Here is a 115,343-nt window from a genome sequence, read left to right on the forward strand (position 1 = left end):
GCCATTAAAATACTGCTGTTAGGCATAAAGTATGGCGATGAAATATACACATTCCCCCTTGCCGAAGTAATGGCCGAAAAATACGCCTGCATGATACTTGCCCAATCGGAATCGGCTCCGGACGCGGTAATTTGCAACAAACACTTTTGCTTCACTTTCTTATAAGGAAGATATTTTTCGTCAAGTAAAACTTCCTGTCGAACAAAATACCAATCGATTAAGAATACAATTTGTAAACTGGTAGCGGCTTCGCCTGTAATTTTTAAATGAGTATCCCGCCAGGAACCAATTTCGGGAATTCCATAAAGATATCGATCTGCAAAATTCAACCCGCCAACAAAAGCTGTTTCACCATCAATCACAATAATTTTTCGGTGATTTCGGTAATTTACCCGACTGGTTAAAATGGGAAATCGAACGGGTAAAAAAGCATATATTTTCACACCGGATTCCTTCAGGTCTGCCACATATTTCTTGCTCAATTTCCAGCTTCCAACATCATCGTAAATCACACGAACCTCAACACCATCTCTTGCTTTTTGCATCAATATTTCGAGTAATTCCGCCGCCAACTCTCCATCTTCAATAATGTAATATTCCAAATGAATGTGATCCTTCGCTTTCCGAAGAGCCTTAAAAATAGAAGGAAATGTTTCCTCACCATCGTTCAGAATTTTTACCCGGTTGTAACCGGTAAGCAATGCCTTTGAATTGTTCAAAAGCAAGGTCATCAGGTTCTTTTTTTCATGAATCCGCTCATCCCTCAGCCATCGGCTTTTATCCAAATGAAGTTTTTGATCCTGACTCATTACCTGCAGCCACTTCATATCACCCAACTCCTTCATGCTAAACATCTTTCGCTTCCGAAAACTTTGACCGAAAACCAAATAGGAAATTAATCCAATAACAGGCAAAGAAACTAAAACGAGAATCCAGGAAATGGTTTTTAGAGGACTTCTGTTTTCAAGAATCACAATAATTACCGTAGAGATAATGGTGATGACATATAAAACAGCCAACACTTCGAAAAAATGCATCCAGAATTCAGACCAACTAATTGTTAACACCATATCGTAATTACTACTTCAGAAGATTTGTATATTTGTTATTTCAATAGATATGAGATAATAGATGTGAAGTAATGAGACAATGATTTACTGTTAAAAAAATCATTTACTAATTTTTCAAATCCTCTGCATTTATCACATTCATATTTCAACCAACATTCTTAAAAAAAATGATTCAGACAAACACAATACAATCTACAATAAATTACATAAAAAAAGAACTCGAAAAGATATATCCTGTAAGAGAAACAGAAAGTATGGCTTACATTCTGCTCGAGTACGTTTTGAAGTATACAAGAACTCAAATTCAGTTGAATAGATCGGAAAATATTAGCAATGATCATTTCAAACAGATTGACACCTATACACAAGAACTTAAAACCAGTAAGCCAATTCAGTATATTTTAGGTGAAACTGAATTCTACGATCTTACTTTTAAAGTAAATGAGTATACCCTAATTCCCAGACCTGAAACTGAGGAGCTGGTTCATGCTGTCATCAATGAAAACAAGGAGGAAGGTTTACAAATTTTAGATATTGGAACCGGCAGTGGCTGCATTCCCATTTCTCTGGCAAAAAATTTAAAAGGTGCTTGCGTTTCATCTGCTGATATTTCAGCAGAGGCAATTGAGAAGGCTAAAGAAAATGCCGAACTCAACCAGGTTGATGTTCATTTTTTTCATCGCGATATTCTAAACTGGAAGAATTTTGATTGGGACAATTTTGATATTATTGTGAGTAACCCTCCCTACGTAACCGAAGCTGAAAAAAGCAAAATGGAGAAAAACGTTTTGGATCATGAACCACACACAGCATTATTTGTATCAGATCACGATCCTTTAATTTTTTACCGAACCATCGCAGAAATGGCTCTTCTGCATCTAAAAAAAGGCGGGAAGCTTTATTTTGAAATCAACGAAAGTTTAGGAAACGAAATGGCAGCGCTTTTGGAACAAAAAGGATTCAACAGCATACGTCTAAGATCAGACATCAACGGAAAAAACAGAATGGTTTCAGCTATAAAACCACAATGATGGATTACAAAAAAAAGAAAAGAGAAGTCAGCGCCGAATCTGCTTTATCAAAAGTCATGTTTATTTGCAGCAGACAAGAAAAATGCAGCTTTGATATTCGTAAAAAGCTTTGCGAATGGGAAATTTCATCTGCCGATCAGGATCAGATTATTCAAACCTTAATTGACGAAAAATTCCTTAATGATGAACGATACACCAATTTTTACGTTCGTGATAAATTCCGTTTCAACCGATGGGGGCGAATAAAGATCGCTCATCATCTGAAACAAAAACAAATTCCGGAATACATTATATCTGATGCCATATACCAATTGGATGAAAGCGAATACGCTCAAAATCTTCACGACATACTACACGGTAAGATAAAAACAATTCGAGAGGAAGATCCTTATCAATTAAGAGCCAAATTATTCCGATTTGCGCAAGGAAGAGGTTTTGAATCTCAGCTTTCTCTTCAGATAATTGATAAATTAATTTCGAAAAAAGACTAAATTTTAATTTAGCTTTGGCATCCTTATTGTTTACAATTATTATCTTTAAACTACAAAAATACAAAACCATAAAAATGATTAAATCTTTACGCACCTTATTGCACTTTTCCTTTATCCTTGCATTTATAGTGAGCTGTTCGCCAAATACGACAGCAGCCAAACGCAAACCTCCGGAATGGGTAAAAGAACGTCCAATTTCATCAGAATATTATATTGGCATAGCTGTGGTTAAAAAAGATGCCAATGAAACAAGCTATATGCAATTGGCCAAAAATCAAGCTTTACAGGATTTATGTTCTGAAATTTCAATTTCCATTTCATCCAATTCTGTTCTGCATCAATTCGAAAACAACACGAGTTTTAAAGAAGAGTTTGAAGCAGATATCAGAACATCTCTTGTTCAGGATTTGGAAGGATACGAAATGGTCGCTTCCTGGGACAATAAAAAAGAAGGAGAATATTGGGTTTACTATCAATTGTCAAAAAATCAGTATGCTCTGCTAAAAAGAGTTAAACTAAACAAAGCAAAAAAGCTGTCGCAAAGCTATTTTGAAGAAGGGAAACAATACGAGAACCAACTCGACCTTTTTCAGGCATTAAATTATTACGCAAAATCTCTGGATGCAATAAAAAATCATCTGGATGAAGATCTTAGCGTAATGACATTGGATGGAACTATCAATTTGGGAACAGATATTTACAATTCCATCCAAAATATTTTTAACAGAACACAACTTACTCCGGCAAAAAATGCAATTCAACTCGAAATATCAACTTCACAAAAGGAACCAATTCGGATAAAAGCTGTTTGGTTGGCTGATGATGAAGAAAAAATGATTTCTCAATTGCCCTTGAAACTTGAATTTACAAAAGGGGAAGGTATTTTGAATGGAAACGTTTCTACAGACCAATTTGGTTGTGCAACTTCTCAGTTATCTAAAGTAACCTCGCGCCAAAAGCTACAGGAAATAACTGTTTCTCTTGATCTTTCGTCGATTCTAAATGAAAGCAACGAAAATTACGAATTAAACAAACTCTTCTTCACTGAAGAATCTGCACCTAAAAGTAAAATCATTTTAAATGTAGAACGTTTAAAGGCTTTCATGAATTTTAGCGAAAAGATTTTTGGAGAAGACTCTAAACGAGGAATTTTGGAAAACAATTTAAAGAAAGAATTGTCTGAAAATTTCTTCTCATTTACAAACAATAAAGATCAGGCCAAAGTTATTCTTGATATCAATACCAATGTAACAAAAGGTGAAATTAAGGAAGGCCGCAACTACAAAGTTTACATCGTGTATCTGGATTGTTTTTTCTCGCTTACCGATGTTAAAACAGGCATGGAAATTTTCAATGATGCCATTTATGAAGTGAAAGGCATGAAACCCATTAGCTACGATTACGCAGTAAAAGAAGCTTACGATCAAGCTGTTGATGAAATAAACAACACAATCGTTCCTAAATTGAATCAACTTGATTTATAAAATCATCATATTCCAAAACAAAAAATAACGATAAATTATACACACATGAAAACAAGAAAATTACACAAAAGCTTATTCCTTGGATTAGGAATATTACTGATTGCCGAAATGAGTTCTTGCGGATCGGCTGAAAAAGCTGTCAGTACTAAAGCACAAGGCGAAGAATTGATTGAAGTTTATTGCACCGGACCAGATTACCAAAGCGATAAAAACAATTTTAGAGCTTCTGCTATTGGCGAAAGTTTAGATCAAATGGTGTCTAAAAAGAAAGCCGGCACCAATGCACGTGCCGAACTTGCAACTCTAATACAGTCTACAATTAAAGGAACTATCGACAACTACGTGAACTCAACTGAATTAAATAATGTTGAGCAAGTTGAAGAACGTTTTGAAGGTTTAACCCGTGAGGTGATCAACCAACAATTGAACAACATCAAAGTAATTTGCGAAAAGCAAACCAAAACCGGTGAAAACAAATACAAAACATACATTGCTATTGAAATGAGTTCAAAAGATTTGGAGGAAGCAATCAACCAAAAATTATCGCAGGACGAAAAACTTAAAGTGGATTACGATTACGAGAAATTCAAAGAAACTTTTAATGCCGAAATGCAAAAATTAGAGGCTCAGCAAAGAGGATTCTAAGGACAAAACAATAGAGTATTTACAGCGCCGGAAAAATTTCCGGCGCTGTTTTTTATTACCTTTACTCTTCAATTAATAACTTACAGAAATGATCACATGAGACCAGCTGAAAATTTAGCGGAACGAACGAAAGCGCCAAACAAGTGATTTAAACTGTCTTTGACGTTGATGCCAAAATAATTCTGATTTTCTCTAATAAATCCGAGTCTTAAAATCTTCATCGGAGCGTTGCTTCTTTTTCTGAAAACAACATTACACCTTCTTTTCAAATTGTTCCTTCCCCTTTGTTTATTATCTTTACACTTCAATTAATAACTTACAAAAATGATCACATCAGACCAGCTAAAAAGTATAGCGGAGCGCACGGAAGCGTTAAGGAGGTATCTTTGACGTTGATGCTAAAATAATTCAGATACAGGAAGAAGAATTGAGAACTCAGGCGCCCGGATTTTGGGATAACCCCAAAGAGGCTGAAATTCAAATGCGAAAAGTAAGAGGGCTTAAATCCTGGGTAGATTCTTACAATGAAGCAAAAGAAGCAATTGACGACCTTCAGATATTATTCGATTTCGCCAAGGAAGACGAAGCATCACCGGAGGAGGTAGACGAGCAATTTAGAACAACGCAAGGCTTAATTGAAGCTCTTGAGCTAAGAAATATGCTCCGAAAAGAGGAAGATAAACTGGGAGCCATTCTAAAAATAAATTCGGGTGCCGGTGGAACTGAAAGTTGTGATTGGTGCGAAATGCTCTACCGAATGTATTTACGGTACGGAGAAGCTCATGGCTATAAGGTAAGCTCTTTGGAATATCAGGAAGGTGACGAAGCCGGCATTAAATCGGCAACACTGGAATTTGAAGGTGATTTTGCTTACGGATTTTTAAAATCGGAAAACGGAGTGCACCGTTTGGTTCGCCTTTCTCCATTTAACGCAGCCAACAAACGAATGACCACTTTTGCATCGGTCTATGTTTATCCTGCCATTGACGATACCATCGAAATAGAAATAAATCCTGCTGATATCAGTTGGGATACTTTCCGTTCGGGCGGTGCCGGCGGACAAAATGTAAATAAAGTGGAAACGGGTGTACGGTTACGACATGCTCCAACCGGAATCATTATTGAAAATACCGAAACCCGCTCCCAATTTGGAAACCGTGAAAATGCACTCCGATTGCTAAAATCGCAGTTATACGAATTGGAACTAAGAAAACGCCAGGAAGAAACTGACAAGATTGAAGGATCAAAAAAGAAAATTGAATGGGGTTCACAAATTCGTTCCTATGTAATGCAACCTTACAAACTGGTTAAGGATGTAAGAACAGGCCACGAAACTTCCAATGTGCAAGCCGTTTTAGATGGCGATTTGGATGGATTCATCAAAGCATTTCTAATGGAATTTAGCGAAGAAGATAAAAAATAAAAGATATCCTGTAGGGATCTTGCATGCAAGATCCCTATTCTTTTGGTTGTTTTGGTTTAAACATCCCTCCTATCAGCACACCAAAAAGTAAACCGTAAGGCACCATTGTATACCAATTGGCCTGAATGGGGCAAGTCCCTGAAATACAACCAACATATTTCCAGTAAAGGAATCCACCCAGCAGACCAAGCAGCCCTCCTATAATTTCAAATTTTCTATTTTTAATTAGCTTTTTCACCATATCAAACATATGTATCTATTTATATAATTTAAACTTAGTAAAGAATATCCCATAATGAAAACATACATCACTTTTTTATTGGTATTTTTTTTATGCTCACAAGCAAATCTCTTTGCACAGGAAAACAGACTGAACCAAGAGGGAGAAAAGGAAGGCAGATGGAAAGAATATTTTAAGGATGGAAAACTAGCTGGAACTGGAGTATATGAAAACGGAAAAAAAGAAGGAAAGTGGACGGAATATTCCGATTGGCATCATATCACTATTAAAGTAAGGTATAAAAACGGAAAAAAAGAGGGAAAAGAAATTTGGTGTAGAAACCAAAAATTCTTTAAAACCCGTTTAAAACTTAAAAAAGTTAGTAAAATAGCAGGCAAAATAAGATTTAAAAATGGAAAAAGAAATGGGCGATCCATAAGTTATCATAAGAACGGAAAGCTGTCTTCCACAGGCGTATATAAAAATGGAACGCTAGAGGGAGAACACAAAATCTACTGGGAAAATGGAAACATAAATAGAAAGGAAATTTATAAAAATGGTAAACAAGAAGGAGAATGGCACTGGTACTCCAAAAACGGAAAGCTAGAGGAAAAAGGGACTTACAAAAATGGTGTGAGAGAAGGAGAATGGACTACCTATAATGAAGATGGAAGTGTGAATCAAAAAGCCATGTTTAAAAATGGCCGTACAAAAGATGAATATCCTATAGAGGTCATTAATACAGATAACACAAACCCCTAAAATGTAAAATGGATCATCAAACCAAATCGTGATACAATTTTCAGAATGGAACACGGATGATACATACATCAATGAAAATTGAAACATTCCCTTAATTCCCCTTTTGAGAGGAGACAAAGGAGAGTGTCAAAAAAACCACCTCATTACAAGGTGGTTCTTATTCTCCCAAAATCAACAAATAACAAAACTAATTACTTTCCGCTTTCGCGGCTTCCTTTTTACGTTTTAAGGCTGCCAGCCTATTGTTAACCTCTTTATTGGCATCTTCAATTATTTGAAAGAATTTGTTTGAAAAAGCAGCATATTTCTCCGGATTTGCCTGGGTCATAGCTGAAAGATAACCACAAAGATCATTGTTGATCATATTTCTCAATTCTTTGGCTAATGTTGAAGCCGGTTTGGTTTTTTCTCTTCCCATTTTATCGTCCCTCAATTGATCATCCGATTGATCAAATGAAGCCTGAGAACCTTCCAGGTTGCTAATTAATCCATCCAATTCGGGAATGGCTTTTCTGTCTTCAGCCAATTCCGGTGCTTTAATATCCGATAACATGGCTCTAATTTCGGCACTCTCACTGGTATAAGTGCTGTCGGTTATTTTCATTCCATACCGATCCAAAATTGCTTTCACGCGTACCGCTTTTTGCTGCTCTCTACTCGTCCGACGCATACATTTGGCAGTCACTTCGTAAAAAATTGCACGAATATCCAGGTCGCGCACCTCATCTTTTTCCTTTAAATCACTTTCCAGCCACCCTGCATTAATCATGTGGATCAACCCTTGAGTTTTTGCCGATAATTTTTCAAAGCTTACCGCACAATAAGTATCCTCAGCTATCGGATAATTAGTATTCAGATCTGAAATTTTTCTTCCTGCTTCTGCTGTTTCCTTAATTGTGCAGTTTGCATTAATTTTCCCCATAGTTTTAAGTCTATAATTTTTATTGATCAGGACACAATTTATCAGTATTTTTTGTAACAAACAATCAATTTGTTGATTATTATGAATACCCGAAAACCTATCCTCACCAAATGAAAAATACATAAACATGATCCAAACCTTTTAAATAAGGGAAAACCTTATGCAATTTCATAAGCAGCAAACCAGAAAAATAGTTTGATGTTTTTTTAGTAGAATGGCCTTCCCTTGCAGCAGAAAAGTGCATCCGGTTGGTCAAACGGATATTTCCAGTACAAGAAAAGCCCGTACTGTTGATCGAAGGGGGTTTTCTACAATTGGAAAATAACATTTGAATGGTCGTACGCTGTTTTTTAACAAATGAAAAGCTCACCGGATGAGTCGAACGGCATTTTACTGCACCCGAAAATCCATCTTTTTAGTCGAACGGCATTTCCCGGATTCTGGAAGTACGAACCGATCAGAAGAATGTAAATTTCCAGACTAATGGAAAGGGATTTGCGTGCTCTTACAAATAATCCGGCAACAGGAAGTAAGCCGGTTTTCAAATTTTCAGTCATCTAAAGTCAGGGATTGCAATAAATAGGTGAATATCTTCAAATCTGTCTTTCCATTATCTGTAAAGCCGTATATTTGTATCACTTTAAACAGTAAAACAGAAATAAAAATGTTGAAAATCTATCACAATCCGCGTTGCTCCAAAAGTAGAGCAGGTTTAAAATATTTACAAGACAAAGGCCTGGAACCTGAAATTCGTTTGTACCTAAAAGATGAGTTTACCGAAGCCGAACTTGCTGATGTATTGATGAGAATGGCGAAACAACCCTGGGAAATTATCCGCACTCACGAAAAATTATACAAAACCGATTTTAAAGGAAAAAATTTTAATACCGATGAGTGGATCAAAATCTTAATTGAATATCCAAACCTTATTCAACGCCCCATTGTTATTAAAGACCACAAAGGAATATTTGCTGTGCCTGCTGAAAATGTAGAAGAGATTTTGTAGTTGCTTTCTTATGATTTCTGATTCATTAGTCAAAATTTAGATCATGAAATACCGGATAGAGTCCGACACAATGGGAGAAGTTAAAGTTCCTGCCGACAAATACTGGGGAGCGCAAACGCAGCGTTCTCTTGAGAATTTTCAGATAGGCCCCATAGCTTCTATGCCTATTGAGCTGATCAGAGCTTATGCTTATCTGAAAAAAGCGGCAGCCTTTACAAATCACCAATTGGGAGTGTTAAATGCTGATAAAAAGAAAATCATTTCAAGAGTATGTGATGAAATTTGCAGGGGCGAACTCGATGAACATTTTCCTTTGGTTATTTGGCAAACCGGATCCGGCACACAAACCAACATGAATGTGAACGAAGTAATTTCCAATAGGGCTCAGGTACTTATGGGCTTACAAATAGGAACAGAAAGTGCATTCGTTCACCCCAATGATGATGTGAACAAATCACAATCATCTAATGATACATTTCCAACAGCAATGAATATTGCCGGTCTTAAAAAATTACAGGAGCACACCATTCCTTCCATTGAAAATCTTAGAAATGCTTTGGCCCGCCATTCCCATGCAATGAAAGATGTTGTGAAAATAGGAAGAACTCACTTAATGGATGCAACGCCATTAAGTCTTGGACAAGAGTTTTCCGGATATGTTTCGCAATTAGATCATGCAGCAAAGGCAATCCGAAACAGTCTGGAGCATTTAAGCGAAATTGCTCTTGGAGGTTCTGCGGTGGGCACAGGCATCAACACGCCGCACATGTATGCTGAAGTAGTGGCTGATTATATTTCTGAATTTACTAATTTACCTTTTACATCAGCAAAAAATAAATTTGAGGCCATAGCCTCTCACGATGCAATTGTAGAATCGCATGGTGCATTAAAACAAGCGGCTGTTTCGCTGCTGAAAATTGCCAACGATATTCGCTTGATGGCATCAGGGCCACGTTCGGGGATTGGCGAACTCATTCTCCCGGCCAACGAACCCGGATCTTCAATCATGCCGGGAAAAGTAAATCCCACACAGGTGGAAGCACTAAGCATGGTTTGCGCACAGGTAATGGGTAACGATACAACAATTACCATTGCTGGATCAAGCGGCCATTTCGAGCTAAATGTTTTTAAACCGGTAATCATTTACAACTTTTTGCAATCGGCTCAATTGCTGGGCGATGCCTGTAATTCCTTAGCCAAAAACTGCGTGGCAGGAATTCTCCCCAACAAGGAACGAATCAGACAACATTTAGACAATTCGCTAATGTTGGTAACTGCTCTAAGCACTCATATAGGATATAAAAAATCAGCCGAAATTGCTAAAAAAGCCTTTTCTGAAAACAAAAGTCTACGCCAGACTGCTCTTGAACTTGGCTACGTAAGCAATAAGGAATTTGACAAGTGGGTGGATCCAAACAAAATGATTCACCCTGATAAAGAATAATTAACAAAAGAAATTTTTCACCCCATGCTAATTTCAACAATCACTAATAAGATGAAATTTTTAGGAAAAATATATTTGATCGTAGTATCCCTGATATCCAGTGCCTGCGATCCTTTTCAAACCAAAATAGGAACAGAAGTATCCTTGTACGAAAGCTTGGAAAAACAAGAATTCGCCTTTCCGGATACCCTAAAAGTAATGACCTGGAACATTAAATTTGGTGGTGGAAGAATCGATTTCTTTTTCGATTGTCATGGCGACCGGGTCATCATGGAAAAATCAGAAGTGCTGGATAATATGAGCGTTCTTTCTGAAAAAATCCGTGAAGTAAACCCCGATATCCTGTTTATTCAGGAAGCCGATGTGAATGCAAAACGAAGTGCTTTTGTTGATCAGGTTCAGTATCTGCTTGACAATACCGATTTTAATTATGCGGCTTATGCCTCACAATGGAAAGCCAAACACATCCCCAGCGACGGCATCGGAAAAATGGATTCGGGCAATGCCATTTTATCCAAATGGAAATTTACCGATGCGAAACGAACTCCTCTGCCTCTTATTCAATCGCAAAATTTCATTGTTCGCTATTTTTATCTCAAACGGAATATTCTGGAAATAAATCTGGAACACAAGGGAGAAGCAATTAAACTTTTAACAACTCATCTATCGGCCTATGCCAAAGATGATACCAAGAAAATACAGTTGGGAATTTTGAAGACTTACGTCGATTCCTTAAATCAAAAAGGACAAAAATTCATTTTAGGCGGCGATTTTAACTCTCTTCCTCCATTTAGTAAGCAAACCAGTAATTTTGATGATTCAGCATGCACCGACGGCGATTTTGAAGCGGATAATTACAGCTCCGAAACAGAATGGATGATGCCTTTTTACGAAAGTTATAAAGCAGCAATTCCTTTGGAAGAATTTAAACAAAACAATTCGAAACATTTTTCGCACACAACAGATAAAAACGGGTACTGGAACCGAAAGGTGGATTACCTGTTTACCAATGGTCACTTTGTTCAAAATAGTGGAAACACACTTCAACAATGGATGCAGGCATCTGATCATGCCCCTATTGTTGTGAATTATAAATTATGAGTCAGCAATTATTAATGGGTAAGTCATAAGATCTTAACTCATCATTTAATTCCAGCTTTTTCCATTTTTAATTTACCGGAAATCCTATTTTATTCATAAATCTTAATTAATAATTCCTAATTCGAACGTGTTTTAAAAGTATGATTAAGAACATTTTTAAAACCTTCCTTAAATGATAAAAAGGCCTTATTTTTAGGCTCTAATTTTTAAACAGTTACAGTTATGGCAGATAATAAACTTTTTAGTGACTTTGCTCCTCAATCTACACAAGAGTGGATTGACAAAATCACTAAAGATCTTAAAGGTGCTGACTTTGATAGAAAGTTGGTTTGGAGAACTAATGAAGGATTCAATGTGCAGCCTTTCTACAGACTGGAGAACATGGAAGACAAAGCCTTCATGAATACCTATCCTGGAGATTTTCCTTATGTTCGTGGTAATAAAAAAGACAATAACGATTGGTTGGTTCGTCAGGATATTATTGTGGATGATGTGAAAGCAGCCAACGAAAAAGCTCTTGATGTTCTAAACAAAGGTATCGACTCAATTGGATTCGTATTGAATTGGAAAGACCTAAGTAAAGATGAATTAGCAACTTTGTTGGATGGTATTTTCCTGGATTGTGTAGAAATCAACTTCGAAAAATCTCACGGTTCTGTTGAATTAATTAAAAACCTACAGGCAATTGCAACTGAAAAAGGTATCGCTCTTGATAAATTAAATGGCGGGGTTTCTATCGATATTCTTTCAGGATTCAGTACTGTTGGTAACTTCTGTCAGTCAGAAGAAAGTTCTTTTAATTATTTAAAAGAAGCTGTCGAAGCAGCAAAAGCTCTTCCAAACTATAAAGTTATAGCAGTAGGTGGAAGCCTTTTCAACAACTCAGGATCTTCAATTGTTGAAGAATTAGGTTTCTCTTTAGCCGCTGGTGCTGAATATCTAAGCAAAATGATTGATGCAGGTCTTTCAGTTGATGAGGTAGCTCCAAAAATCCGTTTCAACTTTGCAACCAGCTCTAAATATTTTATGGAGATTGCCAAGTTAAGAGCCGGACGTATGGTATGGGCAAACATCGTGAAAGCATTTGGTGCTTCAAACGAAGAAGTTTGCAAAATGAATGTTCATGGTGAAACTTCAGAGTGGAACAAAACTGTTTACGATCCTTATGTGAACATGCTGCGTACTCAAACTGAATCGATGTCGGCTGTTTTAGGTGGTCTTGATTCATTTACAGTAAAACCTTTCGATTCTGCATTTGCTAAATCATCTGTTTTCTCTGAAAGAATTGCCCGTAACCAACAATTATTATTAAAAGAAGAATCGCACCTGGCTAAGATTGCTGATCCGGCTGCAGGTTCATACTATATTGAATCATTAACTGAATCAATTGCTGACGAAGCCTGGAAACTATTCCTGACTGTTGAAGACAAAGGTGGATACCTTGAAGCTTTCAAAGCAGGATTCGTACAGTCTACGATCAAAGCAACAGCTCAGAAACGTGATTTCCAAATCGCTACACGCCAGGAAAATTTCTTAGGAACCAACCAATTTCCAAATTTTGGAGAAGTATTGGAAGCTCTTCCTGAAACTGTTCTTGCTCCTGCAGATAAAACCGCAGCGAATGCTGTTTGCGAAACTCTTAAACCATATCGTGGTGCTCAGGCTTTCGAGACTCTTCGTAATAAAACTGATATTTACAGCAAAACAAATGGTCGTCCTAAAGTGATGATGTTCCCTATCGGAAACTTAAACATGCGTAAAGCACGTGCTCAGTTTGCTTGTAACTTCTTCGCTTGTGCCGGATTTGATGTTGAAGATCATAACGGTTTTAAATCAGTAGAAGAAGGTGTAAAATTCGTAACTGAAAAAGGAGCCAAGATTGTTGTAGTTTGTAGTTCTGATGATGAATATGCAACTATCGTTCCTGAGGTTTACGAAGCTCTTAAAGGAAAAGCTATTACAGTTGTTGCAGGTGCTCCGGCATGTGCTGACGAATTAAAAGCGAAGGGTGTTGAGAACTTTATTAACGTGAAGTCGAACGTTCTTGAAACTTTGAAAGCATATCAAGCAGAATTAGGAATTTAACCCAACGCAAAGACTCAAAGACGCGAAAGATGATTTCAAAAACTGAATTCGAAGAAATAGGTCGCAAAATAGTTCAGGCTTCTTACGAAGTGCATAAAGAACTGGGACCTGGTTTACTTGAATCTGTTTACGAAATTTGTCTTGTTGAAGAATTAAAAAATCTCAATTTAAAGGTTGAAAGGCAGGTAGAATTGCCAGTCAATTTTAAAGGTAAGGTTTTAGATAAAAAATTTGTAATTGATCTTTTGGTTGAAAATTGCATCATAATTGAACTTAAAGCTGTAGAAGTACTATTGCCTGTACACGAAGTTCAATTAGTAACTTATATGAAATTAGCGGATATTAAACTTGGATACTTAGTAAATTTTAATGTCCCTCTAATTAAACAAGGTATCAAACGAAAAGTAAATAACTATTTTTTATAAATCTAAGCGTCTTCGCGACTTAGCGTTAAAAATTAAGAAAATGAAACCAAATTTTAAAGATATAAATATCAAGTCATCTTCAAGATCTACTGCTACTTCTCAAGAATGGGAAAAAGAAAACGGCATTGAAAAATCGTGGATGACACCAGAACAAATTCCTGTTAAAACAGCTTTTAACAAGGAAGATTTAGAAGGCATGGAGCACTTGAACTACGTTTCAGGTTTGCCACCATTCCTACGCGGACCTTATTCAGCGATGTACCCTTTGCGTCCATGGACAGTTCGTCAGTACGCAGGTTTCTCTACTGCTGAAGAATCGAATGCATTCTACCGTCGTAACCTTGCTGCTGGTCAGAAAGGTCTTTCTGTAGCATTTGACTTGGCTACTCACCGTGGATATGACTCAGATCATCCCCGTGTGATTGGTGATGTTGGTAAAGCAGGAGTTGCTATCGACTCTATTTTGGATATGGAGATCCTTTTCGATCAAATTCCATTGGATCAGATGTCTGTATCTATGACAATGAACGGAGCAGTACTTCCAGTATTGGCTTTCTACATTGTTGCAGGTTTAGAGCAAGGTGCTAAACTGGAAGAACTTTCAGGTACTATCCAAAACGATATCCTAAAAGAATTCATGGTGCGTAATACTTACATTTACCCACCAGATTTCTCAATGAAAATTATTGCTGATATTTTCGAATTTACTTCGAATTTCATGCCTAAATTCAACTCCATTTCTATCTCTGGATACCACATGCAGGAAGCAGGTGCTACAGCAGATATCGAGTTGGCTTATACTCTTGCTGATGGTTTGGAGTACTTGAAAAAAGGTGTTGCTGCAGGTATGGATGTTGATACATTCGCTCCTCGCTTGTCTTTCTTCTGGGCAATCGGAATGAATCACTTCATGGAGATTGCTAAAATGAGAGCTGGTCGTTTACTATGGTCTAAGATTGTAAAACAATTCAATCCTAAGAATCCTAAGTCGATGGCATTGCGTACTCACTCGCAGACTTCAGGTTGGTCGTTAACCGAACAAGATCCATTCAACAATGTTGGACGTACTTGTATCGAAGCAATGGCAGCTGCATTAGGTCACACTCAATCTCTTCACACCAATGCGTTGGATGAGGCGATTGCATTGCCTACTGATTTCTCTGCACGTATTGCCCGTAATACTCAGATCTTTATTCAGGATGAAACTACCATCTGTAAAGCTGTTGATCCTTGGGCAGGTTCTTACTACGTTGAGTCATTAACTCAGGAGTTAGTAAACAAAGCCTGGTCTCACATCGAAGAAGTTGAGAAATTAGGTGGTATGGCAAAAGCGATCGAATCCGGTATTCCAAAACTTCGTATCGAAGAAGCTGCGGCACGTACTCAAGCTAAAATTGATGCCAACACTCAAACTATTGTAGGTACTAACAAATATCGTTTGGAGAAAGAAGATCCATTGGATATTTTGGAAGTAGATAACACTGCTGTACGTACTGCTCAGCTTGAACGTTTGGCTAAGCTTCGTGCTAACCGTGACGAGAAAGCTGTTCAGGCTGCTCTTGAAGCCATCACTGCCTGTGCAAACGGAGGTGAAGGCAACTTATTGGATCTTGCTGTTAAAGCTGCACAATTACGTGCTTCTCTTGGTGAGATTTCAGATGCATGTGAAAAAGTTTGTGGTAGATATAAAGCTGTAATTAGAACCGTGTCAGGAGTATATTCATCAGAATCAGGACAAGATGCTGATTTCGCTATAGCGAAAGAAAAAGCAAATCAATTTGCTGAAATGACAGGACGTCGTCCTCGTATCATGATAGCAAAAATGGGACAAGATGGTCATGACCGTGGTGGTAAAGTTGTTGCTACCGGTTTTGCTGATATAGGATTTGATGTGGATATGGGACCTTTGTTCCAAACTCCTGAAGAATCTGCTAAACAAGCTGTAGAAAATGATGTACACATCGTTGGTGTTTCTTCATTAGCCGCTGGTCACAAAACTTTAGTTCCTGCAGTTATCGCAGAATTGAAAAAATTGGGCCGCGAAGATATCATGGTTACTGCAGGTGGTGTTATTCCAGCTCAGGATTACGATTTCTTATACGAAGCTGGTGTTGTTGGTGTATTTGGTCCTGGTACCAAAGTATCAAGATGTGCTATTCAAATGTTGGATATTCTAATTGAGCAATACAAAGACTAGTTCTTTTATTATCATTATATTTAAAGACAGGAACAATGTTCCTGTCTTTTTTTGTGCTAAATTTCAGCTTAAATTAAAACTCCAAACTTTATGAAAAGACTAGCCATACTTCTTTTTCTCTCATCGTTTATTTTGAATATTTCTGCTCAAAACCAAACCAAACAAGATTCCAGAATCAAAATGAAGATTCTTTTCGGACAACTGACTTTAGATGCATTTAATATGGATGTTTGCTCCCCTTGGTACGTACCCGAACATGATTCTTATCTGCCAGACACAACTATTATAAAGGAGCTTCGGGAACAAAATCTAACGGATATTTCAATTCACCTGATTATTGGTTCATGGTGTCACGACAGTCATAGAGAAGTGCCTCGTTTCATCAAAATACTGGAAGAAATAAATTTTCCGTTTGATCAATTAAATATGAATGCTTTAGACTCCGGCAAATCTTCACCGGATTTTGATGCAAAAGCCAATAAGGTTACCAATGTTCCAACAGCCATCATCTACCGAAATGGCGAGGAAATAGGTCGAATTATCGAGAGCCCGAAAAAATCTTTGGAAAAAGATCTTTTACTAATAATCTCAAAAAATTAGTACCTTTATCCTTTAGACTAATCTACTCAATCATGGAACAAGAGCGCACAAATGCCGGACAAACGTTAGGAATAATTGGATTAACACTTGGTATCATAACTTTCATGATAGGATTTATTCCCTGTGTAGGAATTATTGCGATTATTCCGGGAATTATTGCGATCATCTTAAGTGCAGTCGGACTAAGTCAGGCAAATCGAGACAATGGCGCACGCGGCATTAATATCACGGCTTTAATCGTTTCTATTATCGGGGTTTTAGTTGCATCGCTTTGGCTGATATTTGTTGTAGGTATTGCTAACCTAAGCGAAGATCAAATAGAAGGTTTTGTAGAAGATGCAATCGAAGAAGTGATTGATGAATCTACTCAAAATGCTGATTTACAAGATGCCCTGCAAGAATTGGAAGAACAACTTGATGAAGTTTGTGTGGATTCAATTCATATTAAAACAGACAGCATTAATATCGAAATAAAAATTGATAATGAGTAATTCTCAATATCTGGCTAAACAGAATTACAAAATAATTAACCTCTCTTTAGCCGGAATTATTCTTTGCATTTTTATTTATTCTGCTCTGTTTTCGCCTAAAGAATGTAATCATCCTATACCTTCTTTTTACACCCAAATTACAAACCAAATAAGTCCGTCTACTGGTCTGTCCCGAAGCTTCTCTGCAATTGTGCGCGGCGATATTCCACTGGCTAAGACATTCAACCCTTACGGTTTGCATATTTTTCTTTTTTTTGCCTTTCAGTTTGTTTTTAGAGTCTTATCATTTACATTGATAAAAGATCAATTTTCGTTGTTAAAACCCTATATATTTACTGATATTCTTCTGTCGGCAATTGGCTTTTATCTTGCCTTTAAACCATTAATCCTTTTCACATTAAAACTTTTTCAAAAATCCATCGTAAACTACGCGTGAGTTAATCTTTATTAAACAAACCCTTACGCTATGTCAGCACTACTTGTGATTGTTTTCCTCGCACTTCTGACCAGTCTTATGGTTTTACATATCCACAATGAACTCAATCTTTCCAAAAGGATTATTCGAGCCGGATATTTTGTGCAGGAATTAATGGATCAACATGGAATTAAGCATCTTGATCTGGAAAAGAAATTTGAAACTTCAACTCTTACAACTCAACTTCGTGTACTGGAGTATTATTTACACTCCCTTAATTCATCCTACAAAGACTTTGGAACCAAAAAAACGATCATTCAAAGGATAATAACCATCGAACTGGCTCTGGCAACATACGGCTACCAGAGCGAATTAAGTGTTATTTAATATCAGTAAGAGAAAAACATTTGTCAACTTTTACACCTTTTGGAGTTTGCACCAAACTGCAACACTCATTTATTATATCGTGCTGAAAAAATAAGATGTAATTATTCTCAACAGCTTCTTTTAAAAAAACCTCTTTCTCGTGCAAAGATGCCATTGGATTTAAATCGTAGCTGGCCAACCATTTAACCGGAACATTAGCTGTTGTAGGAATAAAATCTCCGGCAAACACAATGGTGTAGTTTTCAGTTTTTATAATCGAAACCATCAAACCCGGGGTATGACCATTAACAAACCGTACTTCAAAATTAGGAAACAACTCTCCCTCTTTCTCTACAAACTTCAATTTTCCAGCCTCCTTTATTGGTACAATATTTTCATAAAAATAGGCATCCGCTTCACGAATATTTGGATTGCTGAAATTGTCCCATTGTAATTTACTCACCCAATGCGTGGCATTCGGAAAAACCAGATCGAAACCATCACCCTTTTCATTATGCTTTACGGCACCACCACAATGGTCGAAATGCAAATGAGTAAAAACCACATCTGTAATATCTGTTGGCTGAAAACCAATAATAGACAGTGAAGACAATAAATCAGCTTCGCCATTTAAATGCTGGTGTTTAAAAAATTCAGCATCCTGCTTGTCTCCGGTACCATTATCGATCAGTATTGTTCGCTCCCCGTCAACAACAAGCATGCTTCTCATTGCACAATTGCATAAATTATCTTCATCGCTTGGGTATTTTCGACTCCAAAGAAGTTTTGGAACCACACTGAACATAGCACCTCCATCGCATTTGAAATTGCCTGTTTCTATATTATATATTTCCATTATTTTTAAGTAAATATGTTATCTTTAATCTTGAATCGCTCTGTAAATACAGCTTTACAGACCTATTCATTCAATACAGATCAAAAATACAATTTTTAAAAACGAATATCAATGAGAGTACATTTTATAGCAATTGGCGGCAGCGCCATGCACAATCTTGCAATAGCATTGCATTTAAAAGGTTTTACTGTTTCGGGTTCCGATGATGAGATTTTTAACCCCTCAAAATCCCGTTTAAAAAAACACAATATACTGCCAAAAGAATGGGGCTGGTTTCCTGAAAAAATAAATACTGATCTCGACGCTATTATTCTTGGAATGCATGCACGTATCGATAATCCAGAACTTTTAAAAGCTCAGGAATTAGGCTTAAAAATCTTCTCTTATCCTGAATACATTTATGAACAAACAAAAGACAAAACCAGAATTGTAATTGGTGGCAGCCATGGCAAAACAACTACAACATCAATGGTTATGCATGTCCTTAAAGAAAATGATATTGATTTTGATTATATGGTAGGCGCCCAAATTGAAGGCTTCGAAACTATGGTAAAGTTGACCGAAGAAGCTAAAATCGCAATTTTCGAAGGTGATGAATATTTATCTTCTCCAATTGACAGAAGACCAAAATTCCATCTGTATCATCCGCATATCGCATTAATTACAGGTGTAGCCTGGGATCACATCAATGTTTTTCCAACCTTTGAAAGCTATGTTGAGCAGTTCGATATATTCGCAAATCTTATTCAGCCCAATGGGAATTTAATCTATTTTGAGGAGGACGAACACATTCAAAAGATTCTTACAAAAAAAAGAGCTGATGTAAACTACATTCCATACAATACGCATCCATTCAGGCTGGAAAACAACCAAACCATTTTAACAACAGATGATAATGAATTTGCTCTTGAAATATTTGGAGAGCATAATTTACAAAACCTTATGGGTGCTTATCATATCTGCAAAAGCATTGGGATAAAAGACCTGGATTTTTACCAATCAATTCAAAATTTTTCCGGAGCGGCTCGTCGCCTGCAAAAGCTGGCAGAAAGCGATAACTGTTGTGTGTTTCAGGATTTTGCTCATTCTCCTTCTAAATTAAAGGCAACAACCGAAGCTGTAAAAAAGCAATATCAGAATAGAAAATTGATTGCCTGTATGGAACTTCATACTTTCAGTAGCCTGAAGAAAGAATTTCTGCCTCATTATAAAAATACAATGAGTATGGCCGATCAGGCTTTTGTTTATTTTGATCCGAAAACAATTGAACACAAAAAACTGGAACCAATAACCAGTAAGCAGGTTGAAGAAGCATTTGGAGGAACTAATCTTAAAGTGTATATTAATTCAGATCAACTAATTTCAGACTTACTTTCAATGAATTTTAAAAATACAAATGTTTTATTGATGAGTTCGGGAAACTTTACAGGCGTAAACCTCTCTCAGCTTGCCGAAAACATTATAGTAAATACCAGATAGGCTAAACTGCACTATTTCAAATCTCTTTATGTTGCCGAAAGATAAATTAATACTATTTTTACGGCATGGTAAACCCCAAAGTCAGGACTATTATGCTTTGTAAGCTTAAATATATTTTTTTAATTCTTCTTATTTTCCCAATAACTGCTGTGTTGGGCGAAACTCAGGATCAAATTCAGAAGGCCGAAGAGTTATTAAAAAGTACTGAAGGTGTTGAAAGAATTGCTTTACTTAAAGAACTCTCGCGTTTATATATTGATTTAGATCCCGACAAAAGTATCGACTATGCAAAAGAAGTTGTCATTCTCAACTCTGCGGATGCTACTGAAAAATCGGCTTCGTTATACAATCTGGGGAATTTATATCGTAGGGTAAACAATTTTAGACTGGCGCTCGACTGCCACAAACAGGCTCTGGAAATCCGGAAAACGATTAATGACCTGAAAGGAACTGCAAGTTCGTTGAATAACATTGGAGAAATATATAAAATACTTAATAAATACGACGAAGCTCTAATTCATCTTAACCGGTCGCTTGAATTAAGGAAAGAAAATGGAACTCAAAAAGAAATTGCCTACACCTTAAATAATATCGGAAGTGTTTTTTGGTTAAAAAAGGATTACGCCAACGCCTTAGAATTTTACCTTAAATCACTGGAAATAAGATCTGACCTAGGTGACAAATCGGACATATCATCCTCTCTCAACAATCTTGGGAATGTATATAAGAATCTTAATAAGCCGAACAAAGCGCTCGATTATTACACCAAAGCTCTTGAAATTAGAGAAGAAATAGGGGATAAAACTTTTATTGCTTTTTCGTTAAATGATATTGGAGGAATATACTGGAGGCTGAACAATTTCAATGAATCTCTGGCCTACTACAACAGATCACTTGCAATAAGAAAAGAAATAGGAAATAAACTATTTATTGCCGCTACTCTCAAAAATATAGGAACGGTATATAAGGATTTAAATGAGTTGGATTTTTCTTTAAAGAACTATAATGATGCCTTAAAAATTTACGATGAGATTAATGATCAGAAGGAACAGGCAAATGTCTTTTCGTTAATAGGAAATCTATACGAGAGCTACAATAATTTCGACAAGAGTCTGGAATATCATAAGATATCACTTAGTCTTCACCGCAGAATAGGAAATAACAAGGGAATAGCATATTCCTCGAACAGCATTGGAGAAATATTAATGAAATATTACCAAAGCGAGGAAGCCAAAGACTATTTGCTTTCAGCATTTGATCATGCTAACCTGTGCAAAGACAGAAGCCTGCAAAAAATTGCATCAGAGAATTTGTTCGAGTACTTCTCTAACCAAGGAGATTACAAGAAAGCATTGGAATACTTCCGTGAATACTCGAGCACCCAATACGATAGTATTATAGATCAGATTGATAAAGATAAAATATCTGAATTTGAGGCTAATTATCAGATTTCGAAAAACAACGATGAAATCAAGAACTTGAAAGCATACAATCGTCAGCAAACCATTGTAATCTATCTTTTTATAGCCTTAATAATACTTGCAGGGGTAATAGGCTATATTGCAAACAGGAACATCAAAATAAGAAAGGAAGCTACGCAAGCTTTAACAGAAAAGAATGATGAACTGGAAGAAATGAACTCCAGGCTAAAAGAGACTGAAGTAACACTTAAAGATTTGAATCTTACAAAGGACAAAATATTCAACATTATTTCGAACGATTTACGAACCCCTTTTATTGATATGAAGCTTATGAGTTCAAAACTTCTTGATAGTTTTGACCAAGCTAAAATTGAAGAACAAAAGCACTTATCAAAAAACATCAGAGACTTGTCTTTCCAAACTTATGATCTTGTTGAAAATATTTTACTGTGGTCTGCCTCTCAGTCCGGCAAAACAAAATTTTCGCCTCGACTTTTTAATGTGAAAGAGCTTTTAGATTATAGTTTAACAAAGCTCTCAGAACAACTTATTGAGAAAAATGTTAAGATTATTTTTAATTTAGACAGCTCCTCTAAGGCATATGCAGACACAGCAGCTATCTGCGAAGTATTTAAAAATCTACTCTCCAATGCAATAAAATTCTCCTATCGCGAAGGGAAAATTACGATTTCAGCCCGGCAAAAGAAATATTGGGTAGAATTGGATATTTCTGATGAAGGAGTGGGAATGAGTAAAACCAATCTTCACAAAATATTCCGTTTGGATAATAATTACCTTGCATTAGGAACTGCCCAAGAAAAAGGTGCAGGAATTGGTTTATTGCTTTGTAAAGAATACGTTGAGAAAAATGGCGGAAAAATATGGGCCGATAGTGAAGAGGGAAAAGGAAGTAGTTTCTACATTACCATTCCTAAGTCAGATAAATTAATGAGCTCAGTTCCTAAAATAGAAGATCAATAAGCGAAGCCCAACTAGACCGATGCAAACCTGCATTCCCTAACTTACAGAGACCTAACAATTAGCATTTGGTTTCCAACCAAATAATCTATATAAGTAATAATGCTTTAGCTGCAAAAAACTAAACGAATATTAAAAACAACTTTAAAAAAGCAATTTACCAACAGAACTCCGATTAATAAATTTTTGGAACAACCCAAATACAAAACGAGACCTCGCATGAGGCCTCGTTTATTTTGATCAGAATATCTGAATTATATTAGTATTTTTTAGCAACAAAATGGTAATGACTACCGAATCTTTCGAAAGCTGCCTGATCTAATTCTTCTCTGAAATTAGGGTGTGCAACAGAAATAATAGCTTTAGCTCTTTGTTGTAATGTTTTTCCAAACAAATTAACTGCTCCATGCTCAGTTACAAACCATCTCATGTTGTTACGGGTAGTTACAACACCTGATCCCTGCAATAAAGTTGGAGTAATTTTTGAAACACCTTTTCCAGTAACAGAAGGCATCGCAATAATTGGCACACCACCTTCTGAAGCAGAAGCACCACGTGTAAAGTCAATCTGTCCGCCAACACCTGAGTAGTGTCTTGTTCCAATTGAATCTGCGCAAACCTGACCTGTAATATCAATAGATAATGCAGAGTTAATTGCACATACCTTAGGATTTTGTTTGATGATACCAACACCATTGGTGTAAGCAACATCCATCATTAAAACTCCCGGGTTATCATCAACGAAATCATAAAGTTCTTTTGTTCCCATTAAGAAACCAGCAACAATCTTACCCTTATCTAATTTCTTATTCATTCCGTTAACAACACCGCTGTAAACCAAAGGAAGAAGACCATCAGCAAACATTTCTGTATGAACTCCCAGATTTTTATGGTTTCCCAATTGAGCCAATACAGCATTTGGAATACCCCCAATACCCATTTGAAGACAAGCTCCATCTGGAATTAAACCAGCAACATTTTTACCAATCTGAATATCCATCTCGGTCAATGGTGCATTATGGTGCTCTATTAGTGGAGTATCATCCTCACAGAACACATCAAAATAACTCAAAGGCATCAAGGCATCACCAAATGCACGAGGCACATTAGGATTGATTACCGCAACAACAGTATCTGCTGTTTCAACAGCTGCTTTTGTAGCATCAACAGAGGTACCCAATGATACATATCCATGCTTATCCGGCACGCTTACCTGAACAACGGCTACGTTCACTTTCAAAATTCCTTCACGAATCAACTGTTGCGTTTCGCTCAAAAATACAGGAATATAATCTGCATAACCTGCCTGTGTTTGCTTCCGTACGTTGGCACCAACAAACAATGACTCCAAATTAAAGATACCTTCAAATTCAGCGTCTGCATAAGGAGCTGGACCTTCTGTATGAAGGTGCTGTATTGCCACATCGTAAATTTCGCCATTACGACCTCTTTCACACATTGCATTTATAAACTTCTGCGGAGCCAAAGCCACGGAATGTAAATGTACTCTATCCCCAGATTTAATCACCTTCGCTGCTTCCTCAAAAGAAACTATTTTGATCTCTTTGTGCATCTTTTAATCGGTTTTATGATGTTTTTTAATAATTCCTAAATCGCCGACTAAAGTAGTATATTTTTCGAGTCCAATTTCTGCTATTCAGCATTAATGCTACAAAACATATCCGCATTATCAGTTCATAACTAAGCTTTTGCGATTCGTTTTTCAGAAATAATTGAGAATAAAATCAGAACCTCTTAAATGGAATTTAAAATTGTATATTGGAGCAGGTGGTAAATTCTCACAAGAGTACTTAAAAATGCAGAATCATTTATAAAAAGAAGCCGGAAATAAATTTCCGGCTGCAAAACCCAAACATCTAATAAAACTTAAATAACAAAAACTATCAAACTATTATTTTTTGTAACCCTATTATTTCGCAAAGTATGCTGCTTTAGCTCTTTATAACTTCTTCTGAAATAAAAAATAATCGTTGTCTATATTGCTATTACCAAATGTACCACACTTTTCATTATCTGTCAAATCAATAATGCTTATAATCCGATAGATAATCTTTATATTTGAGCTTAAATCCAAATTCAATAAACATGATTACAATTACCCAGTTGGAATATATCGTTGCTGTTGATACCTACCGACATTTTGCCACTGCTGCTGATAAGTGCTTTATTACACAGCCTACACTTAGCATGCAAATAAAAAAACTAGAAGAATTTCTGGATATTACTATATTTGATCGCAGCAAACAACCAATCATCCCAACTGATGTTGGTAAATCTATAATAGAACAAGCCCGAATAATTTTAGGAGACACAAAAAAAATAAATGACATTATTAATGATCATAAGAATACAATTGTAGGACGTCTTAAAATAGGTATCATACCCACCCTTGCTCCGTTCCTCCTGCCCATGTTTATTGGAGACTATATTCGAAACTATCCTGCTATTAAAGTAGAAGTGGAAGAAATGGTATCGGAAGATATAATAAAGAGTTTAAAAAAAGACAAAATAGATGTCGGCATATTTGTGACTCCAGCCAAGGAGGATAAAATAGAGGAAAAACCACTGTTTTACGAAGAAATGATGATTTATGCACACAAAGATCATGAACTCCTTAAAAAATCAGTTATTGAGGTGAAAGATATTGCCACTCCTGAAATATGGATGCTTGGCGATGGTCACTGTTTTCGAAATCAGGTTATCAATCTTTGTGAAATGCACGATTTACAGCATCAGGAATTGCCTTTCGAGTTTGAGAGTAATTCTTTAGAAACTTTAATGAAAATTGTCGATAAAGAAGGTGGTTTTACGTTGATTCCCGAATTAGCCACACAATATTTGCCAAAAGACAAGTTGAATCAAGTTAAGAGATTCACAAATCTACATCCTTTACGAGAAGTTAGTTTGGTCTATTCCCGTCATTACTCTAAGAATAAATTACTCGATCTTTTGGCTGTAAGTATTCAAAACATCATCCCGAAAGACCTTTTAAATAGTGCAAGAGGAACAATTGTTGAATGGCGTTAATTACTCTTTATTCTAAAAAAGAAGCAGTTAGGAATTCGCAATAAAAAAAGTCGTATTATTTTTCAAATAAAGTATTGTCAATTCAAAGAATTATCTCTTTCTTTGCATCGCTAAAGAAAAAAATAGTGATCACAATTACTCCTTTTAATTCTTCAGCTTTTAAAAAGAAAAACACAAAAATGTATTTGCAAAATTAAATTTTTGATTTACCTTTGCATCTCTTTAAAATAAATGGTCCGTTCGTCTAGGGGTTAGGACGCCAGGTTTTCATCCTGGTAACAGGGGTTCGATTCCCCTACGGACTACGAAAAGTTTGTAGCAAGTTATTTTTAACTTATCTTTGCTACGCAAAAATAAAGATAATGGTCCGTTCGTCTAGGGGTTAGGACGCCAGGTTTTCATCCTGGTAACAGGGGTTCGATTCCCCTACGGACTACCAAGATAAATAAATTTAGATAACTTTAAGAGATGGCAAATCATCAATCTGCAATTAAAAGAATAAGACAGTCTGAAGCAAAACGCGTACACAACAAGTTTTACGCTAAGACTACAAGAAATGCTGTAAGAAAGTTACGTGCTACTACTGATAAAGAAGCTGCTAACGAATTATTACCAACGGTTACTGCAATGTTAGATAAACTTGCAAAAATCAATGTAATTCATAAAAACAAAGCGGCTAACTTAAAATCTAAATTAGCTTTACACGTTAACAAACTGTAGGTAAGAAATTACTACTCTATAATAGAGGGTTCTCGTGGAGAACCCTTTTTTGTCATGCAATAAATTCTCATTTGATTATTTCACATATTTTCATAACTTTAATTAAGTTGTAATATGTAACGAAATGGACGAATACAAGAAATTAAGCATAAAAGACTGGGCTGTTGAAGATCGCCCCAGAGAAAAATTAATGTATAAAGGCGTTAAAAGTTTATCTTCCGCCGAACTTCTGGCAATTATCATTGGAAGTGGGAATCGAAAGCAATCTGCGGTCGAATTATCAAAATCAATTCTCTCTGGTTGCGACAATGACCTTAATCTGCTCGCAAAAAAAACCATCCATGATTTAGTGAAAATCCCAGGTATTGGCGAAGCGAAAGCTATTAGTATCATCTCTGCTTTGGAATTAGGACGCAGACAAAAAGCGTTTCCATCCAAACAAAAACAAAAAATAACCTGCAGTCAGGATGCTTTTGAACTCATCTCTCCCTATGTCGAAGATTTAGGTCATGAGGAGTTTTGGGTCGTTTTTCTTAATCAAGCAAATAAAATAGTCGAAATTAAAAACGTTTCATCAGGTGGTATCACCGGAACTGTTTTTGATGTAAGAATAGTATTTAAAGATGCTCTTCTTTTGGGCGCAACCAACTTAATCCTTTGCCACAATCATCCGTCAGGCAACCTTCAACCTTCCAATGCAGACAAGGATGTAACCTCAAAAGCCAGTGAAGCTGGTAAACTAATGAATATTTCGGTGTTGGATCATTTAATAATTGCAGATAATCAATTCTTTAGCTTTGCAGATGAAGGACTAATTTAGAATGAATTAGTCTTATCAATTTTTTAAGGAATTCCTTGTTTAATATTTTTGAAATATGGCTATATTTGCGCTCAGCTAAATTTTAAATAAATAATCATGGTGGTCAATACTTTAGGAGAAAAAAACTCTCTTTTTAATCAATTCATAGCTGAAATCAGAGATATAAATATTCAAAAAGATCCTCTTCGCTTCAGAAGAAACCTGGAAAGAGTGGGCGAAATTTTTGCTTACGAAATCAGTAAGGAATTGGATTTCACTGAAAGCGCAATACAAACTCCTCTTGGGGAATCACTTACAAACCTTCCATCCTGCGAAGTTGTAGTAGCTTCTATTCTTAGGGCAGGCTTACCTTTACACACTGGTCTTTTAAATTACTTCGACAGATCCGAAAATGCCTTTATTTCCGCTTACAGAAAATATTCAGATGATGGTGAGTTCAAAATAAATTTTGAATACATTTCATCTCCGTCGATAGATGGAAAAGTTGTTATTCTTGCCGATCCGATGCTGGCTACAGGTTCTTCAATGGAATTAGCTTATAAAGCGATGCTAACAAAAGGAACACCTAAACACGTTCACATTGTTGCAGTTATTGGTAGTGAAGAAGGTGTTGAGTTTATAAAAAATAAACTGACTAATGAGAATATCACTATCTGGATGGGGGCTGTTGATAAGGATTTAAATTCGAAATCATATATTGTTCCGGGATGTGGTGATGCAGGTGATCTTGCATTTGGCGCTAAACTGGGATAAATAAAATATTTATCGGAAAAGGGTTGTTTTTAGAAACAACCCTTTTTTTTAGTGCTTGAATTTTTTCACTTCCATTTTATCCGGACAAACCGCGTGCAATTCCCTTATGCTCTTCATCTCGATCGGATGAATTAATTCGGGTGCAACATCGAGCATTGGAACCAGTGCAAATAATCGTTCCTGAACCCTAGGATGCGGAACAACCAAACGATCGGTAGAAATAATCTGATCCTCGTAAAAAAGAATATCAATATCGATTGTTCTTTCACTGTACTGATCTTTCTTACGAACCCGTCCTAAATCTTTCTCAATTTGCTGCGTTACATCCAATATTTCTTCCGCCTCAAGCTTGGTTTCAATTACAACAACCTGATTTAAAAAATTTAATTCATGTTCAAATCCCCATGGTTCAGTTTCGTAAATAGAAGAACGATCCACCAACTCCCCTATTTCCAATTTCATCTTCGAAATTGCTTCTGAAAGGATTCTTTCTCTATCATCTAAGTTGCCTCCCAATAAAAAATATACTCTTGCCATGTAAAATCCTCTTTTTATCGGTAAAAGAAACAAAGAAAACCCCGATATCAAAATGTATATCGAAAATAAGCCATTACACCAAGCCCATCTCAACTAAATTAAATATATTTGTTTGCATCTAATTTTACCATAATTTAGAATTATCAGTTATTAATTGATTATCCACAAAACAAATATAGTATGAAGAGTTTTTTCAAATTTACTTTCGCCTCAATTCTTGGAGTTATTATTGGAGGTTTTATATTATTATTCCTCGGAATAATGATCATTGCTGCAATTGCATCAAGTAGTGATAACCCTGTCGACATAAAAGACAAAAGTATTCTGGAAATAAAATTAAATCAACAATTAGTAGATCGAGGTTCAGACAACCCGATGTCTAACTTCAATTTTTTCACCATGAGTGCCGATGCCAACATTGGGCTAAACACCGTTCTTGAAAATATTGAGAAAGCAAAAACGGATAAAAAAATAAAAGGAATTTACCTTAATGTAACTGATATTCCTGCCAATTTTGGAGGCATGGCATCTATCGAAGAAATTAGAGGTAAACTTAAAGAATTTAAAACAACAGGGAAGTTCATCGTTAGCTACAGCAATTTTGGTCATTCCCAAAAAGCATATTATTTAACTTCTATTGCTGATAGTGTATTCTTAAACCCTGAAGCTGGTTTATTTCTCTTAGGTATGGGTGGCGAAAGAACCTTTTACAGAAAATTTCTTGAGAAAATTGGCGTTGAGGCTCAGGTTATTAGAGTTGGCAAATACAAATCAGCAACCGAACAATACTTCCGTGACGATATGAGTGATGAAAGCCGTGAACAAACAATGGCTTATGTCAGCGCTATGTGGAATCAACTTCTTGAAGGAATATCGGAAGAGAGAAATATTACCGTTGAAAAACTAAATCAACTAATTGATGAAGTTGCTATTAGAAAAGCTGCCGATGCGGAAAAATATGGCTTAATCGACGGAGTTATTTATGAAGATGAGATGGAGGATAAACTGAGAAAACTATCTGATATCAAAGAAGGTAAAAAACTAAGATTGGTTAGCACCTCTGATTATGCAAGCGCACCAGATGCAGACTATAAATTTTCAAAAAATAAAATCGCTGTTATTTATGCCAGTGGTGCAATAGGTTTAGAACAAAACGAAAGCTCAATAGGACCTGGATTGGCCAAAATCATCCGAGAGGCTCGTCTTGATTCTACAATTAAAGCAATTGTATTACGTGTTAACTCTCCGGGAGGATATGCAAATGTATCTGATTTTATATGGAGAGAAGTTAAATTAGCTTCGGATGCAAAACCTGTAATTGCCTCGATGGGAAATGTTGCCGCCTCTGGTGGATATTATATTGCATGTCCTGCTGATACGATCGTTGCTGATAAAAATACGATTACCGGTTCGATTGGAATTTATGGTTTATTCTTTTCGGGAGAAGAGTTAATAAGAGAGAAATTTGGCTTGACAACTGATTCATACGGAACTAATGAACATGCTGCTTTTGGTGGTAGTTACCCATTAATGCTTCCTATTTCATCCAGAAAATTTACTCCGACAGAAAAAGAAATTGTTCAGAATATCATTAATAACGGTTACGATACATTCTTAAGTAGAGTAGCCGAGGGAAGAAATCTTTCCGTTGAACAAGTACACGAAGTTGCTCAAGGCCGAGTTTGGAATGCAATGGATGCACAGAAAAATGGTTTGGTTGATGTTTTGGGAGGATTGGAAACAGCCATTCAAATAGCCAAAGAAAAAGCCGGAATTGAAGATTATCGAATTGTTTCTCTTCCTAAATTAAAAGATCCTTTTGAAACAATCATAGAAGAATTGACAGGCAAAGCAAAAATCAAAATTCTTAAAAACGAATTGGGAAGCTTTTACAGTACTTATGAAAAAACACAAAACCTAATACAACTTGGTGGAATTCAAGCTCGTATTCCCTATGAAATTGACCTGCACTAGGAAAAATTCACTCTAAATAATTGAGATCCTCATGTTATTCATGAGGATTTTTTTTTATCAGGAATTGATATATTTCAGAAAAACATACCATCAAATTATTAATTCAATCGTTGATTCCCTATCTTAAAGATTTAGCAGGAATGATTTTCATTGACTGGAGCAAGAAAATTATTATCATTTGAATTATTTCTGTAATTTTAGGCAATATAATCTACTAACCAAGAAACATGTCTGGGAAAGGTTTATTTCCTTTTTCAAATCTACGAACGAATGAAGAAACTATCTCCCATCCTGAAAAGTCTGCTTTTCCCTTTTAGTTTACTATATGGGCTGATTGTATCTGTACGTAATCTCCTTTTCGATTTTAACATATTACCAAGTACCGAATTTAAAATTCCAATTATATCGGTTGGCAATATTACCGTAGGCGGAACCGGAAAAACTCCTCATATCGAATACCTGATCACCTTACTAAAAGATGACTATAAAATAGCCACATTAAGTCGAGGGTATAAACGAAAAACAAAAGGATATATAATTGCTGATGAAGCATCAACATCATATCAAATTGGTGACGAACCAATGCAGATTAAAAGAAAATTCCCTGATATTTTAGTCTCGGTTGATAAGAAAAGAGTGAATGGTGTAAAGAATCTCCTTCAATCGGAACATGGTAACGATTTGGCAGCAGTACTCCTTGATGATGCCTTTCAACACCGATCTATAAAGGCCGGCTTATCAGTATTATTAATAGACTACAATCGACCAATCACACATGATTATATTATGCCATATGGCAGACTACGCGAAAGTGCAGGTGAGAAAGACCGGGCCAACATTGTTATTGTAAGTAAATCGCCGGAAAATATGACTCCTATTGATAGAAGAATAATTGTTAAAGAACTTAATCTTCTTCCCTTTCAGTCGTTATATTTCACGAGTCTGGATTACGGAAATTTAGAACCCGTTTTTAGAGATAACGCTATCAATATTATTAACGAAGATTGGGATAAAGATAATTTTTCTATTCTTTTGGTAACTGGAATTGCCAATCCTAAACCTTTAAGAGAATACCTTGAGAATTTCTCCGATTTGGTAGAAGAATTGAAGTTCCCAGATCATTATTCATTTGGAACAAAAGATATGGATTTAATTCATTCCAAATTTGAACACTTAAAGGGTAAAAATAAAATAATTGTTACTACGGAAAAAGATGCGACTCGATTTTACGATATGGATATCAATCAGGAATCGATAAAAAAGCATTTGTTCTATATTCCTTTACGGATAAAATTTTTGAATAACGACAAGTCAAAATTCGATGTTCAGATTATGAACTATGTTCAAAAAAATAAACGATCAAGCAATCTGCACAACATCAAGACCGACTCAATATAAAGTAAAAAGGGGAATCAAATTGATTCCCCTTAACTTTTACCATTAAATTAACCACTACATTAATTAACAGCTATCGCTAAAAGCAGTTTGAGAAACATTTAGTTTCGTAACCATTTAAATACCCTAAGCATCATTAAGTTACAAAAATAAACATAAAAAAACAACAGATAATTTTCTTTCTATGCAAGAACTGTAACCTAGCTAAATTAAAATCTATTTAATTAAATTTACCCCCCAAAACACAAGTCTTTTTGAAAGTTTTAAACTCTCCCTCGGGGCTAAACAATTCGATGTACACCAAATAAATTCCAATTGGAGCTCTCTCTTTTTGTGAAGTTAGTCCATCCCAAAATAAAGAATCCTCATTGGCTAAGTTCAAGTTGTTCGCTAATTTCCTGATTTCAATTCCCATTGAATTATAAATCCTAACCGAAACCAAGTAACCATCCTTTTCCAGATTAAAATTAATCAAGAGTCGATCATCAAAACCATCATTATCAGGAGTAAATATTTTAGGAGACAGGCCAATTTCAGAATTTGGATTACTCGAATCATTGAAAACTGAATTTTGAAGTCCAGGAGTACCAAATCCAATATTTTGAGCCGCCGATTGCCAATTAGATTCATTATTCGTCTCTCGTCTTGGATTTATTCTTTCCAAAGAAACCCCCTCTACCGAAGCCAATAATTCAAAATGCATATCCTCATTGTAAGCAAAATCATCAATTATATTGCCATTCGAAACGAGAACAACTCTTCCGGCTTCATCTGAAAAAGATGGAAGAGATTTGACCTGGCAAAAAACATCAGGATTGGATGTAAAATAATTTTGTTGAACATTGAGAGTATCTTCTGTCACTAATATATATTCATTAGGAAGCAAGTATTTGTCTGAAATTGAAACTTCATGGTCTAATTCAAAATTATCTGTTCGCGTAGCTAATTTTATGCTCGACAAAGCAATTACTTTCTCGGATATATTTACAATTTCCACATAATCCGATCCATCGGGATAAGGATTGAACAAAACTTCATTTATCACCAGATCACCTACCAAAACAGTTCCCGGCATCCAAAAATCATATTCTTTGGTTAATATGGAATTGCCTGCTAAATCTTTAATTTCATCAGATAAAATGAGTTGACATTGACTGTTCTCAACAAAATCCTCTTTGAAAATCAATTGAAACTCTTTACCTATTAAATCAGACTGAATCAATTCTTTAGGATAAACTAAATCAGGAGAAAGTTGAAAATTTGATAAAACAAGACCTGTATTTTCAATTGGCTCGCTAAAAACAAGTTTTAAACAATTAGATGAAATACATCTGCAGGATTCAATACTTGGAGCAATCAGATCCTGATTTACTGAATAAATTGAATTCTCTTTACCCGGAGTTCCGCCCAATTCGTTTTCTGAAGCCTTCCAGTTATTTACCTGCCAAGATGTATTTGCCGGATCAATTCGTTCCAATGACCAGCCTCCGCTTGATTTTTCATCAGACTTGTACCATAAATCCGAATAAGAAACCTGATCAATAACGATCTTCTCTGCGGATTGTATTTCTATTGTCTTTCCTGAATTTGTTAATCCGGGAAAACCGGAAACACCTAGCACATCTCCAAACTCTAAAAATTGATCCACAGCAACCGAAGCACAGAGTATTAAATAAGCTTTAGCGGGGATTGTATCCAAAGCTAAAACAGTCTCCTTCTCTCCTACTTTTAAAATCCAATTCTCGATGGATATAGGATATTCACTGCCATTGTGCAATTCAATAAATTCATATTCCGGCAACCCAACTGAAGGTGTTTCATCTGCCATAATTTCATTTATCACAATATCGTTGGAATGAACCTCACGCCAAATAAAACTCACAATCGTATCCACCACATTGCCACACTCATCTTGCAAGCTGGTAATATTTAGTTGCTGTTCATGGCCATCTTCAAAAGAATTGGCAAACTCAAGGTGAACAATCATTGGCGTTTCCACTGTAATTGTAGAAACAGGATTATGATCCAGTGAATAATTCTGGAGTCTAAGCAAGGATAATGTGTCAATTTCTTCACTTAACTCTATTGACAAGTGATTTTTAGACAATACTTTTAAATGAGAAACTGCTGGAGCTAAATTGTCAATATTATTCCCATGAATGGAATTTTCTTTTCCTGGTGTTCCTCTCGTTTCACTCTTAGACGCTGACCAATTGCCAGTGGTACTGCAGATATTTAAAGGATCAATTCGTTCCAATGACCAGCCTCCTTTTGATTTTTCATCAGACTTGTACCACGAATCCGAATAGGAAACCTGATCTATAAGAAGGTTATCTGATGAGTGAATTTCAATTGTTCCTCCTGAATTTGTTAATCCGGGAAAACCGGAAACACCTAACGCATCTCCAAACGAAGTAAATTCTTCAACTGCAGAATTTGCGCATAAAATTAAATAAGCTTTCGAAAGGATTGTATCCGAAGCTAAAACAGTCTCCTTCTCTCCTACTTTTAAAATCCAATTCTCGATAGATATCGGATATTCACTGCTATTGTACAATTCAATAAATTCATATTCAGGCAACCCAACTGAAGGAGTTTCATCTGCCATGATCTCGTTTATCACAACATCAGAAACCTTCGCAGGAGCGAAATATCCAAATTGAATTATTTCATATTTTTTCACAGCCCCTTTGGCATCAGTTATATTTGAAATTTCAAGCTGATAATCGCCCGTTCTTAAATTATTATCCAATACCAACAACAAGTAATTATCGGTATTCCCAGGCAGTACTTCAAATTCTAAATACTCTCCTCCCTCTATTCGCAATTTAAAGTTTTCAATTTGGGAAGATGCCAAAAGATCCAAATCTTCGGAATATTCCAATAGCAACGAGTCTTGTCCAACAACCTCATAAGATTTAAGAAACGGAGCTGTATTAATGGATTCTATTTTTAAATTATCAAACCAAAGATTTCCTGCTCTTGATGCTGTTTCGAAGGTGAAATCCAAACCGGAAAACCACTTCTCTGCATCTAAATTCACTTCAGACTCAATCTCTCCTACAACAATCCAATTCTCTTTGTTTCCCAATCGGTTGTATTCCATTTTCCATAAACCATTCGGGCAATAAGTTATCTGAATTGCCACCGCCTCACTTTCATTCCAATTAAAATCTGATTTCAATAAAACATTCAAATTCTGATCTTTATCCAAACTCCACAAACTCAAAATATCGCTTGATCCACTTTGATTTACACCAACAGAATATTTAGTAGTTGCCACATTCGGATCAGAATCATCCAAAAGTAAATGAAAAACAAATTTATTTCCCGAGGATGGATCCCAATCACCATTTCTAATTATGAAACTCCAACTAATTGCACTCGATTTTGGATTGTATCCGGATAAAACTTTAGAAATATAACTTTCCCCAAACTCTGCTGACAAATTGTGTTTCAATGAATATTCTCCTGCAATTGGCCAATAAGAAGAAGCAATCCAGTCATCATTATTTATCCATTTTTCAAGACTTTTTAATTCGAAATTTTCATTAATACCCAATTCATCTTCACCCATAAGAATTTTGACTGAATCAGATTCTAAACTGGATTCTATTTTAAGACAAAAATCTTCTGTTCCATTGTATTGAATAGAATCAAAATCAACAATCCCATTTTTTAATTGCAAATTATCATCCGTAACAATTAACTCTCCATTCCCATTCAACAAACTGAGCTGAACAGCTCCAATTGCATCCTTATCTATACTCATAAAATGATCACAGGCTGCAATTTTCAAAGAAAATTTCTTATCCAAATTATTAATCCCGAAAGGGTACGAAGAAAAAGAGAGTTGACTTGCTTCAACATTAATAAAATGGATTTCAGATATAATGTCATCCGATAAGGTCTCCTGTATCTTCGAACCACTTTCCAAACACTTCCATTCATGAAACTTTGGTATCTCTATCTGAAAACTCGCATTATCGGGAAGCTGTCCTTTGCGAAAAAAGATCGCCAAAGATAAGTTCATATCCGAATTGTTTGGCAGTTCCAATACGCCTTTCGATGAATTAAACTCAATACGATTGTCATTAATATTTGATGCTAAGGCAATAATCTCTCCATTCGATAATAAAACCGCTCCGGAAATATGTTTTGCCCAGGAAAAGGAATGATCAGGAAAACTGTTGTAAAATTTCAAATTTGAAATTATTGTTGGCAGCTGATCGTGAGTTGCGAAATCTGATATTTTAAAATTGAGAACAGATATGGCATCATCTTGAGTTATTGCCAAAGAACTGAGTGGTTTCGCTAAAATTGGACTCGCTGAGGCAATTACAGAGGTTTTGTCAACACCTGATATATTATCACTCAATATTGTTGGGAAATGATCGCATTCCGCCTGAAGAGTAAAATTTTCCGCTTCACTATAAATTAGATCCTCCCATAGAAAATCTCCATCCTCACTTGTAAGCTTTAGATTTTCGGATGCAAGATCTCCATTCCCGGAAGCCAGGGAAAGTTCTATTTCAAACTCAGAGTTCGTATCACTGTTTCCCAAACTATCAACAAGCCGAAGAACGATTGAAAATTCTTCCTGATAATTTACTGATTCAGGAACTGTTTGAAACAACATTTCTTTGGCCTCTACTTCAAGGGTAAACTCTGTCCCTACCAAATTACCGGCAAAATTCGGACTAAGACCACTGCCACTATCAGAAATAATCCAGCCCGCATGCAAAGAATCTATTTTCATTTGAAATAATTCTTCATCAATAGTTTTCCCTTCTTTTAAAAAGCAGAAAACAGAATACTCAACACTTTTTTCACTTAATATCTCCTTATTTAGTTCAGACTCTAAAAAATGAATATCTACCTGTTTATCTTTTATAGTACATTCAACATCCAATACCTCCCCATCCACTTTTACAAAGAACTTTTCAATTGATTTCTTCCAATTCACTTGATTTTTCTCTGATCCAATCAATCTTATCTGCTTGAGAATGGTTGAGGCATTATCATTTCCAGAATCCTGCAACGAAAACCTAAAAACTTCAAATGCATCCGCTTCACTAATCAAAAGGGAGGAGATGATAGGCTCTGAAGAATCTAAATTATTCACATTTACATATGATTCATATGTATTCTCAACCAGTATATTTTCTGAAATTGTCTTGGGCAGCACATCATTGCTTACAGCCAATTTTATGAATTCAGGATGGGAATATTTTAATGATTCAAAACTCACCTCACCTTTAACAAATGAATTCTGGAATCCATTCAGCGATTCCAAATTGGCGGTTCCTGTTTCCAAGGATAATATAACCATCTGATTTGCATCAAAATCCCTATTATTAAAATCATCTACAGCATTTACTAAAATGGAAAAATCACTATTGCGAATAAGGGTGTCAGGACAGCCAGAGAAGATTATTCGTGTGGCCTCAACCTCAATACTATGAATTGCAGAGGGAAACTCTTCATTGACGGTATTAAAACCAGAACCCGACACAAAAGTTTCGAAGCCTTTCGCTGAATCTTTGCAATACAATTGAAATGTTTCCCCCTCTGTTAAAGGATGATCTGAGTTTAAATAACAGCGCAATTCAAATTCCATTTTTTCTGCATCGGGAATACTAATTTGATCTTCGGTAAAATAAATCACAACAGAATCCACTTCAATAAGAATACTTTGAGGAATAATCTCCTCATTATTTGTAAACAGACAAAGGCCACCCAGGCAATCTTTCCAATTCATACCATTATCTGGATTCGAATTGTAAAATATCATTCTTGAGATTTTAGTTGGAAGGCCATCCGCAGCTTCTGCTGTTTCGTCAATAGCAAATCGAAAGCAGGTCAATGCCTTTTCTTTTTCATTACAATTTGTTCTGAGAAGTATCGATTCAACAGGATTGTCAGAAGCTTTAATTTGAGTCAGGTTTTCGGTCTCGGGAACAACAGGACTTCCCCCAACCACCAGATTATCAAAATAAACCAAATCGCCCGAATTAGGATTATTCATCCGAATAACGATTTCCAAACTCGATCCGTTTAAACCAGCTTGTGTTGCATTTACACTACCCCAATTACCACTATTCTCACCATTCAATTCAAAAAGAATCTCCTCTGATCCGTCAATTATGTAGTATACCTTTGCATACTTATTTAAATTTGTTGAACTTCCTGTTTCTGCTAATAAAACGGAAATTGAAATATCGGTAAAACCGGAAATATCAAACGGCCTGCTCTTCCACACAGCTTCACCATCACAATCCTTGGCTTCAAATCGTCCGCCACCTGTTCCCGCAACCATTACGTAATCCTCATCATCAGAAAGAGTACAGTTGGAAACATCCAAAGACCAATCCGTAATTCCGGTTAGATCTGAGTTACTACCCCAATAACCTTTGCCTATGTCACTGGTAAAATCAATTTTCCAAATATCATCGGCATATAAACAATTACTATTCAGCAGAAACAGCAATAAAAACAATTTAATAGAAAGAGTTTTTTTCATGGAAAAATCCTTTTAAATTTGACTTAGCTTTTGAATAAAAAGCTAATTTAACTATAATCTAATTTATAATCAACAATTTAAACCACATTATGTTATGAGAATTGCAGTTGTTGGCGCCACTGGTTTGGTTGGTCAGAAAATACTGGAGGTTCTGGAAGAAAGAAATTTTCAGATTAGTGAATTGTATCCTGTAGCCAGTGAAAAATCTATAGGAAAAGAAGTTGTATTTAATGGAAAAAAATACAAAGTTATCAGTATGACAGATGCAATTGAATTAAAACCACAAATTGCAATCTTTTCAGCTGGTGGAGACACCTCTTTAAAATGGGCTCCTGAATTCGCAAAAGCAGGTACCACAGTTGTCGATAACTCATCGGCTTGGCGAATGGATAAAGACAAAAAATTGGTTGTTCCGGAAATAAATGCTGTCGATCTAACCACAGAAGACAAAATTATTGCGAATCCGAATTGCTCAACCATACAATTAGTTGTAGCCCTTGCTCCTTTGCATAAGCGATACAAAATGGAACGTTTGGTGATCTCAACCTATCAATCAATCACAGGAACAGGTGTTAAAGCAGTTTCACAATTGGAAAATGAGAGGAATGGGAAGGAAGGAGAGATGGCCTATCCATATGAAATTGATAAAAATTGTCTTCCTCATTGTGATGTATTTACAGAAAATGGCTACACCAAAGAAGAGATGAAATTGGCCAACGAAACCAAGAAGATATTGAAAGATGACAGCATAAGGGTAACTGCTACTGCTGTTCGAGTACCTGTAGTTGGGGGGCATTCAGAGTCTGTAAATATCGAATTTGCAAATGATTTTGATCTTGACGAAGTAAGAAAAATTCTTTCGGAAGCAGAAGGCGTAATTGTTCAGGATAATTTGGATACAAACGAATATCCAATGCCAAAATATGCTCATGGCAAAGATGAAGTATTTGTTGGAAGAATCCGAAGAGATTTTTCAAATCCGAATACTTTAAACCTTTGGATTGTTTCAGACAACCTTCGAAAAGGTGCTGCTACAAACGCAGTTCAAATTGCAGAGTACCTTACAAAAAATAATCTTGTATAATGCTATAAATAAGGCCAATGGAATAATTCCATTGGCCTTTATTCTATTTGCGAACAGCACTCCTTTAAATTACACAAGAACAATTCGCATGTTAACTATTCATAAATTGCGTCCTTATGAATTAATCCATCAAATTAGAATAATCCTGATATAAAAAGTTATTATAGGGGAAACGTGCCGAGTGTATTTCCTTTACGGCATTGTAAACCACCTCGCGAAACTCCTCAACATTTTGCTTATGTATTGCAGAAATAAACAAACAAGGGGTATCTCCCTTCGCAATCCACATTTGTTTTAATTCCTCTAAACTATAGTTCTCTCTTGTTTTTGGCAAAAGATCATCCTCATCTTTTTTCACGTAACTAAAAGCATCAATCTTATTGAAAACTAAGAATGTTGGCTTTTCACGCTTATCAATTTCAAGCATTGTTTCATTTACAACCTTTATTTGATCTTCAAAATTAGGGTGAGAAATATCAACCACATGCAAAATTATATCAGCCTCGCGCACCTCATCCAATGTTGATTTAAATGATTCGACTAAATTATGAGGCAATTTTCGAATGAATCCAACAGTATCGGCTAATAGAAATGGTACATTTTGAATAACCACTTTGCGAACAGTAGTATCTAATGTTGCAAAAAGCTTATTCTCAGCAAACACTTCAGATTTACTAATCATGTTCATTAAAGTTGATTTACCAACATTGGTATATCCAACCAGAGCAACACGAACCATTTTTCCACGGTTTTTACGCTGGGTTGCTTTTTGCTTATCAATCTTAAGCAAATCCTCTTTAAGCTTGGATATTTTATCAAGAATTATTCTTCTGTCGGTCTCGATCTGACTTTCTCCCGGACCACGCATACCAATACCACCACGCTGACGTTCAAGGTGAGTCCACATTCTTGTTAATCTAGGAAGAAGATATTGATATTGAGCCAACTCAACCTGGGTTTTTGCATTAGCCGTTTGAGCACGACTGGCAAATATGTCCAAAATTAAATTTGTTCGATCCAAAATCTTGACCTGCAATGCCCGCTCAATATTTCTAAGCTGCGATGGTGACAGTTCATCATCGAAAATCACCAATTTAATATCATCATTCCTTTCCAGGTAATCAAGAATCTCCTCGAGCTTTCCAGTCCCAACAAACGTTTTTGGATGAGGATAGTCCATCTTCTGAGTGAAACGCTTAACCGTTTCTGCTCCAGCAGTTAAAGCAAGAAAGTCCAGTTCGTCAAGATACTCCTGAACTAAGCTTTCAGTCATGTTTTTTGATTTATCGATAACACCAATCAAAATTGCTTTTTCTACTTCTCTATCTAATATTAGGTTCTCTCCCATTTAATCAATTTGCAAAAAAACAAAGGCTTAGTTGCCTTTATCAATAATATTTCCTTTTAGAGATAGATGTAAGAAGACTACCTTAAAACAAATACCAATAACAAAGTACGTAAATTATCGGGCAAAAATAAACAATATTCAAGAAAGCAACAGTGCTTAAGTCATAAAAAAAAGGCTCTGAAAAATCAGAGCCTTTACTATCTAAAAAAAATATAGATTTATTTTATTGTAATTGGAAGTTAATAGGTACAGTATAAGATACTTTCACAGCTTTACCCCGTTGCTTACCAGGCTTCCATTTAGGCATTTCACCAATTACGCGCACAGCTTCCTTATCCAAAGATGGATCTACTCCACGTACTACACGAATTTGCTCGACCGCTCCAACTTTGTTCACAACGAAAGTTACAAAAACACGACCAGTAATACCATTTTCCTGTGCTATCACAGGATATTTAACCGATTTTGCAATCCATTTTTGTAATTCTAAAGCTCCTCCTGGAAATTCAGGCATATCTTCTACAATTACAAAAACTTGTGCTTCATCTTCTTCTTCCTCTTCCGCTACAACCTGAATTTCAACTTCAGCATCCATGTCAGCGTCCGAATCTTCAATCTCTAGTTCATCCTCAATCTCTTCTTCGTTGTCTACGATGTTCAAAACATCAGCAACTTTAGGAGCTGGTGGTGGTGGTGGTGGTGGCTTAATTGGTTCTTGTCTAGTAACAGGAATCATTTCTTCCTCTGCCTCCATTTCTTGTTGATCTTGCAGGCCAGTAGCTTCGCTAGAATCTACACTCCATTCAAATGCAAGAAGCACAAAGGCAAGAGTAAGAGCCAGACCAATCTCAAGAAAAAGACCTCTCTTATTTTCAAGATCTGCTTTTGGTGACTTCTTAACTTCCATAATCTTCTTTTAATTTTCTTTTAATTTCAGCGCTTAAAACTAAGTAATTCAATTTTATAATCAAAATCCTTTTCGATTAGAAAATTAATTCGAGGCATAAAGATATAAAAATTAAAAGCAAACTTATTTTCCTAAGCAATAAATTTGATTCTCAGCTCGTAAACGATTGAAAATTCACATTTAAGATAGGAAGTTTGCAGTAATTTAAAATAGGATAAAACCTCTGTGTATAAATGAACTATAAATTTAGTCGATTTTTTCTTTATAGACAATCTAAATTATAAATTACACAAATGAAGAGTGGAGAATCTATTGAGTTCGTACTCATCCTACCTAATACACACACTATACATTGCTACCAATCAATTGTCTATTGACAAACAATTTTCGAACTAAAATAGATTCTTCACTCTTTAATTATCTTTACGTAAAAATTAAAAAAAAGTTTTAATTTCAAAAAAATCATCCAACTTATATTTTGAGATGTGTAATTTTCATCTATATTTGCACTCCGATTGAGGGTATCAAGTTTTTTCCTTACTCCTCATATATATGATGGGGGATTAGCTCAGTTGGCTAGAGCGTTTGACTGGCAGTCAAAAGGTCACCGGTTCGATTCCGGTATTCTCCACTTTGAAAATTAGGCGTTTAGGGGCTTCCACCCTTGGCGCTTTTTTTTTGGTTCGCAAACAGATTCCCAAACATCCCAGTTCTAATTTATAGATGATCTATTAATAAATAGTACTCAAGAAGTCTCGAATACATCTGAAAATAGCTCATTCCATCTAAAAAAGTTTTAAGTATACCTTAAACTTTGCATTGATATTGGATTAAATTATCCTTACAGTTTCTCCCCATATCTCAGGATTCTATTTTTCCGTGTAAACCATTAAACAAACAGCACTAATCACTATCATACAGATACTTACAATTCGAGTAACAAATTCACAAAAGTAACCATCCATCAACTATTTTTTTTCAAATAAGGTTTGGTTTACAACACCTTATTATTCTATCAGATAACGCTTCATTTCATATTCCTCTATAAACACAAATTGTTACGATGAGCCATCTTCCTTAATATTAAGTAATCCCATAAAGTGTCTGTAACCGCAATCTCAAGTGCGGTCTCCAAAATGTTAGTACGGAATTAAATTGATTGTCCTCACAAATAGTCTTATCAGTGCAGATCTTCAGGGGTTAACAATAGTACCATAAACTGTTTAACCTTAATTAACATCTTTTAGCACTTTCAATTCAAATAGTTTTCATAAGTTTGTACCATCCTTTCCGAGAGGATTAGGTTTTCATAGATTAAAATGGGTTAGATTAAAGTCCGGGGTGGTTCCCGGACTTTTCATTTTATATGAATTGCTAAAAAACAAAAAAACGGCTATTCCAACAACCGGCTCTTACTTAGCTATAATCTGATACCTACGAAAGGTTTTGCAGGCAAAGCTCGGTATATGGCTTTGGCATCCGATTCTGAAATCACTAGGCGAATTACGGGATAATATTCAGGCACTTTAAACCTAATGGTCTCCTTTAAATTTTTAAAACTATTCATATTCTCCTTAAACCAAAACTTTTGTCCGATCCACCAATCCGATTGGGAATATTGATCGCTACCCTCAATTTTCAGAATAATTTCCTTATCCAGCTTCAGCATCCAATGTACGACTTCAGTTTTTAGCGGTTCCATTTTTACACTTGAGGCTTGAGCTTCGGTTGTATCTTTGGGTGCTTTTTTCACGACAATTGGAGCCTTGTTAATTGTAGACAAATAGCTCTTTACCTGTGATTGCGTACCAAACAAATGCTGATAGGTTGCCGGCTTTAACTGATAAAGGAATTGATCAACTTCAAAATCAGTAATTTTTGTTGATTTTATAACAACTCCTTTCAGTTCCAACTGAAGAATACTGTCTTTCAGATTTATGGACAGATTAATTGAATCGGCTTTCGACATTTGGAAACGAGTTTCCAGAAATACTTTTTTCTTAAACAAATCTACAAGCACCGAATCCATGTGCCTTTCGTTTATCGGCAACAATGCTGCATCAACTTGCTGGTCAAACATTTTCATTTTTTGCCTCACAGCAAAAACTGAAAAAACACCGTATTGCACAACAATTCCAATAATAACAACCAGAATACTGTAAATGATATAATTCCTGAATAAATGAAAACTTCTGGAATTGTAATTTTTTTGCTTACTCATATTAGTAGATAAAAACCTTTGCCCCAATTGGCAAAGACTGATAAACAGTTTTTAAATCATCATCGTTCATTCGAATACATCCATGAGTAACAGGTTGCCCTAAAAACCGTTTATAAAGTGTACCATGAATCAAATATCCTTTACCCAGACTAAGGGCATAGTCGCCCAAAACACCATACTCAAAACGAGATGATGAATTGGCGCCCGGAATTGGCAACCCCTCCTCAACAAATGCCCAATCGGGTTTTCTCCAAACGGGTGAAGTAATTTTTCCTTGAATGGAGAATACTCCTTTGGGAGTTTGAAAGACCCAGTTCTTATTATCATCTGCCTCAAGTTTTATATAGCTACCTGTAGAGCATAAACCTTCCCGAACAAGAGCTTTATTCCGATAAAGAGAAAAAGTATTATCGGAAGTATTTACAATCAAATAAGTACCTCCAGGAGTTAATCGATCCATCTTTTTTTGTATCCGAGCAATTCCTGCCTGTAATTCCTTCTCGAATTTGCTGTTATTCTCACTTTCCTGAATTGCACTTAGAGTCTTCTCAAAAATGAAAGGCCTGTTTTCCAAATAGGGTATTCCAACTAAAAAAAACAGAATAATAAACCAAAGGAAAATCGGCATTAGCAACCAAAAAATAAACTTAATCAGCTTACCTTTTTTACCAATACATGTATTCAACTCTCCTTTAAAATTGCTTTCATCATTTATCATGATTCTTCATTATTTTTTTTCGTAAATCTCGCTTAAAGGCTTTAACGACCCAACAATAATTACTGATGTTCCAGTATCTGCAAGACGAAACAGAACATCCATATCTTCATTATGCAAGGCAATACAACCGTCGGTCCAATCAATTCCTTTTCCCCCAAGACCATGAATTTCAATTAAATTCCCGATGTGAGTTCGAAAAGACAGAGCACCCTTTTTCTTTTCAGCATCAAATCGTTGTTTATCTTCCTCATTTGGATAGTTAATTAAAAGTGCCCTATAAAATTTTGTATGTGATCCTTCTTTCTTTTGAGTAAGCCTGTAAATTCCTTCCGGAGTAGCTTTATCTCCTTTGTGGCGTTTATCTCCCATCCAATTCACACCTAGCTCTGCCTTAAAACTTATAAGGAGTTTTCCATTCTGATAAACAAACAACTGATGAGCCATCTTATCCACCAAAATAGTTTTACATCCACTCTTCGATAAGCGTATTGCCTCATCTCCCATTTTTTCCCAATGCAGATAATGTGAGAACCATGCTTTCAGAATCTGTTCTGCCTTATCATTGGAAGAATTTAGCAAACCGGCAGCTTCTTTATAACTTACAAATGCTTCATTGTACCGTTCACTATCGTAAGCAATTTTTGCTTCGCTAAGTTTCATCACACCTAAATTGTGTGCTTTACTTACAGTCTTAGATAAAGGTATCTGCTTATAAATACGATTGTAAAGCAATATCTTTTCCTCCAGGTCCTCAATGCCACGTTTGGCAATAACATTCGTATTTTTAATCTGTTGCAGAGAATTCTGTTCTGCCTGGATCGCTTTTTCTATCGTTAAATTAACGAAGCTCAATACCAACTTATAGTCTCTTCTTAGGAAAAATCGCTCATTCTGAGCAGACCAAGAGTTCATGGCTGAATCGTAAAACTGTTTTGCCTCTTTATACAAAGGTTTTGCGTACTCCTCGGCGCCCGCTTTTTGAGCTGAATTAAGTGCCTCTCTGGCAAGTTTCAATTCATTTTGAGGAGACTCTTGCTTCAAAAAAATAAATGCTGTGCCTAAAACAAATAATAAGCCAATTATCGCAGCAACAAACCGAACAAAAAGCCTGCTCTTTCCTTCCCCCATACTCTAAGCATTTATAAAAAATCCCCGAAGAAGACTCTTCAGGGAAATAATATTTGATTACAAATTATACCTAATACTATTTTCTTTTATTCTTGGCGTATTTAGCAATCACATCGTTTAATTCAGTATTAATTGCCAATGCTTTTTCTTTTGCAGCTTTAACTTTATCCAAGGCTGCAATAAGTTGATCTTGTGCAACAAGACCAGCAACGTCGATTAAAGAAGCTTCAATTAAGCTGATATCACCTTTGATTGCTTCCAATGCAGCTACACCTTCTTTTCCTTTTGGTGCCTGAGTTGTTAATTCTTTGTTTTGCATTACAATTGAATCAACTTCTGTCTGAAGGCTTTCAATCTCTAATTTCACTTCTTCTTTTCGAGCTTCAGCTTTAGCTTTAACATCAACAGCCATTGTATTTACAACAACTAACTGAGCTTTAATCTGATCGAAATTTTTAAAAAAATTTGCGTTTTGAACTTCAACATTCTCGTTCACCGATCTCATTGAATCCTGAAGTGCCGCAAAATCTTCTGAAACGTAAACATTAGCTCCTACGGATTTAGCAACTTCGATTGCAGCATTTGCGCCATCTATTTCTTCTTGTGGTACTTTTCCACAGCTACTAAATAATACAGTAATACCTACTGCCAATACGAACAACAACTTTTTTTTCATCTTTAAATTAGTAAAGTTTATTTTTCTTGTTTTTATTTCAATTTCAATGACTATTTTCGTTTGAGTAATTTAAATCACGATTGAAATTTCCATTTAGACGAAAGATTTTAATGAAGTAACGCTAAAGAATAAAAAAATATTGAAAAAAATACAAGCCAACCAAAACAAACTCTCAACACTCTGATATGCAGAGAGAAAACCACAGCAAGACCAGCGACGAAGAACTTATTCGTATGATCATTCATGAGAATAAAACAAGCCTTTTTGAACTCCTGTATCTTCGGTACTTCAATAAAGTAATGGACAAATGCTACAGTTTCATTAAAGACAAACAACAGGCTGAAGATTTCGCCAACGATATTTTGTCCAAAGCCTACGAAAAACTGGCTGGCTTTAAAGGAAATTCGTCCTTTTCATCATGGCTGTACTCCATTACCTATAATTACTCTATCGATTATCTGAGATTACAAAAAAAACTGCATTACCCAAACTGGAACAAACGAAATGAAATACCTGATATTATCGACGAATCTGAAGCAGACCTGGAAGATTTCAACTACGAAAATCTGTTGGCAATTTTGGAAATGATTCATCCTGAAGAAAAGGCCTTGCTGTTAATGAAATATCAGGACAACCTTTCCGGAAAACTAATCGGCCAAACTCTGAGAATAACCGAAGATGCGGTGAAAATGAGACTTAAACGAGCAAGAACAAGAGTTATCTATCTTTATAAAAAAACATATCCTAAAGAATAGAAAATTCCGTTACTATTTTGGCAGTTCCCGTCAAAATGAGACAATTAAATTAACAGTTAAAAATAATGGATTTTAAAAACTTATTCCGCAAAATATTTAACGATTCGCAGGAATCATTAACCCCGCAGGCTATAATAAACACCTTCAACAATCAATTCGATTCACCATTAAATACCGAATGGCATAAAACAGATCAATTTTACGAGGCTATTTTTTACAAAAACGAATTGGAACATATTGCCGTTTATCGTGCAAACGGAACGTATGTATGTCTAAAAATCAATCTTCAGTTGGAATCGATCCCTGATACTATTTATCAGGCAATTAAATCACACGGCGAGGTTATGAATGCAATTAAAATTAATTATACGGACCTGCAAAATTTTGAACTTATTGTTCGTGATCAAAACCTTATCCGCTACTCTTTACTACTGAATGCTCATGGAGAAATTCTGGATAAAAAAATTGTTTAGCCCTAAAATTTAACTTAGTATTTATCGCACTCAGCAAGAATAGTTTCCAATACAATTGTTTGTTTTCTTGTTACTCGATAAGCTTTCTACTATTTGCATTGATAAAAAGAATATTCCCAAGTTTGTCGTATCCCTTAAAAAGTTCGGCCTTCTCGTGCTTAAGCGATTCACCTCTAAATCCAATTATTGTTATGCCTGCGTCGGCAGAGCGCTGATTAATAACTTCTTTCGATGATACATTTTCCTGTTCATGGATGATTTCAATATTAGAGGTAGTAATCGGTAGTCGGCCCGAAACAACCAAATCATCCAATTGCTTTCTGGTTTCATCGGCCTGCTCCTTTTTACAGATGTTGAATATCTTAATATCCGCCTTTTTCCAATCAGAATGACCTGCAATAATGAAACTAAGCAGAATCATTAAATTCGCATTATAAGTATCCGAAGATTTAATCCAGACATGGATATTGCTCTTGAAATCTAATGTTCGCGGAGAACTTCCCAAAATACAGAAATCAAAATTACCCGCACGTGCCAACGAATAATTATCAATGATCAAATTCAAACGATCAGGGTTTCCCTTATCATACTCGAATATCACCATATTATTTTCCATTCCTGCAACACCAGGCAACTGAATTGCTTGTGCAATAGCCGAAGTATAGGATGGAGAGATGATGGTATCAACGTAAACGTGATTCTCTATTTTATCAAAACTTTTAATTAATCGATCTAATTCTTCTTTTGATTGCTGATAAGTAGCTTTTGAATAATATCCCTCAATTCTATGTAAATACGTTCCAAACCCATATTTGTAGGATATCCAGTTCAAAAGTTTAAAAGCGGTATCTCTCTCAAAAGATTCTTTTGAGATACAAATAGCACTTGGTCTCCATTCCCGGGCTTTTCCTTTTCCTGTTTTCTGCAAAAATACCTGCATGTTTCTGTTTAGCTGATAAAGAGCATTTAGAAAGATTGACTCAATTCCATTCCTATTTCTATGATATCGGTTAATGAACAAATAAATTAGTGACATTACCGCTACGGCGGCAAAAGCATATAAAAAGCTAATCTTGAACATCACCCAAACCGATGTTACAAATCCTATCAGAGAGAATACCCACTTTGATTTAAAAGAAGGACGATAACTTGGCGATGATCCAAAATGATTTAGAAAAGATATCAGGCACAAAGATCCATAGGTTACCATAAAAAACATAGAAATAATTTGTGCAACAACATTCACATCTCCTAAAACAACAAATACCATTGCAATTATGCATGTAATTAATGACGCATTTATAGGTTCATTATCTGATTCCCTGCCTTTTGCCAACCATCGGTTTAACATTTTTGAGGGAAAAGAACGATCGGCCGATAGTGCTTGAAGAGTTCGTGGAGCCACCATTACTGAACCCAGCGCTGATGAAATGGTTGAAGCCGCAAGTCCTAAAGGAATAACCAGGCTTCCTCCAATGGCAATTTTTGCCATTATCAGCTGATTTTCCATCAAATCGGCACTACTGACTGAAAATGCCAGCTTGTAAACTACAAAGAAGTAAACAATCATTCCCAATAAAGTTGCAGTGCTGGTACCTAAAGGAATTGATTTAGATGGATTTTTAAGATCTCCCGACAGACCAACACCAGCAGTCATTCCGGTAAAGGCAGGAAATATAATTGCAAATACAATAAAAAACTGATCCGCATTTCTAAATTCTGCATTCGTTAAACCAAAATCTGAAACAGATGCATGATCGGTTGAACCGAAGAAAAACAGTACGAGTGAAACCATTAAAACAGCAACTACAAAATACAAAGCCTTTACCCCCAGATTGGCTCCTTTTTTCAGAATCAATATCGATAAAAAAAGCATTGCAGGCACACTAACTATCTGACGCGGAAACTCATACCCATAGGTACTGAAAGCCAAATTAAATAATGGTTCGAAGGCCTCAGTAAAAGCAATTACGTAAAATGCAACACTTATTGCCTGTGAGAAAAACAAGGCGATACCGATAGTCGCGCCAATGTTTAAACCAAACGAACGTGAAATAATAAAATACTCCCCACCACCTTCAACACGTTTATTTGTTGCCAACTCAGAAATAGCCATAGCCGTTGGTATTGTAACCAAATGCCCTAAAAGAATAATTAAAATCACTCCCCAAAAACCCAAACTTCCGACCGCAAAACCAAAGCGGAGAAATAAAATTGCGCCTAAAATGGTAGAAATTGCGGTAAAAAAGACAGGTGCTGTCCCAAATTTTTTAGTAGAAATAGTTGTGGGCATAGATTCGGTTGTAAAAGTTTGTGTACTAAAAATAGCAAAAAACTACCATTATAAATGTGTATGGTAAGCTGATAAAAGAAATAAAGTTAAGATCTTAGCAGGTATCGCCCCTATCCCATTGAAATAAACTCTGATTCTATGTATCTTTTGATATTTATAATGATGCACTATAAACATTAACAGGCATACGATTCATTTTCATGAAAGAAAAAATTGTTTTAATCACTGGAGCTTCTTCAGGAATAGGTGAAGCTTCCGCCTTGCTTTTTCTTAAAAAAGGATACACCGTATATGCAACAGCTCCTTCAACCATTGCTATGATAGATTTAGAGGAAAAAGGTGCACGAATTTTACAACTGGACATCACTAATTCTGAAAATTGCAGGCAAGTTGTAAATCGCATATATAAAGAATCCAAACACATTGACATTTTAGTGAATAATTCAGGATTTGGTCTTTATGGTGCAATTGAAGATATTTCGCTGGAGGATGCCCGCCAACAATTCGAGGTAAATCTTTTTGGTTTGATACAGTTGACTCAGATGGTTCTGCCCCAAATGAGAGCAAATTGTGAAGGAAAAATTATTAACATTAGCTCCATTCTTGGGAGAATGACACTACCAATGGGAGGATGGTATCATGCTTCAAAATATGCATTGGAAGGAATTTCTGATTGCCTGCGCCAAGAAGTAAAATCATTTGGAATAAAAGTAATCCTAATTAATCCCGGTGTTATTGAATCAGATTGGGCAAATATCGCCTTATCTAAGGCAAAAGAAAATTCAAAAAATTCAGTTTATGGCACAATAACTATCCAACTTGAAAATCTTCTTATAAAATCGAGTAAAATTCAAGTAAAAGCAGAAAAAGCTGCAGAGGTAATTGTGAAAGCGAGCCTTTCAAACAATCCAAAAATAAGATATATTGTACCAACACATGCAAAACTAATTTGGTTCCTCAGAAAAGTAATCAGTGAAAAAAGTTTTGATTATTTTAAGGAAAAACTATTTAAATTTCATTCTTAAGATGGGATATAAATGATCCTAATTTAAAATTTCTTCATCTCAATTTTAGAATATTTTAACAAATTCTTCATTAAAATTTGATCAAACAAACTCTTTAATTCCGTAAGTTTAACATCCTTAAGTGTTAAAAATGAACAGAAACCAACCTGACAATCAAAAAAAATTACTCAACGGGATTCGTCCAAGTAGAATTGTGTACCCGATTCTGATTGGCGTTGCTGCTGTTGTATACATGTTGATAAATGAGGTTGATGGCAAAACTCTTTCCCTAATTGAATTTTCGTGGTATTCGTTTTTTTGGCTTTGTGTTGCATTAATCATGATGATTGTTCGCGATTTAGGTTACATGGCTCGTTTGCGGATACTTACTGACAATACATTTTCGTGGGTCAAGGCATTTCGTATTATTATGCTGTGGGAATTTACATCGGCAATAACTCCTTCGGCAATAGGGGGTACATCTGTTGCAATTTTGTATCTTAATAAGGAAGGCTTAAAAGTTGGGAAAAGTTCGGCAGTAGTAATGTCCACTTCTTTTCTCGACGAGCTATATTTTATTCTCATGTTCCCAATCCTGATTTTATTTTTGAATATCAACCAGTTATTCATGATGGATATTCAGGAACATTCTATTTGGCGGGATTCTCTTTTGTATTTTGCTTTAGTTGGCTACCTGGTAAAAACGGGTTATTTTATTGTTTTAACTTATGGTTTATTTTGGAATCCAAGAGGATTAAAGTGGTTGTTACTTTGGATATTCAAACTTCCTGTTCTTAGAAAATGGAAACAAGGAGCAAATAAGGCAGGCACCGACATAATTGAAAGTTCAAAAGAACTGCGTAGAAAACCGTTCTGGTTTTGGTTTAAGGCATTCATAGCAACCTTTTGTTCCTGGACCGCCAGATATTGGGTCGTAAATGTAATTCTTCTTGCATTCATGTTTCAAGGATACAGCATTACAGAACATATCATGATATTTGCAAGGCAATTAGTCATGTGGATCATGATGCTTGTCAGTCCAACTCCGGGCGGAAGTGGATTTTCGGAATGGGTATTCACAAAATATTTAGGTGAATTTCTTCCATCGGCAGGAGTTGCTGCAACCATGGCATTAATTTGGCGGCTAATTTCATACTACCCCTACCTCCTAATTGGAGTCTTTATTCTTCCTAAATGGATCAAAAAGCATTTTAAAAAATAGATGCAGCTCGTGTTTCAACATGTTTTTGCATTCGAAATAACTTCGGAGAATATCAAATCAAATAGATAACAATAAACCGCAAATTATCGTATACCCCGTATTAATTAACTCGGAAAACAAGAATAACCTAACATTTCAAAGGGATTCAGACAGCATTCACCTATTGATTGAACATAGATAGCATCGTGATTATCAATAGATAAAACATCATTCTGAACAAGTTTTTATAATTATTCACCTATGAAAAGAAGCAATTCATCAAATCTTTAGGACGCTTAACAATAATTAAACTTATCATTTAAAACAAACAACGTAACTTAGCAACAGTAAACTAAATTTGCAATTCAATAAAAATAAAAAATAGTTATGAGAAAATATCTACTAGTAATGATTGGGCTTTTCATAATTGTTTCTTCTTGCTCGGACAATAATGATGACAATCAGCAAACCGATCAAAAGAAAACAATTCAAGAAGGCATTTCCATCAACAACAATCCTGCAGATCTCTCCAGCAGGGTTAAAACAATGAATAATTTAGTTCTTATCAACAATCTTCCTGCTGGAACTACAAAAGAAGGAACTACAGGAATTGAAATTGATTTGACTAAAAACTATGCCTTCAAATTAAAAGCTGAAGTTAAAGCTCCTAAAGTAAATGGAGATACAGTTCAAGCTACTCACGTCAAAATTATCGACAACATGGCATTTGTTTCCTATAATACAAAAGGAAGTAAATATAGTGGTGGTGTTGAATTATTTGACATTTCGGATCAGGACAATCCCGTATTACAAGCTCAGGCATTATTTCCAGATGTTGATGTTAGTGCAGTGGATTATTATGATGGTGTAATTTATCTGGTAGGTGCAGTGGATCCGGAAAGTGCTGGTTATGTTCTTGCATCTCCTGCTGTTTTAATTAGTTTGGAGTTAAGTAATTCCAAAAAAATTATGGCTGTTTCAGGACTGGTTGATCTTCCTTCTTATGTTGCTACAGATGTTGAAATTGATGAAAATTACATTTATGCAACTAGTGGATCTGATGGAAAATTAAGCATTCTTAAGCGCAGCGACTACTCTTTAGTAACTGGAATTGATATTAATGATGCCAGATCTTTAAGTAGTAATGCTGAAAACATTTATGTCCTTAATGCAACCAATGAAAAAATACAGTCTTTCAAAAAAGCTGATTTTACAGAGTTAGAAGCAATTGAAGTTCAAGGACCGATTACAGATGAGTCGAAAACTGAAATTGATGTTACCGACAACTATATCCTTGCAGCATTGAACGTATCAGGATTAGATATTCGTAATTTGGACGGAACTTTAAAAGAGCGCTTTAATCGCCCTGAAACTCCTGAAGGTGGTCTTGATGAGGACTACGTGACCAACTCGGTATGTTTAAATGAAGAACTATTGCTAATTGGTAATGGTGGTGCTGGTGTATACGTTGGCGCTATGATTCCTGAAAATGATAATAATGTTACTCTGTTAGGAAGTATGGATTTTGGTTCATCTGTGAATTTTGTTGAATCGAGAGGAAACTACATTTTTGTTGCTGCCGGAACCGGTGGACTTAAAATTATTACCATTGAAATGGACGAAGGTGTACCGGATGATATCATTCCAACAAAACCTTGCGAGACACTTGTTGAAAATATTAAAGCAATGTTTCTTGAAAATAAGGATAACCGCGCCGCGAATTCTGAATTATTCTCAGATGAGAACAACTTGATTCTAAAATTAACTAAAGAATCTCCTGTTTATCTAACTTTCGTTGATGAAGGCGCCGGATGGAAAAATTCATTGGCATACTACACCTACAATAGTGAAAATCCTCCTGCAAGTGCTGACGAAATAGAACTTCACATGCTTTTCCCTAACGCTTCGAAAGAAGGATCAGGAGGAGGATTAAAAGCTGGAGATCGTGTTCAGTTAGGTGATGCTCCTTTTGCACAAAACACAGTAATTGGATTTTGCTTAATTGCTCAAGGTTGGAAAAATGGTACTACCGTTGATGGTGTTTATCGTCATTACACCAATATTGAATGGAACAAAGACAAAACACAACAACATGTATTGTTCAAAGAGCAAAACTGTAAAGATATCGTATTGTGTTTCGAAGATATTCAACTACCTGGTGGAGACAAAGATTTTAACGACATTATTTTCACGGTTAATGATAACGAGGAAGATGCCAATATCGCGACTGCATTCGACATGACAAATATTGTAGAAAAATAAAATCGAACTTAATTATCTGGAGTGCCATTTCTTAGGAGGTGGCACTTTTTTTATCCAATAAAGTGGATGAGAATACTTGAGATCACAAGAATATAAAACAAAAGCTCTCCAATCCAAGAGTGTTTTTGCAATACAAAATAGTGGCTTGCAATGTAGGTTACCGGAATAATACTGATAAAGTACTGTTCAACACCAGCACCTTTAAAAAACACAAAGCTAAGAGCCGAAACTAGAAAGAAACTCAACAAAATAATAAAATATTTACGCGAACTAATTTTTTTTTCTTCATAAACATTCAACATGTACAAAGAAGAGAGAATAACCAAAAAACCGAGTATTCCCCAGTATGAATATTGGAAAATTGATACAAACCCTAAATTATTTTTAAATGAGAAGAGATTACTAATTGTTTTTAAGAATTCTGCTAAATTATCGTTCCAAATGTACCAAGCAGCAACAAAAAAAATGGGAGCAATAAAGCCTGTTAATCCCGCCAGAATTTCCTTACCTCGCAAATATCCTAAAACCGCAAGAGCCATCCAAAACCAAAAGATATATACTCCTGCAAACAAATAGAACAGACTTGCCAAGCCTACTAAAAACCCGGCATCGAAAGAGTTGAAAAGAGTTGCAGTTCCCTGATAAATTTTAAATACCCGATCTACAGAAAGAAATAATAAAAATGCGGCAAATAATGAAGGATGCATGCCACCTAATGAGACAGTTCCCGTGGCAATAAGAGCAAATACGAATGCAGGCAAATCTGTTCGTTGCCGAATAAAAATATACTGTTCATTTAAACGCACCATTCCGTAAGCGATCAATATTAGAAGCAGACAGGCAATCAGACTTAGAACGAAATTATTACCTCCTGTAAAGAATAACAACAATTCATACAATGGCATTTGGTTCTGTCCTGCCGTTAAGGATTCCGAATGCAGTAACGTACCCATCCAAAGCAACACGATAATAACCGGCATTAGTATCAGTAAAATAGAATGGCGTCCTTTAATTGTCTTTAAGAGCATGAATTTAAGCTTTTAGCGAACAAGCAGTACAAAATAAACTACCACTCAATTTTCAGATAAAAAAAGAGCAGTAGTTTTTATAAATCAATTATTTTAAATCGAAACCGATATCTTTTCTGTAATATTTCCCTTCAAAATTGATCAATTCAGCATTTTTGAAGGACATATCCAAGGCCGACTGCATAGTATCACCATATGAGCTTACCGAAATAACACGACCTCCGTTAGTCACAACATCATTACCCGAAAAAGTTGTTCCCGCATGAAATACGATACTTCCTTCCACCTCATCCAATCTGGTAATGGATTTGCCTTTTTCATATGCCTCAGGATAACCTCCTGCAACCAACATCACAGTAGTTACTGTTCTGTCATCCATTTCGAAATGTACTTTATCCAATTCCTGTTTCGAAACAGCTTCCATCAATTCCAGTAAATCTGATTTGATTCTTGGAATGATTACCTCTGTTTCCGGATCACCCATTCGAACATTGTATTCGATTACATAAGGATCTCCGCCAATGTTCATCAATCCAATGAAAATAAAACCTTTGTAAGGGATATTATCTTTCTGAAGACCTTCAATTGTTGGAACAATTACACGATCTTCTACTTTTTGCATGAAATCTGCAGTTGCAAAAGGAACCGGAGAAATTGCGCCCATACCTCCTGTATTTAAACCGGTATCTCCTACTCCAATTCGCTTATAATCCTTTGCCTCGGCAAGCGTTTTATAATTTTTGCCATCGGTTAACACAAACACCGACAACTCGATGCCTGACAAAAACTCTTCAATCACAACAGTACTGCTTGCGTCGCCAAACATTCCATCGATCATCTCTTTTAGAGATTGTTTTGCCTCCTCTAAATCAGAAATGATTAAAACACCTTTTCCAGCAGCAAGACCATCTGCTTTTAATACATACGGAGCTTTTAAGCTTTCCAGAAAAACTAAACCTTCCTCTAAATTTTCAGAAGTGATACTTTTATATTTTGCGGTAGGAATATTATGTCGGAACATAAATTCTTTTGAAAAATCTTTGCTTCCTTCTAATTGAGCACCTAATTTTTCCGGGCCAATTACTGGAATACTCTTGATGGCTTCATCGGCAAGAAAGAAATCATGAATTCCATTTACCAATGGATCTTCCGGACCAACAACGACCATGTTAATTCCTTTTTCAAGAACAAAATCTTTTATTTTTGTAAAATCGTTAGGATTAATATCTATGTTTTCTGCAATTGCTGCAGTTCCGGCATTTCCCGGAGCAACATACAATTTTTCCAATTTTTCGCTTTGAACAAATTTCCATGCAAATGCATGCTCACGGCCTCCGGAACCCAAAAGAAGTACTTTCATCTAATAGTATTAATTAGCAACCACTCCCAATTTGCTATCTGCAAACGGGAATTATCAAATGGTTTTGGTTATAAAATGGTATTAATAGTTTGATCGAGAGCAAATTTACGTATTCAATTGCAGTTTACCTGATGGAAAAGAAATGTTTTTTTGATTTCTTACTGGCAAACATCAAACTCGTAGCCCCGAAGCTTCAATTCATCAATCAACCGAGGCACTGCAAAACGCATATTCGCCTCCGTTTTCAAATGATTGTGGAATAATATAATGGATCCGGGACGAACCTTTTTAAGAACATCATTCAAGCACTCTTCCGGGCTTATATCCTTCCGGTAATCACCGCTCAAAACATCCCACATAATAATTTTATATTCTGGGAGTAAGTGTTTTGCCTGAGACTTTTTTATCTGACCATAAGGTGGCCGAAATAATTTGGAATCTATTAAATCCGAAGCCATAATCACATTCTCGATATACAGTTGTGTATCAGCAGACCAGCCTCTTAAGTGATTGTACGTATGGTTTCCTACTGAATGACCTGCATGAATAATTTCTTGAAACAATTCTGGATATTTATGAACATTCTCGCCTACGCAGAAAAAGGTAGCTTTCACATTCTTCTCCTTCAACATATTCAATGTCCACAAAGTAGATTCCGGAATGGGTCCATCATCGAATGTCAGATAAACCTTTTTTACTCCGGAATTGTATCGCCATGTAAAGTCCGGAAATAAGATCCTGAATATCCCCGGCGCCCTCATCCATCTCAACTTCATCATCCCTTTTTATAGCTTTCTAATAATCTTTTAAATTCCAATTCAATTTTCCGATTCAATCCCTTCTGATCGTACTGATTTGTAATGCGATACAACTCCTGCAACAAAGCCAAATTCCTGCTCTTTAACCGAGGGAATTCGGAAGTAGAAACCGGAGTTAGGGTCATATAATAATCCAATTCCTGTACCAATCGGTTTAATATGGTTTGAATCATCTGATTGCCTTTTTCATCCTCCGCTGCACGATAGTAGGACTGGGCCATAAGAATGGCTAAATAATCGAAGGGTACTTTCTCATTAGGCACCAATTCGATGCATTTGTCAAGCACCTGAACTGCAGAATCTCTTTTTCCCTCATCCAATAAACTTTCTGATAGCCGCAGAAAATTATTCCTCATATTAGTACACAAGCGGGAAGTCGTTTCATCGATATAAACATCCGGATGGTTCATATTTCCCCATTTAAACTTATTCATCAAATTGGTATACATTACATCTGTATTTACACCACCAATCTGCATTTCCTCATTTTCAAATTTGATAGGCACCAGTCGATAGGCAAAACCCTCCAAGCGAAAATAGTCTTCTAATCCATAATATCCGCTCGACGGCACTGTTATGGAAAAATAAACAGGTCGCTTCCAATTGTTTTGCACCAACATGTCGTAAAGAATCAAACCACCTTTATCTATGTAGTTTGTTTTCACTTCCCATTCCATTTGATTCACAATTTTTGCAGAATCTTTTTCTGGAAGAGTATTGGTCTTTACGACTTGCTCCTTATCAATTACAAGGCGAAATTTATTTGCCGGGAAATGATCAATCCGCTCATCGTATCCGTATATTTTTTTTGTACTTTCCTTTTCACTCGCAACATATTCTATCGCGTCTTTCAGATCCAATCCTCCATTTTTCTCAACATAAGCCTTCAAACGCGGATCATCAAGAACATAAACAACATCGCGCTTACCCGCCAGATATTTTTCTTTAGTAAGAGAAATTGGTAAAGGATCGGAATCATAGTTCTTTTGTTTCATCTGATCGATGTACCAATCGGCAGTTAAATACATCAAATTACAAACGCGAACATCAGTTCGAACACCTTCCACCTCCTGCAAATACCACAAAGGGAAAGTATCATTATCACCCATCGTAAATAAGATTGCGTTTGGCTCGCAGGAATTCAGATAATCGTAAGCCAAATCTCTTGCCACATATCGATCCGATCGATCATGATCGTCCCAATTTTGTTGCGCCAACAAAGCAGGAACTGCCAAAAAGCAAAGAGTGAATGCTATAGGAATAGCGACTTTATCTTTTCGAAGCACTTTTTTAGAAACCTGAAGTACTGCAAGAAATCCTAAGCCTATCCAAATGGCAAAGGCATAAAATGATCCAACATAAGCATAATCCCTTTCCCGAGGTTGCAATGGAGGTTGATTCAGATACACAACAATGGCTAATCCGGTTAATAAAAACAGCAAAAAAATGACAAGGAAATCTTTCTTTCCATTAGTACTTTTTTTGTACTGATAAAGTAATCCTGCCAAGCCTAACAAAAGCGGTAAAAAGTAATACTTGTTGCTCCCCTTATTTTTAGTCATATGCTCAGGTCTCAGACTCTGATCACCCAAACGATAATTATCTACGAATGGAATTCCGGAAATCCAGTTTCCATCAACAACACCACTATAGGACTGCCGGTCGGATTGACGACCGGAAAAATTCCACATAAAGTAGCGGATGTACATGTAATTAACCTGATAGCTAAAAAAGAAGTCCATATTCTGTGCAAAGCTCGGTTTTGTTTTCTGATCAGCCTTGAGCCCTGTCCATTTGGCATATTCTTCGGGATTCCTACCTGTCATTCCCTTGGTGTACATTCTAGGGAACACTGTTTTATAAGAACTACTATAGTTTGGTTTCTTTGGCGTGTAAGAAACTACATATTTCCCGTCTTTTTTAATGTAAACATCTTTGCCATCTACATAACTCTCCTTTTCATCATACGGAGCATTGAAATATTCGCCATACACCAAAGGATTATCGCCATACTGCTCTCTGTTTAAATAATAAAGTAAAGAAAACAGATCCTCCGGATTATTCTGATCCAAACCAGGATTTGCCGCCGAACGAATCATGATCAGCGAATAAGACGAATACCCAATTAGAACAACTGTTAGCGCAGTAAGTAATGTATTCAAGACCACTTTACCATGAGAAACAGTATATCTAATGCCCCAAACAAGAGCCGAAATCAGTAAAAGAATAAAAATATAAGCGCCTGAATTAAATGGCAGGCCAATTACATTCACAAAGAATAAATCGAAAGCAAAAGCCACTTTCACCACACCTGGAATGATAACATACATTGCACCACCCAAAAGAAGCAAAGCAACACCCAATGCCTTTAAAATTCCATTTCTGCTTGGTTCGTTCTTCTTAAAATAGTAAACCATTACAATAGCTGGAATTGCCAATAAATTCAGAAGATGAACACCAATAGACAAACCCATTAGGTATGCAATTAAAATCAACCACCTGTTTGCATAAGCCTTGCCTTCTTCGTTTTCCCATTTTAAAACGCACCAGAAAACAACTGCAGTAAACAGTGAAGATGTAGCATAAACTTCTCCTTCAACAGCTGAAAACCAAAAAGTATCAGAAAAAGCGTAAGCCATGGCTCCAATAAATCCGCTTCCAATAATTGTCCATATCTGAGATCCCGATATTTCTTCACCTGTAACAATAAGTTTCTTTGCCAAATGGGTGATTGTCCAGAATAAAAACAGAATGGTAAAAGCGCTTGCCAAACCAGACATGGAATTTATCATGAGAGCAACATTTTCGGTACCCGAAGCAAACAAGGAGAAAAAACGAGCCAACAGCAGAAAAAATGGTGCTCCCGGAGCGTGTCCAATTTCTAATTTATAAGCGGAAGTTATAAATTCTCCGCAATCCCAAAAACTAACTGTAGGTTCAAGGGTTAAAAAATAAACAACAGCAGCTATTGCAAATGATATCCATCCGACAATAATATTTGTTTTTTGGTACTTACTCATATATTATCAAAATAAAGGTTAGATTTTATGGTACAGATAGCGAAGTTACCACTTTTGGCAAAAAGAATTGATTTGTATTATGTGAAAAAACCTTAACAGACTTTCGATATTTCAAGATCAATATAGTCATCAATATTCTTTTTTACAGATGAACGCTTTGCATAAGTTTGTAGAAAGATGAATTACTTTGATTTAGGAAATCAAAAAACGACATAAAAAATGGCTGTCTTTACATGAAGACAGCCATTTAAAGTATATTATAAATCTTTTACTCTCCTGCAGCAGACTTAAAAAGCAGTTCGAATTTTAATTGCAAATCTTCCCTCAACTTAGTTTGCTCACCCATATCAGCTAAACCTAAAAGCATTTGCACAACCCGCACTTCACGCTCCTGTTCTGATCTAAAAGCATTGGCATGCTGAGCATCCAAACTTAAGAAGTAATTCATTTTATCGTATGATTGTTGTGCCACTTCCAACAGTAAAGCATTTGCTTTATCTACTGCATTTGCTCTGTAATACTCCTGAATGAATCCAATCAGTGTATTATCAACCGGTATTTTATTGGTTGGCAGTTCTTCCATGCATCTATCCAAAACATCAATGGCTTTTTCTTTCTTTCCTTCGTCATTTAAAGCACTGGCCAAACGGCTGTAATTCGCTCTGAACGACATGATATTCACTGTCAAAATATGAAATTGATCAACATATACGTCCGGATCTTTTATCCCGCCAAAAGTGAATTTATTCATGTAATTATCATACAATAATTCAGTATTCACATGGCCAATACCATTTCGCTCCGGTTTTGTCTCAATTGGAACCAAACGATAAGCAGCACCTTCCAACTGAAAATATTTCTCTAAGCCAAGAAAGCTCTCAGTCCCCATTCCTACAGAAAAGTAAACAGGGCGTTCCCAATTGTTATTTGCAATGATATCATAAACCATGATGTCATTTTTATACAAATAACTTCTCTTAATCTTCCACTCTAACTTGTCTACAATTAAATGAGCATCTTCGGGCTGAACAGTACCATTTGCAAGCACCTTAGCCGAATCAACAGGAATATAAACATCTCTGCCAGGGAAATAATTAAGCTTTTTACACGATTGAGTTTCTACTTTTGCAGCATCCTTATCGCTTCCTACGAATTTTATCATCTCACTCAAAAGCTCTTGTCCTTTTAATCGCTCTACAACAGGAACCTGATCGCGAATACCTGGTTCCACTTTATCCGCAGTAAGCGACATAGGGATCAGATCGGAATCGTAGGCTTTTCGTCTCATCTGATTGATGTACCAATCACCGGCAAGTAAACTCAAATTTACAATCCGGATATCTCTTCGAATCCCTTCCACTTCCTGCGCATACCAAAGCGGGAAGGTATCGTTATCGCCATAGGTAAATAAAATAGCATCAGGCGCACAAGAATTTAGATAATCTTTTGCATAGGCCAAAGTAGCATATCTTCCCGAACGATCGTGGTCATCGAAATTCTGCTGAGCCAATAATCCAGGAACGGCAATTAAACAAACAGCAGTAACTGCTCCTGCAGTAACAACAGATGGTCCTTTTTTACTCAACCATTGATACAAACCCATTACCCCAAAACCTATCCAAATGGCAAATGCGTAGAATGAACCCGCATATGCATAATCACGTTCACGTGGTTGATAAGGTGATTGATTCAGGTAAACAACAATTGCCAAACCTGTAAAAATAAAAAGCAACATCACCACAAAGAAATCCTGTTTGCCTTTTTTGCTCGATTTATAATGATAGAACAAACCTATTAAACCAAGTATAAACGGTAAAAAGAAATAAGTATTTCTTGATTTCTTATTTGCCATTTCAGGATATAACTTATCCTGATTTCCAATTTTCATTTCATCAATAAAAGGAATCCCCGAAATCCAGTTTCCATTCAGGATATCGCCATGTCCCTGAATATCGTTCTGGCGGCCTACAAAATTCCACATGAAATACCGCCAATACATGTGATTCACCTGATAGGTCAAGAAAAACCGAAGATTTGACCCAAAACTTGGCTTATAAAGAGTCTCATCGCCAACCTGAATTGGATTGTTCTTTTTTACATCTCCCCAGTATTCATATTCATGAACATGATTTGCCCGGGAACTATACATTCTTGGGAATAAGGTATTGAAACGGGAATCGAATTTATATTCCTGTTTGTGTGATGCAATAACGTACTTATCCTTATTATTTTTATCCTTCTTTTGAATGTAAACAGGACTGGTTTCAATCAGATCAACTGCAGGAGCATTGTAATACTCTCCATACACAAGAGGTCTGTCTCCGTATTGCTCCCGATTCAAATAGGAAAGCAAAGCAAATACGTTATCCGGATTATTTTCATCCATTGGTGGATTAGCCGAAGAGCGAATCACGATCATGGCAAAAGAAGAATAGCCAATCATGATCACCACAAAAGCTGTTACGATCGTATTCAAAACCACCATTCCACGTTTAATGGAAAAGTTAATCAACCAAACAACAAGTGCAATAAGTGTTGCCCCATAAAACATCACACCAGTGTTGTACGGCAAACCAAATTGATTTACAAAAAGCAACTCGAACCACGATGCAATTGTAATTACTCCGGGAATAACCCCATACATAACAACACCCAAAATAAGAACCGAAAGTAAAAATGCTCCTATTATTCCATTTCGGGTAGGCGTATATTTTTTAAAATAGTAAACAAATATAATTGCAGGAATAGCCAAAAGATTCAGCAGGTGAACACCGATCGACAATCCCATTAAATACGCAATTAAAATAATCCATCGGTTTGCATACTTCTCATCCGCAACATTTTCCCATTTTAAAATTGCCCAAAAAACAACCGCCGTAAACAGTGATGACAGAGCATATACTTCCCCTTCAACTGCCGAAAACCAAAATGTATCAGAAAAAGTGTAAGCAAGCGCTCCAACCATTCCGGTTCCCATTACGGCAATTAAATTTCCTTTTGAGATTTCACCATTGGTTATCACTAACTTTTTGGCAAGATGTGTAATGGTCCAAAACAAAAACAGGATTGTGAAAGCCGATGCTAAAGCCGACATAGAATTCACCAATAAGGCTACCTGAGCGGAACCGGGAGCAAAAAGAGAGAAAAAACGCGCCATAATCATGAACAAAGGTGCTCCTGGCGGATGTCCAACCTCTAATCCGTAGGCGGTAGTAATAAATTCTCCACAATCCCACAAACTGGCTGTAGGCTCCATAGTAAACAAGTAGGTAAGTGCAGCAATGACGAAAGCCATCCAGCCTAACACATTATTAACCACATTGTAATTAGATTTCATCTTGTGTGTATTTTTTGTTTATTATATTCGATATGCAGGATAATATTTTGAACGAAAATAGTCAATTTTAACAGTTCCCCCGAATTCTGTTTGAAAATTTTACACTTTTTGTTTGAGCAAATAAAAAAAGTATTACATTTGCAGAGTTCTTTGCAAAAAGGACGATTATGATTGACCCGTGGTGTAATGGTAACACACCTGGTTTTGGTCCAGGCATTTAAGGTTCGAGTCCTTACGGGTCAACAATAAAAAAGCTTCGAAATATTTCGAAGCTTTTTTTTATTTTATCCTTTATGTTTATTTCTCAACAATCCTCTCAAACTTAAAGCTACCCGAAATTCCCTGATCATCTAAACTATCTCCCTCAATTGTTGTCTCATTAATCAACATGCCATCCCAGGAATCCAATTCGTAACGAATATCAAAATCAGAGTGAATAACATCATACTCGATTGCCTTTAGCTGAATTCGATTTAAATTGATCTCACCTTCCAATTTTTCTTGAATCATGAACGTCTCCTCATCTTCTGCATTTTCAGAAAAAATGATTTTACCACTCAATTTTCTCCCGTTTTGAGTCAATAAAAGCTCTCCTTTAGCACTTCCATAACCGTAATCTTCCTCATAAATCCACTTTCCTGTTAATGATTCTATTTTTTTTTGCTCCATCTTTTCTACCCTTTCAAATTGACAATCAGAATAATTACAAATATATAACAACAACAACGAATAAAAGTCTGCAATATTTTTGCATTTTTTGGTTTTGCCTAACAAATATTTCTACTATATTTGCACCGTCTTAGTCAGAAATGACTGAACGGGAATTGACCCGTGGTGTAATGGTAACACACCTGGTTTTGGTCCAGGCATTTAAGGTTCGAGTCCTTACGGGTCAACACAAGCTTCTGATTTTATCAGAAGCTTTTTTTATTTTATGACAAAATCCGTAAAATCCTGATCCGGCAAATTACTAATAAAAACATCCTTCACTTTGGCCCAATCAGATCCCTTTCTACACCACTCACAAAACAATTCAACGCCCAAATTTGTCCCAACAACTTCTGCATAAACTGTTCCATCCGGCTGATTTAGCACAAACCCCTTAACACCAAAACGCTTTGCTGCCTCTTTGGCATGATACCTAAATCCAACATTCTGTACCCTACCCGACACTCGTATGCATACAGACTTCCCTTCCATTTTGTTGCATTTTTAATGCAAGATAGGAAAATATGTAATGATGAATTAAGAATTATAAATGAGTAATTAAAAATTAACACCCTTTCCCATAAGTATCTTTCAGGTATTCTTGCGATAAACTCTATTCTTGATCCTTGCATCTTGATAAAAGCGCTCCTCTGTCGGCATCTCCCCTGGAAAGGGACAATTTCAAATTTTAAGATATAAGTCAACCTGAAGTTTACCTCTTTAAACTTTTCACTTGGTACTTGCCCCTTGAATCTTTTTCCTTTCTCCTTGCATCCTTGTTTCTTTTTCATTGAATCTTGATACTTTTGCCACATGATTAATTATCACGAACCTTTATTTCGACCACCCAGTGAGGCTTTCTCTCTGATTTTGCAGGTTACCTTAGGCTGTGCCTGGAACAAATGTGCCTTTTGCGAAATGTACAGCAGTAAAAACTTCACTTTACGCAAGGATGAAGATGTTTTTGCTGAAATTGATTCCTTATCGGCTCAAGCCAATAACATCCGCAAAGTTTTTTTAGCTGACGGCAATGCGATGGTTCTTTCATTCGATAAAATGAGCCGATTATTGGATAAGCTTAAAAGTGCTTTTTCCCGCTTAACCCGAGTGTCGGCCTATGCCATTGCGAAAGATATTGAAGCAAAAACTGATGAAGAGCTGCGGATTTTGGCTGAAAAAGGGCTGAAATTACTATACGTAGGCATAGAATCGGGAGATAATGAGCTTTTAAAGGCAATTAACAAGGGAGAAAATTTTGAAAGCACGAGTCATGCCCTGCAGCGGGCCCGAAAAGCTGGCATTAAACTTTCGGTGATGATACTAAATGGTTTGGGTGGTAAAAAGTATTCTCGGCAACATGCCCTTAACTCAGCCAAAGTAGTGAACGAAATTCAACCCGAATTTCTCTCTACCTTAGTTCTCAGTCACCCTTACGGAGAAGATCATTTCATAAAAAAATTCAATGGTGACTTTATTCCTCTCAATACCATCGAACTTATAGCCGAAATGAAAGTTTTTATCGAAAACCTGGAATTAAGTCAGTCTATTTTTCGAAGCGATCATGCTTCTAATTATTTGATTCTGCGCGGAAACTTCCCCCGCGACAAGCAAGAAATGCTGAATCGTATTAATGGTGTTTTGGACGATCCGGCCAACGCACAGTTGAGACCGGAATGGATGAGGGGATTGTAATTTTTCAAATCCCCCGTTAAATCTGCTGTTAAAATGGTAAGAAGCAAGAAATTCCAATCTAAAATCCTGCGGAATAAATTACAAACAAAAATTTCCGATTATTTTATCACCATATAATTCTTCTTATTCTGCAATCTGCCCCAGTCTTTAGTATTCATCGACTGAATCATTTTTGTAGTTAAATCAACCACAACAAAATCCTCATCTCTTGAGAAAGAGAACAATTCTTTAATCATTCTTAAAATCTTCATAATCCAAGTATTATTATTTTTCTGGTAACATAAAAATAAGCGGATTAAAGGACAAAATCAAGACGATTTGGTACGATTTAATAATTACGTAATATGGGTTTCTAAAAACGTATTTTCAGTTCACACCTGCGTAATGTGAAATTACAATATGGCTTGTTTTACTAATCTTTAAACTCTACAGTATCAAAAAAAAGATTCTTTTTATCAACTAAAAATTGCTTCATTCTTGATGGTCCTCCAATAGCAATCTGATAAATAAACTTACCTCGAAAGAAAAATCGTTTGTAGTAGGTATACTCATGCTCACCAACCAATTGTGTATAAACAATTTCCTTCCCTAACATTTTCTGATACGCTACGGAGTTTTCCGAAATTAGAATCGCATTTCCGGTTACCAGACTCCCCTCTTTCATTTCCTGATAATATTCCGAGGGATCAGAATAAGTAAAATCCAAACCTACCTCTGAAAAATCGGAAGCTACAACTCCAAAAACCGTTGCCGCATCTTTATAACTAAAAACCTCTATTTTTAGTCCATTCAGCTCCTTATCCTGAACAATCGGATTTTCGGGCAATTCAAAGCTAATCTTTGATTTTTCCGATCCGGACTTTACCCAATCACTTTGCGCGGATACGGCAGGTGCCAACAAAATAAGCAACACTATTAAAGAATATATTTTTCTCATTTGATACATTTTAAAGTCAATTTTAGAATTCCATTTTCGCAATTAAGTTCATCCATTAATTAATACCTGGTAGTTCTATTCCCTTTATGGTTCTGTACAAATCCAAAGCAAAAACATCTGTCATTCCTGAAATAAAATCAAGAACAGACATAATTTTCTCGTAGTCAGATTCGCCGCTCAAATTATACTGCTCAGGAATTAATGACAGAAGGTTCCTGGAATAAAAATTTTCGGGTTCCAAAACGGCAGAAACAAACTCATTGAGCAGAGTTCCTAAAATCTTATACCCAGCCAGTTCTATCTCTACAACCGAACGATGACGATAGATTCGTGAAACAGCAACCTGAGTGCACTTTTTATAGGCAAACAGCGAAATTTCATTGATCTCTTTAATTAAGCTTGATTGAAATTTACCTTCCATTATTAACTCATAATGATCGACAAACACACCTACACATTCCGAAATCAATTTCCCAATAACTCCTGCCCGTATGTATGCAATTTGCTCATTAATATCGGTAACCTCCTTACTGGTTTCATCAATTCGGTTCAGAATAGTTTTATCCTTATCGGGATGATAAAAACTCAACAACAAATCCTTGGTTTCTTCCGTGCTTAGTATCTTCAACTTATGAGCATCTTCAATATCCATAATTTGATAACAAATATCATCAGCTGCCTCCACTAAATAAACCAATGGAAAACGGGCAAATATTCCTGATGACAGTTCAGGAATACCCAGCTCTTGGGCAATTACAATATAATCTGCCTTTTCGGCTTGAAAAAAGCCATATTTTTTTTTCTTTACAACCTCAATCTTGTTACTTTCCCAGGGATATTTAACGATAGATGCAATACTCGAGTAAGTTAATGCAAAACCACCCTTTCGTCTTCCGTGAAATGCATGGGTTAACAATCGAAGCGCATTCGCATTTCCTTCAAAGTTGGTCAAATCACACCACTCATCCTGAGTAAATCTATCTTGCAAGTCTTTCCCTTTCCCATCCGAAAAGAAATGAGATAATGCTTTCTCGCCCGAATGCCCAAATGGAGGATTGCCCAAATCATGAGCCAAACAAGCTCCGGCAACAATACTTCCAATTTCTTTAATTAAATGAGAATCATCGACCAAATCAAGCTGAATAAGCTTGTCGGCAAGTGCATTCCCCAGTGATCGTCCTACGCTGGAAACCTCAAGACTATGAGTTAAGCGGTTGTGCACAAAAATACTTCCGGGTAACGGAAATACCTGTGTTTTATTCTGTAAGCGACGAAAAGGAGATGAAAATATTAATCGATCATAATCGCGCTGAAATTGAGATCTGATATCTTTCTGCTGAACAGAAGAAAATTGGTCTTCCTGACCAAACCTTTTTGCTGATAGTAAGCTATTCCACTTCATTTTTTCCATTTATAGAACCTAAAATTACACTAAGTATTTGGCTTTGCACTTATCCCTTCGTATTTATTCACATTTATTAAGATAACGCACACGAAATTACTCCCATAATACCAAACCCAACGTACGTTATCGTACACTCAATGTAATATAAGTGGACACAAAACACAAAATTTCACAAACCATTTCACATGCAAAACACTAAATGCCAACACAATTAGTCCTGTGGCACACCAATTGATAAATTAACACTAATTTGGGGTGAATATTTTTTTTGTTATTTTATCGATTAAAACAAGACATTATCAGTTATAATTGCTGGTTTGTCGATAGGTAAACATGTTTGTCTAATTTTGTTTGCAATAAAATGTAATAACATTAATATTGTATACAGATTTATTTTTAATACCAATAGCTATTATGATTCGATTACAAAACATTCACAAATCGTATATTACCGGTACTAATAAACTTCACGTTTTAAAAGGAATTGATTTGCATATAAAAGAAGGCGAATTAGTTTCCATAATGGGATCGTCCGGGTCAGGTAAATCTACGCTTCTTAATATACTTGGTCTTTTAGACAATCATGATGAAGGAGTATACATTTTGAATAATCAAGAAATAAAATCCATGAGCGAAACAAAAGCTGCTAAGCTTCGAAACAATCTACTGGGTTTTGTATTCCAGTCTTTTAACCTGATCTCATTTAAAAACGCCATGGAAAATGTCGCTCTTCCATTATATTACCAAAAGGTTGCCCGAAAAAAGAGAAATAAAATGGCCTTAGACTATCTTGACAAAATGGGATTGAAAGACTGGGCAGAACATATGCCAAATGAACTTTCTGGTGGCCAAAAACAGAGAGTTGCCATAGCCCGGTCAATGATCACACAACCAAAGATTATTTTAGCCGATGAACCTACTGGGGCATTAGATTCAAAAACATCTATTGAAGTAATGGATCTCCTAAAAGAAATCAATCAATCTGGAATTACCGTAATCATCGTAACACATGAGAACGATATCGCCCATATGACAGATCGGATTATTAATCTAAAAGATGGTCGAATTGAATCTATTATTGAGAATAATAAAATCAATAGTAAGGAAACTATCAGAGTTCCTCAAGAATAACCACACTATCTAAACCTAAACGCCTAGAATAAAGCTATGTTCGACAGAGATAAATGGCAAGAAATATTTAGTACCATTAGTAAAAATAAAACCAGAACCGTTCTAACCGGTTTCTCGGTGGCAACAGGAATTTTCATGTTGATTTTTCTTTTGGGTGCGGGACGAGGTCTTAGAAATGGAATGACTTCAGTTTTTGCACAAGATGCAACCAACAGTATGCAAATATATGGTGGAAGAACAACCAAAGCATACAAAGGAACTCCCGAAGGAAAACGAATTCAAATGGTTAATGCGGATTATCTTGATCTTGGCAGATCCATTGATAAATTGGATGTCATTTCAGCAATGTCCTACATTCCCGGAGCAGAAACCATATCATACAAAAATAATTACGGCAACTTTAATGTATCCCCCGTTCACGACACATACAAAGAGATTAAAAACTTTGATATGCTTGAAGGTCGATTCCTAAACAAAAAAGACATTAAAGAAAACCGAAAAGTTGTTGCGATACAGGATGTTGTTAAAGAAGTTCTCTTCCCAAAAGAAACAGCAATCAACAAACTAATCACAATCAACAACATCAAATTTAAAGTAGTTGGAGTTTTTAATCAACCAAGTTTCGATGATAATTCCAGAGAAATTTACATTCCAATTACCGTTGCTCAAAAAATATTCAACAACAACGATTACCTTCGTAGAATTTCATTCACCTTGCAGGATATTTCTGTTGAAGAAAGTAAAAAGGTTGAACAATTCATCACCTACCAAATGGCGGCACGTCATGGATTTAGCCGTGAAGATAAAAATGCTCTTTGGATTCAAAATAACATTGAAAACTCTCAACAATTTAGTTCTCTATTTAGTGCAATTGAAATGTTTGTATGGATTATTGGAATTTTCACCATTTTATTAGGTGTAATCGGTGTTTTCAATATCATGATGATTGTTGTTAAGGAGAGAACCAAGGAAATCGGAATTAGAAAAGCAATTGGTGCTTCTCCAAGCTCAGTAGTTGGACTGATATTAATGGAGGCCATATTTATAACTGCAGCCTCTGGTTACGTTGGCTTGATTACCGGAGTCGGATTACTGGAGGTAATCAACAAATTTGATCTTATTTACAAAATATATCCGCCCGCAGCAATCTACTTTTTAAATCCACAGGTTGATTTGGGGATAGCTATAGGTGCAACCATTGTATTAATAGTTACTGGAGCTTTAGCTGGATTTTTTCCAGCAAGAAAAGCGGCGTCAATTCGACCAATTGAAGCTTTAAGAGACGAATAGTACAATTTAAAAGGAGTAATTAATCAGACTTATAAAACGATCAGCGAATGTTCGATTTGGATAAATGGCAGGAGATTACAACTGCACTAAAAAAGAATAAGTTAAGAACCATTCTTACCGGTCTCGGAGTAATGTTCGGAATCTTAATTCTGGTAACACTGCTTGGTATAGGCAGAGGTTTTCAAAATAATATTCAATCATCGTTGGGTAACTTTGCGACCAATTCAACGGTTTTTTGGGTAGAAAGAACAACCAAACCTTACAAAGGATTGCCTCGAAACAGATTCTACCAGTTCACAAATGAAGATTTGGTTGCTATTAAACAATCTGTTCCTGAATTAAAAAATATTGCTCCCGAAATCAATGGTTGGAGTGGCAATGCAACGAATAACACCTTTCGAAAAGATAAAAAAGGAAATTTCAGAATAAAAGGAACCTCTCCTGAGATGAACATGGTAAATCCCGTAGATATAACGGCAGGAAGATTTATTAATGAAAATGACTTAAGAGAAAATAGAAAAGTTATTACTATCGGTCCGAGAGTAAAGGAACTGATGTTTGATAAAGATGAAGATCCAATTGGCCAATACCTTAAGGTGAATGGAATCTATTTGAAAATTGTAGGAACCATTAAGCCATTAAGCCAAAACATGGGTAATCGTGATGATATTATTCAATTGCCTTACACCACTCTTCAGAGAATGTATAACAGAGGGGACAAATTCTATTCCTTCCTAGCTACTGCCAAAGTAGGTGAGTCGGTTGAAGAACTTCAGAACAGTATTTTTGATATCTTGGCACGAAGACACTCCATTCATCCTGATGACAAACAGGCAATAGGAAACTTTAATATAGCAAAACTGTTCAATAAAATATTTGGACTCTTTAACAGCATTGGGTTTCTATTTTGGGTGATCGGCTTTGGAGTTCTTCTTACAGGTATTATTGGGGTTAGCAATATTATGCACGTGGTGGTAAAAGAAAGAACCAAAGAATTAGGTATTAAACGTGCCATTGGAGCCAGTCCGCGTGAAGTCGTTGGTCAAATCATTAACGAATCAGTTTTCTTAACCACCTTTGCGGGATTCTGGGGACTGGTTTTGGGTGTACTAATTGTAGAAGGAATTGGTAAAATGACCGAGGGAAGTCCTAATCCGCAAATTTTAAACCCTTATGTTGATATTAATGTTGCATTTATAGCACTCGGTGTTTTAGTTTTTTTTGGCGTTTTGGCTGGATTGCTTCCAGCACAAAGAGCCATCAGAATTAAACCCGTTGATGCATTGAGATACGAGTAAAAAATAGTTCATAATCCGAAAATAATACTAGTCATGAAAAAAGTTTTTAGAATTGTATTGGTTGTCTTTTTTATCCTTCTTTTCATAGGAACCATTGGATTCCTATATCAAAAATCACAAGATAAACCAGTGATTTACAACACAAAATCACCTGAAATAACAGATATTATTAAAAAGACGGTTGCAACCGGATCTGTTGTTCCAAGAAAAGAAATCGCAATTAAACCTCAGGGAGTTTCCGGAATTATTGAAACTTTATATGTTGAAGCTGGTGATATGCTTAAAAAAGGCGATCCTATTGCCAAAATAAAGATCATTCCTGATATGATTAATTTGAATAGCGCTGAATCGAGAGTAAAAGTAGCCCAAATTAATTACGAGGATAAAGAAATTAACTACAACCGTGATAAGGCTTTGTTTGACAAAAAAGTTATTTCAGAATCTGATTTCCAAAAGACACAATTATCTTTCCGAAATTCTACAGAAGAGTTACAATCAGCAAAAGATAATCTGCAGTTAATTAAAGAAGGTGTAACTAAAAGTTCTGCAAAAGCTACAAATACCATAATTCGTTCAACAATTGAAGGAATGATTCTGGATATCCCGGTAAAAGAAGGAAATTCAGTAATTCAAAGCAATACTTTTAATGATGGAACCACGGTTGCCATTGTCGCTGACATGGGCGAAATGATTTTTCAAGGTAAAGTTGATGAAACCGAAGTTGGAAAAATTGTTCAGGGAATGAATCTGGAATTAACCATTGGAGCTATTGAAGATGTGAAATTTGATGCTCATTTGGAATACATTTCGCCAAAAGGGATAGAAGAAAATGGCGCCATCCAATTCGAAATAAAAGCCTCTGTTAAGCTTAGGAAAGATTTTTTTATTCGCTCGGGATACAGTGCCAATGCTGAAATTGTTCTTGACAAAAGAGAAAAAGTATTGGCTGTAAACGAAAGTCTTTTAGAGTTTAAAAATGATTCAACTTTTGTAGAAATAGAAACTTCTGAACAAAAATTCGAAAAGAGGTTTATTAAAACTGGCCTTTCTGATGGTATCAACATTGAAGTTTTAGAAGGCATCACAAAAGACGATAAGCTTAAAGGAGAAAAAAGAAAAAAAATTGAAGAAATAAAAGAAAAGAAAAACTAGAAAAAATTTCCATTGCAGTGGAAAATTTTAATAAGCATCTTTAATTTATCCTTATTAAATTAATGACGGAAGAACTAGTTTTTGTCGGATCAAAAAAATACATACACACATGAAAAAAATATTATTACTTGTCCTTGTTTTTGCCTTTTCTTTTTCTGGTATTTATGCTCAGGAATTATGGAATTTGGAAAAATGCATAACGCATGCAAAGGAACATAACATCAACCTTAAGCTACAAAAACTGGATGCTGATATTCAGGCAAACAATACCAGGCAATCAAAATTGGATCTTTTACCAGACTTAAATGGCAATACGGGATACAACTTTAACTACGGACGTTCACTAAGCGCTGAAAATACGTATGTAAACGAAAACAGTCAAACAGGTTCTCTTGGTATTTCGTCCAGAGTAACTTTATTTAGTGGCTTTCAGAAGTGGAATTCAGTAAAACAAAACGAGTTGGATCTTAAAGCCAATTTGCAAGATGTAGAAAAAGCAAAAGAAGATTTGGCGCTGAATATCACATCCTACTATTTAGATATTTTATTTAAAAAAGAACTTCTTCAGGTAGCACACGAACAATTAAAAGTTACTGAGCTTCAAATAAAAAGAACCGAAGTATTAGTGGAAGCAGGAACTCTGCCAAAGGGAACCTTAATGGAACAAAAGGCTCAGGCTGCACGCGAAGATCTTGCTGTAGTTAACGCACAAAATGCTCTTGATATCGCTTTGCTTGATTTGGCTCAGTTATTGGACTTAGAAGACACAAAAAGTTTTGATATCCAGACACCAGAACTCCCTGTTTTAAATGCAACCAGATCAATGGCTGATCCTGAATCTGTTTTCATTAATGCTCTGACTTTCCGACCAGAGATGAAAGCTGCGCAATACCGTTTGGAAAGTTCTGAGAAAGGTTTGATTATTGCCAAAGGCCAACGTACCCCAACTCTATCAATGTCAGGATCATGGAATTCAGGTTATCGCAGAAACCAACCCGAATATGGCATTGCTTCGAACGGAAGTCCGATAATGATCAGAAAAGAAATGAAGTTGAATGATCAACTAAGATTATTTGAATCTAAAAGCTTTGGATTCAATTTAAGCATTCCTATTTTTAATGGTGGAATCGTTAATCGAAATATCAGCAATGCAAAAGTAAATATTGATCGTTCCAGATTGAATATGGAGAACTCTAAAAACGTTTTACGCAAAGATATTCAACAGGCACATGCCAATGCAAAGGCTGCAATGAAAAAGTTTTTCTCTAGTGAAACTGCAGTTTCTTCAACCGAAGAAGCCTTCCGTTACACCGAAGAAAAATTCAACCTAGGCTTGGTAAATTCTGTGGATTACAATCAGGAAAAAAACAACCTTTTCAAATCTAAATCAGATTTACTGCAAGCGAAATACGAATACATATTCCGCACCAAAATTCTTGACTTCTATAATGGCATCGAAATAAATTTATAATCAAGTTTCAAGTTCAAAAAAGCTCTCAGTCCATTTCGGGTTGAGAGTTTTTTTTATCAGGTAAGTGTTTCCTTCTAATTATTTGTCTTAGTAATAGAATGGTGCTTAAAAAGTATATTTTTTTTCATTTTAATGAATTCGGATAGTACACTGGTCATATATTTGAACTGTTATCGTTCACAATTAGTATTTTATCCTTTATTTTGCATTGATTTTAAATTTTATCAAATGGCATTACTATTACATATAGAGACATCAACAGCGGTTTGTTCTGTTGCATTAGGGAAAGATGGTGATTTACTCGCTCTTAAGGAAACGAAAGAAGGAATGAAACACGCAACTCACCTAACCATTTTTATTCAAAACATTTTAAAGGAGAGTAATTTAACTCCAACCGATTTAGACGGTGTTGTTATTAGTATGGGCCCCGGTTCTTATACAGGCTTACGTATTGGTGTATCAACAGCCAAAGGGATTTGTTACGGAGCTAACCTGCCTCTAATTTCAATAAATACTTTACAGGCAATGACAAATCCATTGCTTAAGAATAAGGATATACCTTCTCTATTGACTAATCCTGAAAAAGCCTATTACTGTCCGATGATTGATGCCAGAAGAATGGAAGTTTACACTGCCTTTTTTAATTGCAAAAATGAATTGGTTGGAGATATCTCTGCTGATATTATTGATGAAAGCTCCTACTCGAAAGAGCTATCGGAAAGAGAAATTATATTCTTCGGTGATGGTTCTTCCAAGTGCAAAGAAGTGATTAAAAATAAAAATGGCATCTTTCTTGATAATGTAACACCATCGGCGATAGGAATGATTGAACTTGCTGAAATAAAATTTCAAAATCAAGAATTTGAAGATGTAGCCTATTTTGAGCCCTTTTATTTGAAAGATTTTGTTGCTACTACTCCTAAAAAGAATATCTTTAATTAAGAACCAACAATAATTCATATGCATAAATTATCTCTTAGCATTCTTCTAATTTTTCTAAGCCATACACTTTTATTGGCCGATTTTCCTGTTAAGGATACTGAAAAAGGGGAAAATCTAAGATATGTTATACATTATGGAATTATTCGAGGAGGAAAAGCAAGCCTAAAAATCAGAAGTGAAAAAATAGATGGCAAAGATCTGTATCATGCAACTCTTACAGGGAAAACCATCGGATTATTCAATTCGCTGTATAAAGTAAAAGATACTTACGAAAGCTTTATTAATCCTGAAACTTTATTACCAGTAAAAGCAATTAGAGATATTCGCGAAGGAAATTACAAAAGGTATACTGAAATCGTTTTTGACCGGGAAAAGAATGAAGTGAACTCTACACGTTCCGGAATTCATAAGGTACCGGAAGGAATACATGATATTTTATCGGCTTTTTACTTTGCAAGAGCCAATCATTTCAATTCAAATCTAAAAGTTGGAGAAGTAGTGAAAATTCAAACTCACTTCTCTGATGAATTGTTTCTTCTTCAATTCCGATTCATGGGATATGAAACAATTAACAGCAAAATTGGAGATGTAAACTGTTATAAGTTCATACCAATTGTAGCAACAGGTAGAGCATTTAAAGATGAAGATGATATGACTATTTGGATATCTGCCGATGCAAACCGAATTCCGGTTCGCGTACAATTCGATCTTTTTATCGGTTCTTTGCGTTGCGATTTGATTAATTTTTCAGATTTCTCCTATGACTCCCTCTTGGATAACGACTAATTTTTTGCCATTTCCAAGGTATCTATTTCAAACAAAGCCTTATAATATTTCAGAATATTAATTGTTTACCCTATTTTTGCAAAACTCAAAAGAAAACGAAATTTTTCTTTTCTTAGAAATGATTATTAAAAATTAATATTATATCATGGCATCTACTACAGATTTTAAAAATGGAATGTGTATCCACTATAAAGGAGATTTATATACCATTGTTCAATTCCAACACGTAAAACCAGGTAAAGGTCCTGCCTTTGTTAGAACAAAACTTAAAAATGTTAAAACAGGTAAGGTTATTGATAATACGTTTAACTCTGGTGTTAAAATTGACATCGCCCGTATCGAAAGACGCCCTCATCAATTCCTTTATAAAGATGATATGGGATATAATTTGATGCATACGGAAACATATGAGCAAATTGTTTTACCTGAAGAATTGTTTAATGCCGCTGACCTTTTAAAAGAAGGTGAAATGGTTGAGGCTGTTTTTCATGCAGATACAGAAACTCCATTGTATGTTGATCTTCCTGCTCATGTTGTAATGGAAGTTACTTATACCGAACCAGGTTTACGGGGTGATAGTTCATCTACCTCATCGCTAAAAGCGGCAACTGTTGAAAGTGGTGCTACCATAATGGTTCCCTTATTTATTAACACAGGCGATTTAATTAAAATTGACACACGTGACCACTCTTATTCGGAGCGTGTAAAAGCATAGTTTTATATAAACTCATCATCAAAAAAGGATTCTTTATGGAATCCTTTTTTTTTTTCATATTTCCGATTGGCTGATGATTTGATATTTCTTAAATTAGCATGGAACATAAATCTCCTATCGTGATCAAGCAACAATCTGTCAACAGCAAATTTAAGCTCAATTTAATCCTTAAAATTACTCAAGCGATTAATGAAAACTTATCAATTGATGAGCTTTTGCAACAGTATAAGCATATTTTATTTAATGATCTTAAGATTGGGAAAATTGCGGTTTACAAATTTAGTTCCCGCTGGGAAAAATTATTGGTGTCCGGCATTTCAAAAGAATGCATTGATAAGATCAAAATTGGAAAGCACCTAAGCAGTATTTCTGAAATTACCTATATCTCACGTGATTTACCCGAAGTGTTCTGGTCTTTTGATTTTATTATTCCGGTCATCCACAAAAATTCAGTACTTGCATACATCCTAATTGGTGATATCGATGAAGAAATGGAAGGAATGAGCCCGGCAATCAAACACCTTAGCTTTATACAAACCATTTCCAACATTATTATTGTCGCAATGGAGAACAAGCGACTCTACAAACAATTATTGATTCAGGAAGCTTTTAAAAAGGAAATGGAATTGGCTTCAAAAATCCAAAACCTTCTCATTCCCAATCAGAGCTCCCTACCGCAAAATCAATATATTTCTACCTGTGGATATTATCAGCCACACTATGAAATTGGCGGCGATTATTATGATTTTATCAACTTTAACGATCAGGAATTGGGATTTTGTATTGGTGATGTTTCAGGAAAAGGAATTCCTGCAGCCTTAATCATGTCTAATTTTCAGGCTACATTACGGGCGCTTTTCAGGCCGGAAATACCCCTTGATGAACTCATGGTTCAATTGAACCAAAAAGTGTGCGACAGCTCAAGCAGCGAGAAATTCCTGACCTTTTTTATTGGAATTTACAATTACACCACAAGAAAACTAAAATATGTAAATGCAAGCCATCACCCTCCACTGCTTTATAATTTTGAAAAAGGAGAAACTACCTTACTAAAAAAAGGATGTATTGGTTTGGGTATGCTCGATGAAATCCCAGCCATATCAATTGGAGAAATTACGATTAATGAGCATTCAAAGCTACTTTGCTATACCGATGGGTTAATAGAACTGGAAAGAGATGACCAAATGGAAGTAGGAGTTCAATTCCTAACCAAAACGTTCGCAACACAAAAAAATATCTCAGATACCTTTAAAGATCTGATACAGCACATTGACATTGGAAAAAAGAATAAGGCTGTAATAGACGATATCTCATTGTTCGGCATCGAGTTTAAAACTACACAAATGTAAAAAGGATCGGCTAATGCCGATCCTTTTCTATTTGAATAAGATTTTCTTATTGTATTTCGAAAGCGATATCTTTTGAGATTGATTTTCCCGCAGTATCTTTAACTGTTACAGAAAACTTATAAGCTCCAGGCTTAGCATTATCAGGAGTTGCAATATTAAAGCTAATTACTTTTGAAGCTCCGGAAATAGCAGGTACTGAATTTCCAGCGGCGTCAGTATCCGAAAGACTATTAAAACTAAACTCTTCAACAGTTTTTACAGATTTAACTCCAGTATACGACACCGTTACAGTATAAGATGCTAACGCAACATTATCGGCAGCAGTAAAATTAACACTTAAATTTTCACCAGCTGTAACTATTGTACTTGTTGTTGGGCTAGCAATCGTAACCGTAGGAGCAACTGTATCTTCTTTGTCATCGCCACCGCTACCACCACAACTCATCATACCTATTGAGAAAAGAACGATAAGGGTATACTTTAAGAATTTCATATAGCTTGATTTAAATTTGTGATTTAGTTTTATCTAATAAAAATAGTTGATAGCTGGCAAACTAGCAAGCAACTACAAGGAAATAATTCTTTTTCCCCTTTTGAACCAAAAAATATTTATCTGCAATTAAATGTTCTTTTGTAATTAGCATCTCCGGATTATCTACTTTTTCCTTATTAATACTTATTGCATTGCCTTTAAAAAGTCTTCTTAGTTCTCCTTTCGATGGAAATACATCTGTTTTAACAGCCAATAATTCCAAAATATCAATACCATTATCAAATTCAGATTTGCTAACAGTAAACTGAGGTACTCCTTCAAAAACAGATAAGAATGTCTCTTCATCCAATTTTTTCAATACATCAGCAGTCGCTTTTCCAAATAAAATTTGAGATGCTTCAACAGCTGTATTGTAATCTTCTTCAGAGTGAATCATAATAGTCACCTCTTTAGCCAATCGTTGCTGCAATTTTCTCATATGAGGAGCTTCCTGATGTTCTTCTATCAAAGCAAAAATTTCTTCTTTCGAAAGAAGCGTGAAAATTTTAAGGTATTTCGCCGCATCTTCATCAGAGGTATTCAACCAAAACTGGTAGAATTTATAAGGAGAAGTACGTTTAGGGTCTAACCAAATATTTCCTGATTCTGTTTTTCCAAACTTTCCACCATCTGCTTTTGTAATCAGCGGACAAGTTATCGCAAAAGCAGTACCGCTTTCTTTTCGGCGAATTAATTCGGTTCCTGTAGTAATATTTCCCCATTGATCGGAACCACCCATTTGCAGTTTGCAGTTCTTAGTTCGGTAAAGTTCCAGAAAATCAGTTCCCTGCACCAATTGATATGTAAATTCGGTAAAAGACATTCCTGATTTAGAATCAGCACTTAATCTTTTCTTTACAGAGTCCTTACTCATCATGTAATTTACAGTAAGATGCTTACCAATATCACGAATAAAATCAAGAAAGGTGAAATCCTTCATCCAATCGTAATTATTCACCATTTCGGCAGCATTTACGGCATCTGAATCGAAATCCATGAACTTTGAAAGTTGCGCACGCAAACAATCCTGATTGTGACGAAGAGTTTTTTCATCCAACAAATTTCTTTCCTGAGATTTTCCTGAAGGATCTCCGATCATACCGGTTGCTCCACCTACCAATACAATTGGCTTGTGTCCTGATACCTGAAAATGTTTTAACATCATTACACCTACAAGGTGTCCGATGTGCAAAGAATCTGCCGTAGGATCAATTCCGACATAAGCTGATGTTAATTCTTTTGCAAGTTGTTCTTCTATTCCAGGCATCATATCATGAATCATGCCCCGCCACTTGAGTTCCTCAATAAAATTCATTTGTTCTGTATTTAATTTCCTGATAGGAATCTAATTATCAATTTTCTATTTGAATGGCAAAGATAAGAATTTTACCATTTTATTATCGTGTAATTTTTTCTATTCAACGACTAATGATATTAAGCTGTATAAAATCCCCGATACCAGTAAAATATTATAGATAAAAGAAAGCATAAAGAATTTCACAATTGTTTTAATCCAGGATTGCTGATAATAAAATTTCAAGGCCAGAAAAAGTTGTATGGGAATCAATAAATAAAGATAAAAAGCAAATTGATGAACAAATTCTAATTTGGTCATTATCAACAACTCACTAACAATTACAATCACAAAAATAAAAGAGTGAAAATTAAGTGATATTAATAAATGTTCCAACAAATAATTCTTTCGTCGGATGTAAAACAAAGCCAAAAACAAGGCAAATACAGGAAGTATAATCAGCAAGGTTTGTGATAATTTTTTATAGACATTATCCATCATCAAGGTGGGATTTAACTTCCACATGTCAATCACACGTTTTACATCTGAATTTCCGAACTTATTCTTCTTCCCTCCCTTTTCGCCAAAAGTAATTGATTGTGCCGTTTGCGCAGTATCCTGACTAATATTAAAGTTGAACAATCCTTTTTTTAATTTTGAATTGGTTAAAGAGTCTGATTCCAAGCTATCTATCTGGCTTTTATTTTCATCAACCATATCCTCGAAATAGGATAATACATCAACATCTTTTCCTTCCTCTGTTGTAAAAGTTAAGTTCTTTTCTGCCATAGTTTCGGGCCTATGGTTGTAGGAAAGGAGTAAAAATGCAAAAAAAGTAAGAAATAGATACAATCGAAAAGGTGGCGTATATCTGGCTCTTTTCCCTCTCATAAACTCTTTGGTAAGATAACCTGGCCGAACAAACAGAGGCACTATCGTATGAAGAAATTTATTATCAAGCGATAGAGCATCTCCAAGCGATTCGGATAAGACACTAAAAAAAGGCCTGTGAAAATCTTTTACCGACTGACCACAATTAGAACAAAAACTGCCATTAACCGGATGTTCGCAATTGGCACAAAACCCCTCAAAATGAAAAACTTTCCGCTTGGGAAGTTTTTGGATGTACTTCTTTATCGTTTCTTTCATTAGGCTTCAAGAGGAAGTTCTTTTTTCACTTTTTCCTTAATCTTATCTTTTGTATCGCTAAAATCTGAATTAAACAATTCAAACATCGTTTCCGAAACAATTGTCATTGGCTTGTATAAGTAGCTTTCATTCTTTTTTTCATCTGAAATAAATTCAAATTTTCGATCTAAATAATCAACAAAATAAACAACAATACCAATGATTATAATCCCCTTCATCAGGCCAAATACCAGACCTAAAATTCGATTAAACATTCCTAAAGCAATTGCTTCAATAAAAGAATTGAGTAACTTGCCTATAATGTTCACAATAATTACGATGACAACAAATGTGATTCCAAATGAAATGTATCCCATATATTCAGAGTCGTAATTAAAACGATCCCTTATAAATTGCGCCGTAAAATCGGAGAAATGAATGGCGCCATAAATCCCTAATAATAAAGCAATAAGAGTCGCCACTTCAAAAATAAAACCATTCTTAAAACCTTTAACCATTACCCATAGTAATGGAATACCAATCAATATATCAATTATACTCATTTGTGATGCATTTCTAATTTGACAATGATCACCAAATATAACTAAAAACAGACATAACCTGAGCATAATATTTGGATAAGAGACAATACCTCAATTAAAATTTCTTTATATTTAAATCAGTAAACAATTCAAATATGGCTTTAATAAATTCTCTTGTTAGTTGGTTTAATACAAACAGACTCTCTCAGATCGATTTTTTTAAAAATCATCCGATTGAAACTCAGAAAGAAACTCTTACGCAATTAATCGAACAAGCTTCGAATACTGAGTGGGGAAAAAAGTATGACTTTAAAAATATTCGCACACCTTCTGAATTTAAAGACAGATTACCAGTTCAAACCTATGAAGATATTGAACTTCAAATCAATAGACTTAGGAATGGTGAGCAAAATATTTTTTGGCCTTCCGAAATAAAATGGTTTGCCAAATCATCAGGCACAACCAATTCTAAGAGTAAATTTATTCCGGTAAGTAAGGAAGCTCTCGAAGATTGTCACTTTAGAGGTGGTAAAGATATTCTAGCCATTTACACATCGCTTTATCCCGAAACAGGAATTTTTAAAGGAAAAGGATTAACTCTTGGAGGAAGTCATCAGATCAACAACATCAACAATGACTCCTACTACGGTGATTTGTCGGCTATTTTAATTCAAAACCTCCCCTTTTGGGCTGATTTTATACGAACGCCCGATACCTCTATTGTTTTAATGGATGAGTGGGAAGAAAAACTGAATAAAATGACAGAAGCAACATTGAACGAGAATGTCACCAGCTTATCTGGTGTACCTTCCTGGTTTCTGGTTCTGTTAAAACACATTTTAAATGCTTCAGGCAAAAGCAACATTCACGAAATATGGCCTAATCTTGAGCTTTTTGTTCATGGCGGTGTTAGTTTCGACCCTTACCGTGAGCAATTTAAAGAATTATTGCCATCGCAAAATATGAACTACCTGGAGACCTATAACGCCTCCGAAGGTTTTTTCGGAATTCAGGATAATCCTTTGGATGACTCAATGCTTTTGATGTTGGATTACGGTATTTATTATGAATTTATTCCTGTTGAAAATTCTGAAAATGATCATCCAAAAGCCGTTAGTTTGGAAGATGTTAACCTTCATACAAACTACGCAATCGTTATTACAACCAATGGAGGTTTGTGGCGTTATCAAATTGGAGATACCATTCGGTTTACATCAAAAGCCCCATTTAAATTTAAGATTTCAGGCAGAACCAAACTATTCATTAATGCCTTTGGTGAGGAATTAATTATTGACAATGCTGAAAAAGCAATTCAAGCAGCCTGTGCCAAAACCAATTCAATCATAAAAGAGTATACAGCGGCTCCTGTATTTATGGCTTCAGATCAAAAAGGGGCTCACCAATGGTTAATTGAATTTGAAAAAGCACCTGGCAATATTGACGAATTTAACTTCATATTAGACAATGCACTAATGAATGTAAATTCTGATTATGAGGCCAAAAGATACAAAAACATCACCCTTGAAAAGCCACACATTACTATTGCTAAATCTGGTTTATTTTATGGGTGGCTGAAAGAAAAAGGGAAATTGGGCGGTCAAAATAAAGTGCCCCGACTTTCAAACAATCGTGATTTAATTGAGGAACTACTTCAAAAAAACAACTAATCGTTCATGCTGCAATTCCTTCTTTGTCTCTTTCTTGTGTTTCCATCTCAAAATAATGTTCAGATCAATCAGGTTCATGATTTTATTTCGGTTGATCACCTCGGAAATATATTTGTTGTAAATAAGTCCGAACTAATTGAATTCAATTCGAAGGGCGAGAAATTGGCTGTTTTCTCTAATTCCATGCTTGGTTCTATCTGCCATATTGATGTATCGAACCCACTTCGAATACTGCTTTTTTACAATGATTTTAATCAAATATTATTTCTGGACCGTAATCTGGCAGAAATTGGCAGCGAAATTGACTTATTTGAATTTTCGGATAACGAAACCGAATTGGTTTGCTCCTCTGCAAATGGTGGGTTTTGGATTTATAATTCAAATGACAATCAGGCAATTCGTATTTCGGATATTGGCAATATAATAAATCAAAGCATCTTAATGAACTCTTTTTATCAGGATTGTATTCCTGATAAAATGCTGGAATACAATAACGATTTGTACCTGCTTTATCCGGAAATGGGAATTTTGAATTTAGACAGGAACGGTCAATTCAAGAAAAAAATTCCACTTCCTGGAATCAAAAATTTTCACATCTCCCAAAACACTCTCCTATACACTACAGAATCGAGTATTTATTCTTTTCAGCCAATGGCTAAAGAAGACAAATTGATTTACAAATTAGAAGATTCCCAAGAAGGCGAACTTATTATCCGAAATAACAATTTGTACATCTCTAATAAAAAATCAATATCAATAAAAATAGTAACACTCTGATTAAAAACAATCTGCATTTTATTGACGGTTTACCCAATTGAATTCCTGATAAATATTCTTAATTTTAGTTGCCTTTTTTACACAAAGTAAACATAAATATGCACATTGCAGTTGCAGGAAATATTGGAGCTGGTAAAACTACACTAGCAGGATTATTAGCCAAACACTACGGATGGGAAGCTCATTTCGAAGATGTTGATGAAAATCCATATTTAAATGATTTTTACGATGACATGAAAAGATGGTCATTCGCCTTACAAATTCATTTTTTGAACAGTCGTTTCAATCAGGTTTTGGCCTTGCGTAAATCAGGACAAGACATCATTCAGGACAGAACCATTTACGAAGATGCATATATATTTGCTCCCAATCTGGAATCAATGAGTTTAATGCCAAAAAGAGATTTTGACAACTATCTGTCTCTTTTCAATATCATGAGCTCTTTAATTCAACCGCCGGACTTGCTTATTTATTTACGTGCAAGCATTCCGACGCTGGTAAGTCATATTCAGGAGCGTGGCCGCAATTATGAGGAAACCATTCGCTTAGACTATCTGAAGCGTTTAAATGAGCGCTATGAGGCATGGATATCGGGCTATGCAAATGGCAAACTACTGATTATTGATGTGGACAACATTAATTTTCTGAAAAACCCTAAAGACTTAAGTGAAGTAATCAACAAAATTGATGCTCAGCTGAACGGACTCTTTTAAAAAGGAGCTGTGAATTGATAATTACGAGTTAAGACTGTCTGGCTTGTAAATCCAATTCCGAATTTATAATTCAAAACTGATAATTCTTTCAAATTATGCATATCGCAATAGCTGGAAACATTGGCTCTGGTAAAACGACCCTTACCGAACTGCTTGCAAAACAATACGGATGGGAGGCTCATTACGAGGACGTTGACGAGAACCCCTATTTAAACGATTTTTATGACGATATGAAACGATGGTCGTTCAATCTTCAAATCTACTTTTTAAAAAGTCGGTTCAATCAAATTATGGAAATCCGTAAAGCCGGAAAAAATGTAATTCAGGATCGTACGATTTATGAAGATGCCATGATTTTTGCTCCTAATTTATTTGATATGGGCTTGATGTCGCAACGCGATTTTAAAAATTACAACAACTTATTCGAATTAATGGGATCAATGGTTCAAGCACCTGATTTACTTATCTATTTGCGGTCGTCTGTTCCTACATTGGTCAATCAAATTCAGAAAAGAGGCCGCGATTACGAAGAAACCATCCGCTTGGATTACTTAAAAAACCTGAACACCAGATACGAAACATGGATTCAGAATTACAATCGTGGCAAACTATTGATTGTTGATGCTGACAATATCGATTTCCTGGATAACCCAGAAGATTTAAACAATATTGTTGATAAAGTAGAAGCTCACATTCACGGATTATTTTAAAAACGATAAAACAATCCGATTGACAATTCGGGAAGAGAGATCTTTTTAAAACCAAGGTAATATTGATAAGGATCTCCATTTTCATCTTTTGCAGTTACAGTTTCCGGGAAATCGGGAATGTACGTATACCGAAGATTCATGTCGAAACTCCATGTGCTCGATAAATTGTATAAAAAGCCAATAATTGGTGTTAAGCCAACTTTATTTTCTTTAATTGTTTTTTTCTGATTTAAGCTCCCAACCGATGTCGAAATAAAGTTAATACTGTTTTGATAATGGAAATAACCAAAGGCAAGCGAAGTGTATGGGCGAAAATCCCGATCCCAACTATCAAAATAATAAGATCCTTTAACCTGGGCTGATGCGATATTGTAATTTACATCGTAATTTCCAAAATGATTGCCATTCCAAAAATCATCCTGTCCCAAAAAGCTGTACGCAATCTCAACACCTACTCCTAATTTTTTATTCAGCATCATCTGCCCGGTTACTCTAAGCACCGGTCCGCCTTTTGCCTGTTTTCCAAAATCACCCAAAGGATACTGATAGCCAACAGAAGTCCCAACTAACAATTCCTTTTCCTTATAATACTGAGCTTTTCCTACAGAACAAATACAGATTGCCAACAGGAAAAATATAGTAGATTTAAACCTCATCGATTCTATTTTAAAATTTATCAGCCACTAAATTACAAAAAAATGGGAACCGAACCGGCTCCCATTTCATATATAACTTGAATAAAATTATTCAATTACTTTTAATTCTTTTCCAATTTTAATGAAAGCAGCCAAAGCTTTATCCAAATGCTCTTTTGTGTGCGCAGCAGAAAGTTGAATTCTTATTCTTGCCTGTCCTTTCGCTACAACCGGATAATAAAATCCGATCACATAAATACCTTCTTCCAATAATTTTGCTGCAAATTGTTGTGATAGTACTGCATCGTACAACATCAAAGCATTAATAGCCGACTCAGATGGTTTTACATCAAAACCTGCAGCCAGTAATCTTTCTCTGAAATATTTAGAATTTGAAATTACCTTATCGCGTAACTCTGTAGATTCGGTCAACATTTCGAACACAGCTAAAGAAGCTCCTACAATTACAGGAGAAAGCGAATTCGAAAACAAATACGGACGGGATCTTTGGCGCAAAAGATCGATAATTTCTGCTTTACCAGTTGTAAATCCGCCTAAAGCTCCACCCAATGCTTTTCCTAATGTACTTGTGATAATATCAACACGATCCATACAATTATGGTATTCGTGAGTTCCTCTACCAGTATCTCCAATAAAACCGGAAGCGTGACTATCATCAACCATTACTAATGCATTGTACTTGTCCGCCAAATCACAAATTTCGTTTAATCTGGCAATATCACCATCCATAGAGAAAACTCCATCGGTAACAATTATACGAAAACGCTGCGCCTGAGAGATCTTTAACTGAGCCTCCAAGTCTTCCATATCAGCATGCTTGTAACGATATCTGGCCGCTTTACACAAACGAACCCCGTCAATAATCGAAGCATGATTCAGCTCATCAGAAATAATTGCATCTTCCTTGTCAAATAATGGTTCAAAAACGCCGCCGTTTGCATCAAAAGCTGCTGCGTACAATATAGTATCTTCAGTTCCGAAGAAAGTCGCAATCTTTTCTTCCAATTCTTTATGAATATCGGTTGTACCACAAATAAAACGAACAGACGACATTCCATATCCATGCGACTTCAAAGCTTTTGAAGCTCCCTCCATAACCCGAGGATTAGAAGACAAACCTAAATAGTTATTCGCACAAAAATTTAATACTGTTTTACCAGTATTTACTTTAATTTCTGCACCTTGTGGAGTTGTTATAACTCTTTCGTTTTTATACAAGCCGGCATCTTTTATGGACTGAATTTCCTCTGCCAAATAATCTTTGAATTTTCCGTACATGAGTGTTTGTTGTTTATTATGTGTTAGGTGTTTACTATGTTTCTAAATTTCAAGCCAAAATTACAATAAAATTTCGCTTCTGAGTTTTTCAAAAACTGTTTTTTTGTTACTACTTATTATCAAATTCAGTTTTTAATTAAATAATTTTCCTTCCAGACCAACTCATCTTGCAAAACTCAATCCTTGAAAAACAATCATATAGCCATTACGTGTAGATAACAACAAATCAAATTCAGATGAAAAAAATCATTTTTTTGAAAAAATATTCCAGCAGATGTTGTATTATTGAACAAATCCTATTAGTTTTGCATCGCAATTTTCCTCCAGAATGTACGTCATTCGTGCAATTCAGAAGAAAATTTGGAAGTTATACTCCTTCTTAGCTCAGTTGGTTAGAGCATCTGACTGTTAATCAGAGGGTCCTAGGTTCAAGTCCTAGAGAGGGAGCAAAAAAAGCAAGCTGAAATGCTTTCAAAACAATTTTAGCAGAGTATTCCTTCTTAGCTCAGTTGGTTAGAGCATCTGACTGTTAATCAGAGGGTCCTAGGTTCAAGTCCTAGAGAGGGAGCAAAAAAAGCAAGCTGAAATGCTTTCAAAACAATTTTAGCAGAGTATTCCTTCTTAGCTCAGTTGGTTAGAGCATCTGACTGTTAATCAGAGGGTCCTAGGTTCAAGTCCTAGAGAGGGAGCAAAAAAAAGCAAGCTAAATGCTTTCAAAACAATTTTAGCAGAGTATTCCTTCTTAGCTCAGTTGGTTAGAGCATCTGACTGTTAATCAGAGGGTCCTAGGTTCAAGTCCTAGAGAGGGAGCAGAAAGCCATCCATTGCGGGTGGCTTTTTCATTTTTTAAGTACTCCGATCCAAAATTTTCTTCTATTTTTGTTGGAATTGAAAAATTCTACGTCTTGAAACACTATTCATTACCAATATATCTTTTTTTGATCCTGCTTTTAAGTATCCCAACTCATGGATATACTCAGGTAAGAATTGATACAACAGTTACATTTCATAAAACCCGGCTAAATCCTGGATTAGGCAAAAGGGTTTTTAATAAAGAAAATCTATTCGTGTTTGGTGGACTATTAGGCACTTCATTTTTACTCGACGAATGGTCGAACAAACGCCTGAAATTAAATCAAAATTCCTTTTTAGATTCTTACACCAATATCTTTAATGAATTTGGTGAGAAGAAATACATTGCTCCTGCCACATTTGCAACCTGGATTATTGGAACAGCAATTAAAGATGAAAGACTGTCAACTACTGCACTCAACTCAGGAAAAGCTTTAATCACTGCCGCAATCTTAACCGAAGGCACAAAAATAATAGCCGGTCGTTCCAGACCATCCTTAAACAGAGGAAATATGCATTTTGATGCCTTTGGAGGCACAAACAACGATACAAAATCATTCCCTTCGGGACATGCTTTTGTTTCCTGGGCAGTATTCACTCCTTTTGCCGAAGAATACAGCAAGTGGATTTACATGATTCCGGCCTCTGTGAGCTTTGCAAGAATGTACCGAAACAAACATTGGTTTTCTGATGTTGTTTTAGGAGGAGGAATTGGCTATTTTGCAGGCCTCTATTTTCACAAAAGAAAAAACCAATCTGTCATTTTCGATGGAAATGGAATTGTAATCAAATTTTAACCAAACCAATTTATACAACCCAAAACCCAATATTATGAGCTCAACAAGTGTCTTTAAAAAATTCCCGAAAACCTTCTGGGTTGCAAATACCATCGAATTATTCGAGCGATGGGCCTGGTATGGTTTTTTCATGCTTTTTGCAAATTACCTTACCGGATCAACCGACATCGGCGCACTAGGTTTATCTCAGGCAGAAAAAGGAACTATTATGGGAGTGGGAACAGGAATACTTTACTTCCTTCCTGTAATTACAGGTGCAATAGCCGATAAATACGGATACAAACTGGTTTTAGGTATTTCATTTGTTATTTACAGCACTGCATTTATAGCACTTCCACTTTTTGACACATTTACCGGAGTATTTGCCATGTACCTTTACTTAGCATTGGGTGCAGCACTTTTTAAACCAATTATTTCGGCGACGGTTGCAAAAACTACCAATGAGGAAACCTCATCGATTGGCTTTGGAATTTTTTATATGATGGTTAACATTGGTGCCTTTATTGGGCCATTGGTTACTCTTGCATACAAAGACAGTGGATACACAACTGTTTTTTACATATCTGCCGGCGTTATTCTAATCAATTTTATTTTGATATTATTCTACAAAGAACCAGAGCGTGAAATTAAAAATGAATCCATTGGAGTCGCAATAGCTACCGTATTCAGGAATATTGGCAAAGCCCTTAGCGATATTAAGTTTGTAATTTTTCTTCTTTTGGTTGCGGCATTTTGGAGTATGTACTATCAGCTATTCTTCACGCTGCCAGTATTTATTGCCCAATGGGTAGACACTTCAAGCGTCTATCACTTCTTCGAAAGTTTTATGCCCGTTGTAACAGAAACTTATGGCACGAATGGACAAATAGATGCAGAATTCATCACGAATTTCGATGCCATGTTTATCATCATCTTCCAAATTGTCATCTCTACAATTGTGATGAGGTGGAAACCTCTGCAGGCAATGATGGGCGGAATTTTGATCTGTACAATTGGAATGGGACTCACCCTACTAACACAAAACGTTCTTTTCGTGATTCTTGCAATATTCATTTTCTCCGTTGGGGAAATGGCCAGCTCTCCAAAAATTACCGAATACATTGGACGAATAGCTCCTAAAGATAAAGTTGGACTTTACATGGGTTGCTCATTCCTGCCGGTATTTGCAGGCAGTACTATAGGTGGTGTTATATCAGGAAATGTATATGGAAACATGTCCGACAAAGTAACCTTAATGATTCGAGAAGTTACTGCAAGAGGACTTCAAATTCCTGAAATATCTAAGGATTTTAGTGCAACTGATTATTTCAACAAGGCAGGTGAACTTATGGGAATGGATCAAAATCAGCTCACTCAATATCTTTGGGATACTTATAACCCTTCCAATATTTGGTATGTGATACTGGCTATTGGATTTTTCTCAGTTACCGCTCTCTATTTTTACGATAGATTGCTGCTGAACAAAAAAGCACAATAGCCTGCAAACAAGGACTCAATAAAACAACAAATCCCACTCCGGTGGGATTTTTTTTGTCTTCTTCATCAAAACTATTAAGATTAGCAAGGACTTCTGCATTATATTTTTTAATTTGCAGACGAAATAAATCAACAAATAAAGTCACTTTTTGCTGATTTATTCGTACTAAAAAAAACCACTCAACCATTTTTATGCTACCCAACCAAATTAATAACATGTTAAGGCATATTATATGATAAGAACTCTACACACAAAAATTTTATTTTTCCTCACTGTTTTTGTTGCTTTTGCAATTGCAGCAACAGCTCAGACTTCTATTGAAGAATACTACCAAAACGCTGCCGGAAAAACTGGCGGTGAATTGAAAACTGCTCTGCATTCTATTATTAGAAATCACACCGAACTGCCTTACACAACTAAGGATGCCGGTGACCAATACAATGTTTGGGAAGCTCTTAAAATTACTGACGAAGATCCAAATAATACAGACAATGTTCTTCTAATTTACACTGGAAGAAGTGAAGTAAAAACACATCAGGATGATGGTTCAGGAGACGATGATTCCTGGAACAGGGAACACATCTGGGCCAAATCTCACGGGGATTTTGGAACCGTCCGGGGTGCAGGAACCGATATTCACCATCTTAGAGCCTGCGACCGAAGTGTAAATACTGATCGAAGCAATAAATTTTTTGACAATGGCGGAACGACTCATTCTGAAGCTACAGAATGCAAGTTTGACGGAGACTCATGGGAACCCCGCGATGCTGTGAAAGGCGATATTGCCAGAATGATATTGTACATGGCAGTTTGTTACGAAGGCGAAAATGGTGATCCTGATTTGGAAATGACCAACGACATGGCCTACAGTATGGTTAATTACTCAGCTCCTTTCTTTGGTAAACTATCCACCTTATTAGTTTGGAATACACAGGATCCGGTTGACGAAGCCGAAAAAGCCAGAAACGAAAAGGTTTATACGATTCAGGGCAACAGAAATCCTTTTATTGATTATCCCGAATGGGCTGACGAAATCTGGCCACCCGATACAGAGAGTCCTGCTATCACCGAATTATCTCCTGTCAATAATTCTATTGGTGTTTCTTTAACCGCAAATCTTATTATCAAATTCAACGAAGATATAAAAGAAGGAACAGGCAGTGTTACCATCAAAAGATACAATGACGAAACAACTTTTGAAACACTAACAATTCCAAGCGCCAGATTAACTTATTCAGGCAGCCAGCTGTTAATAAACTCTGAAGCTAAATACGAAGAAGGAGTTAGATACTATGTTGTTATTGATAATGGTGTAATTACCGATGCTTCATCGAATACTTTTGATGGATTTTCAGATAAAACTGTATGGAATTTCACAGCAACCTACACTCCTCCTGCAATTACCGGATTTACTCCAGCTGATGACAGTGAAAATGTTCCAATAGGCACTGATCTGGAAATTACTTTTGATAAAAATGTACAAGCAGGAAATGGTAAAATCTATATTAAAACCAATGGCACTGCAGTAGAGGAAATATTTGCTTCAGATGTTTCGGTAACCTATAACGGCACACAAGTTAGTATTGATTTATCAGATGATCTGGAAACAGGAACCGAATATTACATTAACATTGATAATAATGCCTTTGTAAGTGCAAACGGGGTAGCTTTTGCAGGTATCACTTCCATTACAGACTGGTCTTTTACAACAGAAAATCCTACCGGAATTGATGATTTACGTACCGATGGAATTCCATCATTCTACCCGAACCCAGCTGTGAATGAAATCCGACTGAAAAATATGAATGATGTAGAATCGATGTATATCTCGAACTTAACCGGGCGAAATATCATGGAAATAAAATCACCTGATACACGAATCTCCATTAGCAAATTGCCAAAAGGGATGTATTTTGTGACCTTTATTTTATCAGATGGCAATCGGATAACAAAGAAACTGATGAAGCGCTAAAATTTCATATAAACAAATATAAATGGCTGTTTCCTTTTCGGAAGCAGCCTTTTTTGTTCTTTTCTTATTCTGATGTCTGGCAAAAAGTCTGAAACAGGGGGCACGATGCGTACACATTAGGGGTTGGTCATGCGTACACATGAAGGGGGTATCATGTGTACACACCAGCGGGTACTCATCTGCAAACAAGGAATACTTTCACCCCAAAAATATACATATGGAGATCAAAAAAATCCGGATAGAATACCATCTAACCGGATTAAAATACAGAAAGTCATATCGATTCAATCAACAATCAAAATCTGCTCAAATTGTATTTCACGAGGCTCTTTAAGCAATAGGCTATTCGCCGAAAATTGTGTGACGATCTCCAGAGCATAATTACCAACCTCCAGCGCGGGCAACATCACCAACAGCTGCTTGGGTTCATTGGTAATAATTTGCGCACACTTATGGCGACTGTCATCATTCTGATTGATTAGATACACACCAACAATGGCATCATCGCCTGCTATTTTTAGCCTGTTACCCTGTATCGAGATCACATTACCCGGAGTAATCGTGCTGTCTTCGGCCTTTGTAAGGCTGTCGATTACTTTCCCTATCACAGGTTCGGTAGTGGCGGTACCAACAATATCGACCTGTGTTTTTTTCAATTCCTCACGCAAGGCAGTACTGCTGATAAAAGATGCAGTAATACGATGCTCATTGGGGTCGAAACGATCGGTTGCTCCGTGAAAAGCACCATTAATACCAATATGGCTGTGATACACCCCCGTATTAATACTGTATCCTTCAACCAATTTAGCGACTTTAATCCGGTCGCTGCGATCGAGGATATTTAAAATCGTTTCCTTTTGGTATTCGGTCCCTTCTTTTATCATTGCATCGGCAATATCGCCATTGTAAAGCGTTCCCTGAGGTTTAACCTTTCCGTAAAAATCATTGGGATCGGGAGTTAAGAGGTTATCGTATAACCAAACATTTACTTTGCTCATAATAATGTGATTTGATTAATTTTAATTAAAATAAGAAGTTCCGATACTTCTCTAAAAAAGTCAAGATCTGAGCAGTTAAATTATTATGTTATTGAGCACATTTGTTGGTTCACCAATCAAAACATATACTACTCTGCATACAGTCTAAGCAATGGAAATAAAAAAGCCCGAATCCTTAAGGATTCGGGCTTAGTACAATATAGTTTTCTACTAATTATCTTTAACAGCTTCAAGTATCACTGTTTTATTTGTTACTCCAGAACTATAATATTTATAAGTAATTGAATAAACCTGACCTACAGCAACTTCATACTTATTTTTGATAATCTTGGCGATTTTCTCAAGAACCACATCTTCTTCCTCGTCAAAATTTCCATAACCACCATTACCTACAAACTTATAATCGTCATAAACCAATGTGTAAGTTTCTGTTGGCGTTTTATCCGATTTAACAAATTTGATTGGAGGAACAAATAACCATGTTTTGTCTTTATAAGCAACCAATGAAGATGCATTGATAGTTTGAGACAAGGTTTTCAAAACATATTCTCCTGTTTCCCAGTTAAAAGATACAGTAACATTATTCTTCCATCCATCCTCATTCAAAATATAACCAATGTAGTTATCATAGTAATTTCCATAATACACATATTTAATCTCCTGCTTATCACCACTAACAGCATTTGGATATTTACCAATTAAAAAATCAGGCAAATAATTATCTGCTTTGGCTTTAGAAGAAAAATTAAAATACTCTCCAGGTTGATCTTTACCTTCACCCATTAATTTGTAATCCTCTTCTGTTAATTCATATGCTGAAGTATAGCCAAATGCTTTAGACGTATTTGTCCATACAGTTCCATCGAACTCATATTCTGCATATTTATCGCCTGCGCCATAAAATTTATAACTAAGCAATTTAGAATCCCCCACTTTAGCAATAGGAAATCTGCGATCTAAAAATACCGGCAAATACTCATCTATTGGCATATTTTTATCAAAATTACCATATTGACCGGGTTCACCTTTTCCTTCTCCAAGTAGATCATAATCATTACCTGTCATTTCGTAAGCTTTTGGTGAAGCATCACTCACTTTAGAACTAGGGATATAAAAATTGTAATTCACTACGTATTCAGAACCAGCCTCGCCATAAACCTTCATATTTGTTAATACTTCAGGCAAATTGTCTGCAGCAGTTGCCGAACTCGAAAAGTTCATATGCCCGCTAACACTCGTATTAGTTGAAAGGGCATAATCTGCATCAGTCAAAGTATATCCTGTTTCAAGCAATACTTTATCTGAGAAAAATTTCGCATCAGCTACAGCATCAGCATTAGCTTCATCTACTTCTTTGTAAGCATCTTCCATTGGGTCACAAGAAGTGAAAACCAAAGCAAAGAAGGATGCCATATATAATAATTTCTTCATCTTTCTATTTTTTTTATTAAACAAAAGTCTGATTAAAACTTAATTTTAAGACCTGTTGACCAAGTTCTTCCGAATCCGTAATACACTAAAGCTTCGTTAGTTGTATGATTTAAACCATCTTGTGCTTTAGAAACATATTCAGTATCAAACAAATTGTAAACATTTGTATTTAAAGTGGCGTCAAGACCAGCGATCTGAAACTTGTAACGGAAACCAGCATCAACCAGCCCTGCTTCCGGCATTTCCCATGAATCACCACTAGTAGCAATATCAGTTCTCTTAGTAGCATCAAAATCAGCATAATGATTACCGTAGTAGGTATAATCAACACTCACATTCAATTTAGGAAGAACTTCGTAATCGATAGAAGCAGAACCTGATAATTGGGCTGAGTTACCAACATGCACATCTTTTAGATATGCTGTAAACTCACCTTTTTTCACTTGTGCATCATCATAAACAACCGCATGTACATCATCCTGATAAACCCAATCACCTACAGATACCATAGCACGAACAGTTAATTTCTTAGAAGGCTTGTATTCTCCCTCAACCTCGATACCTTGATGAAGTTGATTCAAACCTGAGATATTAACATTTTCACCGCCAAGACTTTTCACCAAACCTCTGTCTTTCCAATTGGTACGATACAAAGTAACATTTGCATTAAAGTTAGAAGATGTATATGCATAGCCTATCTCAGCAGTAATGATTTTTTCATACTTCACATCCTTGTTCACTTCATTTGTGTTGTTCAAAAATACATTTGCCATATAAGGTGTTCTTTGCACATATCCTCCATTTACAAATACATTGTGGATAGAGTTGATCTTGTAATTGAAACCAGCCTTCACATTCCAAGGCAAGAAATCTTCCCAATCAGACTGTTGGTTTCCTGGCTCATACAAGAAATAATCTGTACGTCGGTAAGCTTTTCGTGACACTGCTGCAGATATAAATGCTGAATAATCATCAGTTACATATTCTGTTTGACCGAAAAGACCAGTATACAAGGCTTCACCATCATTATAATAGTTAATTTTATCATCGGCCTTCAACCAAGTATTAGCATCACGATTCTTATTACCATTAAGGTAGAATGCTCCTCCCAACAAATCATGAATTTCGTTATAATGCTCTCCCTTGTAGTAACGCGCATCTAAACCTGCTGTAAAAGTAAACTGCTTGTATTCATGTGTTAATGTAGACAATAAACCATACCAAGCATGATTATTTACTGAATTAGCAATAATCGCCTGAGAACCTAAAGCAGTGGAGGCTGCATTGATAGCCGCAACCCCTTCAAAGTCCAATAAACCATCAGGAGTTCTCATTGTTACATCATAATCCTCACCAGTACTATAATTAACACCTAATAATTTAGACTGAGCTCCGTATACACGACGACCACCACCAGAACCAACTGATGCATAGAATGAAGTAGTTAAAGATGTTTTATCATCCATAGTCCAATAATGGTTCAACTGTGCCTGAGGTTTGTGGTAATAGTTGTAACCATATGCTCCACCATATAATTTTCCTTCACGCATTCCATAATCAGAATTGTATTTAAATTCATCTTTATGATCGCGGTATTGCTGAATTGTGTGCTTGTTTCCACGCTGATTGTGCCATTGTGGTGCACCGGTAATCATGAAAGACAGAGTATGTTTTTCATTAATCACTTTAGAGATATTGGCAAAATAGGACCAAGCATCATAATCTGTTCCTTTTATATATCCATCACCTGATGTGTGAGAACCTAAGATAGTAACAGCCCATCCATTATCCATTAAACCTGTTGATAATGAGATTAGGCTTTTCTTAAGACCATCGTTTCCAATGCTCGATTTAATTACTCCACCTTTTTTAGCATCTGTAGATTTAGTAAGAATATTAATAGTACCTCCAACAGAAGAAAGACCCAGCTTAGATGCACCAAGTCCTCTTTGAACCTGCATAGTACGGGTAACATCAGAAAGCCCGGCCCAATTTGACCAGTAAACTTTACCCGATTCCATATCATTAACAGGGATACCATTAATTAATACTCCAACATTATTCGAATCAAAACCACGGATATATACTGTAGCATCACCGAATCCACCACCTTCTTTCGAAGTATATACAGATGGTGTAGACTTTAAAATTTCAGGAAATTCCTGAGATCCCAATTTATTCTCTATTATATCCGAAGAAATAGTAGATACAGCAATTGGTGTTTGACGATCTGTTACAATAGAAGCCATTACACTAACTTCGTTCAAACCAACAGCGTCAGATTCCAACTTAATAGTTCCTAAATCCTGAGCACCTTTTAAGTCAATTTCTTTGTCAAGAAATCCTACAAAACTTACAACAAGCTTTGTAGCTCCTTTTGGCAATTCAAAAGCAAACGAGCCATCAAAACCCGAAACAGTACCGGAAGTTGTTCCGGCAACAACAATAGAAGCACCCGGTAAACTTTCGTTGGTACTACCATCTACGACTACACCTTTTACGGTGGTTTGAGCAATAGCTGCAATGGACAACATCATAATTGCTGCCATTGTCAAAATACTTCTCATAGCATTTTTCATAAAACAATTTGTTAGGTTAGTAATTGTGTGACAATGTCGCCACAAAATCATCTCACATTTCCTGGAGAAAAGGATCACAAAAATGGTTGCTTTTTAACTATGTAACAAAAAAATAACGAACTAATTTTAGCTGTTCGTCTTCTTTTTTTAGCATTTCATCGAAAAAATTAATTTCAAACCTGAAACAGGGACAGTTTTTCAACAATCACGCAAAAAAAAGAACAACAGTTTTAACCAAATTGGTCTGTTAAAAAATGGATATGGAAGATAATATTTTTCTTTCGAAATCCATAATCACAAAACCAACCAAAAACTTAGTTTAAACCTTATTTCAACATCCTGATAAAAAAGTTATTACTTAACGAATAGATTATACAAGGATTGTAAAGTTTTAACAATGATACTCCACCTGTTACTTATTTCTATTCTAAATTAGACAATTACTAAATATCATTAACGACACAAAGAAACAATTTCATCTGCAACGGTCTGTTAATTTAACATTAAAAAAAAGGAAAGAATTAAATTAATATCTAAAACAAAATTAAATTTGCTTGAAAAGCAAATTTTCAAAAATAAAGCGTACTTTTGCAGCCGCATTTTGAGCACCGCAATCGATTCACTCACAACAATTTCAAAGAATGAGATGATTAGATGAATGCTCAATTTGACTAGTACAATAAAAAGAAAGAGAACACAGTATCCCATTTCATTAGCTTTCAGCGGATATTTTTTCTCAAATTAATAAAATACAAGATGAGGAAATTGAGAAACATTGCGATTATCGCCCACGTTGATCATGGTAAAACCACTTTGGTTGACAAAATGATAATGCATAGTAACATTTTTAGAAAAAATGAGAACCCAGGTGATTTAATCCTTGATAATAATGATCTGGAAAGAGAGAGAGGAATCACCATCTTGTCAAAGAACGTTTCTCTTGAATACAATGGTGTAAAGATTAATATCATAGACACTCCCGGTCACTCGGATTTTGGTGGAGAAGTTGAGCGCGTTTTAAATATGGCTGATGGAGTATTACTACTTGTAGACGCCTTTGAAGGAACGATGCCTCAAACTCGTTTTGTACTGCAGAAAGCTTTAGCTCTAGGTCTTAAACCTGTTGTGGTTGTTAATAAAGTTGACAAACCAAACTGCAGACCGGAAGAAGTTCAGGAGCAGGTTTTCGAATTGATGTTTAATTTGGAGGCTACTGAAGAGCAATTAGATTTCCCAACCATCTACGGCTCTGCCAAACAAGGTTGGATGTCGAAAGACTGGCAAAAGCCAACAACTGATATTACAGCAATTTTAGATGCAGTAATCGAATTCATCCCTGAGCCAAAAACCATTAATGGCACACCACAAATGCTGATTACATCTCTTGACTACTCTGCTTATGTTGGACGTATCGCCGTAGGACGTGTTCACCGGGGAGAGATTCGTGAAGGAATGGATGTTAGCCTGGTTAAACCTGATGGCAGCATCAAGAAACAACGAATTAAAGAACTACATATCTTCACCGGTCTGGGTAAAGAAAGAGTTCAATCTGTTGCTTCCGGAGAAATATGCGCTTTAGTAGGTATTGAAGGTTTTGATATTGGAGACTCTATTTGCAGCGTTGAAAACCCGGAACCTCTAACACCAATTGCAATTGACGAGCCTACAATGAGTATGTTATTTACGATCAACAATTCTCCGTTTTATGGAAAAGATGGTAAATTCGTTACTTCCCGTCACTTAATTGACCGACTAAATAAAGAATTGGAAAAGAATTTAGCTCTTAGAGTTGAAAAAACTGATTCTGCTGATTCATATATTGTATTCGGACGTGGAGTTCTTCACTTGTCTGTACTAATCGAAACAATGAGACGTGAAGGATACGAGATTCAAGTTGGACAACCACAGGTTATCATTAAAGAAATTGGTGGTGAAAAATGTGAACCTATTGAATTTTTATTCATCGATCTTCCGGAAGATGTTTCAGGAAAAGCAATTGAGATCGTAACTCAACGTAAAGGAGAAATGCTGACTATGGAACGTAAGGCTGATCGTATTCACCTCGAATTCCATATCCCATCAAGAGGTATTATTGGTTTAAGAAATCAGATGTTGACTGCTACTGCCGGCGAAGCAGTGATCTCTCATCGCTTTCTGGAATACCAACCACACAAAGGAATTATCCCTGGTCGTGTTAACGGATCGTTAATTGCTATGGAAACCGGATTAACTTTTGCTTATGCTTTAAATAAACTACAAGACCGAGGTACATTTTTCGTTGCCCCAACGGTTGAAATTTATGAAGGCCAGGTAATTGGTGAGAATAATCGTGCCGGCGACTTAGTTATTAATGTGACTAAAACAAAAAAACTAACCAACATGCGTACTTCTGGTACTGATGATAAGGTGAGATTATCACCACCAATCACTCACTCACTTGAAGAAGCTCTGGAGTACATCCAAGGAGACGAGTATGTTGAGGTTACTCCTAACTCAATCCGCTTAAGAAAAATACTTCTTAAAGAAACTGATCGTAAAAGATCAGGCAAATAAATCTTGAATTTCAACTGAAATTTAAAAGAGCAATATTTTAAAAGAGCGATTTTCCGGTAAGGAAATCGCTCTTTTTACATTCTTCATATGCAGTAACGCCACCCGAATCAACTCTAAATCTGATATCAATAAATTTCTATCCGAATACATTTGCCTGGACAAATATCGGCTGCTTTCCTATTTTTCTGAACCTCATCATTAAAAATTTCTAATTCGTAACAATCTCTCTTCCTTATCGAACCAATCAGGTCACACCTACCATCTTCAGTACACATTTCCCAAAATTCGGGTGCTACTCCTACGCAATAAGCACAGCCTATACACCTATCCCTAAAATGCTTTATTCTTGTCATTTTTTTAATAACACCCCTGTTTAATATTGATTTTTTTTTGAATCCTCAAATGCAAGACAATTTTAAATTAAATCTTTATTGCTGATCTACTGATACTTAACTCTTTTATTGAAATATTTTTAGTACTATGCTTTGCATATTACCTTTTTTTGTACGTATATTTGTATAACAAGCTTGCATGCTTGCGACAGTAGTATACGATATAAATACAAACACCATGAACAAAAGTAACAATTCACTATGCAAACTCAGCCTGATTCTAATTGTTCTATTTTCGTGGACAACAGAATCCAATGCTCAGTTTGTTTCTACTGCGAAACAATCGAAAATACTATCTCCTATTGTGAAAATTATATCTGATGCAATTTTGGGAAGCGAATCAAAAATCGACAGAGAAAAAAGCTATTTCAACTCAAGACTTTTCTTTTTTGAAGAAAATATACAAGTATGTAAAGATATTTTAGCCGGCAATAATGACAGTATTGATGCTGTAAATATTTCATCTCAAACGAGAGAACAGATCCTAATTGAAAAAGATACTGTTCTAACAAAGGAGGAAACCAAGGTAGTTGAGAAGAAAAAACACAAAAGCATCTGGAACAATCCGGGAAACACAAAATCAAGAATTTAATTTATTCCAACCATGAAGATCGAAAATACTAAAGCCCAAATGCGAAAAGGAGTGCTGGAATATTGTATTCTATCCATTTTATCAAGAAATGATGCTTACGCTTCAGATATAATCAAGGAGCTAAAAGAGGCAAAAATGATTGTTGTGGAAGGAACTTTATATCCACTTCTAACCCGATTAAAAAACGACGGATTGCTAAGCTACCGTTGGGAGGAATCAACTCAAGGCCCACCTCGGAAATATTACACAATTGCCGAACTTGGAAGTGGATTCCTTAAAGAATTGGATCAATCCTGGCAAGATTTAGTTGATGCTGTAAATACAATTAAAAAGTAAGACCCCTAAACCGATATACAAATGAAAAAGACATTAACAATTAACATAAGTGGGAGTATTTTCCATATCGATGAGGATGCTTTTGAAAAACTACAGGCTTACCTGCGCACCATCAATACTCACTATGGACCAAGCGAAGAAGGCCGCGAAATCGTATCTGATATTGAAGCTAGAATCTCAGAAATTTTCCAAGAAAAACTGAGCACAAAAGATCAGGTGGTAAATGTAGATATGATTGAAGAAACCATATCGATTATGGGGAAACCTGAAGAGATATTTGCTATCGACGAAGAAAGTATTGAAGACGAGTCGAATCAGGAAACTGAGACAAAACAAACTTTCGGAAAGAAAAAGCGCAGATTATTCCGCGATCCTGACCACAGAGTTCTGGGTGGTGTAGCCAGTGGTTTGTCTGCTTATTTCGGAATTGATGTGGTTGTAATCCGTCTCCTTTTTGCACTTTTCTTTTTCCTAGGATATGGGTTTTCATTTCTTCTTTATGTGATTTTATGGATTGCAGTTCCTAAAGCAGTTACTACAACTCAAAAATTAGAAATGAAGGGCAAAAAGGTAAACATTTCCAACATTGAGGAAACAATTAAAGACGAATACAAGGAGGTAAAAGAAAGTTTCGAAAAGATGAGGGACAAGAACGGACCGCAGGTTCGTGACGGTTTCGATAGAGTTCTGGACTTTGCCGGAACAGCACTCCGACTCATCCTTAAAGTGATTATTATTTTGCTTGGTATTGGATTCGTATTTGCAGGATTTATTACCCTTATCAGCTTTATTGGCTCCATGATTTTTGTGAATAGCTTTTTTGGTCCATTTTCTGATTTCCATTTTCCCGGCACAGTGCTTCCACACCTATTTCTTGACGGAAGTAGTATCACCTTATTCACAATTGGCGTAATTGTGGTGATTGGAATCCCTTTACTCCTTCTGATTTTTGCAGGATTAAAACTCTTGTTCAATTTCAGAACTAACAACAAAATAATAGGGTTCTCGGCACTTGCATTTTGGCTACTGGGAATTATCCTTTTGGTTAGTCTAAGTTTTTCTCAAATAAAAGGATACATGCAAAGCAGTACGCGTTATTCCGAAAACATTGAATTACAACCTACCCAAACAGATACTCTTTATTTAAAATCAACTGACAATATCGATTTTGACTGGCATGATGGGCACATCGGTCTGGACAATATAAAAATCATAGTCAAAGATGATAAGGAAATTATAGTTGGAGAACCTACTCTTGATATCGAAAAGAGTAACAGTGGTAAATTTGAAATTAAACTTAAAAAGAAATCCCGGGGAAGATCGAACGAACAGGCGAGTGAAAATGCTGAAAACATTGAATACAAATGGAAACAAACTGATTCCCTAATTGTCTTTAATCAATTTTTCACACTGCTAACTGATAGTAAATGGAGAAATCAAAAACTTCACATCACAATTAAGGTGCCCGAAGGAAAAGTGATCTATCTGGACAAGTCGATGCGCAAAATTATTCACGACATTGATAATGTAGATAACGCTTGGGACTACGACATGCTAGACAAGATGTGGATCATGAAAAAGGAAGGCCTAAGCAAATTAGAAAATAATAACAAATAAACCCATGCTTTGCACCGGCTCCTTTTTCAATACACACTTTGCCGGTGTAAACATGGTAAATCAAAAAAAATAAAATATCATGAAAAAATTAGTAGTAATAATTGCAGCGATAGTATTTCCGATTCTAATACAAGCACAAACCAAAGGTGAGCAAATACACGCTAAATATTCAAATTTAGATGGTTTTACCAGCTTTAGTTTTGCCGGTAGCTTCCTAAAAAATCTCGACTTTGATGTTGATGAAGACGAATTGGAGAAAAATATCACCGGAGAATGTAAAAACATCAAATTCCTAACTTTTAAACATGCAAACGGAGACGAAACTAAATTCAAAAATATTGTCTCTTCACAACTATCAAAAGGAAATGCCTATAAAGAAGTCTTAACTGACAGAGATGATAAAAATTCCGATGATGTTCATTTCTTCGCAAAAGGAAACGGAAAAAAATTCAGTGAATTTCATGTCTTGCACTTTAATGAAAACAGAACATCATTGGTTTCCTTTTTTGGTGATTTTCGTGTTGATGAAATAAAAACTTTGTCTCACTTCACTTTTGATGATGAAGACGACGATGAGGAATAACAACATTCAAGACTTAACAAATATGTAATCTCCAAGTGCAGAAATTTTCGCACGCAAGAAAATAATTACCTGGTAAGTTACATATGGCAACCAAAAATAAATTACAATTAAATGAAACGTCCATGATTAAATAATTATTAACTCACACACAAGAATGATTATTTACTCAAGGTAAGTTCTATCTGACCATAAAATACAAACAGATGAAACGCTTAACAAGATCAAAGGAGAAAAAAATAGCTGGTGTTTGCGGAGGTATTTCTCAATACATAAATCCGGAACTTGACCCGATAATTATAAGAGCTGCATGGCTGATACTAACTTTATTTAATCCACTAATGTTGCTTGCATACTTAATACTGGCATTGGTTTTGCCCGATTCTTCATACGAAACAGCATAAAACAACACAAAATAATATAATCTGATTTGAATGTAATTTTCACCCCAAATTTGGTTCTAAAGGTATTTAGTCTTTTTCACCGAAAAACAACCAAAACATTCAATAGATTAGAGGCTGTTTCGTAGTTATGAGACAGCCTCTTTTTTCTAAAAAAATTAATTATTTTCCCTTCTTTTAAAATATTTCTTCAGATAATTGTAAATTGGCTACCCTAAAATCAAGATATGGCCAGACTCTTCTCTCAGGTATTCATCATATTATTATGGATGTTGACAAGTCAATATTCATCATTGGCACAAGATTTCAACACTCCATTTTTACACTATAAAGAATTTCAAAAAGCAGACAGCAATAAATTATTTTTACGATTTGAAAATTTCAATTTTGTGAAAAACAATGAGTACTCCGGCACTTTCTCTAATGGAACAACCTGGATCGGCTACTCGGCAACACCAAAATTGGTTTATTATCCATCTTCTAAAATTCGAATTGAAGCTGGAATGCGACTCCAGCAATATACAGGACGAACGAACTTTAATGAAACACAAGCATTATTCTCTGTAAACTATCAAGCCTCGAGTAAAGCCAATTTAATTTTAGGAAGCTTAAACCAAAACAATAACCATATGCTTTCGGAACCCATGTTCGAACCGGAAAAGTTCTTTACGGATAAAGCAGAAAGTGGAATTCAATTTTTGTATCGTACAAAACGATTAAACCTTGACACATGGATTAATTGGGAACAATTCATCTTAAAAGAGGATCCTTTTCAGGAAAAATTCACTTTTGGGATTTCAAGCAGCTATCAGTTAAATAATACATCCTCCAAAAATAGACTTTCCATTCCGGTTCAAATTCTTTTCGCACACAGAGGTGGCGAAATTGACTCCTCTGACGAATCCGTTCAAACCATTGGTAACTTTTCATCCGGCCTTGATTTTTCAAGAAAAATTGAAAATTCCAGATTTACTTCATGGTATATTAGAGCTTTAGCCTACTACGTAAGCGACAACTCCTCTGTTAGCGAACTCCTTTTTAATAAAGGACATGCTTTTTACCCGCAGATTGGCATTAACACGAAACATTCTCAATTTAGACTAGGATATTGGTATGCATATCATTTCATTGCCTCAAGAGGTTCAGAATTATTTCAATCAATATCTTATAGCAAACCAGGTTCATACCAAAACAGAAGAGAACTTGTTACATTTAAGTACTTCTATGAGCGGAAAATAAGTAAAGGCATTCATTTGGGTGGAAAAATTGATTTATACTATAATCCAGTCAATTCAAATGCAAATTACGCCACAGCAATCTATCTCAGAATCAATGGAGATTTCTTTCTGAAAAAAGTTAGTTGGAATTAAAGCTTTGCTTTCTCAATTTTATAACGATACAACTTATTTTTCCAAATTTCACCCGCATATTCAACATTAATTCTGGGATGAACGTATAATTGCATAACATGCCATCATCTTCCATCCAAATTCGATTAGAGCTCTCCAAATCCTCTCCATAAAAACTCTTATCCAACTTTAATTGCTGTCCGATTTTACCCGGACCATCAATTCCTTCAACACCACGAACCAATATTGCCTGAGCTTGATCCTTTTTACCGGTTACAATATTTAGCAACCAATAAATCCCGTAAATTAAATAAACATAGACGTAACCACCGCAAGAATAGATAACCTCTGTTCTTTTGGTGCGCCCCTTTGATGCATGAGATGCCAGATCCTCCTCTCCCACATAAATTTCAATTTCTGTTATTCGAAACCGCTCTTCCTTCATTGTTTCAAATTTTCGCACAATGATTTTTCCGATCAGCTGACGGGCAACAATATTGATATCCCTCAGGAAGAAATCTCTTTTTAATCGAACGCTCATTCGTTTCAATATTTTAAATTTTCAAATGTAAAAACTCCTTAGTTCCTGCATATCAAATGTTCCAATTGCATTTCTTTCCAAAAAAATACTAAAAAGAGACTTCTAAAATAAATTTATTTCATACTTTTGCAGAGAAATTGTGACGATGGGCTTATTTGTGAAGACTCCCCACCCCAACAACTTGATTCTACTACCCTTAGCAAGTAAAGGATTCAATATTGGGAAATATATCAATTTGATTTTTTGACAGACTTAACTCCTCCACATTACCCGATTATCCACATCAGGTTAAGTTCTTCATCAATAAATCGTTAAAAAAATTGGTGTATTTATAGGATTCTTGTACTTTTGCAAGCCAAATTGGAATAATTGTATTAAAAAGTATTATTTATTAAAAGTTTTTAACGTGGATACATTAAGTTACAAAACAGTTTCTGCAAACAAAGCAACTGCTACTAAAGAGTGGATTGTTATTGATGCAGCAGACCAAGTGTTAGGTAGACTTAGCTCTAAAGTAGCAAAGCTGATTAGAGGTAAATACAAACCTAATTACACTCCTCATGTTGACTGTGGAGACAACGTGATTATTATCAATGCTGAGAAAGTACGTATGACTGGAAATAAAATGACAGACAGAAAGTATTTTTCTTACACTGGACACCCAGGTGGACAAAAAATTAAAACTCCAGCTGATCTTTTGGCGAAACACCCAGAAAGATTAATTGAGAAGGCTGTAAAAGGTATGCTTCCAAAAAATCGTTTAGGAAGAACTCTTTACACAAACCTATATGTAGTTGTAGGTCCTGAGCACAAACACGAAGCTCAGCAGCCAAAGAAATTAGATTTAAACACAATTAAATAAGTAGGTATGGAAGTTATTAATGCTATTGGACGTAGAAAAGCAGCTGTTGCCCGTGTATACGTTAGCGAAGGTAAAGGTCAGATTACCATCAACAAAAAAGAGCTTAAAGAGTACTTTACTACCGGAACTCTACAGTACATCGTAAAGCAACCTTTAAACCTTTTAGAGGTAGCTGAGAAGTACGACATCAAAGTAAATCTTGATGGTGGTGGAGTTACAGGTCAGGCAGAAGCTCTTCGTTTGGCAATCTCCAGAGCACTTGTTAAAATTGATGCAGAATCAAAATCAGCACTAAGAACTGCAGGTTTCATGACTCGCGATCCTCGTGAGGTTGAACGTAAAAAACCAGGTCAACCTAAAGCACGTAAGAAATTTCAATTTAGCAAGCGTTAGAATTTTTGTGGCAAGTTTAGTATCTAAATTGGTAAGACTTCGATTTTCGAACTACTTAGCAATTGCCATAAAACGAATGTAAACGATTAAAAAAAACAAAAATGTCAAATACTACATTTGAAGAATTATTAGAAGCAGGTTGCCATTTTGGTCACTTGACTAGAAAATGGAATCCAAAAATGGCTCCTTATATTTTCATGGAGCGCAATGGAATTCACATTATTGACTTGCACAAAACAGCTGTAAAGCTGGATGATGCCGCCGCAGCATTGAAACAAATCGCTAAATCAGGAAGAAAAATTCTTTTTGTTGCTACTAAAAAGCAAGCAAAATCAATCGTTTCTGAAAAAGTAGCAGCAGTAAATATGCCATATGTAACTGAGCGTTGGCCAGGTGGTATGTTAACTAACTTCCCTACTATCAGAAAGGCTGTTAAGAAAATGTCTACCATTGATAAAATGGAAGGTGACGGAACTCTTAACCACCTGTCTAAAAGAGAAAGACTACAAGTATCTCGTCAAAGAGCTAAGTTGGAAAAAAACTTAGGTAGTATTGTTGATCTGACCAGATTACCGGCAGCTCTATTTGTAGTTGATGTAATGAAAGAATATATCGCTGTTAAAGAAGCAAACCGTTTGGGTATTCCTGTTTTCGCAATGGTTGATACAAACTCAAGCCCAGATGGTATTGATTTCGTAGTTCCTTGTAATGATGACGCTTCCAGCTCTGTTTCTATTATTCTTGACATTGTAACCGCTTCTATTAAAGAAGGTTTATCAGAAAGAAAAGTAGAAAAAGATACTGAATCAACTGAAAAGAAAGCTTCTAAGCCTAAAAAAGCAAAGAAAGCAGATGCTCCTGCAGAAGAAGCACCAGTTGCTGAAGTTGCTCCTGCTGTAGAAGTTGCTCCAGAAGCTCCAGTTGCAGAAACAACTCCAGAAGCTCCGGCTACTGAAGAAGAAAAGAATGATAAGGAATAATTAACTAACAAAAAATTAGATATATCATGTCTATTAAAGCAGCAGATGTAGCCAAATTGCGTAAAGCAACTGGCGCAGGAATGATGGATTGTAAAAATGCTCTTACTGAAGCTGAAGGGGATTTTGACGCAGCGGTAAGCATTATTCGTAAAAAAGGAATGGCGATTGCTAACAAACGTGCCGACAGAGAAGCAACTGAAGGTGTTGTATTAGCAAAAGTTTCTGAAGATAAAAAAAGTGGTGTAATGATCACTCTAAACTGTGAAACTGACTTCGTTGCAAAGAATGATAGTTTCGTAGAATTTGCAACTAAAATTCTTGATTTAGCTTTGGCAAACATGCCTGCAGATCTTGAAGCTTTGAAAGCTTTAGAGCTTGAAGGAAGAAAAGTTGAAGAACACGTTACTGAGCAAACCGGTGTTATCGGTGAGAAAATCGATTTAAGTTTCTTTGGTAAAATGGAAGCAGAATATTCTGTTGCCTATATTCATGCAGGAAACAAATTATCTACTATGATTGGTTTTAACAAATCAATGGACGAGCAAATGGCAAGAGACGTTGCTATGCAAGCTGCAGCTATGGCTCCAATTGGTATTGATAAAGATGATGTTGCTGCTGATGTAGTTGCAAAAGAACTTGAAATCGCAAAAGAAAAAGCTCGTTTGGAAGGAAAACCTGAGGCTATGCTTGATAAAATTGCAGAAGGCCGATTGGTTAAATTCTTTAAAGAATCAACATTATTGAACCAGGACTTTGTTAAAAACAACAAGCAAACTATTAAGCAGTATCTTGCTGAATCTGACAAAGATTTAACTGTGACGAAAATGATGCGTTTCACATTAAATGCTTAATACAATTATTATTACATATAAAAAGAGTTCCTTTTCGGAACTCTTTTTTTTTATCTTATCGTAGAATTTTCTCAACTTTGGGTATAAAAATCTGAAAGAATGGTTAAATACAAACGTATACTACTAAAATTAAGCGGCGAATCATTAATGGGTGATCAACAATATGGAATTGATTCACAACGATTAAGTGACTATGCCGAACAAATTAAAGAAATAACTGATCTTGGCGTTCAGGTTGGAATCGTAATTGGCGGCGGTAATATTTTTCGCGGACTAAGCGGTGCCGCTAAAGGTTTCGACCGTGTAAAAGGCGATTCAATGGGAATGCTGGCTACGGTAATTAACAGCCTTGCACTTAACTCCGCATTGGAAGCCATTCAATGTAAATCAAGGGTTTTAACAGCAATTCGAATGGAACCAATTGGTGAATTCTATTCGAAGCAAAAAGCGGTAGACTACCTTTCTGAAGGTTGTGTTACGATCTTCTCTGCCGGAACAGGTAATCCCTATTTTACAACAGATACTGGTTCTTCGCTTCGAGGAATTGAAATAGAAGCTGACGTAATGCTTAAAGGAACCCGTGTTGACGGCATTTATACTGCTGATCCTGAAAAAGACAGTACTGCTACCAAATTTGAAACCATTACCTTCGATGAAATCTACCACAAAGATTTGAGAGTTATGGATTTAACTGCAACAACAATGTGTAAAGAAAACAATTTACCAATAATTGTTTTCAATATGGATACAAAAGGAAATTTAAAGCAAGTGATTGAAGGTGAAAATATTGGAACTTTAGTTCACAATTAACAGCCACAAGCTCTTTACTACTGATGCATTTTAGTTTTAGTAAAAAAGGACTATCTTTATTTCATCATAGATTTTTGCTATTTTTGTAAGCACTATACATTGATCAATAAAAACATATAAAAATCTTTCTCCGATGAATGAAGAAGTTCAAATGTATCTGGATGATACGCAGGAAAGGATGGAAGCTGCTGTTGACCATCTTGAAAAAGAATTAGTAAAAATTCGTGCTGGAAGAGCAAATCCAAGCATGTTGAATGGTGTAATGGTGGATTACTACGGAAGCATGACTCCTCTTGCTCAGGTTGCCAACCTAAGTGTACCTGATCCTAGAACAATTGCTATTCAGCCTTGGGAAAAACCAATGATTGTACAAATCGAAAAAGCAATTATGAATTCAAATTTGGGATTTAATCCGGATAATAACGGAGAATTAATCAGAATTCATATTCCTCCTTTGACCGAAGAACGCAGAAACGACTTGGTAAAACAGGCTAAAGCTGAATGTGAACACGCCAAAGTAAGCGTCCGAAATGCCAGAAGAGATACCAATGTTGAATTAAAAAAACTGGTAAAAGAAGGTTTGTCGGAAGATGTTGAAAAAGATGCAGAAGCTATTGTTCAAAAACTAACTGACAAATACAGCAAAACAGTTGACGACCTACTGATTGAAAAAGAGAAAGATATCATGACCATATAATAATTGAAAAAAGCTGCCCCGAAAGGCAGCTTTTTTTTTACGATTATTAGTTTCTTAATTTCTTAACTGTCTGCATAAATATTTTCAACCGCTCATCAGAAATGTCATTCTCCCAATATCCATCTTCCTTAAAATGCGAACCAACAATAAAAGCCGAAGCATAATCCCAATACTCCGAAAGATTCTCTGCAGTAATACCTGATCCAATTAATACGGGAATGTGAATTTTATCCTTCAAGCTTTTTAATTCGTGCAAATAAACAGCTTTTCCTGTTGAAGAACCTGTTATAATAACACCATCACTTAGGAAGAACTCCGCAGCATGAGCAGTTTCGGCAATATCAACATCCGCAGTAATGGCATGCGAGCTGTGCTTCTTTTTAATATCGGTAAGCACAAAAACATTTTCTGCTCCAATTGTTTTTCGATACCGCATCAGCTCCCCGGCACAAGAATCGATATAACCCTCATCGGCAACATGACCAAATACAAATCCTTCAGCACGGATAAATTGAAAATTAGCCGCTTTTGCTACCGCCAGAGCTTCTTTATTGGCTCCAGCCAATATTTGAATTCCTAAAGGTAATTTTACAGCATCACGCACTGCTTTTGCAACAACTGCCATAGCTGCTGTTATTTCCGGCCCTACCGAACCTTTTAGGTAAGGAACGTCGTGCATGTTCTCGATCATAACAGCATCCAAACCAGCTGTTTCATACTGCATGGCTTCTTTTACAGCAATTTCACAAATCTTTGCCAAGGAATATTTATTTTTCGGCGTTCCAGGCAATGCCTGAACGTGCACCATTCCTATTATGGATTTATTAAGCTTCATTTTTCACAGATATGAGATCATTAAAACACTATTTAGTTACTTTCAAGAATTTTAAACAACTCATCCAATTTAGGGGTAAGAATGATCTCAGTTCTACGATTTTTACTGCGACCTTCGGTGGTTGCATTAGTACCAATCGGCACATATTTGCTGCGCCCCGCAACGGTTAGCCTTTCGGCATCAATTCCTGTATTTAAGATCAATATCCTAACAATCGATGTTGCTCTTTTCACACTTAAATCCCAGTTGTCTTTTAACTCACCACTACCCTTGTAAGGAACATTGTCGGTATGACCTTCAATCATTACATTAATATCTTTGTTTTGAGCCAATACACCAGCCAAATTCCCTAATGCCTCCACTCCTCTTTGATCCACCTGATAACTTCCCGATTTAAAAAGGAGTTTTTCATCCATAGAGACATAAACCTTTCCATTTTTGGTGGTGATCGACAAACCATTGCCGTCAAATCCGGTAAGGGCATTCATTACCTTTTGCTTTAAAGCCTTAACTGCCTCATCTTTTCTATTTAAAGCCAATTCCAATTCCTGTAAACGCTTATCTCTCCGATTCAATTCAGCCTGCAAGGTATCGAGGGTTCGTTTGCGGGCATCCATTTCTTTTTCCAAGGATAGAACCTCATCTTCGCGCAATCTCAATTCATTTTGAGCTTTTTTAATCTGTCCTAGTAATACTTTTGTTTCTTTCGCATTTCCGGCCTGCATTCCTGCCAATTGATTTAGTAAATCCTGATTACTCTTTTCAATTCTACTTAATCGTTCCCGTGCAGACTGAAGACGCCTTGATATTTGAACAGTATCTGCAAGAATATTTTTATATTTCTCATTCAAAACCTCTAATCTTCCACTCAATTCGTTGTTAGACTCACTTAGAGTAAGGTTTTTTTCCTTTTCCATCTCCAATTCGTCCTGGCAGTTTTGTTGCTTAGATTGGAGTTCTTGAAATTGTCTTGTAGGAACACAAGAAAAGCATAGAAAAACTGATGCTAAAATAAATAACAGCGGACTCGTTTTTTTGAACATGTTTAAATTGTACTTTTATTAGTAATGAAACTTGCAATTACACAAGCAAATATAAGAATCTGACATGGTATCGTCATCACCGGATAGAAGAATACTTTAGTTTTTATTATTATCTTCGTCAATATTTTTCTTCCAGAGTGATCTGTTTATCTACCATCAGTTGAAAAAAATGATTGGTAAACAAATTCTTATTCTGTTAAACGATGAAAAGGGGGATTTCGTACATGGGCAAGTCTGAAAAAGAATTTTTAGATCAAATCAATTTTCCATCCGATCTGAAAAAGGTATCTGAAGATGACCTTATTCAGGTTTGTGAAGAATTGCGCCAGGAAATTATTGAAGAAGTTTCATGTAATCCAGGTCATTTTGGTGCCAGTTTAGGTGTAGTAGAACTTACCGTTGCGCTTCACTACGTACTAAATACTCCCTACGACAACCTAATTTGGGATGTGGGTCATCAGGCATACGGACATAAAATTCTTACCGGAAGAAAAGATGTTTTTCATACCAACAGAAAATACAAAGGAATAAGTGGTTTCCCTAACAGAAACGAAAGTGAATACGATACTTTTACTGTTGGACACTCCTCTACTTCGATTTCTGCCGCATTAGGGATGGCTACTGCTGCCCATTTAAACGGAGAAACTAATCGAAAAACAGTTGCTGTAATTGGGGATGGATCGATGACTGCCGGTTTGGCTTTTGAGGGATTAAACAATGCGGCCAACAACAATGCTGATTTACTGGTTATCCTAAACGATAACAATATGGCTATCGATCCTAATGTTGGAGGCTTAAACAACTACTTGCTGGATATCACTACTTCTCAAACCTATAATAAAGTAAAGAATGATGTTTGGCGGTTTCTAGGAAAATTAAACCGGTTAAATCCAAATACTCAAAAGTTATTTCAGAAAGTAGAACAAGGAATCAAAACCATTCTGCTAAAACAAAGTAATATTTTTGAGGCTTTTAACTTCAGATATTTTGGACCTGTTGATGGTCATGATGTGAATCACTTGGTAAAAATTTTGAGTGATTTACAAAAAATTCCCGGTCCAAAACTTTTACACGTTATTACAAAAAAAGGAAAAGGATTTAAACTGGCAGAGCAGGATCAGACCTACTGGCATGCACCCGGAATGTTCGACAAAGTAACAGGCGAAATTTTACAAACTGAATCAACGAGTCCGCAAGCACCAAAATTTCAAGAGGTTTTTGGCAATACCTTGGTTGAACTAGCTGAAATGAATGATAAAATTGTTGGAATCACTCCAGCAATGCCAACGGGCAGTTCATTAAATATTATGATGGAAAAAATGCCCGATCGTGCATTTGATGTTGGGATTGCAGAACAGCATGCTGTAACTTTCTCGGGCGGATTGGCTGCAAAAGGAAAATTACCTTTCTGTGCCATCTACTCAACATTTATGCAAAGAGCTTACGATCAGGTAATTCATGATGTAGCTCTGCAGAATGTAAATGTTGTTTTCTGTCTGGATCGTGGTGGTATTGTTGGTGCCGATGGTGCAACTCATCACGGCGTTTACGATCTTGCCTTCTTCCGATGCATTCCAAATATGACGATTGCCTCTCCTCTTGATGCTATTGAGTTGAGGAATTTGATGTTTACTGCCCAACAAGAAAATATGGGTCCTTTTTCCATTCGTTACCCCCGCGGTAAAGGTCGTATTCTTGACTGGCAAAAACCTTTCGAGATTCTTCCTGTTGGCAAAGGTCAAAAGCTTAAAGATGGAAAAGATCTTGCAATTCTATCGATTGGTGCCATTGGTGTAGAAGCTATGGATGCCATTGAAGAACTGGAAAAAGACGGCTACTCGATTGCTCATTACGACATGCGGTATCTGAAACCTATTGATACCGGATTGCTGCATGAGGTTCTTGGAAAACACGATC

Annotated in this window: 100 protein-coding genes and 9 tRNA genes (2 of these 109 cut by a window edge); 70 read left to right on the forward strand and 39 right to left on the reverse strand. The window is 35.9% G+C overall.

Features of this window, described 5'->3' with window-relative positions:
• Positions 1-1,070, reverse strand: partial view of a cardiolipin synthase gene (gene cls / locus QUH73_RS05170; RefSeq protein WP_289529395.1) — the 5' portion only. 403 nt of this gene lie to the left of the window's left edge; only the first 1,070 of its 1,473 coding nucleotides appear in the window; it begins with the start codon at positions 1,068-1,070; its stop codon lies beyond the left edge, outside the window.
• 167 nt (positions 1,071-1,237) lie between these two features.
• On the opposite strand from cls, the gene prmC reads away from it, so the two are divergent.
• The 5 genes from prmC to prfB all read left to right on the forward strand — a co-directional run bounded on the left by prmC (position 1,238) and on the right by prfB (position 6,144).
• On the forward strand, positions 1,238-2,101 hold the full coding sequence (prmC, locus tag QUH73_RS05175; RefSeq protein WP_289529396.1) for a peptide chain release factor N(5)-glutamine methyltransferase: 864 nt from the start codon (positions 1,238-1,240) through the stop codon (positions 2,099-2,101).
• Positions 2,101-2,592, forward strand: coding sequence for a regulatory protein RecX (locus QUH73_RS05180; RefSeq protein WP_289529397.1), 492 nt, complete (start codon positions 2,101-2,103; stop codon positions 2,590-2,592). Before prmC ends, QUH73_RS05180 begins: the two co-directional genes overlap by 1 nt.
• 74 nt (positions 2,593-2,666) lie before the next feature.
• Complete coding sequence (locus QUH73_RS05185; RefSeq protein ID WP_289529398.1) at positions 2,667-4,076, forward strand: LPP20 family lipoprotein; 1,410 nt, start codon at positions 2,667-2,669, stop codon at positions 4,074-4,076.
• 45 nt (positions 4,077-4,121) lie between these two features.
• Complete coding sequence (locus tag QUH73_RS05190; protein ID WP_289529399.1) at positions 4,122-4,721, forward strand: hypothetical protein; 600 nt, start codon at positions 4,122-4,124, stop codon at positions 4,719-4,721.
• A 324-nt stretch (positions 4,722-5,045) separates the two neighbouring features.
• A protein-coding gene (prfB, locus tag QUH73_RS05195) for a peptide chain release factor 2 (RefSeq protein ID WP_289529400.1) occupies positions 5,046-6,144 on the forward strand; the annotation gives its coding sequence in 2 pieces (ribosomal slippage) (positions 5,046-5,108 and positions 5,110-6,144; 1,098 coding nt in all).
• Between the two features lie 34 nt (positions 6,145-6,178).
• Here the strand turns inward: prfB and QUH73_RS05200 are convergent.
• Positions 6,179-6,385, reverse strand: coding sequence for a hypothetical protein (locus QUH73_RS05200; protein ID WP_289529401.1), 207 nt, complete (start codon positions 6,383-6,385; stop codon positions 6,179-6,181).
• 78 nt (positions 6,386-6,463) lie between these two features.
• Between QUH73_RS05200 and QUH73_RS05205 the strand changes: the two genes are divergently transcribed.
• Entirely contained in the window at positions 6,464-7,126 is a 663-nt protein-coding gene (locus QUH73_RS05205) for a toxin-antitoxin system YwqK family antitoxin (RefSeq protein ID WP_289529402.1), read from the forward strand.
• A gap of 187 nt (positions 7,127-7,313) precedes the next feature.
• Here QUH73_RS05205 and QUH73_RS05210 read toward each other — a convergent pair whose 3' ends face one another.
• Together QUH73_RS05210 and QUH73_RS05215 are read right to left on the reverse strand one after the other, a co-directional pair.
• Entirely contained in the window at positions 7,314-8,048 is a 735-nt protein-coding gene (locus tag QUH73_RS05210) for a DUF6261 family protein (RefSeq protein WP_289529403.1), read from the reverse strand.
• A gap of 350 nt (positions 8,049-8,398) precedes the next feature.
• Complete coding sequence (locus QUH73_RS05215; RefSeq protein WP_289529404.1) at positions 8,399-8,605, reverse strand: hypothetical protein; 207 nt, start codon at positions 8,603-8,605, stop codon at positions 8,399-8,401.
• 107 nt (positions 8,606-8,712) lie between these two features.
• On the opposite strand from QUH73_RS05215, the gene arsC reads away from it, so the two are divergent.
• The 10 genes from arsC (at position 8,713) to QUH73_RS05265 (ending at position 18,199) form a co-directional block, all read left to right on the forward strand.
• A complete protein-coding gene (gene arsC / locus QUH73_RS05220; protein ID WP_289529405.1) occupies positions 8,713-9,054 on the forward strand; it encodes an arsenate reductase (glutaredoxin) in 342 nt (113 codons plus the stop codon).
• A gap of 43 nt (positions 9,055-9,097) precedes the next feature.
• Positions 9,098-10,498, forward strand: coding sequence for a class II fumarate hydratase (gene fumC, locus QUH73_RS05225; RefSeq protein WP_289529406.1), 1,401 nt, complete (start codon positions 9,098-9,100; stop codon positions 10,496-10,498).
• Positions 10,499-10,549: 51 nt separating this feature from the next.
• The gene (locus QUH73_RS05230) at positions 10,550-11,599 is read left to right on the forward strand and encodes an endonuclease/exonuclease/phosphatase family protein (protein WP_289529407.1); all 1,050 of its coding nucleotides are present in this window, start codon (positions 10,550-10,552) and stop codon (positions 11,597-11,599) included.
• Between the two features lie 222 nt (positions 11,600-11,821).
• Positions 11,822-13,684, forward strand: a complete 1,863-nt coding sequence (locus QUH73_RS05235) for a methylmalonyl-CoA mutase family protein (RefSeq protein WP_289529408.1) — start codon at positions 11,822-11,824, stop codon at positions 13,682-13,684.
• Positions 13,685-13,713: 29 nt separating this feature from the next.
• Positions 13,714-14,109, forward strand: coding sequence for a GxxExxY protein (locus QUH73_RS05240; RefSeq protein WP_156196299.1), 396 nt, complete (start codon positions 13,714-13,716; stop codon positions 14,107-14,109).
• A gap of 40 nt (positions 14,110-14,149) precedes the next feature.
• A complete protein-coding gene (gene scpA, locus QUH73_RS05245) occupies positions 14,150-16,306 on the forward strand; it encodes a methylmalonyl-CoA mutase (protein ID WP_289529409.1) in 2,157 nt (718 codons plus the stop codon).
• Between the two features lie 90 nt (positions 16,307-16,396).
• A complete protein-coding gene (locus QUH73_RS05250; protein ID WP_289529410.1) occupies positions 16,397-16,906 on the forward strand; it encodes a thioredoxin family protein in 510 nt (169 codons plus the stop codon).
• 32 nt (positions 16,907-16,938) lie between these two features.
• Complete coding sequence (locus QUH73_RS05255) at positions 16,939-17,397, forward strand: hypothetical protein (RefSeq protein ID WP_289529411.1); 459 nt, start codon at positions 16,939-16,941, stop codon at positions 17,395-17,397.
• Positions 17,390-17,833 (forward strand): hypothetical protein, encoded by a 444-nt coding sequence (locus tag QUH73_RS05260; protein WP_289529412.1) that lies wholly within the window; start codon positions 17,390-17,392, stop codon positions 17,831-17,833. The genes QUH73_RS05255 and QUH73_RS05260 overlap by 8 nt, the downstream gene beginning before the upstream one ends.
• A 30-nt stretch (positions 17,834-17,863) precedes the next feature.
• Complete coding sequence (locus QUH73_RS05265; RefSeq protein ID WP_289529413.1) at positions 17,864-18,199, forward strand: hypothetical protein; 336 nt, start codon at positions 17,864-17,866, stop codon at positions 18,197-18,199.
• On the opposite strand, the gene QUH73_RS05270 is transcribed toward QUH73_RS05265, so the two are convergent.
• Positions 18,192-19,034, reverse strand: coding sequence for an MBL fold metallo-hydrolase (locus QUH73_RS05270; RefSeq protein WP_289529414.1), 843 nt, complete (start codon positions 19,032-19,034; stop codon positions 18,192-18,194). The genes QUH73_RS05265 and QUH73_RS05270 overlap by 8 nt on opposite strands.
• A 111-nt stretch (positions 19,035-19,145) precedes the next feature.
• Here QUH73_RS05270 and QUH73_RS05275 point away from each other — a divergent pair, with 111 nt between their 5' ends.
• Both QUH73_RS05275 and QUH73_RS05280 read left to right on the forward strand, forming a co-directional pair.
• Entirely contained in the window at positions 19,146-20,513 is a 1,368-nt protein-coding gene (locus QUH73_RS05275) for a UDP-N-acetylmuramate--L-alanine ligase (protein WP_289529415.1), read from the forward strand.
• A gap of 92 nt (positions 20,514-20,605) precedes the next feature.
• The gene (locus tag QUH73_RS05280; RefSeq protein ID WP_289529416.1) at positions 20,606-22,915 is read left to right on the forward strand and encodes an ATP-binding protein; all 2,310 of its coding nucleotides are present in this window, start codon (positions 20,606-20,608) and stop codon (positions 22,913-22,915) included.
• A 256-nt stretch (positions 22,916-23,171) separates the two neighbouring features.
• Here QUH73_RS05280 and QUH73_RS05285 read toward each other — a convergent pair whose 3' ends face one another.
• Positions 23,172-24,485: an acetyl-CoA hydrolase/transferase family protein gene (locus QUH73_RS05285; protein WP_289529417.1), complete on the reverse strand. Its 1,314-nt coding sequence runs from the start codon at positions 24,483-24,485 to the stop codon at positions 23,172-23,174.
• A gap of 533 nt (positions 24,486-25,018) precedes the next feature.
• On the opposite strand from QUH73_RS05285, the gene QUH73_RS05290 reads away from it, so the two are divergent.
• The 6 genes from QUH73_RS05290 to upp all read left to right on the forward strand — a co-directional run bounded on the left by QUH73_RS05290 (position 25,019) and on the right by upp (position 28,253).
• Positions 25,019-25,960, forward strand: a complete 942-nt coding sequence (locus QUH73_RS05290) for a hydrogen peroxide-inducible genes activator (protein ID WP_289529418.1) — start codon at positions 25,019-25,021, stop codon at positions 25,958-25,960.
• A gap of 233 nt (positions 25,961-26,193) precedes the next feature.
• A tRNA-Glu gene (locus tag QUH73_RS05295) sits at positions 26,194-26,265 on the forward strand.
• A 59-nt stretch (positions 26,266-26,324) separates the two neighbouring features.
• Positions 26,325-26,399, forward strand: a tRNA-Glu gene (locus QUH73_RS05300).
• A 29-nt stretch (positions 26,400-26,428) separates the two neighbouring features.
• The gene (gene rpsT / locus QUH73_RS05305; RefSeq protein ID WP_101309993.1) at positions 26,429-26,680 is read left to right on the forward strand and encodes a 30S ribosomal protein S20; all 252 of its coding nucleotides are present in this window, start codon (positions 26,429-26,431) and stop codon (positions 26,678-26,680) included.
• A 124-nt stretch (positions 26,681-26,804) separates the two neighbouring features.
• Positions 26,805-27,500, forward strand: a complete 696-nt coding sequence (gene radC / locus QUH73_RS05310) for a RadC family protein (protein WP_289529419.1) — start codon at positions 26,805-26,807, stop codon at positions 27,498-27,500.
• 96 nt (positions 27,501-27,596) lie between these two features.
• Positions 27,597-28,253: a uracil phosphoribosyltransferase gene (gene upp / locus QUH73_RS05315; RefSeq protein WP_289529420.1), complete on the forward strand. Its 657-nt coding sequence runs from the start codon at positions 27,597-27,599 to the stop codon at positions 28,251-28,253.
• Positions 28,254-28,301: 48 nt separating this feature from the next.
• Here the strand turns inward: upp and folK are convergent, their stop codons facing one another.
• Positions 28,302-28,790, reverse strand: coding sequence for a 2-amino-4-hydroxy-6-hydroxymethyldihydropteridine diphosphokinase (gene folK, locus QUH73_RS05320; protein ID WP_289529421.1), 489 nt, complete (start codon positions 28,788-28,790; stop codon positions 28,302-28,304).
• Between the two features lie 180 nt (positions 28,791-28,970).
• On the opposite strand from folK, the gene sppA reads away from it, so the two are divergent.
• Positions 28,971-30,764 (forward strand): signal peptide peptidase SppA, encoded by a 1,794-nt coding sequence (gene sppA / locus QUH73_RS05325; protein ID WP_289529422.1) that lies wholly within the window; start codon positions 28,971-28,973, stop codon positions 30,762-30,764.
• Between the two features lie 270 nt (positions 30,765-31,034).
• Positions 31,035-32,162 (forward strand): tetraacyldisaccharide 4'-kinase, encoded by a 1,128-nt coding sequence (gene lpxK, locus QUH73_RS05330; RefSeq protein ID WP_289529423.1) that lies wholly within the window; start codon positions 31,035-31,037, stop codon positions 32,160-32,162.
• Between the two features lie 217 nt (positions 32,163-32,379).
• Here lpxK and QUH73_RS05335 read toward each other — a convergent pair whose 3' ends face one another.
• A complete protein-coding gene (locus QUH73_RS05335; protein WP_289529424.1) occupies positions 32,380-38,682 on the reverse strand; it encodes a lamin tail domain-containing protein in 6,303 nt (2,100 codons plus the stop codon).
• Positions 38,683-38,776: 94 nt separating this feature from the next.
• On the opposite strand from QUH73_RS05335, the gene QUH73_RS05340 reads away from it, so the two are divergent.
• Positions 38,777-39,766, forward strand: a complete 990-nt coding sequence (locus QUH73_RS05340; protein WP_289529425.1) for an aspartate-semialdehyde dehydrogenase — start codon at positions 38,777-38,779, stop codon at positions 39,764-39,766.
• A gap of 121 nt (positions 39,767-39,887) precedes the next feature.
• Here the strand turns inward: QUH73_RS05340 and hflX are convergent, their stop codons facing one another.
• Together hflX and QUH73_RS05350 are read right to left on the reverse strand one after the other, a co-directional pair.
• Entirely contained in the window at positions 39,888-41,114 is a 1,227-nt protein-coding gene (gene hflX, locus QUH73_RS05345) for a GTPase HflX (RefSeq protein WP_289529426.1), read from the reverse strand.
• A gap of 223 nt (positions 41,115-41,337) precedes the next feature.
• On the reverse strand, positions 41,338-42,021 hold the full coding sequence (locus tag QUH73_RS05350; RefSeq protein ID WP_101309984.1) for an energy transducer TonB: 684 nt from the start codon (positions 42,019-42,021) through the stop codon (positions 41,338-41,340).
• Between the two features lie 557 nt (positions 42,022-42,578).
• On the opposite strand from QUH73_RS05350, the gene QUH73_RS05355 reads away from it, so the two are divergent.
• Positions 42,579-42,652: transfer RNA gene (locus tag QUH73_RS05355), tRNA-Ala, on the forward strand.
• Positions 42,653-43,441: 789 nt separating this feature from the next.
• Here the strand turns inward: QUH73_RS05355 and QUH73_RS05360 are convergent.
• The 4 genes from QUH73_RS05360 to QUH73_RS05375 form a co-directional block, all read right to left on the reverse strand.
• A complete protein-coding gene (locus QUH73_RS05360) occupies positions 43,442-44,242 on the reverse strand; it encodes a hypothetical protein (RefSeq protein ID WP_289529427.1) in 801 nt (266 codons plus the stop codon).
• A gap of 1 nt (position 44,243) precedes the next feature.
• Positions 44,244-44,960, reverse strand: coding sequence for a L,D-transpeptidase (locus QUH73_RS05365; RefSeq protein WP_289529428.1), 717 nt, complete (start codon positions 44,958-44,960; stop codon positions 44,244-44,246).
• Positions 44,961-44,969: 9 nt separating this feature from the next.
• Positions 44,970-46,088: a L,D-transpeptidase family protein gene (locus QUH73_RS05370; protein WP_289529429.1), complete on the reverse strand. Its 1,119-nt coding sequence runs from the start codon at positions 46,086-46,088 to the stop codon at positions 44,970-44,972.
• A gap of 76 nt (positions 46,089-46,164) precedes the next feature.
• A complete protein-coding gene (locus tag QUH73_RS05375; RefSeq protein WP_289529430.1) occupies positions 46,165-46,764 on the reverse strand; it encodes a hypothetical protein in 600 nt (199 codons plus the stop codon).
• 185 nt (positions 46,765-46,949) lie between these two features.
• Here QUH73_RS05375 and QUH73_RS05380 point away from each other — a divergent pair, with 185 nt between their 5' ends.
• Both QUH73_RS05380 and QUH73_RS05385 read left to right on the forward strand, forming a co-directional pair.
• Entirely contained in the window at positions 46,950-47,519 is a 570-nt protein-coding gene (locus QUH73_RS05380) for an RNA polymerase sigma factor (protein ID WP_289529431.1), read from the forward strand.
• Positions 47,520-47,584: 65 nt separating this feature from the next.
• On the forward strand, positions 47,585-47,992 hold the full coding sequence (locus QUH73_RS05385) for a hypothetical protein (RefSeq protein WP_289529432.1): 408 nt from the start codon (positions 47,585-47,587) through the stop codon (positions 47,990-47,992).
• 70 nt (positions 47,993-48,062) lie between these two features.
• Here QUH73_RS05385 and QUH73_RS05390 read toward each other — a convergent pair whose 3' ends face one another.
• Entirely contained in the window at positions 48,063-50,285 is a 2,223-nt protein-coding gene (locus QUH73_RS05390) for an amino acid permease (RefSeq protein WP_289529433.1), read from the reverse strand.
• 200 nt (positions 50,286-50,485) lie between these two features.
• Here QUH73_RS05390 and QUH73_RS05395 point away from each other — a divergent pair, with 200 nt between their 5' ends.
• The 3 genes from QUH73_RS05395 (at position 50,486) to QUH73_RS05405 (ending at position 54,752) form a co-directional block, all read left to right on the forward strand.
• Positions 50,486-51,310, forward strand: a complete 825-nt coding sequence (locus tag QUH73_RS05395) for an oxidoreductase (protein WP_289529434.1) — start codon at positions 50,486-50,488, stop codon at positions 51,308-51,310.
• Between the two features lie 130 nt (positions 51,311-51,440).
• A complete protein-coding gene (locus QUH73_RS05400; RefSeq protein ID WP_289529435.1) occupies positions 51,441-52,511 on the forward strand; it encodes a lysylphosphatidylglycerol synthase transmembrane domain-containing protein in 1,071 nt (356 codons plus the stop codon).
• 366 nt (positions 52,512-52,877) lie between these two features.
• Complete coding sequence (locus QUH73_RS05405; protein ID WP_289529436.1) at positions 52,878-54,752, forward strand: DUF4114 domain-containing protein; 1,875 nt, start codon at positions 52,878-52,880, stop codon at positions 54,750-54,752.
• Between the two features lie 50 nt (positions 54,753-54,802).
• Here the strand turns inward: QUH73_RS05405 and QUH73_RS05410 are convergent, their stop codons facing one another.
• From QUH73_RS05410 to QUH73_RS05430, 5 genes are all read right to left on the reverse strand, one after another.
• Complete coding sequence (locus QUH73_RS05410; protein WP_289529437.1) at positions 54,803-55,780, reverse strand: hypothetical protein; 978 nt, start codon at positions 55,778-55,780, stop codon at positions 54,803-54,805.
• A gap of 88 nt (positions 55,781-55,868) precedes the next feature.
• On the reverse strand, positions 55,869-57,140 hold the full coding sequence (gene purD, locus QUH73_RS05415; protein ID WP_289529438.1) for a phosphoribosylamine--glycine ligase: 1,272 nt from the start codon (positions 57,138-57,140) through the stop codon (positions 55,869-55,871).
• A gap of 158 nt (positions 57,141-57,298) precedes the next feature.
• A complete protein-coding gene (locus QUH73_RS05420; RefSeq protein WP_289529439.1) occupies positions 57,299-57,916 on the reverse strand; it encodes a polysaccharide deacetylase family protein in 618 nt (205 codons plus the stop codon).
• On the reverse strand, positions 57,916-60,978 hold the full coding sequence (locus tag QUH73_RS05425) for a glycosyltransferase family 117 protein (protein WP_289529440.1): 3,063 nt from the start codon (positions 60,976-60,978) through the stop codon (positions 57,916-57,918). The genes QUH73_RS05420 and QUH73_RS05425 overlap by 1 nt, the downstream gene beginning before the upstream one ends.
• Positions 60,979-61,246: 268 nt before the next feature.
• Entirely contained in the window at positions 61,247-64,315 is a 3,069-nt protein-coding gene (locus QUH73_RS05430) for a glycosyltransferase family 117 protein (protein WP_289529441.1), read from the reverse strand.
• Positions 64,316-64,487: 172 nt separating this feature from the next.
• Between QUH73_RS05430 and QUH73_RS05435 the strand changes: the two genes are divergently transcribed.
• Positions 64,488-64,558 (forward strand) — tRNA-Gln (locus QUH73_RS05435).
• Between the two features lie 54 nt (positions 64,559-64,612).
• On the opposite strand, the gene QUH73_RS05440 is transcribed toward QUH73_RS05435, so the two are convergent.
• A complete protein-coding gene (locus QUH73_RS05440; RefSeq protein WP_289529442.1) occupies positions 64,613-64,984 on the reverse strand; it encodes a hypothetical protein in 372 nt (123 codons plus the stop codon).
• A 156-nt stretch (positions 64,985-65,140) separates the two neighbouring features.
• On the opposite strand from QUH73_RS05440, the gene QUH73_RS05445 reads away from it, so the two are divergent.
• Positions 65,141-65,211, forward strand: a tRNA-Gln gene (locus QUH73_RS05445).
• Positions 65,212-65,242: 31 nt separating this feature from the next.
• On the opposite strand, the gene QUH73_RS05450 is transcribed toward QUH73_RS05445, so the two are convergent.
• On the reverse strand, positions 65,243-65,515 hold the full coding sequence (locus tag QUH73_RS05450) for an acylphosphatase (RefSeq protein WP_289529443.1): 273 nt from the start codon (positions 65,513-65,515) through the stop codon (positions 65,243-65,245).
• A gap of 321 nt (positions 65,516-65,836) precedes the next feature.
• Here QUH73_RS05450 and QUH73_RS05455 point away from each other — a divergent pair, with 321 nt between their 5' ends.
• A complete protein-coding gene (locus QUH73_RS05455; protein ID WP_289529444.1) occupies positions 65,837-66,715 on the forward strand; it encodes a radical SAM protein in 879 nt (292 codons plus the stop codon).
• A 98-nt stretch (positions 66,716-66,813) separates the two neighbouring features.
• Here the strand turns inward: QUH73_RS05455 and QUH73_RS05460 are convergent, their stop codons facing one another.
• The 3 genes from QUH73_RS05460 to QUH73_RS05470 all read right to left on the reverse strand — a co-directional run bounded on the left by QUH73_RS05460 (position 66,814) and on the right by QUH73_RS05470 (position 69,054).
• Positions 66,814-66,966, reverse strand: coding sequence for a hypothetical protein (locus tag QUH73_RS05460; RefSeq protein ID WP_156195472.1), 153 nt, complete (start codon positions 66,964-66,966; stop codon positions 66,814-66,816).
• 161 nt (positions 66,967-67,127) lie between these two features.
• Positions 67,128-67,652, reverse strand: a complete 525-nt coding sequence (locus tag QUH73_RS05465) for a hypothetical protein (RefSeq protein WP_289529445.1) — start codon at positions 67,650-67,652, stop codon at positions 67,128-67,130.
• Between the two features lie 55 nt (positions 67,653-67,707).
• Positions 67,708-69,054 (reverse strand): deoxyguanosinetriphosphate triphosphohydrolase, encoded by a 1,347-nt coding sequence (locus tag QUH73_RS05470; RefSeq protein WP_289529446.1) that lies wholly within the window; start codon positions 69,052-69,054, stop codon positions 67,708-67,710.
• 417 nt (positions 69,055-69,471) lie between these two features.
• On the opposite strand from QUH73_RS05470, the gene QUH73_RS05475 reads away from it, so the two are divergent.
• From QUH73_RS05475 to QUH73_RS05515, 9 genes are all read left to right on the forward strand, one after another.
• Positions 69,472-70,188, forward strand: coding sequence for an ABC transporter ATP-binding protein (locus QUH73_RS05475; protein WP_289529447.1), 717 nt, complete (start codon positions 69,472-69,474; stop codon positions 70,186-70,188).
• A 36-nt stretch (positions 70,189-70,224) separates the two neighbouring features.
• Complete coding sequence (locus QUH73_RS05480) at positions 70,225-71,478, forward strand: ABC transporter permease (RefSeq protein WP_289529448.1); 1,254 nt, start codon at positions 70,225-70,227, stop codon at positions 71,476-71,478.
• A 47-nt stretch (positions 71,479-71,525) separates the two neighbouring features.
• Positions 71,526-72,776 (forward strand): ABC transporter permease, encoded by a 1,251-nt coding sequence (locus QUH73_RS05485; RefSeq protein ID WP_289529449.1) that lies wholly within the window; start codon positions 71,526-71,528, stop codon positions 72,774-72,776.
• Positions 72,777-72,809: 33 nt separating this feature from the next.
• On the forward strand, positions 72,810-73,928 hold the full coding sequence (locus QUH73_RS05490; RefSeq protein WP_289529450.1) for an efflux RND transporter periplasmic adaptor subunit: 1,119 nt from the start codon (positions 72,810-72,812) through the stop codon (positions 73,926-73,928).
• 109 nt (positions 73,929-74,037) lie between these two features.
• The gene (locus QUH73_RS05495) at positions 74,038-75,399 is read left to right on the forward strand and encodes a TolC family protein (RefSeq protein ID WP_289529451.1); all 1,362 of its coding nucleotides are present in this window, start codon (positions 74,038-74,040) and stop codon (positions 75,397-75,399) included.
• Between the two features lie 228 nt (positions 75,400-75,627).
• Positions 75,628-76,341, forward strand: coding sequence for a tRNA (adenosine(37)-N6)-threonylcarbamoyltransferase complex dimerization subunit type 1 TsaB (gene tsaB / locus QUH73_RS05500; protein ID WP_289529452.1), 714 nt, complete (start codon positions 75,628-75,630; stop codon positions 76,339-76,341).
• An 18-nt stretch (positions 76,342-76,359) separates the two neighbouring features.
• The gene (locus tag QUH73_RS05505) at positions 76,360-77,127 is read left to right on the forward strand and encodes a DUF3108 domain-containing protein (protein WP_289529453.1); all 768 of its coding nucleotides are present in this window, start codon (positions 76,360-76,362) and stop codon (positions 77,125-77,127) included.
• Between the two features lie 145 nt (positions 77,128-77,272).
• Positions 77,273-77,842, forward strand: coding sequence for an elongation factor P (efp, locus tag QUH73_RS05510; RefSeq protein ID WP_101310267.1), 570 nt, complete (start codon positions 77,273-77,275; stop codon positions 77,840-77,842).
• A gap of 98 nt (positions 77,843-77,940) precedes the next feature.
• Entirely contained in the window at positions 77,941-79,191 is a 1,251-nt protein-coding gene (locus tag QUH73_RS05515; RefSeq protein ID WP_289529454.1) for a GAF domain-containing SpoIIE family protein phosphatase, read from the forward strand.
• 46 nt (positions 79,192-79,237) lie between these two features.
• Here the strand turns inward: QUH73_RS05515 and QUH73_RS05520 are convergent, their stop codons facing one another.
• From QUH73_RS05520 to QUH73_RS05535, 4 genes are all read right to left on the reverse strand, one after another.
• The gene (locus QUH73_RS05520; protein WP_289529455.1) at positions 79,238-79,684 is read right to left on the reverse strand and encodes a DUF4625 domain-containing protein; all 447 of its coding nucleotides are present in this window, start codon (positions 79,682-79,684) and stop codon (positions 79,238-79,240) included.
• A 61-nt stretch (positions 79,685-79,745) separates the two neighbouring features.
• Positions 79,746-81,038, reverse strand: coding sequence for a tyrosine--tRNA ligase (gene tyrS / locus QUH73_RS05525; protein WP_289529456.1), 1,293 nt, complete (start codon positions 81,036-81,038; stop codon positions 79,746-79,748).
• Positions 81,039-81,137: 99 nt separating this feature from the next.
• Positions 81,138-82,166: a DUF3667 domain-containing protein gene (locus QUH73_RS05530; protein WP_289529457.1), complete on the reverse strand. Its 1,029-nt coding sequence runs from the start codon at positions 82,164-82,166 to the stop codon at positions 81,138-81,140.
• Positions 82,166-82,708 (reverse strand): CvpA family protein, encoded by a 543-nt coding sequence (locus tag QUH73_RS05535; RefSeq protein ID WP_289529458.1) that lies wholly within the window; start codon positions 82,706-82,708, stop codon positions 82,166-82,168. The genes QUH73_RS05530 and QUH73_RS05535 overlap by 1 nt, the downstream gene beginning before the upstream one ends.
• Positions 82,709-82,842: 134 nt before the next feature.
• Between QUH73_RS05535 and QUH73_RS05540 the strand changes: the two genes are divergently transcribed.
• The 4 genes from QUH73_RS05540 to QUH73_RS05555 all read left to right on the forward strand — a co-directional run bounded on the left by QUH73_RS05540 (position 82,843) and on the right by QUH73_RS05555 (position 86,554).
• A complete protein-coding gene (locus QUH73_RS05540; protein WP_289529459.1) occupies positions 82,843-84,354 on the forward strand; it encodes a GH3 auxin-responsive promoter family protein in 1,512 nt (503 codons plus the stop codon).
• Positions 84,355-84,360: 6 nt separating this feature from the next.
• On the forward strand, positions 84,361-85,131 hold the full coding sequence (locus tag QUH73_RS05545; protein ID WP_289529460.1) for a hypothetical protein: 771 nt from the start codon (positions 84,361-84,363) through the stop codon (positions 85,129-85,131).
• A 98-nt stretch (positions 85,132-85,229) separates the two neighbouring features.
• The gene (locus QUH73_RS05550; RefSeq protein WP_289529461.1) at positions 85,230-85,844 is read left to right on the forward strand and encodes a deoxynucleoside kinase; all 615 of its coding nucleotides are present in this window, start codon (positions 85,230-85,232) and stop codon (positions 85,842-85,844) included.
• Between the two features lie 95 nt (positions 85,845-85,939).
• Positions 85,940-86,554, forward strand: a complete 615-nt coding sequence (locus tag QUH73_RS05555; RefSeq protein WP_289529462.1) for a deoxynucleoside kinase — start codon at positions 85,940-85,942, stop codon at positions 86,552-86,554.
• Here the strand turns inward: QUH73_RS05555 and QUH73_RS05560 are convergent.
• Positions 86,551-87,210 carry an outer membrane beta-barrel protein gene (locus QUH73_RS05560; RefSeq protein ID WP_289529463.1) on the reverse strand — a complete coding sequence of 220 codons (660 nt, stop codon included), beginning with the start codon at positions 87,208-87,210 and terminating at the stop codon, positions 86,551-86,553. The genes QUH73_RS05555 and QUH73_RS05560 overlap by 4 nt on opposite strands.
• Positions 87,211-87,297: 87 nt before the next feature.
• Positions 87,298-88,488, reverse strand: coding sequence for a glycine C-acetyltransferase (kbl, locus tag QUH73_RS05565; protein ID WP_289529464.1), 1,191 nt, complete (start codon positions 88,486-88,488; stop codon positions 87,298-87,300).
• 373 nt (positions 88,489-88,861) lie between these two features.
• Between kbl and QUH73_RS05570 the strand changes: the two genes are divergently transcribed.
• The 6 genes from QUH73_RS05570 to QUH73_RS05595 all read left to right on the forward strand — a co-directional run bounded on the left by QUH73_RS05570 (position 88,862) and on the right by QUH73_RS05595 (position 91,614).
• A tRNA-Asn gene (locus QUH73_RS05570) sits at positions 88,862-88,935 on the forward strand.
• A 47-nt stretch (positions 88,936-88,982) separates the two neighbouring features.
• Positions 88,983-89,056 (forward strand) — tRNA-Asn (locus QUH73_RS05575).
• Between the two features lie 47 nt (positions 89,057-89,103).
• Positions 89,104-89,177 (forward strand) — tRNA-Asn (locus QUH73_RS05580).
• Positions 89,178-89,224: 47 nt separating this feature from the next.
• A tRNA-Asn gene (locus tag QUH73_RS05585) sits at positions 89,225-89,298 on the forward strand.
• 95 nt (positions 89,299-89,393) lie between these two features.
• Entirely contained in the window at positions 89,394-90,137 is a 744-nt protein-coding gene (locus QUH73_RS05590; protein WP_289529465.1) for a phosphatase PAP2 family protein, read from the forward strand.
• A gap of 34 nt (positions 90,138-90,171) precedes the next feature.
• Positions 90,172-91,614: an MFS transporter gene (locus QUH73_RS05595; RefSeq protein ID WP_289529466.1), complete on the forward strand. Its 1,443-nt coding sequence runs from the start codon at positions 90,172-90,174 to the stop codon at positions 91,612-91,614.
• Here the strand turns inward: QUH73_RS05595 and QUH73_RS05600 are convergent.
• Positions 91,562-91,831 carry a hypothetical protein gene (locus QUH73_RS05600; RefSeq protein WP_289529467.1) on the reverse strand — a complete coding sequence of 90 codons (270 nt, stop codon included), beginning with the start codon at positions 91,829-91,831 and terminating at the stop codon, positions 91,562-91,564. The two genes, QUH73_RS05595 and QUH73_RS05600, sit on opposite strands and share 53 nt — an antisense overlap.
• 15 nt (positions 91,832-91,846) lie before the next feature.
• On the opposite strand from QUH73_RS05600, the gene QUH73_RS05605 reads away from it, so the two are divergent.
• The gene (locus QUH73_RS05605) at positions 91,847-93,586 is read left to right on the forward strand and encodes an endonuclease (protein WP_289529468.1); all 1,740 of its coding nucleotides are present in this window, start codon (positions 91,847-91,849) and stop codon (positions 93,584-93,586) included.
• 284 nt (positions 93,587-93,870) lie between these two features.
• On the opposite strand, the gene QUH73_RS05610 is transcribed toward QUH73_RS05605, so the two are convergent.
• The 3 genes from QUH73_RS05610 to QUH73_RS05620 all read right to left on the reverse strand — a co-directional run bounded on the left by QUH73_RS05610 (position 93,871) and on the right by QUH73_RS05620 (position 98,594).
• On the reverse strand, positions 93,871-94,584 hold the full coding sequence (locus QUH73_RS05610; protein WP_289529469.1) for a DNA-binding domain-containing protein: 714 nt from the start codon (positions 94,582-94,584) through the stop codon (positions 93,871-93,873).
• 210 nt (positions 94,585-94,794) lie between these two features.
• Positions 94,795-96,015 carry a hypothetical protein gene (locus QUH73_RS05615; RefSeq protein ID WP_289529470.1) on the reverse strand — a complete coding sequence of 407 codons (1,221 nt, stop codon included), beginning with the start codon at positions 96,013-96,015 and terminating at the stop codon, positions 94,795-94,797.
• 32 nt (positions 96,016-96,047) lie between these two features.
• A complete protein-coding gene (locus QUH73_RS05620; protein WP_289529471.1) occupies positions 96,048-98,594 on the reverse strand; it encodes a TonB-dependent receptor in 2,547 nt (848 codons plus the stop codon).
• Between the two features lie 756 nt (positions 98,595-99,350).
• Between QUH73_RS05620 and typA the strand changes: the two genes are divergently transcribed.
• Positions 99,351-101,147 (forward strand): translational GTPase TypA, encoded by a 1,797-nt coding sequence (gene typA, locus QUH73_RS05625; protein WP_289529472.1) that lies wholly within the window; start codon positions 99,351-99,353, stop codon positions 101,145-101,147.
• Positions 101,148-101,272: 125 nt separating this feature from the next.
• Here typA and QUH73_RS20850 read toward each other — a convergent pair whose 3' ends face one another.
• Positions 101,273-101,500: a ferredoxin gene (locus QUH73_RS20850; protein ID WP_442913387.1), complete on the reverse strand. Its 228-nt coding sequence runs from the start codon at positions 101,498-101,500 to the stop codon at positions 101,273-101,275.
• A gap of 217 nt (positions 101,501-101,717) precedes the next feature.
• On the opposite strand from QUH73_RS20850, the gene QUH73_RS05630 reads away from it, so the two are divergent.
• The 6 genes from QUH73_RS05630 (at position 101,718) to QUH73_RS05655 (ending at position 106,435) form a co-directional block, all read left to right on the forward strand.
• On the forward strand, positions 101,718-102,131 hold the full coding sequence (locus QUH73_RS05630; protein ID WP_289529473.1) for a hypothetical protein: 414 nt from the start codon (positions 101,718-101,720) through the stop codon (positions 102,129-102,131).
• 12 nt (positions 102,132-102,143) lie between these two features.
• Positions 102,144-102,467 (forward strand): PadR family transcriptional regulator, encoded by a 324-nt coding sequence (locus QUH73_RS05635; protein ID WP_101310290.1) that lies wholly within the window; start codon positions 102,144-102,146, stop codon positions 102,465-102,467.
• Between the two features lie 21 nt (positions 102,468-102,488).
• A complete protein-coding gene (locus QUH73_RS05640) occupies positions 102,489-104,084 on the forward strand; it encodes a PspC domain-containing protein (protein WP_289529474.1) in 1,596 nt (531 codons plus the stop codon).
• A 79-nt stretch (positions 104,085-104,163) separates the two neighbouring features.
• Complete coding sequence (locus QUH73_RS05645; protein WP_289529475.1) at positions 104,164-104,667, forward strand: DUF4252 domain-containing protein; 504 nt, start codon at positions 104,164-104,166, stop codon at positions 104,665-104,667.
• Between the two features lie 203 nt (positions 104,668-104,870).
• Positions 104,871-105,068 (forward strand): PspC domain-containing protein, encoded by a 198-nt coding sequence (locus tag QUH73_RS05650; protein ID WP_289529476.1) that lies wholly within the window; start codon positions 104,871-104,873, stop codon positions 105,066-105,068.
• 224 nt (positions 105,069-105,292) lie between these two features.
• Positions 105,293-106,435 (forward strand): hypothetical protein, encoded by a 1,143-nt coding sequence (locus QUH73_RS05655; RefSeq protein WP_289529477.1) that lies wholly within the window; start codon positions 105,293-105,295, stop codon positions 106,433-106,435.
• Here the strand turns inward: QUH73_RS05655 and QUH73_RS05660 are convergent.
• Positions 106,422-106,955, reverse strand: coding sequence for a DNA-3-methyladenine glycosylase (locus tag QUH73_RS05660; protein ID WP_289529478.1), 534 nt, complete (start codon positions 106,953-106,955; stop codon positions 106,422-106,424). The genes QUH73_RS05655 and QUH73_RS05660 overlap by 14 nt on opposite strands.
• A 406-nt stretch (positions 106,956-107,361) precedes the next feature.
• Here QUH73_RS05660 and rplM point away from each other — a divergent pair, with 406 nt between their 5' ends.
• The 6 genes from rplM (at position 107,362) to frr (ending at position 111,548) form a co-directional block, all read left to right on the forward strand.
• Positions 107,362-107,817 (forward strand): 50S ribosomal protein L13, encoded by a 456-nt coding sequence (gene rplM, locus QUH73_RS05665; protein WP_289529479.1) that lies wholly within the window; start codon positions 107,362-107,364, stop codon positions 107,815-107,817.
• Positions 107,818-107,823: 6 nt separating this feature from the next.
• Positions 107,824-108,210 carry a 30S ribosomal protein S9 gene (rpsI, locus tag QUH73_RS05670; RefSeq protein WP_101261689.1) on the forward strand — a complete coding sequence of 129 codons (387 nt, stop codon included), beginning with the start codon at positions 107,824-107,826 and terminating at the stop codon, positions 108,208-108,210.
• A 101-nt stretch (positions 108,211-108,311) separates the two neighbouring features.
• Positions 108,312-109,190: a 30S ribosomal protein S2 gene (gene rpsB / locus QUH73_RS05675; RefSeq protein WP_289529480.1), complete on the forward strand. Its 879-nt coding sequence runs from the start codon at positions 108,312-108,314 to the stop codon at positions 109,188-109,190.
• A 26-nt stretch (positions 109,191-109,216) separates the two neighbouring features.
• The gene (gene tsf, locus QUH73_RS05680; protein WP_289529481.1) at positions 109,217-110,041 is read left to right on the forward strand and encodes a translation elongation factor Ts; all 825 of its coding nucleotides are present in this window, start codon (positions 109,217-109,219) and stop codon (positions 110,039-110,041) included.
• A 99-nt stretch (positions 110,042-110,140) separates the two neighbouring features.
• On the forward strand, positions 110,141-110,851 hold the full coding sequence (gene pyrH, locus QUH73_RS05685) for a UMP kinase (RefSeq protein ID WP_289529482.1): 711 nt from the start codon (positions 110,141-110,143) through the stop codon (positions 110,849-110,851).
• Between the two features lie 133 nt (positions 110,852-110,984).
• Positions 110,985-111,548 (forward strand): ribosome recycling factor, encoded by a 564-nt coding sequence (gene frr, locus QUH73_RS05690; protein WP_289529483.1) that lies wholly within the window; start codon positions 110,985-110,987, stop codon positions 111,546-111,548.
• Positions 111,549-111,594: 46 nt separating this feature from the next.
• Here frr and QUH73_RS05695 read toward each other — a convergent pair whose 3' ends face one another.
• Complete coding sequence (locus QUH73_RS05695) at positions 111,595-112,383, reverse strand: BtpA/SgcQ family protein (RefSeq protein ID WP_289529484.1); 789 nt, start codon at positions 112,381-112,383, stop codon at positions 111,595-111,597.
• Positions 112,384-112,415: 32 nt separating this feature from the next.
• Complete coding sequence (locus tag QUH73_RS05700) at positions 112,416-113,300, reverse strand: OmpA family protein (protein WP_289529485.1); 885 nt, start codon at positions 113,298-113,300, stop codon at positions 112,416-112,418.
• A gap of 329 nt (positions 113,301-113,629) precedes the next feature.
• On the opposite strand from QUH73_RS05700, the gene dxs reads away from it, so the two are divergent.
• Positions 113,630-115,343 carry the 5' portion of a 1-deoxy-D-xylulose-5-phosphate synthase gene (gene dxs, locus QUH73_RS05705; RefSeq protein ID WP_289529486.1) on the forward strand. 221 nt of this gene lie beyond the right edge of the window, so 1,714 of the gene's 1,935 nt are visible here — the first part of the coding sequence; it begins with the start codon at positions 113,630-113,632; the stop codon falls past the right edge of the window.

Origin of the sequence: Labilibaculum sp. K2S (genome assembly GCF_030372765.1) — a bacterium.
Taxonomy (GTDB): domain Bacteria; phylum Bacteroidota; class Bacteroidia; order Bacteroidales; family Marinifilaceae; genus Labilibaculum.

Coding starts and splice junctions, on each gene's coding strand:
- prmC (WP_289529396.1), top strand. CDS start 1,238: ATGATTCAGACAAACACAATACAATCTACAATAAATTACATAAAAAAA.
- QUH73_RS05180 (WP_289529397.1), top strand. CDS start 2,101: ATGGATTACAAAAAAAAGAAAAGAGAAGTCAGCGCCGAATCTGCTTTA.
- QUH73_RS05185 (WP_289529398.1), top strand. CDS start 2,667: ATGATTAAATCTTTACGCACCTTATTGCACTTTTCCTTTATCCTTGCA.
- QUH73_RS05190 (WP_289529399.1), top strand. CDS start 4,122: ATGAAAACAAGAAAATTACACAAAAGCTTATTCCTTGGATTAGGAATA.
- QUH73_RS05200 (WP_289529401.1), bottom strand. CDS start 6,385: ATGGTGAAAAAGCTAATTAAAAATAGAAAATTTGAAATTATAGGAGGG.
- QUH73_RS05210 (WP_289529403.1), bottom strand. CDS start 8,048: ATGGGGAAAATTAATGCAAACTGCACAATTAAGGAAACAGCAGAAGCA.
- QUH73_RS05215 (WP_289529404.1), bottom strand. CDS start 8,605: ATGACTGAAAATTTGAAAACCGGCTTACTTCCTGTTGCCGGATTATTT.
- arsC (WP_289529405.1), top strand. CDS start 8,713: ATGTTGAAAATCTATCACAATCCGCGTTGCTCCAAAAGTAGAGCAGGT.
- fumC (WP_289529406.1), top strand. CDS start 9,098: ATGAAATACCGGATAGAGTCCGACACAATGGGAGAAGTTAAAGTTCCT.
- QUH73_RS05230 (WP_289529407.1), top strand. CDS start 10,550: ATGAAATTTTTAGGAAAAATATATTTGATCGTAGTATCCCTGATATCC.
- QUH73_RS05235 (WP_289529408.1), top strand. CDS start 11,822: ATGGCAGATAATAAACTTTTTAGTGACTTTGCTCCTCAATCTACACAA.
- QUH73_RS05240 (WP_156196299.1), top strand. CDS start 13,714: ATGATTTCAAAAACTGAATTCGAAGAAATAGGTCGCAAAATAGTTCAG.
- scpA (WP_289529409.1), top strand. CDS start 14,150: ATGAAACCAAATTTTAAAGATATAAATATCAAGTCATCTTCAAGATCT.
- QUH73_RS05250 (WP_289529410.1), top strand. CDS start 16,397: ATGAAAAGACTAGCCATACTTCTTTTTCTCTCATCGTTTATTTTGAAT.
- QUH73_RS05255 (WP_289529411.1), top strand. CDS start 16,939: ATGGAACAAGAGCGCACAAATGCCGGACAAACGTTAGGAATAATTGGA.
- QUH73_RS05260 (WP_289529412.1), top strand. CDS start 17,390: ATGAGTAATTCTCAATATCTGGCTAAACAGAATTACAAAATAATTAAC.
- QUH73_RS05265 (WP_289529413.1), top strand. CDS start 17,864: ATGTCAGCACTACTTGTGATTGTTTTCCTCGCACTTCTGACCAGTCTT.
- QUH73_RS05270 (WP_289529414.1), bottom strand. CDS start 19,034: ATGGAAATATATAATATAGAAACAGGCAATTTCAAATGCGATGGAGGT.
- QUH73_RS05275 (WP_289529415.1), top strand. CDS start 19,146: ATGAGAGTACATTTTATAGCAATTGGCGGCAGCGCCATGCACAATCTT.
- QUH73_RS05280 (WP_289529416.1), top strand. CDS start 20,606: ATGCTTTGTAAGCTTAAATATATTTTTTTAATTCTTCTTATTTTCCCA.
- QUH73_RS05285 (WP_289529417.1), bottom strand. CDS start 24,485: ATGCACAAAGAGATCAAAATAGTTTCTTTTGAGGAAGCAGCGAAGGTG.
- QUH73_RS05290 (WP_289529418.1), top strand. CDS start 25,019: ATGATTACAATTACCCAGTTGGAATATATCGTTGCTGTTGATACCTAC.
- rpsT (WP_101309993.1), top strand. CDS start 26,429: ATGGCAAATCATCAATCTGCAATTAAAAGAATAAGACAGTCTGAAGCA.
- radC (WP_289529419.1), top strand. CDS start 26,805: ATGGACGAATACAAGAAATTAAGCATAAAAGACTGGGCTGTTGAAGAT.
- upp (WP_289529420.1), top strand. CDS start 27,597: ATGGTGGTCAATACTTTAGGAGAAAAAAACTCTCTTTTTAATCAATTC.
- folK (WP_289529421.1), bottom strand. CDS start 28,790: ATGGCAAGAGTATATTTTTTATTGGGAGGCAACTTAGATGATAGAGAA.
- sppA (WP_289529422.1), top strand. CDS start 28,971: ATGAAGAGTTTTTTCAAATTTACTTTCGCCTCAATTCTTGGAGTTATT.
- lpxK (WP_289529423.1), top strand. CDS start 31,035: ATGAAGAAACTATCTCCCATCCTGAAAAGTCTGCTTTTCCCTTTTAGT.
- QUH73_RS05335 (WP_289529424.1), bottom strand. CDS start 38,682: ATGAAAAAAACTCTTTCTATTAAATTGTTTTTATTGCTGTTTCTGCTG.
- QUH73_RS05340 (WP_289529425.1), top strand. CDS start 38,777: ATGAGAATTGCAGTTGTTGGCGCCACTGGTTTGGTTGGTCAGAAAATA.
- hflX (WP_289529426.1), bottom strand. CDS start 41,114: ATGGGAGAGAACCTAATATTAGATAGAGAAGTAGAAAAAGCAATTTTG.
- QUH73_RS05350 (WP_101309984.1), bottom strand. CDS start 42,021: ATGGAAGTTAAGAAGTCACCAAAAGCAGATCTTGAAAATAAGAGAGGT.
- QUH73_RS05360 (WP_289529427.1), bottom strand. CDS start 44,242: ATGAGTAAGCAAAAAAATTACAATTCCAGAAGTTTTCATTTATTCAGG.
- QUH73_RS05365 (WP_289529428.1), bottom strand. CDS start 44,960: ATGATAAATGATGAAAGCAATTTTAAAGGAGAGTTGAATACATGTATT.
- QUH73_RS05370 (WP_289529429.1), bottom strand. CDS start 46,088: ATGGGGGAAGGAAAGAGCAGGCTTTTTGTTCGGTTTGTTGCTGCGATA.
- QUH73_RS05375 (WP_289529430.1), bottom strand. CDS start 46,764: ATGAAAAAAAAGTTGTTGTTCGTATTGGCAGTAGGTATTACTGTATTA.
- QUH73_RS05380 (WP_289529431.1), top strand. CDS start 46,950: ATGCAGAGAGAAAACCACAGCAAGACCAGCGACGAAGAACTTATTCGT.
- QUH73_RS05385 (WP_289529432.1), top strand. CDS start 47,585: ATGGATTTTAAAAACTTATTCCGCAAAATATTTAACGATTCGCAGGAA.
- QUH73_RS05390 (WP_289529433.1), bottom strand. CDS start 50,285: ATGCCCACAACTATTTCTACTAAAAAATTTGGGACAGCACCTGTCTTT.
- QUH73_RS05395 (WP_289529434.1), top strand. CDS start 50,486: ATGAAAGAAAAAATTGTTTTAATCACTGGAGCTTCTTCAGGAATAGGT.
- QUH73_RS05400 (WP_289529435.1), top strand. CDS start 51,441: ATGAACAGAAACCAACCTGACAATCAAAAAAAATTACTCAACGGGATT.
- QUH73_RS05405 (WP_289529436.1), top strand. CDS start 52,878: ATGAGAAAATATCTACTAGTAATGATTGGGCTTTTCATAATTGTTTCT.
- QUH73_RS05410 (WP_289529437.1), bottom strand. CDS start 55,780: ATGCTCTTAAAGACAATTAAAGGACGCCATTCTATTTTACTGATACTA.
- purD (WP_289529438.1), bottom strand. CDS start 57,140: ATGAAAGTACTTCTTTTGGGTTCCGGAGGCCGTGAGCATGCATTTGCA.
- QUH73_RS05420 (WP_289529439.1), bottom strand. CDS start 57,916: ATGAAGTTGAGATGGATGAGGGCGCCGGGGATATTCAGGATCTTATTT.
- QUH73_RS05425 (WP_289529440.1), bottom strand. CDS start 60,978: ATGAGTAAGTACCAAAAAACAAATATTATTGTCGGATGGATATCATTT.
- QUH73_RS05430 (WP_289529441.1), bottom strand. CDS start 64,315: ATGAAATCTAATTACAATGTGGTTAATAATGTGTTAGGCTGGATGGCT.
- QUH73_RS05440 (WP_289529442.1), bottom strand. CDS start 64,984: ATGGAGCAAAAAAAAATAGAATCATTAACAGGAAAGTGGATTTATGAG.
- QUH73_RS05450 (WP_289529443.1), bottom strand. CDS start 65,515: ATGGAAGGGAAGTCTGTATGCATACGAGTGTCGGGTAGGGTACAGAAT.
- QUH73_RS05455 (WP_289529444.1), top strand. CDS start 65,837: ATGATTAATTATCACGAACCTTTATTTCGACCACCCAGTGAGGCTTTC.
- QUH73_RS05460 (WP_156195472.1), bottom strand. CDS start 66,966: ATGAAGATTTTAAGAATGATTAAAGAATTGTTCTCTTTCTCAAGAGAT.
- QUH73_RS05465 (WP_289529445.1), bottom strand. CDS start 67,652: ATGAGAAAAATATATTCTTTAATAGTGTTGCTTATTTTGTTGGCACCT.
- QUH73_RS05470 (WP_289529446.1), bottom strand. CDS start 69,054: ATGAAGTGGAATAGCTTACTATCAGCAAAAAGGTTTGGTCAGGAAGAC.
- QUH73_RS05475 (WP_289529447.1), top strand. CDS start 69,472: ATGATTCGATTACAAAACATTCACAAATCGTATATTACCGGTACTAAT.
- QUH73_RS05480 (WP_289529448.1), top strand. CDS start 70,225: ATGTTCGACAGAGATAAATGGCAAGAAATATTTAGTACCATTAGTAAA.
- QUH73_RS05485 (WP_289529449.1), top strand. CDS start 71,526: ATGTTCGATTTGGATAAATGGCAGGAGATTACAACTGCACTAAAAAAG.
- QUH73_RS05490 (WP_289529450.1), top strand. CDS start 72,810: ATGAAAAAAGTTTTTAGAATTGTATTGGTTGTCTTTTTTATCCTTCTT.
- QUH73_RS05495 (WP_289529451.1), top strand. CDS start 74,038: ATGAAAAAAATATTATTACTTGTCCTTGTTTTTGCCTTTTCTTTTTCT.
- tsaB (WP_289529452.1), top strand. CDS start 75,628: ATGGCATTACTATTACATATAGAGACATCAACAGCGGTTTGTTCTGTT.
- QUH73_RS05505 (WP_289529453.1), top strand. CDS start 76,360: ATGCATAAATTATCTCTTAGCATTCTTCTAATTTTTCTAAGCCATACA.
- efp (WP_101310267.1), top strand. CDS start 77,273: ATGGCATCTACTACAGATTTTAAAAATGGAATGTGTATCCACTATAAA.
- QUH73_RS05515 (WP_289529454.1), top strand. CDS start 77,941: ATGGAACATAAATCTCCTATCGTGATCAAGCAACAATCTGTCAACAGC.
- QUH73_RS05520 (WP_289529455.1), bottom strand. CDS start 79,684: ATGAAATTCTTAAAGTATACCCTTATCGTTCTTTTCTCAATAGGTATG.
- tyrS (WP_289529456.1), bottom strand. CDS start 81,038: ATGAATTTTATTGAGGAACTCAAGTGGCGGGGCATGATTCATGATATG.
- QUH73_RS05530 (WP_289529457.1), bottom strand. CDS start 82,166: ATGAAAGAAACGATAAAGAAGTACATCCAAAAACTTCCCAAGCGGAAA.
- QUH73_RS05535 (WP_289529458.1), bottom strand. CDS start 82,708: ATGAGTATAATTGATATATTGATTGGTATTCCATTACTATGGGTAATG.
- QUH73_RS05540 (WP_289529459.1), top strand. CDS start 82,843: ATGGCTTTAATAAATTCTCTTGTTAGTTGGTTTAATACAAACAGACTC.
- QUH73_RS05545 (WP_289529460.1), top strand. CDS start 84,361: ATGCTGCAATTCCTTCTTTGTCTCTTTCTTGTGTTTCCATCTCAAAAT.
- QUH73_RS05550 (WP_289529461.1), top strand. CDS start 85,230: ATGCACATTGCAGTTGCAGGAAATATTGGAGCTGGTAAAACTACACTA.
- QUH73_RS05555 (WP_289529462.1), top strand. CDS start 85,940: ATGCATATCGCAATAGCTGGAAACATTGGCTCTGGTAAAACGACCCTT.
- QUH73_RS05560 (WP_289529463.1), bottom strand. CDS start 87,210: ATGAGGTTTAAATCTACTATATTTTTCCTGTTGGCAATCTGTATTTGT.
- kbl (WP_289529464.1), bottom strand. CDS start 88,488: ATGTACGGAAAATTCAAAGATTATTTGGCAGAGGAAATTCAGTCCATA.
- QUH73_RS05595 (WP_289529466.1), top strand. CDS start 90,172: ATGAGCTCAACAAGTGTCTTTAAAAAATTCCCGAAAACCTTCTGGGTT.
- QUH73_RS05600 (WP_289529467.1), bottom strand. CDS start 91,831: ATGTTATTAATTTGGTTGGGTAGCATAAAAATGGTTGAGTGGTTTTTT.
- QUH73_RS05605 (WP_289529468.1), top strand. CDS start 91,847: ATGATAAGAACTCTACACACAAAAATTTTATTTTTCCTCACTGTTTTT.
- QUH73_RS05610 (WP_289529469.1), bottom strand. CDS start 94,584: ATGAGCAAAGTAAATGTTTGGTTATACGATAACCTCTTAACTCCCGAT.
- QUH73_RS05615 (WP_289529470.1), bottom strand. CDS start 96,015: ATGAAGAAATTATTATATATGGCATCCTTCTTTGCTTTGGTTTTCACT.
- QUH73_RS05620 (WP_289529471.1), bottom strand. CDS start 98,594: ATGAAAAATGCTATGAGAAGTATTTTGACAATGGCAGCAATTATGATG.
- typA (WP_289529472.1), top strand. CDS start 99,351: ATGAGGAAATTGAGAAACATTGCGATTATCGCCCACGTTGATCATGGT.
- QUH73_RS20850 (WP_442913387.1), bottom strand. CDS start 101,500: ATGACAAGAATAAAGCATTTTAGGGATAGGTGTATAGGCTGTGCTTAT.
- QUH73_RS05630 (WP_289529473.1), top strand. CDS start 101,718: ATGAACAAAAGTAACAATTCACTATGCAAACTCAGCCTGATTCTAATT.
- QUH73_RS05635 (WP_101310290.1), top strand. CDS start 102,144: ATGAAGATCGAAAATACTAAAGCCCAAATGCGAAAAGGAGTGCTGGAA.
- QUH73_RS05640 (WP_289529474.1), top strand. CDS start 102,489: ATGAAAAAGACATTAACAATTAACATAAGTGGGAGTATTTTCCATATC.
- QUH73_RS05645 (WP_289529475.1), top strand. CDS start 104,164: ATGAAAAAATTAGTAGTAATAATTGCAGCGATAGTATTTCCGATTCTA.
- QUH73_RS05650 (WP_289529476.1), top strand. CDS start 104,871: ATGAAACGCTTAACAAGATCAAAGGAGAAAAAAATAGCTGGTGTTTGC.
- QUH73_RS05655 (WP_289529477.1), top strand. CDS start 105,293: ATGGCCAGACTCTTCTCTCAGGTATTCATCATATTATTATGGATGTTG.
- QUH73_RS05660 (WP_289529478.1), bottom strand. CDS start 106,955: ATGAGCGTTCGATTAAAAAGAGATTTCTTCCTGAGGGATATCAATATT.
- rpsI (WP_101261689.1), top strand. CDS start 107,824: ATGGAAGTTATTAATGCTATTGGACGTAGAAAAGCAGCTGTTGCCCGT.
- rpsB (WP_289529480.1), top strand. CDS start 108,312: ATGTCAAATACTACATTTGAAGAATTATTAGAAGCAGGTTGCCATTTT.
- tsf (WP_289529481.1), top strand. CDS start 109,217: ATGTCTATTAAAGCAGCAGATGTAGCCAAATTGCGTAAAGCAACTGGC.
- pyrH (WP_289529482.1), top strand. CDS start 110,141: ATGGTTAAATACAAACGTATACTACTAAAATTAAGCGGCGAATCATTA.
- frr (WP_289529483.1), top strand. CDS start 110,985: ATGAATGAAGAAGTTCAAATGTATCTGGATGATACGCAGGAAAGGATG.
- QUH73_RS05695 (WP_289529484.1), bottom strand. CDS start 112,383: ATGAAGCTTAATAAATCCATAATAGGAATGGTGCACGTTCAGGCATTG.
- QUH73_RS05700 (WP_289529485.1), bottom strand. CDS start 113,300: ATGGAAAAGGAAAAAAACCTTACTCTAAGTGAGTCTAACAACGAATTG.